Source organism: Silvimonas amylolytica (assembly GCF_014645555.1).
GTDB classification, from domain to species: domain Bacteria; phylum Pseudomonadota; class Gammaproteobacteria; order Burkholderiales; family Chitinibacteraceae; genus Silvimonas; species Silvimonas amylolytica.
This window is the reverse complement of sequence record NZ_BMLY01000002.1, coordinates 599,054-714,062: the sequence shown is the minus strand read 5'-3', so window position 1 is coordinate 714,062 and position 115,009 is coordinate 599,054. Positions and strand designations below refer to the sequence as shown.

Annotated in this window: 102 protein-coding genes, 3 tRNA genes and 1 pseudogene (2 of these 106 cut by a window edge); 61 read left to right on the top strand and 45 right to left on the bottom strand. The window is 58.3% G+C overall.

Annotated features, from left to right (window positions below; genetic code table 11):
• Window positions 1-779: the 3' portion of a TrkH family potassium uptake protein gene (locus IEX44_RS09550; RefSeq protein ID WP_188692328.1), read on the top strand. The gene continues 676 nt to the left of window position 1, outside the view; only the last 779 of its 1,455 coding nucleotides appear in the window; the start codon falls outside the window, past its left edge; it ends in the stop codon at window positions 777-779.
• 75 nt (window positions 780-854) lie between these two features.
• Here the strand turns inward: IEX44_RS09550 and IEX44_RS09545 are convergent, their stop codons facing one another.
• A complete protein-coding gene (locus IEX44_RS09545) occupies window positions 855-1,826 on the bottom strand; it encodes a GGDEF domain-containing protein (protein WP_188692326.1) in 972 nt (323 codons plus the stop codon).
• Window positions 1,827-1,929: 103 nt separating this feature from the next.
• On the opposite strand from IEX44_RS09545, the gene mpl reads away from it, so the two are divergent.
• Complete coding sequence (gene mpl, locus IEX44_RS09540; protein ID WP_188692322.1) at window positions 1,930-3,306, top strand: UDP-N-acetylmuramate:L-alanyl-gamma-D-glutamyl-meso-diaminopimelate ligase; 1,377 nt, start codon at window positions 1,930-1,932, stop codon at window positions 3,304-3,306.
• Window positions 3,307-3,327: 21 nt separating this feature from the next.
• On the opposite strand, the gene murB is transcribed toward mpl, so the two are convergent.
• Window positions 3,328-4,341 (bottom strand): UDP-N-acetylmuramate dehydrogenase, encoded by a 1,014-nt coding sequence (murB, locus tag IEX44_RS09535; protein WP_188692319.1) that lies wholly within the window; start codon window positions 4,339-4,341, stop codon window positions 3,328-3,330.
• A 166-nt stretch (window positions 4,342-4,507) separates the two neighbouring features.
• Here murB and IEX44_RS09530 point away from each other — a divergent pair, with 166 nt between their 5' ends.
• Window positions 4,508-5,557, top strand: coding sequence for an FUSC family protein (locus tag IEX44_RS09530; protein WP_188692316.1), 1,050 nt, complete (start codon window positions 4,508-4,510; stop codon window positions 5,555-5,557).
• A gap of 322 nt (window positions 5,558-5,879) precedes the next feature.
• Here IEX44_RS09530 and IEX44_RS09525 read toward each other — a convergent pair whose 3' ends face one another.
• The 3 genes from IEX44_RS09525 to ppc all read right to left on the bottom strand — a co-directional run bounded on the left by IEX44_RS09525 (window position 5,880) and on the right by ppc (window position 11,864).
• Window positions 5,880-7,877, bottom strand: coding sequence for a glycosyl hydrolase family 18 protein (locus tag IEX44_RS09525; protein ID WP_188692312.1), 1,998 nt, complete (start codon window positions 7,875-7,877; stop codon window positions 5,880-5,882).
• 666 nt (window positions 7,878-8,543) lie between these two features.
• A complete protein-coding gene (locus IEX44_RS09520; protein WP_188692309.1) occupies window positions 8,544-9,032 on the bottom strand; it encodes a hypothetical protein in 489 nt (162 codons plus the stop codon).
• Window positions 9,033-9,104: 72 nt separating this feature from the next.
• Complete coding sequence (ppc, locus tag IEX44_RS09515) at window positions 9,105-11,864, bottom strand: phosphoenolpyruvate carboxylase (protein ID WP_188692306.1); 2,760 nt, start codon at window positions 11,862-11,864, stop codon at window positions 9,105-9,107.
• 109 nt (window positions 11,865-11,973) lie between these two features.
• Between ppc and IEX44_RS09510 the strand changes: the two genes are divergently transcribed.
• Window positions 11,974-12,795, top strand: a complete 822-nt coding sequence (locus tag IEX44_RS09510; RefSeq protein ID WP_188692303.1) for a PhzF family phenazine biosynthesis protein — start codon at window positions 11,974-11,976, stop codon at window positions 12,793-12,795.
• 72 nt (window positions 12,796-12,867) lie between these two features.
• Here IEX44_RS09510 and IEX44_RS09505 read toward each other — a convergent pair whose 3' ends face one another.
• The 6 genes from IEX44_RS09505 to IEX44_RS09480 all read right to left on the bottom strand — a co-directional run bounded on the left by IEX44_RS09505 (window position 12,868) and on the right by IEX44_RS09480 (window position 19,215).
• Window positions 12,868-14,223: a sigma-54-dependent transcriptional regulator gene (locus IEX44_RS09505; protein WP_188692299.1), complete on the bottom strand. Its 1,356-nt coding sequence runs from the start codon at window positions 14,221-14,223 to the stop codon at window positions 12,868-12,870.
• Complete coding sequence (locus tag IEX44_RS09500) at window positions 14,198-15,877, bottom strand: ATP-binding protein (protein WP_188692297.1); 1,680 nt, start codon at window positions 15,875-15,877, stop codon at window positions 14,198-14,200. The genes IEX44_RS09505 and IEX44_RS09500 overlap by 26 nt, the downstream gene beginning before the upstream one ends.
• Window positions 15,878-15,934: 57 nt before the next feature.
• Window positions 15,935-16,453, bottom strand: a complete 519-nt coding sequence (locus IEX44_RS09495) for an RNA pyrophosphohydrolase (RefSeq protein ID WP_188692295.1) — start codon at window positions 16,451-16,453, stop codon at window positions 15,935-15,937.
• A gap of 168 nt (window positions 16,454-16,621) precedes the next feature.
• Complete coding sequence (locus IEX44_RS09490; RefSeq protein ID WP_188692292.1) at window positions 16,622-17,410, bottom strand: fused MFS/spermidine synthase; 789 nt, start codon at window positions 17,408-17,410, stop codon at window positions 16,622-16,624.
• Entirely contained in the window at window positions 17,410-18,357 is a 948-nt protein-coding gene (gene ttcA, locus IEX44_RS09485) for a tRNA 2-thiocytidine(32) synthetase TtcA (protein WP_188692290.1), read from the bottom strand. The genes IEX44_RS09490 and ttcA overlap by 1 nt, the downstream gene beginning before the upstream one ends.
• A 123-nt stretch (window positions 18,358-18,480) precedes the next feature.
• Window positions 18,481-19,215 (bottom strand): pteridine reductase, encoded by a 735-nt coding sequence (locus IEX44_RS09480; RefSeq protein WP_188692287.1) that lies wholly within the window; start codon window positions 19,213-19,215, stop codon window positions 18,481-18,483.
• Window positions 19,216-19,328: 113 nt separating this feature from the next.
• On the opposite strand from IEX44_RS09480, the gene IEX44_RS09475 reads away from it, so the two are divergent.
• The 3 genes from IEX44_RS09475 to IEX44_RS09465 all read left to right on the top strand — a co-directional run bounded on the left by IEX44_RS09475 (window position 19,329) and on the right by IEX44_RS09465 (window position 21,055).
• The gene (locus IEX44_RS09475; protein WP_188692285.1) at window positions 19,329-20,498 is read left to right on the top strand and encodes a class I SAM-dependent methyltransferase; all 1,170 of its coding nucleotides are present in this window, start codon (window positions 19,329-19,331) and stop codon (window positions 20,496-20,498) included.
• A gap of 77 nt (window positions 20,499-20,575) precedes the next feature.
• Window positions 20,576-20,652: transfer RNA gene (locus IEX44_RS09470), tRNA-Met, on the top strand.
• Window positions 20,653-20,842: 190 nt separating this feature from the next.
• Window positions 20,843-21,055, top strand: coding sequence for a DUF4287 domain-containing protein (locus tag IEX44_RS09465; protein ID WP_188692282.1), 213 nt, complete (start codon window positions 20,843-20,845; stop codon window positions 21,053-21,055).
• A gap of 32 nt (window positions 21,056-21,087) precedes the next feature.
• Here IEX44_RS09465 and IEX44_RS09460 read toward each other — a convergent pair whose 3' ends face one another.
• Both IEX44_RS09460 and yidD read right to left on the bottom strand, forming a co-directional pair.
• Window positions 21,088-21,705 carry a YdeI/OmpD-associated family protein gene (locus tag IEX44_RS09460; protein ID WP_188692278.1) on the bottom strand — a complete coding sequence of 206 codons (618 nt, stop codon included), beginning with the start codon at window positions 21,703-21,705 and terminating at the stop codon, window positions 21,088-21,090.
• 107 nt (window positions 21,706-21,812) lie between these two features.
• Complete coding sequence (gene yidD, locus IEX44_RS09455) at window positions 21,813-22,229, bottom strand: membrane protein insertion efficiency factor YidD (protein WP_188692275.1); 417 nt, start codon at window positions 22,227-22,229, stop codon at window positions 21,813-21,815.
• A 239-nt stretch (window positions 22,230-22,468) separates the two neighbouring features.
• Between yidD and IEX44_RS09450 the strand changes: the two genes are divergently transcribed.
• From IEX44_RS09450 to IEX44_RS09440, 3 genes are read left to right on the top strand one after another with little or no spacing between them, the layout of a single operon-like run.
• Window positions 22,469-24,742: an ATP-binding protein gene (locus IEX44_RS09450; protein ID WP_188692550.1), complete on the top strand. Its 2,274-nt coding sequence runs from the start codon at window positions 22,469-22,471 to the stop codon at window positions 24,740-24,742.
• A complete protein-coding gene (locus tag IEX44_RS09445; protein WP_188692272.1) occupies window positions 24,717-25,238 on the top strand; it encodes a response regulator in 522 nt (173 codons plus the stop codon). The genes IEX44_RS09450 and IEX44_RS09445 overlap by 26 nt, the downstream gene beginning before the upstream one ends.
• On the top strand, window positions 25,231-27,684 hold the full coding sequence (locus tag IEX44_RS09440; RefSeq protein ID WP_188692269.1) for a PAS domain-containing hybrid sensor histidine kinase/response regulator: 2,454 nt from the start codon (window positions 25,231-25,233) through the stop codon (window positions 27,682-27,684). The genes IEX44_RS09445 and IEX44_RS09440 overlap by 8 nt, the downstream gene beginning before the upstream one ends.
• On the opposite strand, the gene IEX44_RS09435 is transcribed toward IEX44_RS09440, so the two are convergent.
• Window positions 27,635-28,198 carry a biliverdin-producing heme oxygenase gene (locus IEX44_RS09435; protein ID WP_188692266.1) on the bottom strand — a complete coding sequence of 188 codons (564 nt, stop codon included), beginning with the start codon at window positions 28,196-28,198 and terminating at the stop codon, window positions 27,635-27,637. The two genes, IEX44_RS09440 and IEX44_RS09435, sit on opposite strands and share 50 nt — an antisense overlap.
• 178 nt (window positions 28,199-28,376) lie before the next feature.
• Between IEX44_RS09435 and IEX44_RS09430 the strand changes: the two genes are divergently transcribed.
• The gene (locus IEX44_RS09430; RefSeq protein WP_188692264.1) at window positions 28,377-28,523 is read left to right on the top strand and encodes a hypothetical protein; all 147 of its coding nucleotides are present in this window, start codon (window positions 28,377-28,379) and stop codon (window positions 28,521-28,523) included.
• Window positions 28,520-30,064 carry a methyl-accepting chemotaxis protein gene (locus tag IEX44_RS09425; RefSeq protein WP_188692261.1) on the top strand — a complete coding sequence of 515 codons (1,545 nt, stop codon included), beginning with the start codon at window positions 28,520-28,522 and terminating at the stop codon, window positions 30,062-30,064. Before IEX44_RS09430 ends, IEX44_RS09425 begins: the two co-directional genes overlap by 4 nt.
• Here IEX44_RS09425 and IEX44_RS09420 read toward each other — a convergent pair.
• Together IEX44_RS09420 and IEX44_RS09415 are read right to left on the bottom strand one after the other, a co-directional pair.
• Window positions 30,061-30,627, bottom strand: a complete 567-nt coding sequence (locus IEX44_RS09420) for a dihydrofolate reductase family protein (protein WP_188692258.1) — start codon at window positions 30,625-30,627, stop codon at window positions 30,061-30,063. The genes IEX44_RS09425 and IEX44_RS09420 overlap by 4 nt on opposite strands.
• A gap of 27 nt (window positions 30,628-30,654) precedes the next feature.
• Entirely contained in the window at window positions 30,655-31,620 is a 966-nt protein-coding gene (locus IEX44_RS09415; protein WP_188692255.1) for a GGDEF domain-containing protein, read from the bottom strand.
• A gap of 262 nt (window positions 31,621-31,882) precedes the next feature.
• Here IEX44_RS09415 and IEX44_RS09410 point away from each other — a divergent pair, with 262 nt between their 5' ends.
• Window positions 31,883-32,920: an HD-GYP domain-containing protein gene (locus IEX44_RS09410; protein WP_188692252.1), complete on the top strand. Its 1,038-nt coding sequence runs from the start codon at window positions 31,883-31,885 to the stop codon at window positions 32,918-32,920.
• A 55-nt stretch (window positions 32,921-32,975) separates the two neighbouring features.
• Here IEX44_RS09410 and IEX44_RS09405 read toward each other — a convergent pair whose 3' ends face one another.
• Window positions 32,976-33,158, bottom strand: a complete 183-nt coding sequence (locus tag IEX44_RS09405; RefSeq protein ID WP_188692248.1) for a hypothetical protein — start codon at window positions 33,156-33,158, stop codon at window positions 32,976-32,978.
• A 295-nt stretch (window positions 33,159-33,453) separates the two neighbouring features.
• On the opposite strand from IEX44_RS09405, the gene IEX44_RS09400 reads away from it, so the two are divergent.
• From IEX44_RS09400 to lnt, 11 genes are all read left to right on the top strand, one after another.
• Entirely contained in the window at window positions 33,454-33,672 is a 219-nt protein-coding gene (locus IEX44_RS09400) for a hypothetical protein (RefSeq protein WP_188692245.1), read from the top strand.
• A 171-nt stretch (window positions 33,673-33,843) separates the two neighbouring features.
• Window positions 33,844-34,716 (top strand): Kdo hydroxylase KdoO, encoded by an 873-nt coding sequence (kdoO, locus tag IEX44_RS09395; RefSeq protein WP_188692243.1) that lies wholly within the window; start codon window positions 33,844-33,846, stop codon window positions 34,714-34,716.
• The gene (locus tag IEX44_RS09390; protein ID WP_229678874.1) at window positions 34,703-35,002 is read left to right on the top strand and encodes a GlsB/YeaQ/YmgE family stress response membrane protein; all 300 of its coding nucleotides are present in this window, start codon (window positions 34,703-34,705) and stop codon (window positions 35,000-35,002) included. Before kdoO ends, IEX44_RS09390 begins: the two co-directional genes overlap by 14 nt.
• Window positions 35,003-35,230: 228 nt before the next feature.
• Complete coding sequence (locus IEX44_RS09385) at window positions 35,231-35,569, top strand: hypothetical protein (RefSeq protein ID WP_188692241.1); 339 nt, start codon at window positions 35,231-35,233, stop codon at window positions 35,567-35,569.
• Window positions 35,566-36,918: a tRNA (N6-isopentenyl adenosine(37)-C2)-methylthiotransferase MiaB gene (miaB, locus tag IEX44_RS09380; RefSeq protein ID WP_188692239.1), complete on the top strand. Its 1,353-nt coding sequence runs from the start codon at window positions 35,566-35,568 to the stop codon at window positions 36,916-36,918. Before IEX44_RS09385 ends, miaB begins: the two co-directional genes overlap by 4 nt.
• Window positions 36,919-36,948: 30 nt before the next feature.
• Entirely contained in the window at window positions 36,949-37,431 is a 483-nt protein-coding gene (locus tag IEX44_RS09375) for a NanQ anomerase/TabA/YiaL family protein (protein ID WP_188692237.1), read from the top strand.
• A 19-nt stretch (window positions 37,432-37,450) separates the two neighbouring features.
• The gene (locus IEX44_RS09370) at window positions 37,451-38,092 is read left to right on the top strand and encodes a UPF0149 family protein (protein WP_188692235.1); all 642 of its coding nucleotides are present in this window, start codon (window positions 37,451-37,453) and stop codon (window positions 38,090-38,092) included.
• Window positions 38,093-38,179: 87 nt separating this feature from the next.
• Window positions 38,180-39,208 carry a PhoH family protein gene (locus IEX44_RS09365; protein WP_188692232.1) on the top strand — a complete coding sequence of 343 codons (1,029 nt, stop codon included), beginning with the start codon at window positions 38,180-38,182 and terminating at the stop codon, window positions 39,206-39,208.
• Complete coding sequence (gene ybeY / locus IEX44_RS09360; RefSeq protein ID WP_188692229.1) at window positions 39,205-39,693, top strand: rRNA maturation RNase YbeY; 489 nt, start codon at window positions 39,205-39,207, stop codon at window positions 39,691-39,693. The genes IEX44_RS09365 and ybeY overlap by 4 nt, the downstream gene beginning before the upstream one ends.
• Window positions 39,694-39,765: 72 nt before the next feature.
• A complete protein-coding gene (locus tag IEX44_RS09355) occupies window positions 39,766-40,635 on the top strand; it encodes a CorC family transporter (protein ID WP_188692227.1) in 870 nt (289 codons plus the stop codon).
• A gap of 41 nt (window positions 40,636-40,676) precedes the next feature.
• On the top strand, window positions 40,677-42,182 hold the full coding sequence (lnt, locus tag IEX44_RS09350) for an apolipoprotein N-acyltransferase (RefSeq protein ID WP_188692225.1): 1,506 nt from the start codon (window positions 40,677-40,679) through the stop codon (window positions 42,180-42,182).
• Here the strand turns inward: lnt and IEX44_RS09345 are convergent.
• From IEX44_RS09345 to IEX44_RS09330, 4 genes are read right to left on the bottom strand one after another with little or no spacing between them, the layout of a single operon-like run.
• On the bottom strand, window positions 42,105-42,656 hold the full coding sequence (locus tag IEX44_RS09345) for an RDD family protein (protein WP_188692221.1): 552 nt from the start codon (window positions 42,654-42,656) through the stop codon (window positions 42,105-42,107). The genes lnt and IEX44_RS09345 overlap by 78 nt on opposite strands.
• Window positions 42,656-43,087 carry a DUF3106 domain-containing protein gene (locus tag IEX44_RS09340; protein WP_188692218.1) on the bottom strand — a complete coding sequence of 144 codons (432 nt, stop codon included), beginning with the start codon at window positions 43,085-43,087 and terminating at the stop codon, window positions 42,656-42,658. The genes IEX44_RS09345 and IEX44_RS09340 overlap by 1 nt, the downstream gene beginning before the upstream one ends.
• The gene (locus IEX44_RS09335) at window positions 43,054-43,461 is read right to left on the bottom strand and encodes a DUF3619 family protein (protein WP_229678872.1); all 408 of its coding nucleotides are present in this window, start codon (window positions 43,459-43,461) and stop codon (window positions 43,054-43,056) included. The genes IEX44_RS09340 and IEX44_RS09335 overlap by 34 nt, the downstream gene beginning before the upstream one ends.
• Window positions 43,458-44,063 (bottom strand): RNA polymerase sigma factor, encoded by a 606-nt coding sequence (locus IEX44_RS09330; protein ID WP_229678870.1) that lies wholly within the window; start codon window positions 44,061-44,063, stop codon window positions 43,458-43,460. The genes IEX44_RS09335 and IEX44_RS09330 overlap by 4 nt, the downstream gene beginning before the upstream one ends.
• A 703-nt stretch (window positions 44,064-44,766) precedes the next feature.
• Here IEX44_RS09330 and ilvB point away from each other — a divergent pair.
• From ilvB to IEX44_RS09305, 5 genes are all read left to right on the top strand, one after another.
• On the top strand, window positions 44,767-46,533 hold the full coding sequence (gene ilvB, locus IEX44_RS09325) for a biosynthetic-type acetolactate synthase large subunit (RefSeq protein ID WP_188692208.1): 1,767 nt from the start codon (window positions 44,767-44,769) through the stop codon (window positions 46,531-46,533).
• 10 nt (window positions 46,534-46,543) lie between these two features.
• Window positions 46,544-47,035, top strand: a complete 492-nt coding sequence (ilvN, locus tag IEX44_RS09320) for an acetolactate synthase small subunit (protein WP_184102910.1) — start codon at window positions 46,544-46,546, stop codon at window positions 47,033-47,035.
• Between the two features lie 66 nt (window positions 47,036-47,101).
• On the top strand, window positions 47,102-48,118 hold the full coding sequence (gene ilvC / locus IEX44_RS09315; RefSeq protein ID WP_188692206.1) for a ketol-acid reductoisomerase: 1,017 nt from the start codon (window positions 47,102-47,104) through the stop codon (window positions 48,116-48,118).
• Between the two features lie 143 nt (window positions 48,119-48,261).
• Window positions 48,262-48,795: a hypothetical protein gene (locus IEX44_RS09310; RefSeq protein ID WP_188692202.1), complete on the top strand. Its 534-nt coding sequence runs from the start codon at window positions 48,262-48,264 to the stop codon at window positions 48,793-48,795.
• Window positions 48,796-48,862: 67 nt separating this feature from the next.
• Entirely contained in the window at window positions 48,863-49,393 is a 531-nt protein-coding gene (locus IEX44_RS09305) for a hypothetical protein (protein ID WP_188692199.1), read from the top strand.
• Between the two features lie 77 nt (window positions 49,394-49,470).
• On the opposite strand, the gene IEX44_RS09300 is transcribed toward IEX44_RS09305, so the two are convergent.
• The 4 genes from IEX44_RS09300 to IEX44_RS09285 form a co-directional block, all read right to left on the bottom strand.
• Window positions 49,471-50,049, bottom strand: coding sequence for an acetate uptake transporter (locus IEX44_RS09300; protein ID WP_188692195.1), 579 nt, complete (start codon window positions 50,047-50,049; stop codon window positions 49,471-49,473).
• Between the two features lie 192 nt (window positions 50,050-50,241).
• On the bottom strand, window positions 50,242-50,901 hold the full coding sequence (locus IEX44_RS09295; protein WP_188692190.1) for a PepSY-associated TM helix domain-containing protein: 660 nt from the start codon (window positions 50,899-50,901) through the stop codon (window positions 50,242-50,244).
• Complete coding sequence (locus IEX44_RS09290) at window positions 50,898-51,587, bottom strand: Fe2+-dependent dioxygenase (protein WP_188692186.1); 690 nt, start codon at window positions 51,585-51,587, stop codon at window positions 50,898-50,900. The genes IEX44_RS09295 and IEX44_RS09290 overlap by 4 nt, the downstream gene beginning before the upstream one ends.
• A gap of 90 nt (window positions 51,588-51,677) precedes the next feature.
• Complete coding sequence (locus IEX44_RS09285) at window positions 51,678-53,840, bottom strand: TonB-dependent receptor (protein ID WP_188692183.1); 2,163 nt, start codon at window positions 53,838-53,840, stop codon at window positions 51,678-51,680.
• Window positions 53,841-54,107: 267 nt separating this feature from the next.
• On the opposite strand from IEX44_RS09285, the gene IEX44_RS09280 reads away from it, so the two are divergent.
• From IEX44_RS09280 to IEX44_RS09265, 4 genes are all read left to right on the top strand, one after another.
• Complete coding sequence (locus IEX44_RS09280) at window positions 54,108-54,746, top strand: energy transducer TonB (RefSeq protein ID WP_188692181.1); 639 nt, start codon at window positions 54,108-54,110, stop codon at window positions 54,744-54,746.
• Window positions 54,747-54,799: 53 nt separating this feature from the next.
• Window positions 54,800-55,543: a MotA/TolQ/ExbB proton channel family protein gene (locus tag IEX44_RS09275; protein ID WP_188692178.1), complete on the top strand. Its 744-nt coding sequence runs from the start codon at window positions 54,800-54,802 to the stop codon at window positions 55,541-55,543.
• A gap of 6 nt (window positions 55,544-55,549) precedes the next feature.
• Window positions 55,550-55,966, top strand: a complete 417-nt coding sequence (locus tag IEX44_RS09270) for an ExbD/TolR family protein (protein WP_188692174.1) — start codon at window positions 55,550-55,552, stop codon at window positions 55,964-55,966.
• 161 nt (window positions 55,967-56,127) lie between these two features.
• Complete coding sequence (locus tag IEX44_RS09265; protein ID WP_188692171.1) at window positions 56,128-56,853, top strand: DUF899 family protein; 726 nt, start codon at window positions 56,128-56,130, stop codon at window positions 56,851-56,853.
• Window positions 56,854-56,919: 66 nt separating this feature from the next.
• Here IEX44_RS09265 and IEX44_RS09260 read toward each other — a convergent pair whose 3' ends face one another.
• Window positions 56,920-57,798, bottom strand: a complete 879-nt coding sequence (locus IEX44_RS09260; RefSeq protein WP_188692168.1) for a hypothetical protein — start codon at window positions 57,796-57,798, stop codon at window positions 56,920-56,922.
• Between the two features lie 489 nt (window positions 57,799-58,287).
• Between IEX44_RS09260 and IEX44_RS21010 the strand changes: the two are divergent.
• Window positions 58,288-58,568 (top strand): annotated as a pseudogene (locus IEX44_RS21010) (DUF817 family protein); the annotation flags it as partial.
• 77 nt (window positions 58,569-58,645) lie between these two features.
• Here IEX44_RS21010 and IEX44_RS21005 read toward each other — a convergent pair.
• Window positions 58,646-58,954, bottom strand: coding sequence for a YkgJ family cysteine cluster protein (locus IEX44_RS21005; protein ID WP_229678868.1), 309 nt, complete (start codon window positions 58,952-58,954; stop codon window positions 58,646-58,648).
• A 198-nt stretch (window positions 58,955-59,152) separates the two neighbouring features.
• Between IEX44_RS21005 and IEX44_RS09250 the strand changes: the two genes are divergently transcribed.
• The 5 genes from IEX44_RS09250 to IEX44_RS09230 are packed head-to-tail and all read left to right on the top strand — an operon-like array spanning window position 59,153 to window position 66,588.
• Window positions 59,153-61,204 carry a DUF2298 domain-containing protein gene (locus IEX44_RS09250; RefSeq protein ID WP_188692166.1) on the top strand — a complete coding sequence of 684 codons (2,052 nt, stop codon included), beginning with the start codon at window positions 59,153-59,155 and terminating at the stop codon, window positions 61,202-61,204.
• A 24-nt stretch (window positions 61,205-61,228) separates the two neighbouring features.
• Entirely contained in the window at window positions 61,229-63,253 is a 2,025-nt protein-coding gene (locus tag IEX44_RS09245; RefSeq protein ID WP_188692161.1) for a DUF2298 domain-containing protein, read from the top strand.
• Between the two features lie 15 nt (window positions 63,254-63,268).
• Entirely contained in the window at window positions 63,269-64,255 is a 987-nt protein-coding gene (locus IEX44_RS09240) for a glycosyltransferase family 2 protein (RefSeq protein ID WP_188692158.1), read from the top strand.
• A 3-nt stretch (window positions 64,256-64,258) separates the two neighbouring features.
• A complete protein-coding gene (locus tag IEX44_RS09235; protein WP_188692155.1) occupies window positions 64,259-65,251 on the top strand; it encodes a lysylphosphatidylglycerol synthase transmembrane domain-containing protein in 993 nt (330 codons plus the stop codon).
• Window positions 65,248-66,588, top strand: coding sequence for an NAD(P)/FAD-dependent oxidoreductase (locus IEX44_RS09230; RefSeq protein WP_188692152.1), 1,341 nt, complete (start codon window positions 65,248-65,250; stop codon window positions 66,586-66,588). The genes IEX44_RS09235 and IEX44_RS09230 overlap by 4 nt, the downstream gene beginning before the upstream one ends.
• Here the strand turns inward: IEX44_RS09230 and IEX44_RS09225 are convergent.
• Window positions 66,585-66,980 (bottom strand): YidB family protein, encoded by a 396-nt coding sequence (locus IEX44_RS09225; protein WP_188692149.1) that lies wholly within the window; start codon window positions 66,978-66,980, stop codon window positions 66,585-66,587. The genes IEX44_RS09230 and IEX44_RS09225 overlap by 4 nt on opposite strands.
• Before the next feature lie 617 nt (window positions 66,981-67,597).
• On the opposite strand from IEX44_RS09225, the gene IEX44_RS09220 reads away from it, so the two are divergent.
• The 5 genes from IEX44_RS09220 to IEX44_RS09200 all read left to right on the top strand — a co-directional run bounded on the left by IEX44_RS09220 (window position 67,598) and on the right by IEX44_RS09200 (window position 77,692).
• Window positions 67,598-67,990, top strand: coding sequence for a response regulator (locus IEX44_RS09220; protein ID WP_188692146.1), 393 nt, complete (start codon window positions 67,598-67,600; stop codon window positions 67,988-67,990).
• A 141-nt stretch (window positions 67,991-68,131) separates the two neighbouring features.
• Window positions 68,132-68,497, top strand: a complete 366-nt coding sequence (locus tag IEX44_RS09215) for a response regulator (protein WP_308423796.1) — start codon at window positions 68,132-68,134, stop codon at window positions 68,495-68,497.
• A 68-nt stretch (window positions 68,498-68,565) separates the two neighbouring features.
• Entirely contained in the window at window positions 68,566-69,078 is a 513-nt protein-coding gene (locus IEX44_RS09210) for a chemotaxis protein CheW (protein ID WP_188692143.1), read from the top strand.
• Between the two features lie 172 nt (window positions 69,079-69,250).
• Entirely contained in the window at window positions 69,251-71,422 is a 2,172-nt protein-coding gene (locus tag IEX44_RS09205; protein WP_188692140.1) for a methyl-accepting chemotaxis protein, read from the top strand.
• A gap of 258 nt (window positions 71,423-71,680) precedes the next feature.
• A complete protein-coding gene (locus IEX44_RS09200; protein WP_188692137.1) occupies window positions 71,681-77,692 on the top strand; it encodes an Hpt domain-containing protein in 6,012 nt (2,003 codons plus the stop codon).
• 70 nt (window positions 77,693-77,762) lie between these two features.
• Here IEX44_RS09200 and IEX44_RS09195 read toward each other — a convergent pair whose 3' ends face one another.
• Complete coding sequence (locus tag IEX44_RS09195) at window positions 77,763-78,830, bottom strand: citrate synthase (RefSeq protein WP_188692134.1); 1,068 nt, start codon at window positions 78,828-78,830, stop codon at window positions 77,763-77,765.
• Window positions 78,831-78,943: 113 nt separating this feature from the next.
• Between IEX44_RS09195 and IEX44_RS09190 the strand changes: the two genes are divergently transcribed.
• The 3 genes from IEX44_RS09190 to IEX44_RS20995 all read left to right on the top strand — a co-directional run bounded on the left by IEX44_RS09190 (window position 78,944) and on the right by IEX44_RS20995 (window position 80,749).
• Complete coding sequence (locus tag IEX44_RS09190) at window positions 78,944-80,068, top strand: citrate synthase family protein (protein ID WP_229678866.1); 1,125 nt, start codon at window positions 78,944-78,946, stop codon at window positions 80,066-80,068.
• Window positions 80,069-80,247: 179 nt separating this feature from the next.
• Window positions 80,248-80,475: a hypothetical protein gene (locus tag IEX44_RS21000; RefSeq protein ID WP_229678864.1), complete on the top strand. Its 228-nt coding sequence runs from the start codon at window positions 80,248-80,250 to the stop codon at window positions 80,473-80,475.
• A complete protein-coding gene (locus IEX44_RS20995; RefSeq protein ID WP_229678862.1) occupies window positions 80,453-80,749 on the top strand; it encodes a hypothetical protein in 297 nt (98 codons plus the stop codon). Before IEX44_RS21000 ends, IEX44_RS20995 begins: the two co-directional genes overlap by 23 nt.
• Before the next feature lie 6 nt (window positions 80,750-80,755).
• On the opposite strand, the gene IEX44_RS09180 is transcribed toward IEX44_RS20995, so the two are convergent.
• From IEX44_RS09180 to IEX44_RS09170, 3 genes are all read right to left on the bottom strand, one after another.
• Window positions 80,756-82,090 (bottom strand): sensor domain-containing protein, encoded by a 1,335-nt coding sequence (locus IEX44_RS09180; RefSeq protein WP_188692126.1) that lies wholly within the window; start codon window positions 82,088-82,090, stop codon window positions 80,756-80,758.
• Between the two features lie 73 nt (window positions 82,091-82,163).
• Complete coding sequence (locus IEX44_RS09175; RefSeq protein ID WP_188692124.1) at window positions 82,164-82,847, bottom strand: response regulator transcription factor; 684 nt, start codon at window positions 82,845-82,847, stop codon at window positions 82,164-82,166.
• Window positions 82,848-83,116: 269 nt separating this feature from the next.
• Window positions 83,117-84,088: a Ca2+-dependent phosphoinositide-specific phospholipase C gene (locus IEX44_RS09170; RefSeq protein ID WP_188692121.1), complete on the bottom strand. Its 972-nt coding sequence runs from the start codon at window positions 84,086-84,088 to the stop codon at window positions 83,117-83,119.
• A gap of 303 nt (window positions 84,089-84,391) precedes the next feature.
• On the opposite strand from IEX44_RS09170, the gene dctP reads away from it, so the two are divergent.
• Window positions 84,392-85,360, top strand: coding sequence for a TRAP transporter substrate-binding protein DctP (dctP, locus tag IEX44_RS09165; RefSeq protein WP_188692118.1), 969 nt, complete (start codon window positions 84,392-84,394; stop codon window positions 85,358-85,360).
• 77 nt (window positions 85,361-85,437) lie between these two features.
• On the opposite strand, the gene IEX44_RS09160 is transcribed toward dctP, so the two are convergent.
• Window positions 85,438-87,243, bottom strand: coding sequence for a pectinesterase (locus tag IEX44_RS09160; protein WP_229678860.1), 1,806 nt, complete (start codon window positions 87,241-87,243; stop codon window positions 85,438-85,440).
• 487 nt (window positions 87,244-87,730) lie between these two features.
• On the opposite strand from IEX44_RS09160, the gene IEX44_RS09150 reads away from it, so the two are divergent.
• Both IEX44_RS09150 and IEX44_RS09145 read left to right on the top strand, forming a co-directional pair.
• Complete coding sequence (locus tag IEX44_RS09150) at window positions 87,731-88,888, top strand: HD-GYP domain-containing protein (RefSeq protein ID WP_188692115.1); 1,158 nt, start codon at window positions 87,731-87,733, stop codon at window positions 88,886-88,888.
• Window positions 88,889-88,907: 19 nt separating this feature from the next.
• A complete protein-coding gene (locus IEX44_RS09145) occupies window positions 88,908-93,335 on the top strand; it encodes a response regulator (protein WP_188692113.1) in 4,428 nt (1,475 codons plus the stop codon).
• A 12-nt stretch (window positions 93,336-93,347) separates the two neighbouring features.
• On the opposite strand, the gene IEX44_RS09140 is transcribed toward IEX44_RS09145, so the two are convergent.
• The gene (locus IEX44_RS09140; RefSeq protein WP_229678859.1) at window positions 93,348-94,331 is read right to left on the bottom strand and encodes a hypothetical protein; all 984 of its coding nucleotides are present in this window, start codon (window positions 94,329-94,331) and stop codon (window positions 93,348-93,350) included.
• Window positions 94,332-94,498: 167 nt separating this feature from the next.
• Here IEX44_RS09140 and IEX44_RS20990 point away from each other — a divergent pair, with 167 nt between their 5' ends.
• Together IEX44_RS20990 and IEX44_RS09135 are read left to right on the top strand one after the other, a co-directional pair.
• Window positions 94,499-94,636 carry a hypothetical protein gene (locus IEX44_RS20990; RefSeq protein WP_229678857.1) on the top strand — a complete coding sequence of 46 codons (138 nt, stop codon included), beginning with the start codon at window positions 94,499-94,501 and terminating at the stop codon, window positions 94,634-94,636.
• A gap of 175 nt (window positions 94,637-94,811) precedes the next feature.
• Window positions 94,812-96,089, top strand: a complete 1,278-nt coding sequence (locus IEX44_RS09135; protein WP_229678855.1) for a GAF domain-containing sensor histidine kinase — start codon at window positions 94,812-94,814, stop codon at window positions 96,087-96,089.
• 276 nt (window positions 96,090-96,365) lie between these two features.
• On the opposite strand, the gene IEX44_RS09130 is transcribed toward IEX44_RS09135, so the two are convergent.
• Together IEX44_RS09130 and IEX44_RS09125 are read right to left on the bottom strand one after the other, a co-directional pair.
• A tRNA-Lys gene (locus IEX44_RS09130) sits at window positions 96,366-96,441 on the bottom strand.
• A gap of 100 nt (window positions 96,442-96,541) precedes the next feature.
• Window positions 96,542-97,453: a LysR family transcriptional regulator gene (locus tag IEX44_RS09125; protein ID WP_188692111.1), complete on the bottom strand. Its 912-nt coding sequence runs from the start codon at window positions 97,451-97,453 to the stop codon at window positions 96,542-96,544.
• A 145-nt stretch (window positions 97,454-97,598) separates the two neighbouring features.
• On the opposite strand from IEX44_RS09125, the gene IEX44_RS09120 reads away from it, so the two are divergent.
• Both IEX44_RS09120 and IEX44_RS09115 read left to right on the top strand, forming a co-directional pair.
• The gene (locus tag IEX44_RS09120; protein WP_188692108.1) at window positions 97,599-98,612 is read left to right on the top strand and encodes a zinc-binding alcohol dehydrogenase family protein; all 1,014 of its coding nucleotides are present in this window, start codon (window positions 97,599-97,601) and stop codon (window positions 98,610-98,612) included.
• Window positions 98,613-98,681: 69 nt separating this feature from the next.
• Window positions 98,682-99,476 (top strand): SDR family NAD(P)-dependent oxidoreductase, encoded by a 795-nt coding sequence (locus IEX44_RS09115; RefSeq protein WP_188692105.1) that lies wholly within the window; start codon window positions 98,682-98,684, stop codon window positions 99,474-99,476.
• Window positions 99,477-99,485: 9 nt separating this feature from the next.
• On the opposite strand, the gene IEX44_RS09110 is transcribed toward IEX44_RS09115, so the two are convergent.
• The 5 genes from IEX44_RS09110 to IEX44_RS09090 all read right to left on the bottom strand — a co-directional run bounded on the left by IEX44_RS09110 (window position 99,486) and on the right by IEX44_RS09090 (window position 103,928).
• Window positions 99,486-99,677, bottom strand: a complete 192-nt coding sequence (locus tag IEX44_RS09110) for a hypothetical protein (protein ID WP_188692103.1) — start codon at window positions 99,675-99,677, stop codon at window positions 99,486-99,488.
• A gap of 128 nt (window positions 99,678-99,805) precedes the next feature.
• The gene (locus IEX44_RS09105; RefSeq protein ID WP_188692100.1) at window positions 99,806-100,693 is read right to left on the bottom strand and encodes an SDR family oxidoreductase; all 888 of its coding nucleotides are present in this window, start codon (window positions 100,691-100,693) and stop codon (window positions 99,806-99,808) included.
• A 119-nt stretch (window positions 100,694-100,812) separates the two neighbouring features.
• Complete coding sequence (locus IEX44_RS09100; RefSeq protein WP_188692097.1) at window positions 100,813-101,811, bottom strand: aldo/keto reductase; 999 nt, start codon at window positions 101,809-101,811, stop codon at window positions 100,813-100,815.
• Window positions 101,812-101,823: 12 nt separating this feature from the next.
• On the bottom strand, window positions 101,824-102,666 hold the full coding sequence (locus tag IEX44_RS09095) for an SDR family oxidoreductase (RefSeq protein WP_188692094.1): 843 nt from the start codon (window positions 102,664-102,666) through the stop codon (window positions 101,824-101,826).
• A 29-nt stretch (window positions 102,667-102,695) separates the two neighbouring features.
• Complete coding sequence (locus IEX44_RS09090) at window positions 102,696-103,928, bottom strand: Bcr/CflA family multidrug efflux MFS transporter (RefSeq protein ID WP_188692091.1); 1,233 nt, start codon at window positions 103,926-103,928, stop codon at window positions 102,696-102,698.
• Between the two features lie 124 nt (window positions 103,929-104,052).
• Here IEX44_RS09090 and IEX44_RS09085 point away from each other — a divergent pair, with 124 nt between their 5' ends.
• Window positions 104,053-104,979 (top strand): LysR family transcriptional regulator, encoded by a 927-nt coding sequence (locus IEX44_RS09085; protein WP_188692089.1) that lies wholly within the window; start codon window positions 104,053-104,055, stop codon window positions 104,977-104,979.
• A gap of 5 nt (window positions 104,980-104,984) precedes the next feature.
• Here the strand turns inward: IEX44_RS09085 and IEX44_RS09080 are convergent, their stop codons facing one another.
• The 4 genes from IEX44_RS09080 to IEX44_RS09065 form a co-directional block, all read right to left on the bottom strand.
• Window positions 104,985-105,632 carry a LysE family translocator gene (locus tag IEX44_RS09080; protein WP_188692086.1) on the bottom strand — a complete coding sequence of 216 codons (648 nt, stop codon included), beginning with the start codon at window positions 105,630-105,632 and terminating at the stop codon, window positions 104,985-104,987.
• A 217-nt stretch (window positions 105,633-105,849) separates the two neighbouring features.
• Window positions 105,850-105,925 (bottom strand) — tRNA-Ala (locus IEX44_RS09075).
• Window positions 105,926-106,042: 117 nt separating this feature from the next.
• Window positions 106,043-108,781 carry a preprotein translocase subunit SecA gene (secA, locus tag IEX44_RS09070; RefSeq protein ID WP_188692083.1) on the bottom strand — a complete coding sequence of 913 codons (2,739 nt, stop codon included), beginning with the start codon at window positions 108,779-108,781 and terminating at the stop codon, window positions 106,043-106,045.
• 307 nt (window positions 108,782-109,088) lie between these two features.
• A complete protein-coding gene (locus IEX44_RS09065) occupies window positions 109,089-109,988 on the bottom strand; it encodes a M23 family metallopeptidase (RefSeq protein WP_188692080.1) in 900 nt (299 codons plus the stop codon).
• Window positions 109,989-110,024: 36 nt separating this feature from the next.
• On the opposite strand from IEX44_RS09065, the gene IEX44_RS09060 reads away from it, so the two are divergent.
• From IEX44_RS09060 to IEX44_RS09035, 6 genes are all read left to right on the top strand, one after another.
• Complete coding sequence (locus IEX44_RS09060) at window positions 110,025-110,456, top strand: DciA family protein (RefSeq protein ID WP_188692076.1); 432 nt, start codon at window positions 110,025-110,027, stop codon at window positions 110,454-110,456.
• Between the two features lie 287 nt (window positions 110,457-110,743).
• Window positions 110,744-111,589 carry a GNAT family N-acetyltransferase gene (locus tag IEX44_RS09055; RefSeq protein ID WP_188692073.1) on the top strand — a complete coding sequence of 282 codons (846 nt, stop codon included), beginning with the start codon at window positions 110,744-110,746 and terminating at the stop codon, window positions 111,587-111,589.
• Window positions 111,590-111,696: 107 nt separating this feature from the next.
• Window positions 111,697-112,527, top strand: a complete 831-nt coding sequence (locus IEX44_RS09050) for an undecaprenyl-diphosphate phosphatase (RefSeq protein WP_188692070.1) — start codon at window positions 111,697-111,699, stop codon at window positions 112,525-112,527.
• Window positions 112,528-112,617: 90 nt separating this feature from the next.
• Window positions 112,618-113,196, top strand: a complete 579-nt coding sequence (locus IEX44_RS09045) for a thioredoxin family protein (protein ID WP_188692067.1) — start codon at window positions 112,618-112,620, stop codon at window positions 113,194-113,196.
• 16 nt (window positions 113,197-113,212) lie between these two features.
• Complete coding sequence (locus tag IEX44_RS09040) at window positions 113,213-114,367, top strand: GNAT family N-acetyltransferase (protein WP_188692065.1); 1,155 nt, start codon at window positions 113,213-113,215, stop codon at window positions 114,365-114,367.
• A 115-nt stretch (window positions 114,368-114,482) separates the two neighbouring features.
• Window positions 114,483-115,009, top strand: partial view of a methyl-accepting chemotaxis protein gene (locus IEX44_RS09035; protein ID WP_188692062.1) — the 5' portion only. Its footprint extends 1,084 nt past the window's final position; only the first 527 of its 1,611 coding nucleotides appear in the window; it begins with the start codon at window positions 114,483-114,485; the stop codon falls past the right edge of the window.

The following is a 115,009-nucleotide window of genomic DNA, read 5'->3' as shown; positions in this document are numbered from 1 at the left end:
ACGACAGCGTCGCGTATTTCGACTCGCCGGCCATTGAAGCTGTGATGGTGGTCTTCATGATTGCCGGTGCGACCAACTTTGCGACGCACTATGTGGCGCTCTCGCGGCGCTCACTCATGGCTTACTGGCGTGATTCCGAGTTCAAAGCCATGCTGGGTGCGCTGCTTGCGGCCGTGGCCGGCCTGGCGGCTTATCTGTATGCCCAGGACATTTACCCGGACTACGAAACATCGTTGCGGCATGTGACGTTCAATCTGATCTCAGTCGCCACAAATACCGGCTATGCCACCACCGACTTCGGTGCATGGCCACTGTTTGTGCCGCTGCTGATGCTGTTCTTGTCCTGCTTTACCGCTTGCGCAGGCTCCACCGGCGGTGGCATTAAAATGTTCCGGGCCCTGGTACTACTGAAAGAAGCCGGCCGCCAGTTCACCACGCTGTTGCACCCCGCAGCGGTCAAACCTGTACGGATTCACGGGCGTAGCGTACCGCCGGCCATGATTTTTGCGGTGCTGGGGTTTATCTCGCTGTATGTAATCAGCATGGTCGTGCTCACTTTTGTTTTACTGCTGACCGGGCTGGATTTTCTCTCGTCCTTCAGCGCTGTCGTCGCCAGCCTCAACAACACCGGTCCAGGGCTGGGCATCATCGGGCCCTCTGCCAATTTCTCGATCTTCGGGCCTGGTCAGGTCTGGGTCTGTACTTTTGCCATGCTGCTAGGGCGACTTGAGATTTTCTCGGTGCTGATTTTGTTTACCCCGGCCTTCTGGCGGAACTAGGCACTGGCGACACCCAAAACAAAACCCCGGTCGAACCGGGGTTTTGTTTTGGTCTCACAACCTGCTACCAACTCGTCACGTCGCCATTTCCACGCGACCACGCCCATTGGCCTTGGCGCGATACAGTGCCTCATCAGCACGCAGTACCAGCGCACGGCCGTTCTCGTCGTCTTTCAATTGCGCCACGCCTGAAGAGAACGAGACATCAATGCGCTCTGACTTTTGCATAAAGGGTGTACGCGCCGCCACCACACGCAGCCGGTCGATGACAAAGCGAGCACCGTTCTGGTCGGTTTCCGGCAGGATCAGCAAAAATTCTTCGCCGCCGTAACGCACCAGAGCGTCGCTTTCGCGCAACACTGCCTTGGCCAGATCAGCCACGTGCACCAGCACCTGATCACCTACAAGATGACCATAACGATCATTGACCAGCTTGAAGTCATCCAGATCGATAATCACGACACTCAGCTTGCCGGCATGCCGGCGCGCACGCTTGACCTCAGAGGCCAGCAGGTGATCAAAACCCTGGCGGTTATGCGCACCAGTCAACGGGTCAAGACCCAGCATCATGCGGTTATGTGCCAGATCTTCTTCAATGTGGCGCATGGATTCACGGATCGCAGCCAGATCGCCGTGCGAGGTCTGGACCGTGCTCTGGATGTTGCTGGTCGAGTCAATGATGTTATTGAGCAGCGATTCCAGCCGGCCATGGGTTTCTTCAACGGGCACACTACGGGTACGATGCGCCTCACGGGCGTTTTGCAACTCACCCAGGCTGCTGACCATGTGTTCACCATTGCTGGCCAAAACAGAGAGCAGGTCGTCGGTGGTATCGGTCACGCCACTGACGGCATCGTCCAGACGGCACAGAATCTGCCACGCCTGCTGAAGCTCGTCCGTTGTCTTATCGGCCGGCGCTTTGATGGTGGCAATCGCGTTGTAAAATTGCGTATAGTTTTCGGGAGTCGGCGGCAAGCGGCTTTCGACCAACCGTTTCAGGGCAATCCGGGCGATTTCCACCGGATTAACCGGCGGCACTTTCTGCATGATCTAGTTCTGAGCGTGAAATGAATACGGGATTGTACGCAATCCAAACTTGACGCGCCAAGACATTCAAACTCTTAATTTCTGAAGCATTTCCATACTCACCATGCATATCCACATCCTCGGCATCTGCGGCACTTTCATGGGCGGTATCGCCGCCTTGGCGCGCGCGGCGGGCCATACCGTGACCGGCTGTGATGCCGGGGTCTACCCCCCCATGTCCGACCAGCTTCAGGCACTCGGGATCGATCTGATTGAGGGTTTCTCTCCGGACCAGCTCAGCCTCAATGCCGACTTGTATGTCGTGGGGAATGTGGTCACCCGTGGCAATCCGTTGATGGAGGAAATCCTCAATCGGGGCTTGCCTTACACCTCCGGCCCGGAATGGTTGCGGGATCATATTCTGCAGGGCCGCTGGGTGCTGGCGGTCGCGGGTACACATGGCAAAACCACCACGACCTCCATGCTGGCCTGGATACTGGAATACGCAGGACTGGCGCCAGGTTTTCTGGTGGGTGGCATTCCGGAGAACTTTGGTATCTCTGCGCGTTTGCCAGGCGAACCACGTCAGGAAAAGGGCGGCCAATCTCCTTTCTTTGTAATCGAAGCTGACGAGTACGACACAGCCTTTTTTGATAAACGTTCCAAATTTGTGCACTACCGGCCACGCACGGCCATCCTGAACAATCTGGAGTTCGACCACGCCGATATCTTTGCCGACCTGCAGGCCATTGAAACCCAGTTTCACCACCTGGTGCGGACCGTACCTGGCAATGGTCGTGTGATCGCGAACGGCCGGGAAGAAAGCCTTGAGCGCGTACTCAAACGCGGTTGCTGGAGCGAAACCGAGCACTTTGGCGCCGAAGCGGGCTGGTGTACCGCCAACGATGACGGCCAGCATTTTGATGTACTGCTCGCGGGAGAGAAACAAGGCCGCGTAACGTGGGACTTGCTGGGCGAACACAACCGCCTGAACGCGCTGGCCGCCATTGCAGCCGCCCGCCACGTCGGCGTGCCTGCCCAGGAAGCAATTGCCGCCCTGGGTGAGTTCCGTAACGTCAAGCGCCGCATGGAAATCAAAGGCGTGGTCAATGGGGTGACTGTTTACGACGATTTTGCGCATCACCCCACCGCCATTGCCACCACGCTAGCCGGTCTGCGTCGCAAGGTTGGCAAAGCGCGCATTCTGGCTGTGCTGGAGCCGCGCTCCAACACCATGAAGCTGGGCACCATGAAAGCGCAATTACCAGGCAGTTTGCTGGATGCCGATCGCGTGTATTGCTACGGGGCCAATCTGGGCTGGGACACTGCAGAAGCGCTGGCGCCATTGGGTGAACGCGCACATAGCCATACCGATCTGGATGCACTGGTGGCCGATGTCGTCAGCGCCGCCCAGCCTGGCGATCACATTCTGGTCATGAGTAACGGCGGCTTTGGCGGTATTCACGGCAAATTGCTTAGCGCCTTGCAAACACGCGGATAAGCAAGTGATTGCGGAGCCTGATCACCAGAAAACGGGTTCAGGCTCCAGCATCACACCAAACTGTTCTTGCACCGATGCTTGCACCGCCAGGCACACCCGCTCGATATCCGCCCGATGTGCGCCACCGTGGTTCACCAGCACCAGCGCCTGCTTTTCATACATACCGGCTGGACCGAGTGCTTTCCCTTTCCAGCCCGCCTTGTCGATCAGCCAGCCAGCGGCCAGCTTGAACCAGCCCTCCCCAAACGGATAGCTGACCAGGTCAGGCCAATGCGCCCGCAGGCGGCCGTGCGTCGCCGCATCAATCACCGGGTTTTTGAAAAAACTGCCTGCATTGCCAATCACCGCCGGATCCGGCAGCTTGCGTTGGCGCACATTGATGACGGCTTGTGCTACGGCTTGCGGTGAGGGCTCAGCCTCTGCGCGCTGCATCTCTCCGACCAGATCACCATATGCCGTATGCAGCACCGTTTGTTTGGGCAGTCGGAAAATGACCTCACTGATCAACCAGCGGCCGGCCTCTTCTTGTTTGAACACGCTGTCGCGATAGCCAAAACGGCATTCACATTGACTGAAAATGCGGCGCTCACCGTTTTTCAGCTCCGTTGCATGCACACCATAGAGCAAGTCTTTGACTTCCACACCGTACGCGCCAATGTTCTGGATCGGTGCTGCACCTACCGTACCAGGAATCAGGGAAAGGTTTTCAAGGCCACTCCAGCCTTGCGCCAGCGTCCACTGGACAAAGTCATGCCAGTTTTCCCCTGCGCCGGCAGAGACATACCACGCATGTTCGTCCTCACCCATCAAACTGCGCCCCATCAGCGCAACCTTGATCACGAGACCAGGCACCTCGTCCGGCAACACCAGATTGCTGCCTCCCCCCAGGACATGCCAAGGCAAATCCGAGATCACCGGATCTGCCCGCAAGGCATCCAGTTCCGCCAGATCAGCCAGCGCACAGAAATACTGGGCGCGCGCTGGTAAACCCAGGGTATTGAGCGCGGTGAGGTCAGTGTTTTGCGAGAGCGGCATGGCGTGTCCCTGTAAAAGGTGATTATCCCGTATGCCAGCGCCCGTGCACAGACCACCGTGAATGCCGCACAGATGTGACACTGGGTGGCTTCGGGCTTATTTACCTCCACAAGTTCATGTAGTCTGACTACATTGCACTCTCCTCAAACGGTCCGCCCCCGCTGCCATGGCTTTGCACCCCTCGCTGATACTGGCCAATACGCCAATCAATCGTCGCAAAATGTTCCGTGGTGCTGTTGCGGTGGGTTTACCGCTTCTGATCGCGCTGACGCGGGGTGAATTTCTTCCGGCTGTTTATGGCGGTGTTGCGGGTTTTTATACGCTTTTTGTGGATTATGGCGGCGAGACCAGCGAGCGCATTGCCGCCATTATCTACATGACCTTGGGCATGTTGCTGGCTGGCATTGCAGGCGTCGCTGGCCATTTTGTGCCGGGTGCCGGCCTGGCCTTGCTCGTGGGGTTTGCCTTGTTCGCTGGCTGGCTGCAAGGTGCAGGTGGGTCGGTGGAGTTCATCGGCAAATACTGGCTCGTCGCCTTTTTATTTGGCGATAGCGCCCCGGACCTGCCCCCGCTGTGTGGCACCTACCTGATTATTGGTGGTCTGTCAGGCATCTTGTCTGTACTCCTCTCGCTCAAACTCTTTGAAGGCCCGGAATATCAGACCGCGCCCATGCTGCGAGAAGCCGCGCGCCACCTGATGCGTCGCCGTCATAACAATGGTGCGTTTGCCCTGTATTTTGCCTCGCTCGTGCTGGCGGGTTATTTGCTGGGGCAATGGCTCCATTTGTTGCGCTTTTACTGGGTGCCACTGACCATTGCCATCGTGACCGTCTACGACGCGCACAACAGCGTACACCGCCTGATTCAGCGGCTTGTGGGCTCGCTCGTCGGCGTGGTGGCTGGGGCGGCGGTGATCTATTACGTGCAGTCTGAATGGGTCCTGGCGATTCTGGTCACCCTCATGGCCGCCATGACCCCCGCCGCCCAGGCACGCAACTATTGGGTTGCGGTCATTCCAATTACCGCACTGGTCATGGTGCTACTGGATTTCGGCCTGCAGCGAGTGATCGCCTCCCCGATGCATTTTGCGCTGGCGCGGGTAGAGAACACCGTGCTGGCCTGCGCGTTGTGCGCCCTTGGGTCCGCGCTGTATATCAAGATGCTGCCGCGCATTGAAGCCTGGCAGGAGCGGCAGCGGCGGCCTGGCGTGTATTGAGACAAGCGAGTCTTTCCACCCTGTGAAATACCATTCAGGTATTTCCGCCACACGGTGATGTTCGACCGGACATGCCGTACTGCGGATGGTGATGCTGCTTTCTGTGCACCTCCCTCCGCGTTCAATGCGCCGCGGGTTCACTGGATTTCGGCGCTCGCCCAGGATGCCTCACCAACGGCATGCAGGCCCCTTCCCCACGCCTCACGCCTCACGCCTCACGCCTCACTCCCTTCTCGCCGACCAATAAAAAAGCCCCCCGAAGACTTCCGGGGGGCCAACCGTATCGGATCACGATACGTCGTCGGGTCTACAACCTTGCTGCTTACTGATTGATGGCGCCCATGGCGTTCATCAACGTGGCCGAGGTGTCATCACCGTCCAGCGACCAGGAGAACACGCCGCCCATACCCTTGGACTTGGTGTAGTTCAGCTTGGTCGAAATGATGGTCGGATCGTCATAGCTCCACCAGTTGGTGCCATCAAACTTGTACAGACCTACTGCGGTGTTGTTGTAGTAAATCGAACCAGCGGCCGATTTCAACACGTTGTAGTTGTTGATACCTGCTTCGGATGCTCCGGAAGCCGGGCCCGTGGCAGTCTGATACATACCGTTGTTGACGTTCTTCACACCAGTCCAGCCACGACCATAGAACGGAATACCCATATTGAGCTTGGCAATCGGGAAGCCGGCGTTCACCAGCTCATTGACTGCTGCATCGGTGTAATACGTTGCTACGACGCCACCATTCTTGATGTTCGGGCTGTTTGGATCGGCGTACAGATTGGCCTGGAAGTCCGTCGGGCCCGTGGGTTCAAAGCCACCGTGATAGTCGTAGGCCATCAGGTTCAGCCAATCCACCACCGCACCCAGCGCTGCCGGTTCTTCCTGGGCAATCTTGTCCGAGCCCGCACCCGTAGTCGCGGTCAACAGATAATGCTTGCCAGTAGTCGCCGTGTAGGCATCCAGTTCCGAACGGAACTCTTGCATCAACAGCGTGTAGTTGTGCTTGTCGTTTGTCGCATCAACCGTGTTGTAGCCAACACCCTGGATACCCGGGTATTCCCAGTCGATGTCGATACCGTCAAACACGCCAGCCAGCACGCCAGTACCGCCGGTGCCTGAACCCGAGTCCACCGGGTAGTTACCCTTGATGTACATGTTCACGCAGCTGGACACCAGCGCCTTGCGGCCCGCATCGGTGGCAGCCGCTGCCGAGAAGTACTTGGACCAGGTCCAACCGCCCAGCGACATGAGCACCTTCAGGTTCGGATACTTGGCCTTCAGTTCCTTCAACTGGTTGAAGTTACCCTTGAGCGTTTGATCCCAGGTATCTGCGACGCCGCTCACCGAAGTGGTTGCATCAAAGCCCTTCTGGATATCTGCCCAGGCATCACCGCCTGTGCCGGCGCCCGGTGCGCTCGGATTGGTTGCCCCTTGCTCAGTGACCGTGACCTGGCCCTGGCATTGGTACGTGCCGTCAGCTTGCTTGTACACGTTGTTGAAGGCGTAGTTCAGGAAGGTCATCTTGGCAGCGGAACCGCTGGTGTCGATGTTCTTCACGTTGTAGCCCAGCGAGTAGATACCCCACTGTGCGAAGTACGAACCCACCTGGTACTTGCCCGACGGCGTAGGAGCCGGTGTCGGTGTCGGTGTCGGTGTCGGTGTCGGTGTCGGCGTCGGTGTCGGCGTCGGTGTCGGCGTCGGTGTCGGTGTCGGCGTCGGTGTTGGCGTTGGCGTTGGCGTTGGCGTTGGCGTTGGCGTCGGCGTCGGCGTTGGCGTACCGCCGCTGCAGTTGCCTACGATCGTCCAGGGCTGGCCGGTACCGCTGCCACCATTGCTGGTGCTCGGGTTGTTACCTTGCGTCCAGAAGTTGGCCTTGTAGTTCACGCCGTTGTAGCTGACGGTTGCACCGGTGCTGTATGCAGTACTCGCACTCCAGGCGGCATAGCAGCTACCCGACGGCGTTGGAGCCGGGGTGGGTGCAGGCGTCGGGGCCGGAGTTGGTGCGGGCGTTGGTGCAGGCGTCGGAGCCGGAGTTGGCGCCGGCGTCGGTGCAGGCGTCGGAGTCGGGGTCGGGGTCGGCGTACCGCCGGTATCCGCGCCCAGATCCTTCCACAGGCTCGGCGTGGCAGCCGGGTTCCAGTTGGCGCCGACGTAATCCGTCTGCGTCACCAGGGCCTGATAGTCATGTCCGTTGTAGTAAACGATGGTGCCAGCAGCATAGGTGCCACCATCTTGCCAGGTGGGATAAGCAGCAAAAGAATGGGCCGCCACGAGGGCGGCCGGAATTGCTGCAAGGTTTAAACGTCTCATTTTCATGATAGGTCAGGTCTCCATCCTTCTTGTATTGGCGCTATTCATGCGCATCCAGTGGTCTCATCGCCAGTGGTTTTATCCAGGTCGCACCGTGCGTTCAGTGCTTGTTGCAGGCAATGGCCGAATACCCTGTGCAGACTTCGGGTTCCACGGCGCCCATTTACGTCCAGACCTTCCAGGGGCGTCAAGAGGACCACCGACATACGGGTTTCACCTGAGCCGTTCATTCCTTGCACCAGATCGATGCAATTGTCAGCTTTTCCCAAGACTTGATTTGTTGCATTGCAACACCAAGAGATAAATATGCACAAATTGTGGCTTTTTTATGATGAACCATTTATATCGCGCCGCAACATAAGTGATTGTTTATGCACCATTCCTGAAAAGCATCCGTCCGTCTGGCGGGCGAAATCGACGTTCGTCGCCGACGAAATGCAGGGATCTTTGTTGTTCCTGGGCACTCCACGCGCCCCAGAAATTTCAGTTTTACAACAAAAAGCTTTAATTGTTTGTCAACAAGATAGGCAGCGGTACGCGGGGAGCACCTGAAAAGCTGCGGTCGACAGGCGGCGGCGACGAATATGACAAAGTGGTATTACGGAAAAGGAGCCACCTGTTATGCAAGTGGTATTAGAGCAGGGGGAGATATCCGCGGCAGAATGCCGCTATTCAAGGACGGTTACCCAGGTTCCAGCGGGCGCAGTACCACTTGGTCTGATTGTTGGAGAGCCCAACCAGCACGCTGCCGAATTTGGATAGATAACGCGGGTATGGCCCCGCGAGTTGCACGAACTGGATATTGAGCGTGCTTTCCAGCTGCTTTTTGACTTTGTCGACTGGCGTCGGGATCAAAGCACCGACCATCATGGCGCCGCTGCCGGGCACGTTAACGAATACCTCGGTGGCTGTGTTACCTGCCAATTGCGCGTTCTTGGCGTCATACCATTCGGCTTCGCCCCAAGTGCGAAGCGGCTTACCCAGATAATGCTGGAAGTAACCTCGCCACCATTCCGTGGACCATTCGGACTCACACGTCAACGCAGACTCGACCTGCTCACCAAAATGGTTGGGCAGGCCGGCGGCATCGACGGGCCGGGCTACGATTAAAAACATCGCCGCCAGGCCCGCTGCCTTGAAGAATTCAAAGCGTCGGATCATGGCGGCGAGTATATGACGGATTGTCGCGGGGCGCTGCACCAGCATCACCCCGCGACGGCAAACCACAACGGGTCAACCGCTGTTGCGCAGGCCGGCTGCAATGCCGTTAATGGTCAGGTGCACAGCGTGTTGTAGCTCTTCGCTTTCGTCACCGGCACGCATCCGCTTCAACAGTTCTACTTGCAGGTGGTTCAGCGGGTCCAGATACGGCAGGCGGTTATCCAGACTGCGCGCCAGCATCGGGTTATCGCCCAGCAGCTCGCTGTGACCGGTAATGGCCAGCACGGCATCTACCGCACGTTGCCATTCATCACGGATACGGCCAAAGATGCGGCGGGCCAGATCCTGATCACGCACCAGTTCCGAGTAACGCGATGCGATGGCGATATCAGACTTGGCCAGCACCATTTCCATATTGGAAACGGTCACCTGGAAGAACGGCCAATCTTTGTACAGTTCTTGCAGGACGGCCAGGCCCTTGTCACCGGTTTCGGCCAGGTATTCGGCAATGGCCGTACCAAAACCGTACCAGCCCGGCAGCATCAGGCGACATTGCGACCAGGAGAACACCCACGGAATCGCACGCAGATCGGCGATGCTGTTGGTGTTCTTGCGGGCACTGGGGCGCGAACCGATGTTCAGGCTCGGGATCTCATTGATCGGGGTTGCTTCACGGAAGTAGGTGATGAACTCCGGAGTGGCGTAAACCAGATCACGATAAGACTGATACGCGCGCAACGACAGACGTTCTGCCAGCTTGTGACGCTCCGGTGTATCAACGCCGGTTTGCTCGGCCGACGGGAAGCTGGCTTCCAGCGTGGCGGAGATCATGATTTCCAGGTTGCGGCGACCCACTTCACGGTCAGCAAACTTGGATGCAATCACTTCACCTTGTTCGGTAATCCGGATCTGACCATTCACGGAGCCGGCCGGCTGCGCCACGATGGCGTCAAACGCCGGGCCACCACCGCGACCTACCGTACCGCCGCGGCCGTGGAAAAGGCGCATCTTGATGCCAGCGGCATCAAACACCTTCACCAGATTCAGCTCAGCCTTGTAGAGCTCCCAGTTGGACGTCATGTAACCGCCGTCCTTGTTGGAGTCCGAATAGCCCAGCATGACTTCCTGCACCTGATCGCGACCGCCGACAATGGCGCGCCATTGCGGCAAGGCAAAGAGGTCCGCCATGATCTGACCGCTATTGCGCAAGTCCGCCGTTGTTTCAAACAGCGGGATAATGTTGATCTTGGCTTTGAGCGTCGGCGCCAGTTGAATGATGCCGACTTCATTCATCAGCACGGCCACTTCCAGCATGTCGGACACCGACGCGCAGTTGGAAATAATGTAGTTCGGCAGCGCGTGCGAGCCATAGCGAGCCTGGATTTCTGCAGCCGCGTGATAGATATCAATCTCTTTTTGCACGTCTGCGCTGTATTCGATATACGGGCAGATCAGCGGACGCGGGCTGGCCAGTTCACGCAGCAGCACGATGCGGCGGGAAGCCTCATCCAGCTTGCTGTAATCCTCAAGACCCACCTTCTGGAACAGTTCGGTCAGCACTTTTTCATGCGTGGTGGAAATCTGGCGCATATCAACCGGGGCCAGATGGAAACCAAACACCGACACCGCGCGCAGCAGACGGCGCAGACGGCCATTGGCCAGCTTGGCGGCACCGTGGGCCTTGAGCGAGTTGGACACGATCAGCAGATCGCGTTCCAGTTCAGCGGCGCTTTCGTATTCCGGCGCGCGGGCAACGTCATGCAGTTGATGGTGGAACGTACCAATACGCACGGCGGTGGCAAAAATACGCGCGGTGATATGGCCCACCGCCAGGCGATACGGCTCTTCGGTTTTGCGTTCGTCCTCAGCGGCTTGTTCGGCCAGTTGCTGCAAAGACTGGTCAACCTGGACCAGACGCACCGACATCGAGAGTTCTGCGCCCAGCTTGGAACACTGCTGATAGTAGTAGTCCAGCGCGATCCCGGACTGGCGCGATACGGCATAGCGCATCACATCGCCAGTCACAAACGGGTTGCCGTCACGATCGCCGCCAATCCAGGAGCCGACGTGAACAAAATTGGGCAGCTCAACATCTGCACCAGCCAGTTGGGACAGGCGATCTTCCAGATCGACATACAAACGCGGCAGTTCGTGCAGGAAGGTGCTACGGAAATAGGTGGAGCCGTTTTCGACTTCATCCTGTACCTTAAGCTTGAAAGTACGAATTTCACGGGTTTGCCACAGCGTCAGCACCACACGCTCCAGCGCTTCGCGGTTGGCGCGTTCTTCTTCCGGCGTCATGGCATTGCGATCACGTGCGACCAGCAGCTCAGAAATGGCGGCGTGGCATTCCAGAATGGTCTTGCGCTTCACTTCTGTCGGGTGCGCGGTCAACACCGGGGCAATCAGGGTATCACTCAGCAGCGACAGAATTTCGGCCGGTTTGATACCGCGATCAATCAACGCGGTGACGGCAGCTTCGATGCTGCCACGTTGCGCTTCCGATCCATGCATTTTGTGGATGCGACGGCGGCGGTTATGATGCAAGTCCTCCGCTATATTGGACAGGTGCGAGAAATAGCTGAACGCTCGCACCAGGGCCATGGCGTTATCCAGGTCGAGCGTAGACAGCGTGCGCGCCAGGGTAACGCTGGCTTCCGGGTCATGGCCTTCCACGTAACGGATTGCCAGGTCCCGAATGGCGCCAATCTGGTCGGCAGCAGCGTTGCTGGTTTGTTCACGGATCGTGTTTTCGAGCACGTCCGCAAGGATTTCAAGGTCGCGCGCCAGGGGCTGGTCTTTTTCGGCAATCAGTTCCAGAGCAGAAGACATGGGTTTCGCTATCAGAAAGGCGTTGATCGGACAGTTGGGACAAACCCCAGCATTGTAACAAATAACACTCGCTCCTCGTCGCAAAAGCGGGGCGAATCGTGATTAAAAAATGGTAAAAATTCCATTCCATCTGCTAAATATCTTCGGTGAGCGCCGCATGGGCGGTTGTCCAGTGGTGATTTGCGAGACGACCAAACGCCCTGACCCGGCCGTTGCACAGCGTCTGGCCTACCAGTTCTGTGCGCCGGAAACCGGTTTTCTGGAAACGCGCAGCCAATCCTGGACGGCCTACACACCGCAACTGGCGTTGCCTTATTCGACAGCCGTTGCGCTGGGGGCGTCGAGTATCGCCGCGCAAATTGCCATCGGTGCCCCGACCATCGGCTACAAGAAAAATGACCTCTGGTGGGTGCAAACCCCGGCCGGCCATGCACGTGCAGCCCAAGTCGATAACCTGGCACTGGCTGCCGCACTCGGCCTGAACCCGGCAGATCTATCCGGCCCGCTCTTGTGGATCGATAGCGACTTTACCCAGTTGGTCATCCCGCTTCGTGCTCGCCAGCATGTTCTGCAGGTGGCGCCAAGGCTTGATCTGCTGATGTCGGCCCTGGGCAATCCGCATCAACTCCTGCAGATCGCATTGTGGAGTAACGACGGTGAAGTATTGACGCTGCGCGCATTCACGGCAGATCCATTCCACCTGCAGGAAGATTTTGGCGCAGGGAGTGCCGCCGCAGCCATTGGCCATTGGTTCATTGCCAATGGCAATACACCCCCGTTCTCGTTCCGTATTGAGCAAGGCCACACCATTCACCGCCGGATTTCGCCGCTGTCGGTGCTGTATCTGGACGTGGACGCGCAACGCCGCGTTGCGATTGGCGGGCGCGTCTGGCAGCTGGGAGGCGGTGAACTGGAAGTCGACGGGATTTGATCCTCAGCCGGCGGCCAGACCCCAAAGAAAAAGCCCGGTAAAAACCGGGCTTTTTGCATGCTTCGTGCGAAATCACAACCCCAGCCGTTCCATCCGGTAACGGAACGAGCGGAACGTGACACCCAGCACCTTGGCCGCCTGGGTGCGATTGCCACCGGTTTTTTCCAGCGCATCCAGAATGGCTGCACGTTCTACGCGATCAAGATAATCCTGCAGGTTATCGGTGACCTCGCTGGCCCCCTCTTCCCGGATCGATTCGGTCGCTGGCGTGATTTGCAGGTCATCTGCGGTGATGATCTGGCCATCGCACAGCGCCAGCGCACGTTCGAGCATGTTTTCCAGTTCGCGCACGTTGCCCGGAAACGCGTAGTGCCGCAGTGCGGCCAAAGACTCTGATGCCAGAAGGGGGACGCCCTGACCACTTTGCTCGGCCAGCCGCGCCAGCACATGGCGGGCGATCAACTCAACATCTGCCCCCATTTCACGCAGTGGTGGCATGTGCAGTTCAATCACGTTAAGGCGGTAGTACAAATCCTGGCGAAAACGCCCGCTTTCTACGCAGCGCGACAAATTCTGGTGTGTGGCGCTGATAATGCGTACATCGACGGCTTCTTCTTGGGTCGCCCCTACCTTGCGGACTTTTCGCTCTTGAATGGCACGCAAAAGTTTGACCTGCATGGGCAGCGGCAAATCCGCCACTTCATCCAGAAACAAGGTGCCGCCGTGTGCGGCCTGGAAAAATCCGTCCCGATCCGCATCTGCGCCAGTAAATGCGCCTTTGCGGTATCCGAAAAACTCACTTTCCATCAGGTTTTCCGGAATCGCACCACAGTTCACCGCCACAAACGGTTTCTCTGTACGGACGGATTGCGCGTGGATCATGCGCGCGGCACGCTCCTTGCCTGAGCCAGATTCGCCACTGACATAAACCGGGGCGGCACTCCGCGCCAGTTTGTCGATCAACTCCAGCACTTGTTTCATGGCGGACGATTCGCCCAGCAACATGCGTGCAGGGGCGTTGTCAGCCTGGGTCGGTGCAGTCTCTTCATCCAGACTAAGCGCCGATTTGATCAACGTGCGCAGCTGTTCCAGCGATACCGGCTTGGCCAGGTAATCGAAAGCGCCGGCCTTGAGCGCATCGACCGCGTTCTGGGTGCTGCCGTAGGCCGTGATCACCGCCACAGGTACATCCAGCCGTTTTTGCTGCACGTAGCGGATGACATCCATGCCATCGCCATCCGTCATGCGCATGTCGGTCAGGCAAAAGTCATAACGCTGGCTGTCCAGCCGGCGGCGTGCTTCGGTCACGCTGTTGGCGGTGTCTACCGACAAGCCCATCTTCAGGAGCGTCAATTCCAGCAGTTCTGCCAGATCGACCTCATCATCCACCACCAGAACGCGTTTATCCGTTCGTGTTTTTCTGGCCATCATTCATTCCGAAGGTAATGCGGAAACGCGCGCCTTTCTCAGGCGGCGCATACACCAGATGTGCAGCATTGGCGGCGCAGATCTCCCGCGCAATATACAACCCCAGGCCTGTTCCCTTCGATTCAGTCGTGAAGAAAGGCTCAAACAGTTGCACTTGTGCATCTGCTGGCACAGGCGGGCCATCATTGTATACATCCAGCATCCAGTGGCCTTCTGCCTGATGCACCGCGAAGGTCAGGCTGCCGTCGCTCTGGCTGCAGTATCGCCAGCCATTGCGGGCCAGGTTCCATAGCACCTGATGCAAATGACCGGGATCAAACCGTATCACTACATTCGGCGGACAGGCCAGCGGCAGCAGCGGAGCGATCTTTTCTACCTGACGAAACTCCTCCAGGAAGCCAGCAAGCCACTGGGCAAGGTCAATGTCGGTAATCTGTAGCCGGTCTCGGCGGTTCAATTCCAGGACGTCGTGAACCATGCGTTCCAGCCGTTTGGCGTTGTCATCAATGATGCGGGTCAATCTTGTATATAGCGGATCGTCGCCCGTTTCTTCGCCCAGCAACTGGGCGGCATGGCTGATGGCAGAAAGTGGATTGCGGATTTCATGGGCCAGATTGGCGGTCAGCCGCCCCAATGCAGCCAGCTTGAGTTGCTGGGACTCATGCCGCAGCCGGTCCATGTCTTCCAGGTAGACCATCACATCACCCGGCTCTTCATCAGATAACCCCACCATGCGCAGGCGCAAGGTTTTCTGCGGCCGGCCGCCAGCCACAAGTTCCACCATGCGCGTGCGGTCTTGTTGCCATGCGGCAACAGCTTCAGCCAGACGCGGCAGCGGCTCTGCCACGAGATCCCCAATCAGCAAACTGCGGCCGGTCAGTTGCTCTGCCCGTTCATTGAACTGGCGGATATGACCGAGACTGTCGACCACCACCACACCATCAGACACATCTTGCAAGATGCGCTGATTCACCTGTGCCAGATTCTGCAAATCTACACCGCGCTGCTCGGCCAGCTTTTCACTGGCTTCCGCCGTGCGAGATAGCCGATGTCCCAGCCAGGCGACCGCAAAGCAGGCGACACACAGCAATGCCGGGGTGAAGTTCTCGTCAAACGAGGCTTGATACTGCAACACCCGCCAGGCTTGTTCGATCAATAACGCAATACTGGCTACAGCCGCATGAAACAGCGTCATGCGCCCGCGGGAAATCAGCCCGGCGGCGGCCAGATAAGGCAATAGCAAGATGCCCAGTCCGCTACGTACCCCGCCAAACAGATCCATCAGGCATACAAGGAAGATCACATCCGTGACGACCTGCACGCTGAGCTGAATTTCAAAACTGGGTTTGCGTTTGAGGATGGTGACGGCAAACAGGCCGATCAGAACGAGATCGCTGCTGATCAGCCACAAAAACGGCCCACGCAGACCGGGGTCAGTGACAAAGCGATGGGAAAAAACAGCGATGCTGAGGGTCAACCCCACGACGCACAACAGGCGAAAGAGGTTGAGCAAGGCGAGCGAGCGCCAGTGCATCTCTGGGGTATTGTGGTCTGGTTTGTCCGGCATGGCGCGGGCCTTCTGTTGTGCCTTGTTGCCTGACCCGCAAGACGGGCCTTTGTCGAAATCCGGGAAGAAAACCGGCCCGGGTGGCATGGCGATTACCGCCACGCCACCTTGGGGCCGGGTTAATACATGTTACGGCAACCGTGCTCAGGTCGAAGAAGACGGCGTTGGGGACGGCGGCCGGCGATCCGGCGCGCGATCCAGAAAACGCGACAACTCCGACAACGCAGCTTCATACACGCCACGTTTGAATTCGATCACGGCCTCTAACGGCGACCACCATTCGTTCCAGCGCCAGGCGTCGAACTCGGGGTGGTTGGTACGGCGCAGGCAGACATCAGAGTCGTGCCCTTTAAGCCGCAGCAAGAACCAGATCTGCTTTTGTCCTTTATAAGTGCCGCGCCATTCGCGGCGGACCCAGTTTGTCGGCACATCATATTTCAACCATTCACGCGTGCGACCGATGATTTCGACCTGTTGCGACGACAGGCCGACCTCTTCCATCAGCTCGCGGAACATGGCTTGTTCCGGTGTTTCACCCTGTTTGATCCCACCCTGCGGGAATTGCCAGGAATGCTCGCGTACGCGTTTTCCCCAGAAAACCTGATTCCTTTGGTTGACGATGATGATGCCGACGTTCGGACGATAACCGTCTCGGTCGAGCATGGGTAATACCTTGTTAAACTTTGGTTAACCCCGATTTTTCCACATCCGCAAAGGCTTGGAAACCAGCAAATGCGATCGGGCACTGCAAAGCGGGTTTTTACCGGTGCCGCACAGCGCCTCATTACGGTGTCATGACGTGCTGCAATGCGGCTCCGGACAAAGTCGCCATCAAATGAAGAGCTTGCGATCGTTGTGCGGATTAAGCCGTGCCAGATCACTCACAAATTCGTCAAACTCCAGTCCGTAGGTCGCTTTCAGTTGTGCTGCGCGATCTGCCAGCGTGGCCCAACCCGGGCTGTTCTGGCTACGCACAAAGCAAAATGCCAGCACATTGCCCTTCTGCCGTGCAGGCAGCAGCAAAATACGTTCACTGAATGCGGCAGACAGCCGGTCACGGTAGGTTTCAAAGTGACGATCAGATCCCCACAAATTCACCACCAGCACGCCATCGTCGGTCAAACGGTCCCGACACGCACTGAAAAAATCTGCGGTGGCGAGCGGTTCGGCAATGCCGGTGGCCGAATAGGCATCCATGATGATCAGATCGGTCGAGGCATCGGGCATGGCGTAAACATGGGCTGCGCCATCCCCCACAATGACGTCCAGATGCTCATCATCCGCCGGCGTCTGGAACATCGAACGGGCCACGGCCACCACTTGTGGGTGCAATTCCACCGCAGTCAGATGCGTGGACGGCATTTTCTCGTGCATCCATTTGGCAATCGAACCCCCACCCAGGCCAATCAATAACGCCTTGCGCGGGTGGGGGTTGAACAGCAGAAAGCCAAACAGGCAGCGCGTATAGGCCAGCACCAATTCGATCGGGTCACTCACGCGCATGGCGCTTTGGGTATCGTCGCCGCCAAAATGGAGTTTGCGAATACCGAGTGAATCAGAAATATCGATCTGGATTTCGGTTTGCGCAGCCGGGCTGATGCGTTTGGAGCGGAACAGCATCAGAAGTCACCGCAAGCGCTATCAGACGGTTCTCCATCTGGCTTGTTGGCGAGGATGTTGATACGACCCGGTTCGCTGAACTGTTCACGATCAAATGCCTTGTCGCCATCGTCGCGTGCAACACCATCGGCTTTGGCATTGGCAAAGTCATACAGCTTCGTATCAGCCAGGTGAGATGGCACGACGTTCTGCATGGCGCGGAACATGCTCTCGATGCGGCCGGGGAAACGTTTGTCCCAGTCCTTGATCATCTGGCCAATCACTTCACGCTGAAGGTTTGGCTGGCTGCCGCACAGGTTGCACGGAATGATCGGGAACTGTCTGGCCTCGGCATAGCGGACGATGTCTTTTTCGCGGCAGTAGGCCAGTGGGCGGATCACCACGTGCTTGCCGTCATCGCTGACCAGTTTGGGCGGCATGGACTTCATCTTGCCGCCGTAGAACATGTTCAGAAACAGCGTTTCCAGGATGTCTTCGCGATGATGGCCCAGCGCGATCTTGGTCGCGCCCAGTTCATCGGCCACGCGGTACAGAATGCCGCGACGCAGGCGCGAGCACAGACCACAGGTGGTTTTGCCATCCGGCACCACGCGTTTGACGATGGAATACGTGTCTTCCTCAATGATGTGGTACTCGACACCCAGTGCCTTGAGGTATTCCGGCAGAACGTGTTCCGGAAAACCGGGCTGTTTCTGGTCCAGGTTCACCGCCACGATGCTGAAATTGATAGGGGCAGAGCGCTGCAAACCCAGCAGGATGTCGAGCATGGTGTAGCTGTCTTTACCGCCAGACAAACACACCATGACCTTGTCGCCCTCTTCGATCATGTTGAAATCGTTGATGGCGTCGCCCACGGCGTGGCGCAGCCACTTGGTGAGCTTGTTCAAATTGTATTGCTGTTTTTTTTCCGCCTCAGAGAGCACGGTCGTTTCAGTTGCTGCGTTCATGGCATAAAGCTCACGGGGCGCACACGGAATCTGATCCGCATACGCCCCGTTGGGTAGATGGTTGAATTGACGACGATTTTAACCGAAATCGGCCCTGTTCGGCCATGGTCATCCGCAGGCTGGTTACAGCACCACGCTGCGGCCGCCATCCACTGGCAAAATCACCCCCGTGACGTAGGGTGCTTCCAGCAAAAAATGAATGGCCTGCGCCAGGTCTTGCGGTGTGCCGGTGCGGGCCAGCGGGATCGTCGCTTCGATCCGGGCACGCTCCGTCGCATCGAACACGCTGTCCTGGTCGGGCCACAGGTTGGACCCCGGCGCCACAGCGTTGACCCGGACCTGCGGTGCCAGTTCACGTGCCAGTGAGCGCGTCATGGCCACAAGCCCGGCCTTGGCCACGGTGTATAGCGTGTGCTCCGGATAGGGCCGGTCAGCGTGGATGTCTGCAATGCTGACGATGGCACCCCGACTTTCCCTGAGCGCGGCCACGGCGGCTTGCGCCAGAAAGATCGGCGCTTTGAGGTTGGAACCCAGCAAATCCTGCCAGGCGCTTTCCGTGAACTGCCCCACCGGCGTGGGGAAGAACGACGATGCGTTGTTGACCAAAGCATCCAGACGGCCAAAACGGGTCAGCACTTGCGTGATCAATGCGGGCAACTTTGCGGTATCCAGCAAGTCAGCCTGAAACAGCGCAACGGATTCTGGCCGCCGCGCATTGAGTTCGTCTGCCAGTGCTTGCGCATCAGCCGAAGAGCTACGGTAATGCAGCGCCACGCGCCAACCACGATCGTGCAGATATCTGACAATGCCCGCTCCGACACGGCGTGCACCACCGGTGACCAATGCCACCTTCTCCATGCGGTTTCTCCAGTTTGCCCGGCCCGACAGACGTCGCCGGGCCAGATCACATCATTTACTTTAGAATTGGCAATTGGATAACCACACTGCCTTTGCGCAATTTTGCTGCCCTCATGACCGTCCCGCAACTTCCACCCGCCACACCCGAAGCGCTGGCCGCCAGCCAGCAGCTTCTTGCCCGTATCCAGCAGGCCATCGCCAACGCAGGCGGCTGGCTTTCGTTCAGCGATTACATGCGCATGGCGCTGTTTGAACCCGGGCTGGGCTATTACTCGGGCGGAGCCACCAAATTCGGTGAGGCCGGAGACTTTGTCACCGCACCGGAACTCTCGCCGTTGTTCGGCGCCTGTGTCGCCACCACGGCAGCCCAGGTCCTTCAGGCATTGGGGACGGGTGATGTGCTGGAATTTGGTGCCGGCACCGGCAAACTGGCCGCGCAAGTCCTCACCGAACTGGAGCGACTGGACACCCTGCCGCGCCACTATTACATCGTTGATCTGTCGGCAGAACTTAAAGAACGCCAGCGCAACACCCTGAACGCGCTTGTACCACACCTGGCTGATCGCGTGATCTGGCTGGACACCCTGCCAGTCATGTTCAATGGCGTAGTCCTTGCCAACGAAGTGCTCGATGCCATTCCCTGCTCGCTGGTGTACCGCAATGACAACGGTTCGTTATTCGAGCGGGGTGTTGTCTGGCGGGATGATGCGTTAGCGTTTGAAGACCAGCCAATCACCCTGGGCGTTTTGCATGATGCCGCCGCAGCGCTAGATTTGCCCGGCGATTACCTGAGCGAAATCCAGCCTGAGCTACCTGGCTTCATGGCCAGCATCGGTAACATGATCGAACGCGGCGCAGCGCTGTTTATTGATTATGGTTTCCCGGCAATCGAGTATTACCACCCGGAACGCCGACAAGGCACGCTGATGGCGCACTACCGCCATCACAGCATGGCCGACCCGTTCTACTTGCCAGGTCTGGCGGACCTGACCTGCCATGTGGATTTTTCTGCCGTCTACCACCATGCCGACGAACACGGTCTGCAGCTGGAAGGATATGTCTCGCAAGCCCAGTACCTGATCAACACCGGGCTGACCGCGCGCCTGGCGGCGGTGGGCGCAGAGAACGTCAAGCAATATGCACCGCTGGCGTCTGCCGTACAAAAGCTGACCAGCCCCTCAGAGATGGGTGAACTCTTCAAGGCCATGGCATTCTCCCGCAACCTGGCACTACCCACATTGCTGGCCGGGTTCGAACGCGGAGATGATTCCTACAAGCTGTAAATCAGCCACTTGCGCAATATTTTTGCAAAGCACGCTTGACAGTCGGCGTTCGGCCCTTCAGAATCGCCGACTCTCATGGCTATGTAGCTCAGTCGGTTAGAGCACAGCACTCATAATGCTGGGGTCACAGGTTCGAGTCCCGTCATAGCCACCAGAATTTCTTTGCCGGTTTACCGGTAAAGTACGACAAACCCCGCTCAGCTTCGGCTGGCGGGGTTTTTTGTTTTCCAGCGCCCGGAACGTGGGTAAATCCTGTCGCATCGTGTATCTCTAAACACTCAAGCAGTGCGTAAACAACGCCCTGCCAATACACAATCGCACGCCAGCAGAGACAGGAGTACACCATGACAGACGAACCAAAAATCAAAGGTCCGGCGTCGTATTTTCCTTCGATCGAAAAAACCAGCGGCCAGCCCATCAGCCATTGGCTGAGTGTGCTGGACAGCATGACTGGCAAGAAGCATATGGAGATGGTCAGCGCCCTCAAGTCAGATCATGGACTCGGGCATGGGCATGCCAATGCGCTGGTCGCTTACTGGCGGGCACAGCACGAGTAACACCTGCCGGGCCAGAAGAAGGTTTCTGCTTGTCACGACGCCCCGGATTTGCCGGTCTTCCTCCGCGGATGAAGGGCCTCGCCACGCGCCAGCATCTGCACAAATTGTTCAATGCGCCTGGCCCGTGTCTCGGGCTTTTTGGCGTCGTTGACCCGGTAAATGATGGCAAACCGGTTGGCGCTATCGAGCGCGGCAAAGCAGTCCCGGGCGACCGGGTTCAGCGCCAGGGCGGCGGCCAGATCTTGCGGCAGCGTTGCATTCGCTTGAGAGGCGTAGGCGGCATCCCAGCGACCATCCGCCTTTGCTGTGTCAATCTCGGCCTGGCCGGCCGGGTTCAGTCGGCCCTCTTGCGCAAGACGTTCTGCCGTGGTGCGATTTTTGACTGACCACCGGCTGCCTGATCGGCGCGGCGTCATCCGTACAACAAAATAGTGCTCATCAAGCTTGCCAAGCTGCCCGTCGATCCATCCACAACACAGCGCTGCTTCAAGGGCGCTTTCCTTGCCGACCGTGGCCACCGGCGCACCCGCCTTTGCCAACCGCAGCCAGAACCCTTTGGCATGCCGGGGCTCACCAGCCATGTACGCTTCAAGGTCTGACACCGTGGCAAAGGTCAGAACGGGCTCGTTCTTGTACGTGAGAGCGGACATGGTTTTTCCGGAAAACACAGTGTGTTCACTCTGTAGCCTGGTTAAATCTGTCATTCAAACGCATTTTGATGGGTAGCCAAGGCGCCACGCCGATTGAGCCCGCGCGCTCAACCATCCACCTTCGGTTTCACCTGAACCATCTTGTCATCGTCCTCTTCGCGCGCTTTTTGGGCCCACTCCCAACCGCAATCTGCGATATCGCATCCACAATCCATGGCATCACAACAGCCATCCGGGATATCCGGGATCTCACAACCCGGGCAGTCCATATCGATAAAGCCAGCCTGGCCACGCGGCACGCACATGCGTGTCTGCAACAGGGCGCGGTATGCCGCGCTACAACGGCGGGTTCTGGCACGAGTGATCTGCACGCCACGGATTGCGCCGTAGCGGCGCACCGCGCGATAACCCAACCACGAACAGCTTGCGTGGCCGGTGTGAACCCGCCACGCGCAACAAAAACCTTTGTAGGGGGATACCCAGCGCTGATAAAAACGGATCAAACCCAACAAGACGGCGCGCATGGCAAGCGGAGCAGGTTGATGAACAAGAGAGCCGCCACTTTAAGGCATGGCCTCCTGGCCTCGGTAGATCTGGTGTTTTTCGTCTCATTCGCGCGACGCAGCCTGCCTATAAAATCCGAGTTTGTCCTACGCCTTGTCATTTGCATAATCCGGATAATCTCAAGCATTTGTGCACTTATGCGCCAATGCACGGCGCAGTGAAGAGAGGCCTGGATGTGAGTAGCGATCAGAGGGACTTGATGGCCAGCGCCGAACAACAGTGCGCGCAAGAGCCGATCCGGTTTCCGGGCAGCATTCAACCGCACGGTTTTTTACTGATCATGGATGCGGCAACGCTGGTCATCACTCAGGCCAGTCAGAATGTGTCGGACTGGTTGGGCGTGGATTACCAGCGACTGGTTGAGACCCACTTTGGCCAGTGGGTGGACACTGCATCCCCCGGCGCGGTGACACGTCTGGCCGGTGACTACGCCGAACCGCATCATCTGGGCACGGTGTTGTTACGTCATGCCGATGGATCAGCGCCACGGTTTGAATGGGTAGCGCACCGACTCAATGATCAGGTCATTGCCGAATTTGAGCCCGCTGAAGAAGGCGCCGAACAAGCATTCAGCACGATGTACCCGTTGGTGCGCACTTTTGTGAACAAGCTGCATGACGCCAAAGACATACAGACCATGTGCGCGCTAGCGGTGTCTGAAGTCAAACGCATGACGGGTTATGGCCGCGTACTGGCCTACCGTTTTGACGAAGATGACCACGGTCATGTCATTGCCGAAGAAGCCGATGACGGCTACGCGCGATATCTCGATTTGCACTTTCCGGCCTCGGATATCCCTCGCCAGGCAAGAGAGTTATACGTGCTTAACCGCATACGCGTCATTCAGGATGCATCCTACCAGGCCAGCCTGATTTTGCCGGCTGCGCATCCGCGCACGGGTGCGCCGCTCGACCTGAGCTTTGCCATGCTGCGCAGCGTGTCGCCGATCCACCTGCAGTACATGAAAAACATGGGGACGCTGGCCTCCATGTCGCTCTCCATTGTCATCAACAACCGGCTATGGGGGCTGATTTCTTGTCACGATCACCAGGCCACACCAGTGCGCTTTCATGTACGCACAGGCTGCGAGTTGCTGGGGAACATCCTGTCGCTGCAGATCGAGGCCAAAGAAGCCCATGATGTCGCAACGCGCATGCTCACACAGCGCCAACAGGTGGTACGCATTTTGTCGACCATGGCTGATCGGGATGGCGTCAATGAAGGTTTGCTGGCCGTGCCGGAAGTCTTGTTGCACTTTGCCAATGCCAACGGCGCAGCGATCGTCAGTGCCAGCGGCATAGACCTGATCGGCGACACCCCGCCGTTGGCGACCATCAAGTCACTGGTGGCATGGCTGGCACAAAAAACGGAACATGAGATTTACACCACCGACTGCATCAGTCGCGACCTGCCCGACGCGCTCGACATGCCGGATCGCATTGGTGGGTTGATGGCGGTATCCATTTCAGAGTTGCACAACCACTACCTGATCTGGTTTCGCCAGGAAACCACGCGTACGGTGAACTGGGCCGGTGAACCTGTTAAACAGACAGCCGCCCGGGCGGGCGTTCAAACGCTCAACCCGCGCACCAGTTTTGCCACCTGGCAGCAAACGCTGCGGGGTAATTGTCCGCGCTGGCTAGAGACCGAAATAGAAGGCGCCCTGGAGTTACGTTCGGCCGTACTGGGCATTGTGTTGCGCAAAGCTGAAGAACTGGCGCAACTGGCGGATGACCTCAAAAAGAGCAACCGCGAACTGGAGGCGTTCTCTTACAGCGTGTCGCATGATCTGCGTGCGCCGCTCCGGCACATTGCCAGTTATGCCGAGCTGATGATTGACACCGAACACGGCAAACTCACCGAACGTGGCCAGCACTTTCTGGACAACATTGCAGATTCATCCCGGTTTGCCGGCCAGTTGGTCGATAACCTGCTGATGTTCTCGCAGCTGGGGCGCTCGGTCATCCGCCTGGGCGAGGTCAACGTCAACGAGTTGATCGAGACCATCCGCCATGAAATGCAGCCCGACTACCAGGACCGCCAGATCAAATGGCATGTACAACCCTTGGGGCGGGTGCGGGCAGATGGCACCTTTCTGCACCTTGCCTTGCGCAATCTGATCGCCAATGCCATCAAGTACACGCGTACCCGCGAACTAGCGTGTATCGAGATTGGCGCCCGGCATGAAGACGCGCGCGACGTGCTGTATGTCAAAGACAATGGTGTAGGCTTTGACATGCAGTACGTAGGCAAGCTGTTCGGCGTATTCCAGCGCCTGCACCGTATGGAAGACTTTGAAGGAACCGGTATCGGGCTTGCCAATGTGCGCCGGATTGTAGAGCGGCATCATGGCCAGACCTGGGCCGAAGGCGAGCCCGATGCGGGCGCTACATTCTTTATCGCCCTGCCCCGCCCGGGCATCGGCACTGCAAAGCGCAAACAAGATCATGCTAAAACCGATCCTGCTGGTTGAAGATAACCCTAAAGACCTGGAACTGACGCTGATTGCACTGGAACGCAGCCAGCTCGCCAATGAGGTCATCGTGTTGCGTGACGGTGCGGAGGCACTGGATTGCCTGTTCCGCCAGGGCGATTACGCAGACTGGCAAGAAGGCAACCCGGCCGTGATCCTGCTGGATCTCAAGCTCCCCAAGATTGATGGGCTGGAGGTGCTGAAGGTGATTCGCAACACCCCTGAGCTACGCAGCATTCCCATTGTCATGCTGACCTCATCCAAGGAGGAGCCTGATCTGATCCGTGCTTATGAACTGGGCGTGAACGCCTACGTGGTCAAACCGGTTGAGTTCAAGGATTTTGTCGCCGCCATTGGCCAGTTGGGCATATTCTGGGCCGTACTCAACGAACCCCCGCCAGGCTCGCAACGCTACCGCGTCGTGGACCAGATGCGACGATATGCCATGACTGCCAACACTGTTACCCCTGTCTTCAGTAAAAGCACCAATGAGTAAACCCGTCGCCGCGCACCCGCTCACTGCCGCCACGCCCGCCCGGATTTTGCAGATTGAAGACAACCCGCTAGACGCCGAGTTGTCGCAAATCACGCTGGAACGTGCGGGTTTTCGCGCCCGGTTTACCCTGGTTGATACGGAACAACGCATGCGTGATGCGCTGGCCGGTCAGCCATTTGATCTGATCCTGTCTGATTTTCTGCTGCCGTTGTTTTCGGGCGCTACCGCGCTGGATATCGCACAGACGCTCTGCCCGCAGACGCCATTCATCTTTGTTTCCGGCGTTTCTGGCGAGGAAACCGCGGTCGAAATGATGCGCCGTGGCGCAACCGATTACGTCCTCAAGCAACGCCTGGGTCTATTACCCAAGTCCGTGGAACGCGCGCTCACCCTGGTAAGGGAACAAACCCGGCGCCAACAAGTAGAAGCCGCGCTCAAGACCAGCCAGATCAACGTGCGCCTGGCAACTGAGGCCGGCAAGCTGGGCATGTGGGATTACCGGCCGCTCACCGGCGAACTGATCTGGGATCTACGCTGCCGCGAGATGTTTGGCATCGGTCCGGACGACCAGGTAGACCTGGCCTTGTATACCCGTTGCGTCCATCCGGATGACCGCGAACGCATGGGGCAGGTGATCGCCCAATGCACGCACTCCCCGCAGTTTTCCGAATGCAATGCCGATTACCGGATTGTGCTGCCCGATGGCCGCATTCGCTGGGTCAACACCTTGGGCAAGTCATTTTTTGAGAATGGTCGCTGCATACAATTCCTGGGCGTACTCCTGGATGTGACCGAGCGCCAGTTAGCCCGTGAGGCCATATCGCAACAGAACGTGGTCCTGGAAGAACGCGTGGCCGCTCGCACCCAGGAACGTGACCGGGTCTGGGCACTGTCTCACGATATGCTGGCCGTGATGCGGGCAGACCTCACCCCCATCACACTCAATCCGGCGTGGGCCGATGCATTGGGTTGGCCCTTGAGTGATCTGCTGGCGGGCTCGCTCGGGCGTTATATTGATGAGGCCGACCTTGAAGCGACACTGGCTGCTTTGCAACAGCCCCAACAAGACGAAACGGCAGTGCGCTTTGAAACCCGGTTCCGCTGTGCAAATGGCGAGGAACGCTGGCTGGCCTGGACCGCTGTCAATGCAGATGGCTTGCACTACTGCATTGCGCGTGATGTCACGGCCGACAAAGCCCGGCTGGAAGAGCTGGCGACTGCCAATTGCGAGTTGATCAAACAGATCCATCAGCGGCAGCGCATGGAAGCCACCATGCAGAAGATGCAGCGCCTGGAAGCAGTGGGCCAACTGACTGCCGGCGTAGCGCATGACTTTAACAATCTGCTGACGGTGGTGCTCTCTAACGCAACGTTTCTGGAGCACGACTTACGCTCAATCACACTGGCGGATAAAACCCGTCAGCGCCTCGCCAATATCCGCAATGCCGGGCAGCGCGGTGGCAAGCTGACCTCACAATTGCTCACTTTTTCCCGTCAGCAACAACTCGCGCCCCGAGCGGCCAATCTGAACCAGACGGTGGAGGCCATGCTGGAGCTATTGCGCAGTACGATTGGCGGCAGCGTTCAAGTGATCACCGGGCTGGAGCCCGACTTGTGGACCGCGATGGTCGATACCACGCAGATCGAAATGGTTATCCTTAATCTGGCCATCAATGCGCGGGATGCCATGGATGGTGGCGGTACGCTGTACATCAACACTGCTAATGCCCAGTTTGCGCAGGAAGACAATGGAGCAGGCGCGCCCGGCGCGGGCGACTTCGTACGGCTGACTGTGCGTGATTCGGGACACGGTATGTCCCCCGATGTACTGGCCCGGGCGTTTGAACCGTTCTTCACCACCAAGGAAGTCGGCAAAGGCTCCGGCCTGGGGCTGGCACAGGTATACGGCTTTGCCCGTCAATCCGGCGGTGGCGTAACCATTGAGACCAAAGAAAACGAAGGCACATCCGTCAATGTGTACCTGCCGCGACTGGCTCATCCGGTCGCGGAGCCACAGGCGCCGTGTGATCAGCCCACCATCGCCGTGGGCAATGATTCCATTACTTTGCTGGTGGTCGATGATGACGAGGCCGTAGGCGAACTGACAGCCGCTCATCTGGCTGATCTGGGTTACCGGGTGGAGCGTGCCACCAGCGGCAAGTCTGCCCTGGCCTTGCTCGCGGCGCATCCGCAGATCAACGCGCTGGTTGCCGACTTTGCCATGCCGGAAATGAACGGTGCCGAACTGGCCATGGCCGCTCGCACACTCCGCCCTGACCTGCCGGTGGTGTTTGTCACCGGCTACATCGAACTGGGCAAGCTGGACCTGCCACACTCTGGCATCGTGCAAAAACCGTATTCCGTCGAACAATTAGCCGATATGGTGCGCCAGCAGCTCAATCAGGTACCTGCGCTGACACCGGATACCGCTGCGCCGCTGCAATAAAGACACGGAAGGCATGTTGGGCGCCCGCTACCACATCATTGGTCTGAACCGGACTCAGTGACTCAAGCTGGCGGACAAAATCCGGCCACAGCGAACTCCCCGCGCCGTGGCTGAGATAGCGGCTGGCGGTTTGCATTCTTCCATCGGCCACTGTTTGCAAACGACGAAGCAGCACTGCGGCACCGAGACGCGACCCTTCCAGTACATACAGCGCCCCCCAGCGTGACTGATCTGGCGCGAGCGCCGGTTGCGGCATCAGCGCTGGCAATGCGGCATCCAGTGTGTACAGGTCACCCAACAAAGCCTCGCGGCGTCGGCGAACCGGCCAGTCTGGTAATTCGTCTTCAATGCCAGCCGCTTCAAGTGCGAGCTCGAGCGGAATCAGCGCGGCAGCTTGCGCTTTCAAAAAGTGGCTGTAGCTGGCGGAACTATCAAAGGCATGGGCTGCCAACAGTTGGTCCAGCCTGGCGTGCAAGGGTTGCGTGGCATCACGCAGATGATGGCGCAGGGACATGGGATCACAGGCCGTCGTAGTGGAAAGACGCCTCCATTATAAAAGCCCTTCTTGCCCTTGCCTGTCAGACAGCCACCTGCATGTTCCTGCTATTTGCAGTGCGCCATAGCCAGGCTAAACCAATATAAAGCGCGTACGACTCTGCAGCGTGCCGCCAGTAAAACAGGGAGAACACATCATGGGCAAACCTGATTCACGCCATCGCGCACGCCATATTTTGCTCTGGCTGGGCATCGCCGCCTGGGCGGGTATTTCCGTCGCCGTTCTGGTCAAGGGCGAAGTCAAAAACCTGGTCCCTGGCGGTTGGTGCCGGAGTATCAAATGAACGCCCGCGCCCCTGATAGCCAGACAAGTGCCGGCCAGGCGATGACTGATCTGTTGGTTACCCTGCGCAGCACATCTGACCGGATTTTGCTGGTGGTGAACACTGCCTACTGGCTGATCACGCTTATTCAGTCTTTTATCGTTGGTCGCATGCTGGCCGTGTGGGTGGTCGGCCTGCCGGCGGTGATTATTCCGTACCTGGTGGCACTTAATCAGCGTGGCATGCTGATTACACGTTGCACCATGGCCACCGCGCTAATGCTGCAGGCCATGGTGTCAATCGCGACATCCAATGGCGCGATCGAAGCGCACTTTGGCGTATTCGTCGTGCTGGGCTTGTTGCTGGCCTATTTTGACTGGCGGCCGATCGTCGTGGCCGCAGTAGTGATCGCCGTCCATCACCTGGCGCTCAATTTCAGCGCCGCATTGGGCATGCGCCTCGTGCTGTTTCAGGAAGGGCCATCGTTCAGCCGTGTGCTGATCCATGCGGGTTATGTGGTGGCCGAAGCCGGCATGCTCTCCTGGCTGGCGTTTCGTATCGAGGGTGCGCTCAAGGCGAGTGCGTTTATGGGTCGCTTTGCCGCCAGCGCGGCAGAAGGCGATCTGACGATGAGCTTCCCGCCTGAACTGGTGGAAATCAGCCCCATGCTGCGCTCTGGCAAGATCATGCAGGCCAGAATGACTGAAGCCTTGCAGGCGGTTCAGGGCACGGCCGGCACGGTGGCCGACGTGGCGGGCAGTCTCAGCAACGATAGCGCACGACTGGAGGCTGGCGTACAGACGCAGGTGGATGAAACCGCCGCCATGGCCGATGCACTACAGCAGATCAATCAAGGTATCGCGCAAGTCACGCGTGATGCCAATGACGCCAGCAACGCCATTCTGGCCGCAGTGGAAATGGCTTCGGCCGGTGAACTGGCCAGTGACGGCGTGAACGAAGACCTGAATGCCATCAGCCAGACTATCAACGGCGTGGCCGAGCACATCGACGTACTCAAAAAGAGCACCGACGAGGCCATGGCCATTGTCGATCTGATCAAAGAGATCACCGAACAGACCAACCTGTTGGCCTTGAACGCTGCCATTGAGGCCGCCCGCGCCGGTGAGCATGGCCGTGGCTTTGCCGTGGTGGCCGATGAAGTGCGCAAACTGGCCTTCAAGACCACCGAGGCGACCGTGTCGATCCGCGACTCCATGAATGCCATCGCGCAGAGCATGGACGGCACGCACGATGCCGTGATCAGCGCCCTGGCAAAAGTCAGTCACGGGCTGGAGAAGTCCGGCACAGCACGCAGTACCATTGCTGAAATGGCGCGGAATACAACAACAACCGAAACCACGGTCCGGGAAATGGCCACCGCGCTGCAGCAACAGTCGCAATCTGCAACCATCGTGGCGCAACGCCTTGAACGGGTGGCATCACAGGCGCATTCGGCTCACCAGACCTTGTCTGCGGTGTCCACGCAGATCCAGCGCCTGAAATCACAGGCAGATGATCTAAACACCCATACGCGGTTTTTCAGGATCAGCGCGGCGCGTTAATGCGCAGGTTGGTAGCACAGCAACACGTTACCGTTGGCAAAGTTGCGCGAACGGGTCAGTTTGAGCGGAACCGGGTGGGTTAATCCTTCAAAGATGGTGCGCCCACCTCCCAGCACCACCGGATTGACCGATACCTGGAATTCATCGATCAAACCTGCCTGGGCCAGTTGCACAATCAGGCTGCCACTCCCCAGAACGCACATGTCTTTGCCCGGTAATTGCTTTTGCTCACGCACCCAACTCACAAGGTCGGACTTGATCAGTTGGGTGTTGTTCCAGTCCACGCCCTGCAAGGAGCGGGAGAACACCGCTTTGGGCAGACTGTTCATGTAACGGGCCACCAGCGGGTCTCTGGCTGCGGCGATGTCGGTCGGCCAGTAGCTGACCATCAGTTCGTAGGTGACACGCCCAAACAGCAACAGCGATTCGCCAGCGACATTGTCCGCCACAAAGGCGTTCCACTCGGCGTCCTGGGTATCGTGGTTCGCCCAGCCGATATCCCCGTCGCCACCTGCAAAGTAGCCATTGACGGTCAGCTGGATAAACGCGATCAATCTGCGCATGACAGATCCTTTCAACACGGGCGGCACTTAACGTTTGCGCAGCGCCTGTTTGTGGGCATACATGGCGGCATCCGCCTCGGCCATCAAGGTCGCAAACTCTTCGTGGCGGCCGGCATCGAACGCCGTCACCCCCACGCTGAAGCGCAGATCATACCCGCGGTTCAGCCGCAGATTGAGTTCATCCAGATTGTGTTGCAAACGCGCGATGATTTCGACAGCGCGTGCCCGGTCGGCATCGTTGAGCAAGACCACAAACTCGTCGCCCCCAAGACGCCCCACCGCGTCGCTCTCCCGCAGGCTGTGGCGCAGAAAACCGGCAAACTCTACCAGCGCCCGATCGCCCTCAGCGTGACCATATTCGTCGTTGATCTCTTTGAAGTCATTCAGATCAAAAAACAGCAACGTGGCCGGTTTGCCCATGCGCCGGCACACGCCCAGCGTATACGTGGCCAGCGCCTCAAATCCGCGCCGGTTCACAAGATGGGTCAGTTCATCCAGTGTCGCTAGTTGCAGGGCGATCAATTCCTGTTCGGCAATCCGGCCCAGATCACGCAGCAGGCCACGCTCTTCGTCATTGAGCAAGCGTGGGTGCTGATCCATCAGGCACAAGCTGCCTACGCGCATGCCATTGTCGGTACTGAGGGGGTACCCCGCGTAAAACCGGATATGAGGCGAGCCCTGGACCAGCGGGTTGTCGGCAAAGCGATGGTCTTCGAGCGTATCGGGAACCAGAAAAATGGCATCATCCAGAATGGCATGCCCACAGAAGGACGTGCCGCGAGGCGTCTCGCAGACCTCGCCCTCTGCGCCGGACTTGATCCACAGCCGGTCAACGTCAACCAGGGTAATCATCGCAACGGGGACGCGGAAAATCCGTTTGGCCAGCCGGGTCAGCCGATCAAATCGTTCTTCCGGCGCGGTATCCAGAATGCTGAGTGAACGCAGTGTAGCCAGGCGGACCGACTCATCCAGTGGCGTGGTGGGTGCAAGCATCGGCACTCCTTTTCACGGTCTCTGAACCAGGCCCCAGCATAGCGCACATGCTCTGACTTGCAGCACAAACCCCCCAGGCGGATCGCTCCAAGGGTCAAAAACCGCCCCATGTGCTGCTTTTACCCTGCAAGTTCTGGCAGATCAGTACGACTACTATTGGCATCCGGCGCACGATTGCATATATCGATAAAGAGACGGGTGCCTGACACAGCCATCACGGCCGCAGGTACCCACGGAACGCACCATTGCGCCGGATCTGACCGTGAAACTTTATCTGCCTGATCACATTTTCATTCGTAACCGCGTAGTCCAGCACGGAGAACTGGATTTCCGTCTGGAGCCCCGGTTTATGGACTCGCTGACGGCGACGGCCCGAGCCGATGCCAGCAGCACAGTGCCTGCCATGGCGCAATACACCCTGCATGAAGTCATCGCCCTTGCCCAGCATCTGGGGCGATTGCTACGCCAGGCCCCGGGCAGACTGGTGCCAGAGCAGCTATTGCCAGTGGTGGAGCGCATCAACGACGTGGCGCAGCGTAGCCCCGATGGCTGTATCGCAGCCATTTTGCTATGCCCATGGGTCGACTACACCGCGCATCACGCCATCAATACCGCGCTACTGGCCTGCCGTCTCACGCGGATGCTGGATATGCCAGATGAAGACCGGCACACGTTGATGCTGGCTGCACTGACCATGAATGTCGGCGCAGTCGCCCTGCACAACGAACTGGCAATACAAGAAGCGCCTTTGAGCACTAGCCAGCGCCAGGTGCTCAATGCTCACCCCTTGATCAGCTCTTGTTTGCTGCGTGCGGGCGGCTTTGACAACCGGCGCCTGCATACGCTGGTACTCACCCATCATGAGCGCCTGGATGGGCGTGGCTATCCCTTCCATTTGCGTGGCAGCGAGATCGATCCGCTGGCACATACCCTGCACGTGCTTGATATTGTCATCGCCAAGCTGATGCCGCGTAGTTATCGAAGCCGGTTGCCGGCACGTCAGGCGTTAGCGCAGGTGTACGCCCGCGCTCGTGAACAAATGGATGGCAATCTCACGACACAGTTGGTGAAACTGTTCGGCGTGTATCCCTGCGGCAGTTTTGTCACGCTTCAAAACGGCCAGACTGGCCTGGTGGTCAAGCAGACTGAAGCCGCCGGCAAGCCGCTTGTGGCTGTACCGGGCAACCCGGGCCAGCCCATTGATACGACCTCACCGGGGAACAAGATCACCGAAAGCGTCACCTCACAGCCTGGATTGCGCCATTTCCCCTCACTCGTGCCGTTCTGGCCTTTGAAATGAAAAACCCCGCAACTGGTGCGGGGTTTTGTGGGTATTGCTACAGCAACCGACGGCTTCAGAAATCGCCGACATCGGCGGAACGACGCGTCTCCAGCATATCTTCCAGTTGCCGACGACGCAGGGTCTTGGCCCGGTTCGCGCTGGCGATGGCTTCTTCGCTGGGCCCGCGCCGCTTAGCTTGCGGCTTGTCGGCTCCACCTTCACCGGCTTGTTTGGCAAGGACTTCATCTGCATTCATGGCATTACTCCCCTTACAAGACAAACTGTCATTTCATATTGAGAGACGTCTGAAACGTGTCAGTGATTATTGCCCATCAATATATTTGACAAGGCAACAAATCTGCATTATCGTGCTCAGTCTGACTCAGTTCAGGTGCAGTTCCAGGTATTCCTTGTTGTACTTCTTTCCCGGCCTCAAAATCCGCAAGTTCTGACGTACCCCACCCCGAAGCTCCTGCCACCAGTCAGTCATCCAGATCGTCATCCGGTCTGAAAAAGCAAAAAACATACCGACTTTTGAAAAGGAGCCCATCGTGGCCAATCTCAATCAATTCGACTTCAATATCGAAGTCCGTCCTGTCACCATTGGCGCCGGTCTTGCCGGCTGGTACCAGATCGTTCGCTGTGAAGGCGACCAGCGTATTCCCGTCACCGACTGGCTGCGCGTTCCCGGCCAACCTGCCGGTATCGTGCACCATGCCGTCCGTTCTGCGCAGCAAACCGCCAACGCGCATCTGGTCCGCCTGAGCTAATCAACCAGAGTACCATTTTCCGCAGTCAAAATCCTGTCAGCTTAAGCTGATGTTGTATCGTCGGTGAGCGCCGGACACGCTGACCGGTCTTGTGACGGACTTTTGTCACATCCAACCCTGGCTGGCGATTGTTGTAACATGCGGGTCTGAACATCAATGGATAGCCACGCCATGACGAGCCAGATCATCACTGTTAGCCAGATCCGCCCACCCTTTGATCCGCCGCGCGAAAGCCTGCTGGCCGCTGTTGAAGCCGGCCAGGTGCTGTTTTTTCCGCAAAGCGGCTTTACGGTGGCTGACGCTGAAAAACGGCTGCTTGATCCGGCAATCGCTGATCCAGAACGCAAAAACATCAGTCTGGATCAGGCAAATGGCAAGCTGCACGGCGTGCTGGGTGGTGCCGACAACGAAAACGCAGTGCGCGGGTTGATCAGCCGCTATTTCCAGACGGCAGATACCCTCGTGCGTGATCTGTTCCCGGAATACACCGGCAAACTCAGAACCGCGCCGACCAGCCTGCGTTTGCATCGCGTAGAAACCCGCCAGACATCATGGCGCAAAGATGACAGCCGTCTGCACGTGGATGCCTTTCCGTCACGCCCCAACTATGGCGAACGCATCCTGCGCGTGTTCACAAACATCAACCCCAATAGCGAGCCCCGCGTCTGGCGCGTGGGCGAACCCTTTGGTGATATGGCCAAGCGGATGCTGCCACGTGTGCCACGCCAGTGGCCCGGCTCGGCAGCATTGATGGCCGCACTCAAGATCACCAAAAGCCCACGCAGTGCTTACGATCACATCATGCTGCATCTGCATGACGCCATGAAGGCAGACCTCGAGTACCAGAAAGACTGCCCACAAGAAACCATGCCCTTTCCCCCGGGCTGCATCTGGGTTTGCTTTTCTGACCAGACTTCGCACGCGGTGATGTCTGGCCAGTTCATGATGGAACAAACCTATTTCCTGCCCGCGAATGGCATGGCCGATCCGGCCCGTGCTCCATTGGCCACGCTGGAAAAAATCACGGGGCGTGCGCTCGTTTGAGGCACACAAGGAAAGTGGCGTGGGCTGGATATTCACACTGTTGATTGGCGCCTTCATCGGCTGGATTGCCGGCAAAGCCATGGATACCGGCAACCAGCAAGGCTGGGTGCTGAACATCCTGATTGGCATTGTGGGTTCAGCGCTGGGTCGCTGGCTGTTTGGCGAGGTACTGCACATTGGTGCGGCCTGGCGCGCGGGGCATTTTTCCCTGTCCGGGATCGCATTTGGGGTGCTGGGCTCCGCCGTGCTGATTGCCATCCTCAAATGGCTGGGTGTTTTGCGCTGATCAACACCCTCGCGGTGACACCGCCTGATCCGGCTTCACACGCCATCAGTCAGGAAAACTGCGGCAAATTCGCTGCAAAACCCCCTAAACGTCGGCTAACCGCTAAAGTCGAAAACGGATGCCCCATCCTGGTAATGGCTCGTGGGGCACCTTCAGAGGCCAGTTCGCTTTCAAAGCGCTCGCCAAATTGCTAAAATTGTCTGTTTTTCAACGGGATAAGACACACCCATGAAGAAGTCGTTTGCCGTTGTACTTGCGATGCTCACCCTGTTTGTCTCCGCACTGGCCATGGCCGACCGCCTTTTGCCAGCCAACGGTCAACTCGGTGAACTGAACAGTTACCAGATTGGCGCTCTGACCATTGATGACGTGGCCCGGGTGCCGGCTGCGGCCATCCGCGTGTATGGCACCAATAATTTGCTGCTGATGCCGCAACAAGTGCCACAGGATGTAGATATCTGGTACCTCACCGAGGCAACCGGCAAGGTGTGGAAGATCTGGGTGTTGACCCCGGCCGAGCTAAAGCAGCAGCAGGCCCTTATTGAGCAAAAGAAATCTCAGCAATGACCAAGAAAGTATTTATCAAGACCTTCGGCTGCCAGATGAACGAGTATGACTCGGACAAAATGGCAGACTTGCTGGGCGCGGCCGAAGGCATGACCAAGACCGACAATGTTGAAGAAGCGGATGTCATCCTCTTCAATACCTGTTCCGTGCGCGAAAAAGCACAAGAAAAGGTGTTCAGCGATCTGGGCCGGGTCAAGCATCTGAAACAACTCAAACCCGATCTGGTGATTGGTGTGGGCGGTTGCGTGGCCAGTCAGGAAGGCGAGCATATCGTCAAACGTGCACCGTACGTTGATGTCGTATTTGGTCCGCAGACGCTGCATCGCTTGCCAGGCATGATTGCCGAACGCCGCTCTTCCGGCAAAAGCCAGGTGGATATCTCCTTTCCGGAGATCGAAAAATTCGACCACCTGCCGCCCGCTCGCGTCGAGGGTGCCACGGCCTTTGTGTCGATCATGGAAGGTTGTTCCAAGTTCTGCTCTTTCTGCATCGTGCCGTACACCCGTGGTCAGGAGGTAAGCCGTCCGTTTGAGGACGTGCTGGCAGAGATCGCCGGTCTGGCGCAGCAAGGCGTCAAGGAAGTCACGTTGCTGGGCCAGAATGTGAACGCATATCGCGGCCGCATGCTGGATGGTGAAGAAGACGACATCGCCGATTTTGCGATGCTGCTGGAATATGTGCACGAAGTGCCGGGTATCGAACGTATCCGTTACACCACCAGCCACCCGCGCGAAATGACACAGCGTATTGTCGATTGCTATCGCAAGTTGCCCAAACTGGTCAGCCACCTGCATTTGCCAGTGCAAGCAGGCTCTGACCGTGTGCTGGTGAACATGAAGCGCGGCTACACCACGCTGGAATACAAATCCCTGATCCGCAAGCTGCGTGAAGCACGACCGGATATCTGCCTGTCGTCCGATTTCATCGTCGGTTTCCCTGGCGAAACCGACGATGACTTTGAAAAAACGATGAAGTTGATTGATGACGTGGGCTTTGATGCCAGCTTCAGCTTCATTTATAGCCGCCGCCCTGGCACCCCGGCCGCCGATCTGGCTGACGATGTGCCGGAAGAGGTGAAAACCAGGCGTCTGCTGCGCCTGCAGGCACGCATCCAGGAACTGGCGGACGATGTGAACCGCAATATGGTGGGTACGGTGCAGCGCGTATTGGTGGAAGGCATCAGCCGCAAGGACAGCAAGCAATTGGCCGGCCGCACGGATAACAACCGGATCGTCAATTTTGACGGGCATCCACGCCTTGTGAACTCGTTCGTCAACGTGCGGGTCACAGCTGCATTGCCCCACAGCCTGAAAGGCGAAATCGTGACCACCGAAAGCGTGGCGATTTAAGCCCGGTTTCACATTTACGCGATATGCACCATGATTCTGAGTGATCTATCAAACTGGCAAAACGGGCGCGGATATTTCCCCGCCCCGGTCAACACCGCGTTGCAAGCTTTAGCCGGGCTTGATCTGGCCAGCATGGCTCCGGGTAAATACCCGCTGGATATTGAGGGCATGTTCTTCATGATCCAGACGCCACTGACTGCACCAGCCGAACAACATCGGCCAGAAGCACACCTGCAACATGTAGATATCCAGTTGGTGCTATCGGGCACTGAGCGCTATGGCGTGGCCCGGCGGGGTCAGTCAGGTGAATCGGTGATTGAAAATTTGTGGGACCGGCACGATATCGCTTTCTTTGCGCCACCCGTGAATGAAGCCTTTTTTGACCTTGGGCCCGGCATGTTCGCGGTGTTTTTCCCGGATGACATCCACCGCCCGTGCTGCCAGACGCAAAACGGGCCGGAACATGTCCGCAAGGTTGTTGTGAAAATCCATCGCAGTCTGTTTGAACTGTGATTACGGCAAGGAAACCTGAATGCCCTCCCCTAAAGACAACGAATTGCTCGCCACCCTGACCGAAGCAGAACTGGACGAACTGGCGACGTTCCTGGAGTCAGATGCTGCCCCGATCCAGTCCATGGACATCTCGATGCTGCACGGCTTTCTGACCGCCCAACTGGTCGGCCCGGAAGAACTTGCGCCAGATAGCTGGTTTGGCCTCGTTTGGGGTGAACACGGTGAAAAGCCGGAATGGGAAAGTCGCGCGCAGCAAGAACACATCGAAGGCTTGATCCTGCGACTCTACAACCACCTGACTGATGAACTGAACGCTGAGCCACCGTCTTTCACGCCGATGGTCTATCTGGATCAGGAGCGCAATCTGGATATCGTACAGCAGTGGTGCTACGGCTTCATGCTGGGCACTTCGCTGAACCAGCGCGGCTGGCAGCCAATGATGGATGACGAAGAAGCCGTTCAGCTGATTTCGCCGATTCTGGATTGTGCAGATGAAGATGCGCGCAACCAGGCCCAGGCCGCTGGTGAAGACCTCGCAAAGTTTGAACACAATCTGGCCGCGGCCTTGCCGGAGGTGATTCCTACCATCCGCGAATACTGGCAAGAGCAAACCGAAGTCCGCGCCAGCCGTCCGGGCCGTGGCAACCGTACGCGTCACTAAGCAACGCCACCAAGGGCTTGCGCCGGGAGTTCCCATTCGGGATCTGCCCGGCCGTCGCCTTTTTTAGCAGTGGAAAACAGACCCACCTTGAATACGCAAACTGTCTCTTTTACTCCGGTCGATAACCGCCGCCTGGCCAATCTCTGCGGTGCGCTTGATGAGAACATCAAGCAAATCGAAACCGCGCTGGACGTCACGATCGCCCGCCGCCAGGAACACTTCAAAGTGTCCGGCGCCGGCAAGAAAGTGGAACTGGCGATCACCGCGCTGGAACACTTTTACAACGAGGCTGATGAAGCGCTGGAACTGGATGACATCCAGTTGGGCATCATTGAGTTGTCCAATCCCGCCGAATATGACGGCGCAGAGGATGGCGCCACCCAACTGCGTACGCGCCGTTCTGATCTGCGCGGCCGCACGCCGCGTCAGACCCAGTACATCCGCGCCATTCAGGAACACGACATCACCTTCGGCATCGGCCCCGCCGGTACCGGCAAAACCTATCTGGCGGTCGCCTGCGCGGTGGACGCGCTTGAGCGCGATCTCGTCAAGCGTCTGGTGCTGGTACGTCCGGCCGTAGAAGCCGGGGAAAAACTGGGTTTCTTGCCTGGCGATCTGGTTCAGAAAGTCGACCCGTACTTGCGCCCGCTGTATGACGCACTGTATGACCTGATGGGGTTTGACAAGGTCACCAAACTCTTTGAAAAAGGCATCATCGAGATCGCCCCGCTGGCCTTCATGCGCGGGCGTACCCTCAATCACTCGTTTGTGATTCTGGATGAAGCGCAAAACAGTTCACCAGAACAAATGAAAATGTTCCTGACCCGCATCGGCTTTGGCTCCAAAGCGGTGATCACCGGTGACCCGACACAGGTCGATCTACCCAAAAACCAGAAGTCCGGTCTGGTCGATGCCCAGGAAGTGCTGGCCAATATCCGCGGCATTGCCCTGCATTACTTCACCAGCGAAGACGTGGTGCGCCATCCGTTGGTGCAAAAGATTGTCGATGCCTACGACAAAGCCACCAGACAGCGCGACATTGAAGCGGCCCAGCGCAAGGCCGAGCGTGAAGCGCAAAAACGCGCCGAGCAAGCCGCAGGCGGTCTGGCCGAATGAGCAAAAAGCTGAAACTGGCACTGCAGATTGAATCCGCAGCGGCCGGCGTTCCACCCAAAAGCCAGCTGAAAACCTGGGCTGAAGCCGCTTTGCGCCCCAATGTGAAGCAGGCTGAAGTGACCGTGCGTATCGTCGATGCGGAGGAAGGTCAGACGCTGAACCGGGAATATCGTGGCAAAGACTACGCCACCAACGTGCTGACCTTCACCTTTGACGAAGATGGCGACATGCCCGACATCCCCGGCCTGCCATTAATGGGTGATCTGGTACTGTGCGCGCCCGTGGTCGAGCGTGAGGCAGCCGAGCAGGGCATCACGCTGGAAGCGCACTACTGTCATCTGCTGGTACACGGCTTGCTTCATCTGCAGGGTTTCGATCATATCGAAGACGACGAAGCCGAAGAGATGGAAGCCCTGGAAAGCCAGATTGTCATGTCTTTGGGTTATGATGACCCGTATCGCCTCGATAAGGAAATCGACGGATAAGTTGCCGGTGGACACGCTTTTACCGACTATTTCCGTCGTTTTTGCTTAAGGCATCAAGGAGCAATCACATTTATGGACGAGGCCTCACAGCCTTCCACGTCGCACAAGCAATCCTGGCTTGAGCGACTGACCCACTTTCTGCTGCGTGAACCTGAAGATCGCGGCGAGCTTGTAGAAATCCTCCACTCCGCCTTTGAACGCCATTTGCTGGACGCTGACGCACTGGCCATGATCGAAGGCGTACTGAATGTCGGCGACATGCAGGTCCGTGACATCATGGTGCCACGCAGCCAGATGGACGTGATCGACCTGTCCACTGCGCTGGATGAATTCGTCCCCTTTGTCATTGAAACGGCCCACTCGCGCTTCCCGGTGATCGACGGCGGCAAAGACAACGTGCTGGGCGTGCTGCTGGCCAAAGACCTGCTGCGTTATTACGCGCTGGATGAAGAATTTGATCTGCGCGATATGCTGCGCCCTGCGGTGTTCATCCCCGAATCCAAACGCCTGAACGTGCTGCTGAAAGACTTCCGCAAAAACCGTAATCACATGGCAATTGTGGTCGATGAATACGGTGGCGTTGCCGGTCTCGTGACCATTGAAGACGTCATGGAACAGATCGTCGGCGACATTGAAGACGAATACGATTACGACGAGTCTGAAGACAATATCGTGCTGGATCGCAAGGGTCACTGGCGCGTGAAGGGCCTGACCGAGATTGGCGATTTGAATGAAGCGTTGGGCGCCGAATTCACGGATGAGGAGTTCGACACCGTTGCTGGCCTTGTGACCAACAAGTTTGGCCATGTCCCCAAGCGCGGCGAAACCATTGCGTTTGAAGGCTACCGCTTTCAGATCGTACGGGCAGACAGTCGTCGCGTGCACAGCGTATTGATCGAAAAACTGCCTGAAATCACTGCGCCCATCGGTGAAGAAGACTGACCTCGCGCTTTTGCGCATTGCCTGACCCTGAACGAACAACCATGCGATTTTCATCTTTGCGTGCCGGGCAATGCGCCCTGCTGGCCGCTAGCGGCGCCGTGACCGTATTTGCCTATGCGCCGGTGCGGGCTTTTGTCCTGATGTGGCTGGGTCTGGCCGTTCTGATTGCGCTGACCGGAAAAGCCGAGACTGGCAAACGAGCGGCCTGGCAAGGCTACGCATGGGGTCTGGGTTATTTCTGCGCCAATATCTACTGGATCTTCATCAGCCTGCACACATTTGGCGGCATGCCTGCCTGGATGGCCGCAGGTTGCGTGTTCTTGCTAGCGATGTATCTCGCGTTGTTCCCGGCATTGGGGGCCTGGCTGGGTCACACGCTGGGCCGCACACCCTGGCTACGCACTGCCATCACGCTGCCCGCGACATTCATATTGAGCGAGTGGTTGCGAGGCTGGCTATTTACCGGGTTTCCGTGGGCCACGGTCGGTACTTCGCAAATCCCGATGACGCCACTTTCCGGTTTCGCGCCGATTGTGGGGGTCTATGGCATAGGCCTGATTCTGGCACTGTCCGCGGGTGTACTGGTGACCTTTGCGCGCAAACCCGCTGCATGGGCTAGCGTACTGGCGGTGTGGCTGGCCGGTTGGGGGCTATCGTACGTAGCCTGGACGCAGCCCGTAGGCCAACCGGTCAGTGTCAGCCTGGCACAGGGGGCTATCCCGCAGGATGAGAAATGGGCTCAGGCGCATTATCTCGACAACTTGCGCATCTACCTGCACCTGACCCGGCAGGCCAAGGGCGATATTGTGATCTTGCCGGAGACGGCCATTCCCTCGTTTTTATCGGATACGCCTGACTGGTACCTGGAGTATCTACGCGCTGCCGTAGAGCCACGTGCACTGGTAACCGGTGTGCCACTCACCGGTCCGCACAAAGATGAGTACTACAACTCGGTCATGTTGCTGACCGACGCAAACCTGCCAATCTACAGCAAGCATCATCTCGTGCCATTTGGCGAGTTTGTCCCTGTGCCAGCGTTGTTTGGCTGGATGTACCACTATCTCAACATGCCACTGGATGGCTTCACGCCAGGTGCCAGCAAGCAAGCGCCATTCAGCATTGGGAAGACGACAAAGCTGGCGCCCAACATCTGCTACGAGGATGTCTACGGCCGCGAGATCATCAATGCCCTGCCGCAAGCCACGATGCTGGTGAATGTCTCCAACCTGGCATGGTTTGATGGCTCCTGGGCTGCCTGGCAGCAGACCCAGATGTCGCAAGCACGGGCACTGGAAACGGGGCGCTGGATGCTACGCGCCACCAATACCGGCATGACGGCAATCATCAACGAGAAAGGACAACTGATGAAGGTGCTGCCAGAACGGCAACGAGCTGTGCTGGAAGGCACCGCGCAGAACTACTCTGGCGAGACACCGTATGCACGTTGGGGAGACTGGGCCGCGTTAGCCTCAGGCGGCCTGCTCTTGCTGCTGGCGTGGCTGTTTGGGCGCAAATACCAGACGGGTACCAGCAAGGCGATCGTGTAAAAACTGTTTGTCGCCATCAAACCAGGCCCACGCAAACGGGATGATGCACCAGGCCAAAGAGAACTGGGCCCATGGCAACCATGATGCATCCAACCGCACCATGAGCCACAGCGGAATCACCGGCGCAAAACAGATTAGCGCAGTGACAAAACGCACCAGCACCGCACGCCAGCACACGCGCTCGCCGGTTGCACTCACCAACCGGATACGCCATGTTTTCATGGCCAGTGTCTGGCCACCGCGTTTCCAGCACCAGGCAAAGTAGCCAAACATCGCCAGCAGCAACCAGACAAAAGACAGGTTGCGCGCCCAGGGCAGGTGAGAAATCTGATCAACAGGCATGCGCGTCAGCAGCTGGAACAAACCCTGAAAAAGGGCACCAGCCAGCAACAACACCGGGATCAACAAGAGAAGTTCATAACACCAGGCGAAAAGACGGCGCCACCAGCCAGCACGACCAGACAAGACTGTCATTAGCGCTTGGCACCCGCAGCGTGCGTCACCGGATTGGGGTGCGGCGCCACGTTGGTGTTGGCATTGGTATGCTGGATAAGTTGCTGGCGTTGCGCCGGGCTCATGGCCTTGAACTTGCGATAGTTCTCGCGCGCACGCTCGCGTTCTTCATGCGACATGCTGGCCCACTGGCCAATACGGTCACGTACACGATCCTGCTGCTCAGGAGAGAGGTTTTCGTAACGCTTGGCCACGCGCATGAGCGTGGTTTTGGAATCTTCCGGCAACTGGTCCCACTGACCTGCTACTGGCGCCAGCACTTCACGCTGGGCAGGGTCAAGCCCTGCCCACTCCGCCGGATCAGCGTAAGCCGCAGGGGCAATCAGCAGGGTCGCCAGCAAGATGCCGGCAACGAGGGTTAGTCGCGTTCGGTAGCTGGCGTATTGGACCATTGTTCAAACCGGGTATCGATAAAAGTATCCAGGGGCACTTCGTCTGCCAGCATCTGGACATCAACGGCAGTACGCTCTGCTTCAACGCTATGCACCTGCATCTGCCAGGCAGCACTGAATGCCAGCAAAAGGGCAAACGCCACACCTGTACTCCAGGCCGCCGGATGGGCATGCCATTTTTCAGAGAACCAGTGTGAAGCGCCGGCAAGGCGTGTGACCAACACGGGGCGACGTTGTATTTCGACCGCGCGCGCCACCGCTCGCTGGCGGGCTGCCGCAAGGCGAGTCTCTACCCTGGCGCTGACCGGTGCCTGATCCAGCACCGTTTTCACTTGTCGACCAAAATCGCGTTCGTTCATAGACGGACCGTTCATTCCTGCGTCCCTCCCCGTGTTCCATACCAATCTATACCACGCCGCTGGAGCCATTGTGACAATGCATGCGTGGCGCGCGAGCAGTGTGTTTTCACACTCCCCTCAGAGCACCCCATTGCGGCGGCGGTTTCTGCAACGTCCAGCTCTTCCCAGTAACGCAGCATAAAGGCTTCGCGTTGACGTGCAGGTAATTGTGCCACCCCTTCTTCGATCAGGGCCATGGTGCGCGCCTGATCGTGCTCTTCTTCGGGGCTTGGCGCCTGCATATCGGCCCCCAGCCACTCCATGGGATCGCCCGCGTCGCCGTCGTCATCCTTGCTTTCAAATGCAGAGAACAACGTAACCCAGAAACCGCGTACTTTCTGGCGGCGGAAATGATCCCGAATGGCATTTTGCAAGATACGCTGAAACAGCATCGGCCACTCTTCCGGCGGACGACTTGCATAGCGGTCAGCCAGCCGCATCATGGCGTCCTGCACAATATCGAGTGCAGTATCTTCATCCTGCACGGCGTATTGCGCCTGCTTGAACGCCCGGCGCTCTACCTCGGCAAGAAATGCCGTCAGCTTGTCCGTCGCGTCCAGGGTGCTCTCTCCGTACACCGCCTTGTGAAAGGCAGAAAGGGTTATCAGGTAGCCGCGAATGTTAACAAAGCGCTGTAAGGATGTCCCTGATTATTTGAGCGATTTACATACCGTAAAACCCCGCAAAGAAACCGGGAACATCCGCATTCGCGCCAGGGCCCGCCCCAAAGTGGCCGCAAGTCGCACCATGAACGCGCAAGACTTGCCAAACGCCGTTGATTCCGGTAGGGTTTTGCGTTCTACACCAGTCAAGTAATGCGAGCCGGCCTACTCAGCCTGCTCGCGCCGAACGGCAACCGCCAGCGCATTTATATCTGGTCGTCACTTTGCGGGCCACAAGCCCTTGCATGTAGGGTTGCACAAACGGGTCACCCCCTGGTCGTCAAGAAGAGCCGCGCCACACGCACGGATGCACGCAGACCCGCGTTCATCAATCGCGTAACAAGGTACGGTTAACTTTCGATACGGCCCGGCTTTTACCGTTTATGCGAGCTCTTTGACGGCGGCAAGCCCGGTACAGATCAAAATCAGGATCGCAGTGCGTGTTGTTTGCGCCTTGTGCGTAAACACTCCCCGCGAACAAGACCATGGCGGATCGCTTTCCCGCGCTTGTTGTCTGAACAGCGCGTGTGTATTTCCATTGCAGTTTCGCCTGTGCCTTGTGCGGACACGCCCTTTGCGGCCCTGTATCCGTTAACTCGTTATGCACAAAGGTTGACCCATGGAGATTTCGGGCTCTGAAATACTGGTGCGCTGTCTGCAGGAAGAAGGCGTTGAATTCGTCTTCGGTTATCCTGGTGGCGCAGTCCTTGAAATTTATGATGCGATCTTCCGTCAGACCGCATTCAAGCACGTCCTGGTTCGTCACGAGCAAGCTGCCGTTCACGCGGCTGATGCTTACTCTCGCTCCAGCGACAAGGTTGGCGTAGCGCTGGTAACCAGCGGCCCGGGCGCGACCAACGCGCTGACCGGCATCGCCACCGCCTATATGGATTCCATTCCCCTCGTGGTCATTTCCGGCCAGGTGGGTACCAGCGCTATTGGCCTGGATGCCTTCCAGGAAGTGGACATGGTGGGTTGCTCGCGTCCGATCGTGAAGCACAACTTCCTGGTGAAGGACGTGCGTGATCTGGCGGAGACCATCAAAAAAGCGTTCTACATCGCCTCCACCGGCCGTCCGGGCCCGGTTGTGATCGACATCCCCAAAGATGTCTCGATCCACAAGACCGAATACAAGTACCCGGAATCCGTGACCATCCGCAGCTATTCGCCGCCGGCCAAGGGTCACCCGGGCCAGATCAAAAAGGCTGTGCAGCTGATTGCAGAAGGCAAGCGCCCGTTCCTGTATGTGGGCGGTGGCGCCGTACAGGGTCGCGCTGGCAAGGAAGTGACTGAACTGGCCAATATTCTGGGCATTCCGGTCACCAATACGCTGATGGGCCTGGGTGCGCTCGATGGTACGCACCCGCATTTTGTTGGCATGCTGGGCATGCACGGCACATACGAAGCCAACCTGGCCATGCAGTACTGCGATGTACTGATCGCCGTGGGCGCGCGCTTTGATGACCGTGTTATCTCTGTGCCAAATCACTTCCTGTCCAACCCCAAGAAGATCATCCACATCGATGTGGACCCCTCTTCCATCGCCAAGCGCGTGAAGGTGGACATTCCCATCGTGGGCGATGTGAAACACGTGCTGACCGACATGATCGCGCAACTGCGTGAATCCGGTCTGCGCCCGAATCCGTCCGCGCTGGAAAGCTGGTGGAAACAGGTCAACGAATGGCGCAAGCCCAACAGCTTGCTGTACACGCCGTCGACTGAAGTCATCAAGCCGCAGCATGTGATCCAGACACTGTGGGATGTGACCAACGGCGAGGCGATCGTGACCTCTGACGTCGGCCAGCATCAGATGTGGGCCGCGCAGTACTACAAGTTCCGTCGCCCCAAGCAGTGGATCAACTCCGGTGGTCTGGGCACGATGGGCTTTGGCCTGCCAGCCGCCATGGGTGCGCAACTGGCCAACCCGGATGCCCAGGTCGCTTGTGTGACCGGCGAAGGCTCGATCCAGATGAACATTCAGGAACTCTCCACCTGCAAGCAATACCACACGCCGGTGAAGGTGCTGAGCCTGAACAACCGTTACCTCGGCATGGTGCGTCAGTGGCAAGAGTTCTTCTACGGCACGCGCTATTCCGAGTCGTATATGGATGCCCTGCCTGACTTTGTGAAAGTGGCCGAAGCCTATGGTCACGTCGGCTTCAAGGTTGAGAACCCGGCCGATGTGGAGCCGGTGCTGAAGGAAGCCTTCGGCCCCAAGCTCAAAGAACGCCTGGTGTTCATCGACTTCCGTACCGACCAGACCGAGAACGTGTTCCCGATGGTGCAAAACGGTCGCGGCCTGAACCAGATGGATCTGCCTCCGCACATGGCCGGCATGCAGCAATCGCCGTTCGAAAACAACCGTGACTACGGCAACCTGAGCTAAGGGAGTGAACATGCGCCATATTTTGTCCATTCTCATTGAGAACGAAGCCGGTGCCCTGTCCCGTGTGACAGGCCTGTTTTCCGCGCGTGGTTACAATATTGACTCGCTGACGGTACAGACCACCGAAGACCCGACCCTGTCGCGCATGACCATTGTCACGCACGGCTCGGACGAAGTGATCGAACAGATCACCAAGCAGCTGAACAAGCTGATTGAGGTGGTCAAGGTGATCGACTTGAACGAATCTGATCACATCGAGCGCGAACTGATGCTGATCAAGGTACGTGCAACGGGCAAGGATCGCGAAGAAATGAAACGGATGGCGGATATTTTCCGTGGCCGCATCATCGACGTGACCGAAAAGACCTACACCATTGAATTGACCGGCCCGGGTGAAAAGCTGGATGCTTTCATCAAGGGTCTGGATTCGACTGTCATTCTGGAAACCGTGCGGACGGGTGCTTCTGGCATCGGCCGTGGTGAACGTATTCTGAAAATCTGATGTGGGGTGTGGGGCACCTGGATGCCTCAACCCTCAACCACTTACACCTCACAGGAGTGATACCAAATGAAAGTTTATTACGATAAAGACGCCGACCTCTCCCTGATCAAGGGCAAGCAAGTCACCATCGTTGGCTACGGCTCGCAAGGCCACGCCCACGCCCAGAACCTGAAGGATTCCGGTGTGAACGTCACCATCGGTCTGCGCAAGGGCGGTGCGTCCTGGTCCAAGGCTGAAGGTTCGGGCTTTGCCGTGAAAGAAGTTGCAGAAGCCGTCAAGGTTGCTGACGTTGTCATGATTCTGCTGCCGGATGAAAACCAGCCGGACGTGTACAAGAACGACATCGAGCCGAACATCAAGAAGGGCGCAGCACTGGCCTTCGCTCACGGCTTTAACGTTCATTACAACCAGATCGTGCCGCGCGCTGACCTGGACGTCATCATGATCGCCCCGAAAGGCCCAGGCCACACTGTGCGCTCCGAATTCCTGAAGGGTGGCGGTGTGCCGAGCCTGATCGCTGTGTACGCCGACAAGTCCGGCAAGGCACGCGACATCGCTCTGTCCTACTCTGCAGCCAACGGCGGCACCAAGGGCGGCGTGATCGAAACCAACTTCCGTGAAGAAACCGAAACCGATCTGTTCGGCGAACAAGCCGTGCTGTGTGGTGGCGCTGTTGAACTGGTGAAGGCGGGCTTCGAAACCCTGACCGAAGCGGGTTACGCTCCGGAAATGGCCTACTTCGAGTGCCTGCACGAACTCAAGCTGATCGTTGACCTCATGTACGAAGGCGGCATCGCCAACATGAACTACTCGATCTCCAACAACGCCGAATACGGTGAGTACCTCACCGGTCCGGAAGTGGTGACCGAAGCGACCAAGGCCGCAATGAAAAAGGCCCTGACCCGCATCCAGACCGGCGAATACGCCAAGCAGTTCATTCTGGAAGGCAAGACCAACTACCCGGCCATGACTGCACGCCGTCGTCTGAACGCAGAGCACCCGATCGAGAAAGTCGGCGCGCAACTGCGCGGCATGATGCCGTGGATTGCCAAGAACAAGCTGGTTGATCAGTCCAAGAACTAAGCTTGTTGTACGGTTTGGAGAAAAGAAACGGCCCGCATTTGCGGGCCGTTTTTATTGGCTTGATACATTGCAGTACATGACAGTGGGTTTTGCCGGGGACTGCAAATATAATCGATGCCTTATTTACCAGTTACCCTACAAAAATGAATGCCCGCCTCACCCTCCTGCTGCTGTCCAGCCTGACTCTTGGCGCTTGCTCCAACCTCTCCAGCCCGGCCTACCTGACGCGCGCTTATAGCGAACCAGATGCTGGCCCGCGCGCGCGATTGCGTGTTGTAACTAACGGCGTGGTCCGGTTGATTCCCGACGCGGATTGTCACGATGAATCCAAAGGTGTGGGTGGCATTGTGGCCAACGACTTCACGACCTTCCTGACCGACAGCCATCTGAACAACCAGAAGCTGGGCATGCCATCGGGCATCACCGAAGCGCATGAGATGACCTCTGAGGTCTATGTCCAGGCTGGCAAGCCGATCAACATCGACTTCATGTCCCAGGCCAATGCCGGCGGTGGCAATGTCTGGCTGTGTGCGTCTGACTGGACCTTCGTCCCGGAAGAAGGCAAGGACTATGAAGTCCAGGGGCGTCAATATGGCTCGCAGTGCCTGCTGAGTGCCATGACACTGGATGGCGCGAAGATCGGTCATCCTGCACCCAGAAAGTGCCCTGCAAAGTAGACGGATTTCGAGCCCGGTTGTCTCTGCATCAAACCTCGATCATCTTTTTCACTTTGTGGGCAGCCACATGAAACCAGGTCTTGCAATCTTCCTCGCTAGCGCCTTGCTGCTGAATGCTTGCGCGAGCAATCCGGCCTATATGACGCGCGCCTACGCTGAGCCCCAGTCCGGCGCGCGTGCCCGATTGCGCGTCGTAACAACCGGGGAGATCCGCCTGATTCCCGGGCGGGATTGTCACGATGAATATGCGCCAGGCGCGGGGGTCGTGGCGACCCAAGGCTACGATCTCGCGGATCATCATCTGAATGGACGCAAGCTGGGCATGCCTGATGAGCCGGCAACTGACCAGCGCGGCACAGTGAGCGAGGTCTTTGTCACCGCAGGGCAACCGGTTGAAGTGAATTTTATTTCGCAGCAGATCGCCACCGGGACGAGTAACTGGGTGTGTAACCTGAAGTGGTCATTTGTCCCGGAAGCGGGTAAAGACTATGTCAGCCGAAGTAGCCAGTCTTTTGAAGCGTGCTCACTGAGCGTCACCACGCTGGATGGTCAAAGCGTGGGTCACCGGGACTACCTGAACGCGTGCCCGGCAAAATAACGGGCACGATAATGACACAAGTGCAGGACTGATCGCTGAATGCAGTACCGATCCGCCCTGCTTGATCAAGGCCTGTTTCAGGCTACGGTTTTTTCTCCTAGTGGCAATACCGGCCGCCTGTAGATCTCATTGAGTACCTGGGCCAGCGCGGCGTAGATGGCGGAAAGGCCGCAGAAGATACCTTCCCAGCCAGCAATGCGGGTGATCATCGGGTCACCCAGCGCATCGCCCACAGCCAGAAGACCGAACAGGATCACAAGCGAGCCAAACACCACCTGGGTTGCCAGATTCATGGTCAGCGTACCCACAAACAACCCGGCGGTGAGCAGACCCCACATAACAAAGAACGCCACCATACCTGTGGGACTAACCGCTTGGGCCAGCCCGAGTTTTGGTAGCACCAGCAACATCACCAGCGCCAGCCAGAAGAGCCCGTAAGAAGTGAATGCCACGGTGCCAAACGTGTTCCCCTTTTTCCATTCCATCAGCCCCGCAAAGACCTGCGCCAGCCCCCCGTAGCAAAAACCCATGGCGAGAATCATGCTGTTGAGTTCATACAGACCGGTGTTGTGCAGGTTCAGCAGCACGGTGGTCATACCAAAACCCAAAAGGCCTAGTGGAGCGGGGTTGGCAGTCTGGTCAGCGGGGTAGGACATCAGGGCTTCCTTTGCAGAATCAACGTGATTGCGTATGCGCAAAGGGCGAGATTTTGCATGGGCATCCCTGCACCAAGACCGACGTCAGATCAAACAATATGATCGGATTGGCCGCAAAAAATGACATATCTCATGGGAAGCCCCAATTAAAAACGGCCAGCATAAGCCGGCCGTTTTTGCATACAAGGGAGGTCAGGCCAGCACCGACCAACAGCCCCAGGCGATCGCCCCGCCAATCAACCCGAGCGCAGCGAGGCGCGGGCCGTGCAGGCGTGACCACAGCAGAAAACCGGTGATACACAGGGTAATCAACGCGCCGGCCAGGGTATCGACCAGCAACACCCAACCCACGCCAGCGCCAACACCTTTGTGAAGGTTGGTGATGACGCCCCAGAAATTGGTTTCGGTACGTTTGACCTCCGCCAGGCTGTTGCCTTCGGTCCAGGTGGCACTCACGCTGTAATTGGGCCTGGCCAGTGTCACCTGCCACTCGGCTGGTTTCTCCACCGGCTTGTCGTTCCAGATTACCGCTTTGGCTGGCGTGGTGCGCACGCGAGGGTGGCCATCCATGCCCGCATACTGGCTGAACCATTTCCCGAAAGCCTTGGGATCATCACGCGCCTCAGCAGGTACCGGCACTTGTACGGTGCTTTCGATCGGCGTGACGGCGTTGATTTTCATTTGTGCGCGATGATTGAGCACAAAGCCGGAGATCCCGAACATCAGCCCCAGCGCAGCACCCCACAGGCCCAGCCAGGCATGCACGCGCTTGAGCCACTTCAGAAAACTGCCATTACGCAGACGGTCGGGCAGAAAGCCTTTGTGGTTTTCTGCAAGCAAGCTGTTGATCAAGTGTTACCCCACATTCTGAGCAAGTTGTGATAATTGCCGACCAGCGTCGTACGCGCTGTTTCATCGGCATTCGTGCGGTTCAGTGCCTGGATGGCCGTGTCGAGTTCATACAGCAGCGTGCGCTGGGCATCATCACGCACCATGCTTTGCATCCAGAAAAAACTGGCCAGCCGCGTGCCACGGGTCACCGGCGTGACGCGATGCAGGCTGGTGGCCGGATAGATGATCATGTCGCCGGCGGCGAGTTTGACCGAGTGCGTGCCATAGTTGTCTTGAATCTGCAGTTCGCCGCCGTCGTATTCGTGGGGCTCGGCAATAAACAACGTGGCCGAAATATCGGTGCGGATCTTGCGCCCGCCACTACCGGGGATGATGCGGATAGAACCATCGACGTGACTGCCAAAGGTCATGCCTTCGCTATAGCGATTAAACATGGGCGGGTAGATCACGTCGGGCAGACAGGCACTGATAACGAGCGGGTTACGCTCCAGCAGGGCCAGAATCAGATCACCCAGTTCATGGGCCACGGCAGAGTGTTCGTCGATCTGCTGGTTATGCTTGACCGGCGCGCCCTGAAAACCGGCGGTGACACGGCCATCCACCCAGGCCGGGCCGGCGTTTTCCAGCGTCTGGCGTACATGCCGGATCTGTTCCGGGTTCAGTACTTGAGGTATGCGAATGAGCATGACATTCCTTGATTGCAAGACATACCGTCATAACGGCCAACGCCGCCCCGGCGCACAAGGCAGCGGGGCGGCGTTCCGGCGTAATGCGGCTTACGGGTGATACGACAGTGTCAAGAGCGCGGTGCGGGCAATACCTGGTGTGGCACGGCCGCCATCGGAAGCAATAACCGAGTCGTAGTAATACTTGTCGGTCAGGTTCAGCAAGTTCAGGCGCACATCGTACGTTTTCTGGTGATAGGCCACGGTGGCATCCCAGCGAGCATAACCCGGCACGTTGACAATGTTGTTGTTAGCCGCATAACGGTTGGACATGGCCAGCACACCACCGCCGACTTCCCAGTCATGCGTCACGCTGTAGGTGGTCCACAGGGTGGCAGTGTTCTTCGGCGTATTGGCCAGCGTCTTGCCTTGGGTACCGTCTTTGGCACTTTCGACCGTGCCATCAAGGAAGGTGTAGCCGGCGAAGATCTGCCATTGCTTGGTAATGCGGCCAGCGGCGCCCAGTTCAAAGCCATCAACACGGGTATCACCATCCAGCGTGTACAGGCCAGTGCTGGAGTCCTGCGTACGGGCATTGGTTTTATCAATGCGGAACAGGGCAGAGTTGATCGACAGATTGCCCGAGAAGAAGTCCCACTTGCCGCCCACTTCGTAAGAGCGGTTCTTTTCCGGGTCCAGGTTCTGCGTGCCGCTGGTCAAGGTCAACGCTTCCAGCGACGGGTTGAACGAGGTGCCATAGCTGACGTAGTAAGACTGGCTATCGGTGGGCTGATAGATCAGACCGCCGCGCACGCTCGTGAACGTGGTGTCATTGCTGGCAGAGAGCGGCGCACTGGTACTGTTGGTGATGTCGCCGTCAAAACGGTCCCAGCGCACACCGGCTACGGCTTTCCACTCTGGAGTGAATTCGAGTGTGTCATTGGCATAGAACGCCAGCGAATTGGCCGACGATTCCGCGTAGTTGCCCTTGGTACTGACCGAATTGGCCGGGCTGGACAGATGCGCCGGGTCCAGCATGTCCACAATCGGCAGATTGTTGCGGGTGTAGGCCTGGTTTTCGTACTTGTCGTAGCCGATTTCAGCGCCAGCCAGCACAGTGTGTTTGATGCTGCCGGTGTTGGTCTTCCAGATCAAATCTGTCTGGTTGTAGATCGATTCATCGGTGATATCACGATCATGACTGGCCAGTTGCACGCGCAGAGACGACAGCGGCAGCGTGGTCGGGTTGCCCTTGGTACGATCCAGCGCAGCACCGCTTGGCGTCAGCACCGTCGAGAGGGCGGTTTCACGCGCATCGGTCTCGTAATGGCTGTACTGCGTGTTGTTACGCAGCGTCAGGTTCTCGTTGATCTTGTGTTCGATGTCAGCACGCACCGTCGCAACGGTCTGGTTGGTGCGGTCATCGGTCAGACCATAGAAATTGCTCTTGTCGACATTGGCCGGACGACCATTCACCGAAGGCACGCCGTAATCTGGCATGTCGTGGTTGTGCTCCAGCAATGCGGACAGGGTAATCGTGGTCGGATCACCAATACCAAAAGTCACCGACGGTGCCAGGCCTACGTCCTGGTTGGAGATCACATCACGGCTGGAATGCTGGTCCTGGGCCATGCCTTCGATACGCCATGCGGCATGATCGTTAATGGCATGACCGGTATCAAACGTCGCGCGGTAGCGGTCGTCGGTACCGATAGTCACATCCACTTCACCCACCGGTGCCAGTTGCGGCTTCTTGCTGACCTGATTGATCACCCCGCCGGTCGAACCACGACCGAACATCATGGACGATGGCCCCTTCAGCACTTCCACCTGATCCAGGTAGAAGGTGTCGCGATAGTACTGACCGCGATCACGCACGCCATCCAGATAAATATCTGTACGCGCAGAGAAGCCACGCAGGTTGATGTTGTTCCCGATCTGGCCGCCTTCTGCGCCACCAATGGTAATGCCAGGCACGTTGCGCAGCGCATCGGTCAGCGAACTCACCCCTTGGGCATCCATCACTGCACGGTTTACCACGGTGACCGTTTGCGGAATGTCACGCACGGCGGTTGGCACCTTGCCGCCAATCGTGGAGACATTGCCGTTGTAGTCAGTACGGGTTTCGTCACGGTCTGCGGTGGCGTTCACATTGACGGACTGCAGGGTTTGTTCCGCGGCGGCGGGCTTGGTTGCTATGTCGTCTGCATATGCGACGGACGCAGTAAAGGCTGCGGCCACAAGGGCAGCGATCGGCTTTCGGGCCTGATGCATGATGAGATGTCTCCGGGGTGTACTTGGCTGCGCGGCGTTTGCGCTGCTGTTATTTGACCGGCTCACGAATAGGCATCCTGCAGACATGCACAAGGAAGGCAGCCCTGCCCGACCTTGCTCTTGATCCGACTTTGATCAACTGCCCTGAGAACACTTATCCGGTTGGCGGATTTTCTTGTTGATTTCGCCTGCAATAGCTTTGCAAATGCGAAGGGTTATCATTATCATATTGATCTTCGCATAAATGCAAGTAATTCTCATTTAGATATGGATCGCAACCAGGCAACCCGACTCGGGCTGGTCACCGGGGCTCACGTGCTGTTGATTGGCGCGCTGCTGCACACGGTACAAACCCAGCCTCCCCTGCCACCGAAAGAGATCACGGTGACGCTGGAAACCCCGGCGCCGTTGCCCGTGGTTGCTCCGCCAGACCCCAAGCCGCCGCAGCCCAAACCGCGCCCGCAACCCGTGATCAAACACGAGCCGGTACCCAAACCGCTGCCAAAGATCCCGGTCGCCAAACCGGATCAGGTCGCGACGGAACCGCCGCCCAAGCCGGTACAAGAGACACCGCCACCACCGCCGCCGGAGGCCAAACCCGCCCCGGCACCTGCACCAGTGTCTCCACCGCGCGAAGACGCAAACGCCAACGGCAACATGAAGCCGGCGTATCCACCGGTCTCACGCAAACTGGGCGAGGAAGGTCGTGTATTGCTGGAAGTGCATATCCAGGCCGACGGTACGGTCAGCGACATCCGCGTGAAGACGTCCAGTGGCTTCCCGCGTCTTGATAACTCGGCCCTGGACGCTGTGCGCAAATGGAAATTCACCCCGGCAAAGCAAGGCGGACAGCCGATTGCCATGTGGTACGTATTGCCGGTGACGTTCTCGCTGACCCAGCCTTGAGCGCCACCTGAACACCTGAATCCCCGATATCTGGAAATAACAAGGAGCCAACCATGCAACCGCAGCAGTTCAGCCTGTCCCACTTGTGGGCCCAGGGTGATTTCGTCACCCACGCCATCGCCTTGATCCTGCTGGTGATGTCGATCTCCAGCTGGTATGTCATCGTGACCCATACGCTGCGCCTGATGGCCAACCGCCGTCGCGCCGCTGCTGCCCATGATTTCTGGCATGCGCATCGTTTCGATGAAGGCCTTGCGCAGCTGACCGGCAAGACCCAGGACAACCCGTTCCGCCTGCTGGCACTGGAAAGCCAGGCTGCCGTGGCACACCACCGGGATAACCAGGCCGATTTGCACGGCCAGTTGTCGCTGAATGACTGGCTGATCTCCAGCCTGAATGGCGCCATTGAAGAAGGGACCGAGCGCATGCAGCGTGGCCTTTCCTTGCTGGCATCCGTGGGCAGTACCGCGCCGTTCGTGGGGTTGTTTGGCACGGTGTGGGGCATCTATCACGCGTTGATCGGCATCTCTGCGGCCGGTGCCGCGAGTATCGACAAGATTGCCGGCCCGGTGGGTGAAGCACTGGTGATGACCGCATTTGGTCTGGCTGTGGCTATTCCTGCCGTGCTGGCCTACAACGCGCTGGTACGCGGCAACCGCGCCGTCGTCGGCAAGCTCAACCGCTTTGCGCAGGACTTGCATGCTTACTTCGTGACCGGCGCGCCCGTGGCACGTGATCAAGCACAGGCCAAGCCGCAGCTGGCTGTCGTGAACGGCCAGGCCAAGCACGCGGGGTAACGCATCATGGCATTCAGCAAATCCATCGGTGATAACTCTGACGTGATGAGTGAAATCAACATGACGCCGCTGGTCGACGTCATGCTGGTGTTGCTGATCATCTTCATGCTGACCGTGCCGGTACTCACGCATGCAGTGAAAGTGAACCTGCCGCGCGCGGCCAATCAGCCTGAAGTGGTCAAGCCAGAGTCGGTGAATATCTCGGTGACGGAAGATGGCTCCGTGTACTGGGATGAAGCCAAACTGACCGATGCCGAATTCAAAGCACATCTGGCCGTAGCCGCAGCGAAGAATCCACAACCCACCATCCGTCTGCGGGGCGATCGCAAAGTGCAATATGAATACGTAGCCAAAACCATGGCTGCCATTCAGCAAAGCGGCATCGAAAAACTGGGTTTTGTCACTGAGCCCGGTTCTCAGTAATCCGGCCTCGTCACTTATCTGCATAAAAAGGCGCCCAAGGGGCGCCTTTTTGTTTACGACCAGATCACTGCCGCTCAGCCAGAACAGTGGAACTGCACCAACAACCCCGTCTCAAATCGGGTTCAGAACCCGCAAGTCCAACCATCCATCTGGAGGCCCTCATGAGCAAACCGCAATTGCTGCCGGCCGAAGTACTGGCTGCTCAGCATCACGCCCGTTACCCTGGTGAGACACCGGCTTATCGCCAGGCCCGCAATGCCTTGCTGGCGGAAGAAATTGAGTTACGCCGGCATATCGAACGCGTTGCCGCCATGCGCCGAGCCCTGCCCACCAGTGGCGATGTGCCAGAGAACTTCCGCTTTGACAGCCTTGATGGGCCGGTCACGCTCCAGCAAATGTTTGGCGATCACGACACGCTGGTGATCTACAACTGGATGTTTGGCCCAACCCGGGAGCGTCCCTGCCCCATGTGTACATGCCTGTTAAGTGCACTCAATGGCGAGATGCCCGACATCCTGCAACGCGTAGCGTTCGGAGTCGTCGCCCGTGCGCCGATCGAGCGCATGCAGGCCTTTGCCAAAGAACGGGACTGGAAACACTTGCGGCTGTACTCGTCGGGCGGGAGCAGCTTCAACGAGGTGTATCTCGGAGAAAATCCGGCGGGTGACGACACCCCAGGCTTGAATGTCTTTGTCCGTATCGGCGATACCATCAAACACTTTTACGGCGATGAAATGGGCCCGGATACCTGTGACCCGGGCCAGGACCCACGCGGTGCGCCTGACCTGATGCCGCTCTGGAACATTCTTGATCTGACGCCTGGTGGCCGGGGTACGGACTGGTACCCAAGCCTGGACTACAAGGTAGACAGCAAAAAGCATCACTGACCGCGTGTGCTCTGGCCCCAAAAGAAAAACGGCATCTTGCGATGCCGTTTTTTCAGATATGGCCGTTCAAGGCGCAATCTGGATTTGCGTCACGTTCAGCGTGCCCGTACCCGCGTTGCTGATCCGTACCCAGACCGGCGTGGTGATCGCACCGGCTTGCAGCGTGGAATCACCCGCCGTCGCGGAGCCGGAAGTCCCGATGATCTGTTGCACATAGTTCGTCAGCTTGACCCCGGTCTTGTTACCCAGTGTTGTGGACCAGTTCACGCCATCCGTGCTGGTTTGCACGCGGTAATTGATCGAACCCGTAGCATAAATACCCAGCGCCAGCACCGAGACCGACGGCAGACGCAACACCAGTTGGCCACCATCGTCCGCACTGCTGGTCACTGCGGCCTTGGGCACGGTGAATGCGCCGATGATGGAACCTTCTGCAGTGACGGTATCAAGCTTCGTCGATGAAGTTGGCGAGGCTGTGTTGTCGTAGCCGCAGATGAATTGCGGGCTGGTTGCGGTTTGCGTGGCATCCAGGGTGTACGGCGAAGCGGACCCCGTCAAACCAACCACATAGTTTTGCAGGTTGGCCGAGCTAACCAGATTGCCACCAAACAGACTGGTTATTGCAGCAGCGTTCAGGGCAACACCGCAACCCGAGCCCGATGGTGCTGGTGTAGGCGTTGCAGTGGGTGTCGGCGTGGGGGTCGGGGTTGCGGTTGGTGTGGGCGTCGGTGTCGACGTGGGCGTTGGCGTAGGTGCTGGAGTCGGCGTTGCCGTTGGCGTGGGGGTTGGCGTCACGACCGGAGCAGAAACCGAAGAAGACGGCGAGGCCGGATCATTGGGGGCTCCGCTCGAACTGGCATCCGAACCGTCACCACATGCGCTGAGTGCAGTCGCCAGCACGCCGGCCAGCAGGGTCGCGGTAATTTGTTTTTTCTGTTGATTCATCGACTTTATCCCATTCCCGTATTGATTGAAGCCAGATGCTTTCCTGATGCGGCAAGATGCGCGCCCGAGGTGCCCTGGAAAATCGTGTGAGTAATGTTTTCTGATATATCACTTCAAAACACGGGGCCATTGTAGGGGGACAAAACGCGGGGAATGGACCTGAAAAAGCGGCCTGCGTGACAAAAATCAACAAAAAGATGTAGGCGATTAAATTTCACTACATTTCAACCTGCAGATCGCAGGTCATCGCCAGGGTCAGATCGGCCTGACTGGTACATGCCAGCCCAGGCTTTTGTTTTGCAACGAAAATCAAAACAGGGTGATCGGGCCGCTACCGGACCGTCACTGAGCGACGTTGTATAAAAAAGCATCAAGGCGGAACACGGCAGCGCCCGACGGCCGTCCGTTCCATCATGACCGGCTTGTCGTTGCGGTCATACCCCGCTCATGCGTCTTTTAACGCAATCCTGGCGCTTTATGGATTGACGCATTCGCCATCACCCGCCTTACTGGATGGAGACCCTGGTCGCGGTTTTGATTTACCTGAATTTCTTCATGCGCCACTTTATCGGCGATTGGCGGGGCTATATGCGCGGCCACTGGATCGCGACCAGCCATTGCCGCTGGTATTGTTATTTGTGCTGATCGGCTGGTTTAACTGGCTAACAGAAAACATCAGCACTTTTTACGGCAAGTGGAAATATCCGAACCAGCCGGGCGCATGGTCGGCAGTGCCTATCGGCAAATGGAGCGCTCAGTCGCTGCAGGTGATCATGACATTCACCATCGTGGCCCACCTGAAACACGTCAAGGCTCGCAGCCATATTCCGGAAGAAGCGATAGCGGGTCAGTGCGAGGGCGCCGTGGCTGCTTCCAGCCGGGTTAGCCAGATCATGGCGTGCTCGCGCGTGTCCCCACACATCTCTGCAGATGCCTGCAGACCCCCACAAAAGTCGGGGCGCTCAGGCAGGCCAAACACGGCGCATCGGTAATCCGGCAAGAGGTTCACGCAGGGAACACCCGCCGGCTTGCCTTGCGGCATGCCCGGCAACGGGCTGGTAATGGATGGCGCGATGCAACAGGCACCGCAACCAGATCGACAAGACAATTTCATGCGCGAATTGGAACCGCCGTACCAGGTTGTTGCAAGTGCCATCTGTCCTTTCGTGTCCGGTTGGCTCCGCCCAGGGAAGTTCTGGCATAGTACGCAGCACAACTTATAGCAAAGCGCCCTGGCAAGATGATTCCGCCAGAGGCCAAAGCATGATAGAAACCCGGACGCACTCCAACACCTGGGCGTAACCGCAAAGCGGGCGACCCTACAGAGCGATCCGGTTCCCGGAGGAGGGAGAACATGGGCCCCATAGCCCTTTTGCTGACGCTATTGATCCTCTTGATCAATCTGGCGGGGATAGCGCAGTGTTTTGAACGCCGTTTTGGCGGCGATACCGATCTTGCGCGGGCGGCGGGCGTATTGCTGGCCTGCCTTGTCCTGTTTTTTGTTGAGCACTTTATCGGGCTCGGCAAACTGGCCTGGTTGTGGCCCATTGGCACGGCGCTCTCGGTCCTGGTATTGAACCGGCGCCTGACTAATCCGGCCTGGTGGGACAAACAGCAGCCCTTTGTGCTGGCCTTTCTGTTTGCGCTCGCGTGGCGTTACGCGTTTCCCGACATTGATGCCCAGTCAGAACACCTGACTGATCTGTACTTTGTCGCCAACTATCTGGGGGGCGACACACTCCCCCCGCCGGACCAATGGCTGCCAGGTTATCGCTTTGATATGTATTACGGCTTCCTGCATTACGCCACGGCGCTGCAGGGACGCATTCTGAATCTGGATGCCGGCCGGGCGATGAACCTTGGGTTCTGCACAACGTTCGCCTTTACCGCCAGCCTGGCCTGGAGCCTCACGGGTCGGTTCCTCAAGCGTTTTGGTGCCCGCTTGCTGGTCGTAGCAGCGCTGACGGTGGGCGGTACCGGCGTCGCCCCGTTGATTCCGGTGATTTACGATTTGCCCGGCGAAAGCCCAAGTGCCGCTGATGCAAATGCCGTCACGCGTCTTTGGTCCAACACCCGCTTTGCCGGGCTGTACGATCAGCAGGTTAATACACGGATCGGTCGCGCATTGTTCCCGTCCCCCTCGGCGGAGGACAAACCCACGCCGGATTTCCAGCCGCGTGAGTTGCCACTGGAAACGATCTCTTATTACACCTATCTGGGTGACCTGCATCCGCCGGTTGGTGGCTTTGCCTTGCTGCTGTTTGTATTGGCCCTGATCGGAGCGGTTGAGGTCCCGACGCGCCTCACTACGCCCGTAGAAGAAGACGCCGGACCGGCCGAGGCCACCCCGGGCGCACAGACCGGTGTGTTCCTGCTCGGCTTGAGCCTGCCCGTGCTACTGGCGCTCAACCCCTGGACGCTGCCCCTGCAGGCTTTGCTGATTCTTGCCTGGTGCACGTGGCGCTGGCGCAGCGGCCAGAACGCACACTGGCTGGCGCTGGTCCTGGGCGGTGCTGTGGGTGGTGCGCTCATTTACCCATTCATGCTGCACTTCGCGCCGAATGCCGTGCCCACACATATCGCGCTGGTCAACGCCCTGGATCACACGCCCATACGGCAGTTCCTGGCGTTGTGGTGGCCGGTGCTGATGCTGGCGGTACTGGCATTGGCTGGCGGCCCGAAACAGCCCCGCGCCTGGTGGGCAGGCTGGATGGTGCTGATTTTGCTGGCAATCACCGAAATCTTCTTTGTGGATGACCCGCTAGGCGACCGGTACAACCGTTTCAACACCACGCTCAAATGGTGGTCCTGGCTTTACCCGGCGGGTATGGTCTTGCTGGGTACGCTCGCTCTGGCGTCGCCGCGCAAGATCATCCAGGTGCTGGCTTGCGTCCCCCTGTTGGCCAGTTGTGTGTATCTGGTTCCGCAAGCACAGTACTGGATGCACCACCCGCGGCTGCATGCCGCGCGGCTTGCCGGTGATGGCTGGCTGAACGATGACCCCGGCCAGCGGGCCATCTTGTCTTACCTGCGCAGTGCTCCCCGGGGATTGGTGCTGGAAGGGCTGGATAACGGCTCTTACAGCCCGCATGGCGCCTTTGCACTACATAGTGGTCAACCCTCTGCCCTGGGCTGGCCGGATCACGAAGGTTTGTGGCGTGACCACCCCTGGTTTATTACGCGTGATGCCGACTTCATTCGCGCGTTGTATCACGGTAGCCTGCCAGACGCTGCGCAATGGCTGGCTGCCCGCAACGTGCGCTACATCGTCTGGAGTTCATTCGATCAGCAGCGTGATCCTGCCGCGTTTGCCCGCATGCAGGACGCGCTGGCCAGTCGTTATCTCTGGCATCCGCTGGTCGACAACCCGGGTGATCCACGTGGTCTGTGGGAACTGCGCCGCTAAAAACAAGAACAAGGCATCAACACCATGAACATGATTTTCCTGCTTGGCAGCCTGATCCTGTTGTGGCTGCACCTAGCCAGTGTCAGTGTATCGCTGAGCCACTGGCTGCCCTATCCGATTGCACGTGCTGCCGGTGTCCTCGGCATTACCCTGGTGCTGTGCGCACTGGAACACTTTGTCGGGCTGGGCCGGATCAGCTGGGCCTGGCCACTGACGACCGCCGCCGCTTTGGGGCTGCTCTGGCTGCATCGGCCAGAGGTCAGAGCCCGCTTGTTCCGCGCGTCGGAACTGGTCTTTGGCGTCGCGTTTCTGTACGGGCTGGCCTGGAAGTTCTTGCTACCTGATATCTACCCCACGTCAGAACGCGTCACCGACCTGTATTTCATGCAGAACTATTTTCCGGGCGACACCCTGCCGCCGCTGGATATCTGGTACCCGCCGCATCATTTTGATTTCTACTACGCCTTCCAGCATTACGGCGCAGCCCTGATGGGTCGACTGTTTGGCTGGCAAGCGGGCTTTACCTACAACATCGCGTTTGCTTTGGTCATGGCCATGTCGCTTTCGCTAGCGTGGGATTTCACCAGCCGTTTCGTACCGCGTTTGGCACCACGCCTGCTGCTGATTGCTGCACTGGCACTGGGTGGCACCGGCATCACGCCGTTTCTGCATTTTGTGGTCAACGACAACCCGTCCACACCTGTGGACTGGACCGCCAACGACCACATGTGGGGCACCGCCCGGTTTATTGGCAACTATGAGTTGCGTATTCGCGATCAGGGCACGGATCTGGGGCGGGCGCTGTTCCCGCCGCTGGTCGGTACCGACAAACCCGCGCCGGATTTCGAAGTTCGTGAAATCCCCATGGAGAACTTTGGCTACCAGTTCTACCTGGGCGACTATCACCCACCACTGGGCAGCTTCTTTTTGCTGTTCCTGGCACTGGCCCTGATCGGCTGGCTGGAAGCCCCGGCACGCCGGGAGGAGCCCGCAGCACCGCAGCGGCTGGCGCAGGCGCTGCTGGCCGGTTCGGTGCCGGTCATGCTGATCACCAACACCTGGATCTTTCCGTTCTCCGTACTCCTGTTACTGAGCTGGATTGGCTGGCGTTACGTGCAAAAACGCCCGCCAGACTGGGCCGCGCTGGTCGCAGGCGGGTTGATTTCTGCGCTGCTGGTGTACCCGTATCTGTCCGGACTGGCCAGCCAGGCCATCAATACGCCCATCAAGCCTGTACGCTGGATGGATCACACGCCACTTTTGCGCTTTGTGATCTTCCTCTGGCCCATGCTGATCTTGCTGGTCGCCGCCTTGTTTGAGAAAAAAACCCGGCCGCTGGCGCTGATGCTGGTCGTTGCTTTTGGCGCCATGCTGCTGGTGTCTGAATTTATCTATGTCCAGGACCCTTCCGGGGGCAAATTCATCCGCACCAACACCACCATGAAATGGTGGGGCTGGATGTACAGCGGCGCCATATTGGCGCTCGGCACCATGGCGCTGGCCAGCCCACGCAAGCTCACTCGCTGGATCGCTTATATTGCCCTGGCATTGCCTTGTACCTATGTGCTCGACACCGCCTGGTATCTGTACCAGACCGGCAAGGCCGACGCAGGCAAACTGGATGGCACTCATTCGTATATCAACGAGCCCGCCACGCGCGATCTGGTCAATTATCTGCGCAACGCACCCCGTGGCATCGTGCTGGAAAACTGGTATGGCGACGCCTACACCAACCAGACGCTGGTGGCGTTGTTCTCCGATCAGGTTTCCATGCAGGGCTGGCCCAATCACGTCAGCCTGTGGCATGGCGCGCCACGGGATGTCTGGATGCAATCCGACAAGACCAAGGCGTTTTACCATGGCGAGATGCCCAATGCGCTGGACTGGCTCGCGCTGAACCATGTGCGCTATATCGCCTGGACACGGGGTGAAACCAGCATGGGCATGCAAGCCTGGCAGAACATCAATACCGCCATCAGCAGCCAGTACAGCTGGCATCCGTTCTACGCAGACGCAGGCAGCCAGGTCGGCCTGTGGATCCGCAAGTAAATGCGAGGAGCCTCCATGAGCAACCCGCTGCTGTCCATTGTCGTGCCGTGTTACAACGAAGAAGAAGTCATTGGTGAAACATCGCGCCGCCTCAAGGCGTTTTGCGCTGGATTGACCGATCTCGACTATGAACTGGTCTTCATAGATGACGGCAGCCGGGACGGCACGCGGGCGCTGCTCAAAGAGATTGCCATGGCCGACCCGCATGTACGCCTGATCGCCTTTGCCCGTAATTTTGGTCATCAGATTGCCGTGTCTGCGGGGCTGGATGCCGCACACGGCGATGCGGTTGTGCTGATCGATGCGGACCTGCAAGACCCACCAGAAGTCATCCACCAGATGGTTGCACTCTGGCGCGAAGGTTACGACGTGGTCTATGGCACACGCACCGATCGCCCTGGCGAGTCCGCCTTCAAACTGTCGACCGCCCGTACCTTCTACCGTTTGCTGAACAAGCTCTCTGACGTGCCTATTCCGCTGGATACCGGAGACTTCCGGCTGATGAGCCGCAAGGTGGTTGATGTGTTGCGTGCCATGCCAGAGCGTGACCGCTTTGTGCGCGGCATGGTGAGCTGGGCCGGCTTTCGGCAGACATCTCTGCCCTACGCGCGGGCCGAGCGTTTTGCCGGCGAAAGCAAATACCCGCTCAAGAAAATGATCCGGTTCGCCACGGATGGCATTTTGTCGTTCTCCAGCAAACCCTTGCAGCTGTCGATTGGTGTCGGCATGACAGCGGCGGCGCTGGCATTGCTGGGCATTGTGTATGCGGTGGCGCTGCGCTTGTTCACCAATATCTGGGTAGAAGGCTGGACCGCGCTGATGATCGCCGTGTTGTTCCTGGGCGGTGTGCAACTGGTGTGCGTCGGCATTCTGGGTGAGTACATGGGTCGCGTGTACAGCGAGGTCAAACGCCGTCCGTTGTATGTCGTCGACGAATATATCGGTTATGCCGGCGGCAGTGGCCCTGCAGCCAGTCGCAGCCCGGTCGTGGATCGCAAATAACACATGAGTCAGTCGTCCCGTTCACCTGTTCGGCTTTTAGCAGGCGCTGCACTGGCCGCGCTGTTTACCTGGTTGATCCTGCGTCAGATCGACTGGCACGGCCTTGTAACCACATTGGCCGCTACACGACCTGGTTGGGTCCTTGCCGCGCTGGGCGCGTTTTTTGTGGGCTATAGCTGCCGCATTGCCCGCTGGCGAGCCATGCTGGCCAAAGATGTCCCCGGCATCAGCTGGTTAACCTGCGCGGGCCCGCTGCTCGCCAGCTTTGCCACCAACAACGTACTGCCGTTCCGCGCCGGCGACGTGCTGCGCGCGTTTGCTTTCAATCAGCGCCTGGGTACAACCTCCGGCACCGTCCTGGCCACATTGTTTGTCGAGCGTTTGCTGGATCTCTTGATGGTGCTGGTCTTGCTGGGTGCTGCACTGATGGCATTCAGGCTTGATGTCGCCAGTTTCTCGGGGGTTGGGGCCGGGTTTCTGTTTGCACTGGCCTTGGTGATCCTGGCTGTATTGTTGTTCCCGCAAGCTTTTGCGCCACTGGCTCGGGCGGCCACCGCCATCATTGCCCGCTTCGCGCCGGGCATTGGTGTCCGGCTGCGTGCCGAGGTCGACAAAGGGCTGACCACGCTGGCCCATCTGGCCCAGGGCACCACCATGCTGCGCCTGGTGGGCTGGTCACTGGCCGCATGGTTGGCTGAAGGCTTTGTATTCTGGCTGGCGGCGCAATCGCTGCCCGATCTGACCGCGCCCGCGGCCGGCTGGCTCGCTTTACCCGTCGGCACGCTGGCAACGTTGATTCCATCCACACCCGGTTATGTCGGCACGTTTGATTACTTCACCGTGCATGCCATGACGGCATTGGGCAATGGCACCACCGCAGCGGCCGCCTTCGCCGTCGTCGTGCATTTGCTGCTGTGGTTACCACCCACCGTGCTGGGCGGTCTTTATCTGATCCTTAACCCGCTTTCCCGCCAGCCCCGGAACCAGACTTCATGAGCGCCCTTCCCGCCAGCACCCGCGTCGCCATCATTGGCGGCGGTTTCACCGGCCTTGCCGCCGCTTATGAACTGGCGCGCGCCGGCGTGGATGTCACCGTGCTTGAGGCCGACGACCACATTGGCGGCCTGGCCAGTGCGTTTGACGTGGAAGGCGAAAAACTCGACCGCTTTTATCACCACTGGTTTACCAACGACCGTGAAGTGATGGCGCTGATTGATGAGCTCCATCTCAACGATCACATCGCCATCAATCCGACCAATACCGGTGTGTGGTTCGCCAACAACTTCTTCAAACTCTCTACGCCAGCAGACTTGCTACGCTTCACGCCGCTGAGCTTTGTAAACCGCGTCCGCCTGGGCTTGCTTGCCCTGCGCGCGCGCAAGGTCGACAACTGGATGGCGCTGGAAGACAAAACGGCCGCTGAATGGCTGCGTGAACTGGGCGGTGAGCAAGTTTACAGGGTGGTGTGGGAGCCCTTGCTCAAAGGCAAGTTTGGCCCGGTCGCTGACCAGATCTCAGCGGTCTGGTTCTGGAACAAACTCAAGCTGCGCGGCGGTAGCCGGGGCAAAGGTGGCGAAGAGCGCCTGGCGTACTTCAAGGGCGGTTTTGTGGCCCTGGCCGAAGCCCTGGCACGACATATTGACGGACTGGGTGGCAAGGTTTTCACCAGCACGCCCGTACAGCGTTTTGAAAAGATTGATGGCAAATTCCACATCGACACCCCGCAAGGCACTTTGCTGGCCGATGAGATCATCGCCACGCCAGCGCTACCCCTGATTGCCGGGATGATTGGCCATTGGGCAGCGCCGGACTACCTGGCGCAACTGAACCGTATTCACTACCTGGCCAACGTATGTCTGGTGCTGGAACTGGACCGCAGCCTGTCGCAAACCTACTGGCTGAACGTCAATGACCCGACTTTCCCGTTCGTGGGCGTGATTGAACACACCAATTTCGAGAAAGCCGAAACGTATGGCGGCCGGCACATCGTGTATTTGTCCAAATACCTTCCCCACACCGACGCGCTCTACACCATGACACCGGATGAGGTGCTGGATTTCTCCATCCCTTATCTGCAAAAGATGTTCCCGGCCTTGAGCCGCGAGTGGATCATCCGCCATCACGTCTGGAAGGCCCGCTGGTCGCAACCTGTGGTTGAAAAACACTACAGCCGACTGATTCCGTCTGAACAAGGCCCGGTGGCCGGACTCACGCTGGCCTCGATGGCGCAAATTTATCCGGAAGATCGCGGCACCAACTACGCCATTCGCGAAGGTCGAAAAACGGGCCGCACAGTGGCGGCCCGTCTGACTGGCAAAAATCTGGAGCCTTAACCGAACAGCTTGCCTTTGAGCATCTCCATACCTGAAGCCAGGAGGCTGTCGGTGGATGGCAACTCGCCGTTCGGCGTGATGCCATCCACCGCTTTGGGCAGCAATTCAGAAATATGGCTAGCCGCCTGTTGCGGATCAACGCCCAGCTTTTGCGCAACGGCGGCCACGGTATCGCTCCCCAGAACCTGCTGCACTTGATCGGCGGAAATCGGCAGGTTCTGACCATTGCTGATCCAGGATTGCGCGACCTCACCCAGCCCACCTTGCTGGAATTTGTCGATCAAACCCGATACCCCCCCGGATTGCTCCAGCAAGGTGCTCAAGACATTGGCAGACGGATTATTACTGTCTGCACCCGACAGCATGCTGCCCAGTTGATCGAGAAGAGACATGATTGCTCCTTGCGGTTGACGTTGGAAAACACCAGGGACTTCTGCCTTTTGCACCGGCCGTCATGCGTTCAGGGTGAACAGACACGCTCCAGGCAAAAAACGGGAAACGGCGGGATACGCGGGGCGACCAGCGGACCGGTCTTGCTGTGGTGGAATCCGGCAATTGACTGATCCCGATCAATTGCTTTCATACGCATATATAAGAAGACCCGTTCTCGGAATTCAAGCGCGCCAGCCCGCTTTTCCGCCAGACGTCGCGGCGTTTGCACCGTGCGTCACCCCAACCGGCACAAAACACGGAACATCTTGAAAATCACGGGGTTTTCGGGTCTGTCAGTGTGGATATGACAGGGGCTGCTGCGCTCGCAACACGCTGCGGCATTAGCCTTGTCTAATTCGAGAATGCGCCGGTATGATCCACGACACATCATGCCCAAGGCATGTTCAGATCAGGGATAGTCGCAGTTGCACCCCGTTTTACGGATGTAGATGCAAGGCAAGCGTTTTGCTGACAAAGCCTGGTAAGCACACGCTGGCGAGGGGAAGAACCATCAAGTCGCCAACCAGATTAAAGTCAGCCGCTTTCAGACAGTGGTTGCAGTAAGGAGAGGAACACCATGCCCAGTCTTACCGGGGTCAAAGTGATGGTGATTGACGATAGCAATACGATCCGGCGCAGCGCAGAAATCTTTCTGGGCCAGGCCGGTTGCGAAGTCATTCTGGCCGAAGACGGGTTTGACGCGCTGTCCAAAGTCAGCGATCACAACCCTGACGTGATCTTTGTCGATGTCATGATGCCGCGGCTGGATGGCTATCAGACGTGTTCGCTGATCAAGAAAAACCCGAGATTCAAAGCTACGCCGGTGATCATGCTGTCGTCCAAAGATGGCCTGTTTGATCGCGCGCGCGGCCGGATGGTGGGTTCGGATGAATATCTGACCAAGCCATTTACCAAAGACAGCCTGTTGTCGGCCGTTGACCAGCATGCCCGTGCCCGCCAGGCCGGTTGATTGTGCGGTAAATGGCACCAGCACACAGTAATCAGCAGTACAAGAAAGAAGTAAAACGCAAGTTGGGCGAATGCAGTTGACCGGTGCCGGATACGGCCCGGTACGTTGTACCAGGTAACACCTCACACGGAACCAAGTCTCATGTCTATCAAAAAAGTGCTGATCGTGGATGACTCTCCCACGGAGCGTCATTTCCTTGGCGAACTGTTGACCAAAGCCGGTTATCAGGTCCTGACCGCCGAGTCGGGCGAAGAAGCCGTGGCCAAGGTCAAGGACATCATGCCCGACCTGATCCTGATGGATGTCGTGATGCCAGGCATGAATGGCTTCCAGGCAACGCGCATTATTTCGCGCGACGACGTAACGAAACATATTCCCATCATCATGTGCACTTCCAAGAATCAGGAAACCGACATGGTGTGGGGCAAGCGGCAAGGCGCGGTGGAATACATCGTCAAACCGGTCGATCCGCAAGAGCTGTTCAACAAGATTGCCGCGCTGTCGTAAGACAGCAGCGATCACCCGGCCAGAACAAGACAAGACGGCCGGGCGGATTGACCCCGGGGGGAATGAACATGGCCAAGCGAATCAGCTTGCGCGAGTACCAGGAAGGCGTCGTCGCCCGATTGAAAACGGCGGCGGCGGCAGAGCACGTTGACGCCCACCTGGGCGTGCGCATTGGCGACAGTAACTGGCTGCTGGATCTGGCAGACGTGGCAGAAGTCATGCCGGTACCGCCAATCAGCGGGGTACCGCTGGCGTATCACTGGTTTCGTGGCGTGGCCAACGTGCGAGGCAACCTCGTGAGCGTTTCTGATATTTCGGCCTTTTTTGGTGGCCAGAATCTGACGCAAACGGCAGCCGCACGACTGATGTTGCTGCATTCCCGCCATATTCTGCATTCGGCGGTGCTGGTCGACCGCATGCTCGGTCTGAAGCACCTTGCCGATATGCAACCGGATACTGAAGCAGAGCCCCACGCCTGGGCGCAGGCAACATTTCGGGACGCAAATGGCCAACGCTGGCAGACGCTGGATGTCGCCCGCCTGGCCGCCGACCCGCATTTTTTACAAGCCGGTGTGAATTAAGAACGTGTCCAGGCTGCAACGGTCTTGCTTGCAACATGGACAAACGCTTAAGAAACAACGGATTATCTCGCACTTATTTATTTTGTATTGATTTCGCGCAAGCGACTGACGTGAGACGCGCAACCAGCGCGCAGACGTACAGGGGCAAAGCAGGATCGGGAGAAGCACCAAAATGGCACGGAAAACGGATGGCCTGAAGGGCATGTTTGGCCGCAAGAACAAGTCTGGCGATGATGCCGCCAAGAAGAGCGACTCGGTAAAAACGACGTGGATTCTTGAAAAGCTGCGTCTGCCAGAAGGCGACGAAGACGCGGTACTGCGTCCGGTCCCACTGGTCGGTCACCTGCCAGCGCGCCAGCAAGTGGCGTGGCTGCTGGGTACGGTAGCGGTGACCGGCGTAGGCGCCGCGCTGATTGCGTTCTTTGCGTTCCAGGCCTCCGGCGTGAACGCTGAACGTCGTTCTACCGCAACGGAAATGCAGATGTTGTCGCAGCGGATTGCGCGTGCATCGACATTGGCTGTGCGGGGCGACAAAGATGCGTTCCAGATTCTGGAAGATGCCTACAACCGTTTCGACAACGACTTGAACAGCCTCTCGGGCCACAGCCTGTTTGGCCTGTTTGTGCGTAACCCGTCCGGCACACTCGATTCGGTCCAGAGCGTGTGGACCCAGTCGTTCCGCCCCAACCCCAGCCGCCCGACGGTGGACACCATTCTCAAGCAAAAGCAGCCGCTGATCACCGTGGGTCAGTCTGTTGCCGGTATTAACGAGAACGATGCCCGCCTGCTGGAACTGACTCAGCAGTTCGCCGCCATGTTGACCGAAGGCGGCGGTACGCCACACGAACTCGATTACGCCAACCAGTTGGCCATGTTGTCGCAGCGTATGGCCAAGAACGCCAACGCCCTGCTGGCCTCTGAGCTGATCAACCCGGAAACCGTGTTCTTGCTGGGTAAGGATACGTCGACCTTCGGTGACATCATCAACGGCTTTATTGATGGCTCGGATGAGTTGCAGATTCGTCCGGCCAACACCTCGGCCATGGTTTCCAAGCTGCAAGAAATCAAGACTTACTTCCAGCGCTTCCAGACCGTGGTGACCTCGTTCTCGCACAACATGCAGCCGATGGTGAACACCCGTTTGGCGAACCAGACCATCGTCCGTGATTCCGAGCCGCTGTTGAAGAACTCGGTCGAACTGGCGAGCGTGTACGAAAACACCTCTGGCTCGATCCTGATCACCGTACTGGAAGTGTTGTTCATCGGTACCGGTCTGGCGGCCCTGTTCTTCCTGCAGCGTGTGTACAACCAGGAATCGGTACGTCGTCGTCTGCAGATCGAAGGCGAAAACAAAAAGAACCAGGAAGCGATTTTGCGCTTGCTGAACGAAATGTCTGACCTCGCTGACGGTGACCTCACGGTGCGCGCTTCGGTGACGGAAGACTTGACCGGGGCGATTGCGGACTCGATCAACTACACGATTGAAGAACTGCGTTCCCTGATTACCGGTATTAACCGCGCCACCGAACAGGTGGGTCAGGCTACCGGCGAAGCGCAGGGCGTATCGAGCGAGCTGATTGCCGCTGCCGACCGCCAGTCGCGTGAAATTCAGAACACGAACAACACCGTTGAACAGATGGTGCGCTCGATCCAGGACGTGTCGCATACCGCCAGCCAGTCGGCCGAGGTTGCGCAGTCTTCTCTGGCTGCTGCGGAACAGGGCGCCAGCGCGGTAAACAACCAGATCAAGGGCATGAACGAAATCCGCGAACAGATCCAGGAGACCGCGAAGCGGATTAAACGCCTGGGCGAATCCTCGCAGGAGATCGGTGAAATCGTGGAACTGATTTCTGACATTACCGAACAGACCAACGTGCTGGCGTTGAATGCGGCCATTCAGGCGGCTGCAGCCGGTGAAGCCGGTCGCGGCTTCTCGGTGGTTGCGGAAGAAGTGCAGCGTCTGGCTGAACGTTCCGCTGAAGCGACCAAGCAGATCGGCGCGATTGTGAAAACCATTCAGACCGATACGCACGACGCCGTGGCCGCTATGGAAGTGTCCACCCAGGGTGTGGTGGAAGGGGCCAAGCTGTCCGATGCGGCCGGTCGCGCACTGACCGAGATCGAACGCGTTACGCGTGAACTGGCTGTGCAGATTCAGTCGATTGCGCAAGAAACCGAAGGTCAGGCTACGTTGGCAGCCCGCGTGAACGCCTCCATGCGCGACATTCTCTCGGTGACGGAACAAACGTCCGCCGGTGTGAAACAGTCTGCTGTGGTGGTCGGTCAGCTGAACGGTCTGGCCGAAGGCCTGAAGAGTTCTGTTTCCGGCTTCAAACTGAGCTAATCGCCACGAACGGCGTAGTGGCAGGCCACGATGCGCTCCATATCGCGTGTCGTGGGCCCTGCCAGAACAGACGACCGTTCGCAGCGCCAAACAACAGGGATCCATGCCGCTGCACGTGGCATGGCAAACCCGAACGAATCTACTGCGGAGGGTTGACTACTCGCATGGACCGGATGTGCCTGCGCCAGGCGTTTTACCTGAGCGTCATTTGAGCCACCGCGTGCGCTGTCACCTTTCCGAACGAACCGGATCAACTTCATGAGCGTGCATACCGAATTTGACCAAGGCTCCCTGATCTGGGTGAAGGGAGAGCTTGAACAGACCCTGGGCCGCGCGGCCGAGGCGCTCAAGCAGTTTGGCACCACGCCCGATGCTGCCCTGCTCAAGCATGCGCAGACCCATTTGCACCAGGCCGTTGGCGCCCTGCAGATGGTTGAATTGCAAGGCCTCGCCCGTTATTGCGAAGAGGCCGAACACCTCGTAGCCAGCGTTGCCCGCGAAGAAACCGGTAATCATGCGCTCGATGCGGCGATTGCCGTGACCAAAGATGCCATCGCTTACCTGGAACGCATTGCGGCCGGCTCACCGAACGTGCCGCTGGTACTGCGTGACCCGCTGGTGAAAGTCGCCGCCTTGCGCGGTCAGACCATCAGTGGCGCTGAACTCTTTTTCCCTCAGTTGGGCCAGTTGGTGGTCCCGGCTGAACTGCCGACGCACACTGTCCCGGATGCCGACATGGCGCCGTGGGTGCGTCAGCAACGTACCCGTTTTGAATCCGGCCTGCTGCGCTGGCTGCGCTCGCGTGATGCAGGTGGTGCCGCCGCCATGGCCAAGAGCCTGACGGAACTGGCCAGTGCCCAGACCATCATGCTGCCGCGCGCCTTCTGGTGGAGCGCCGCGGCAGTCGTTGACGCACTGCCGACCAACAAGGCCCAGACCGATCTGGACCCGCGTCATTTGCTGATGCGCCTGAATCTGCAGCTGCGTCGACTGGCTGATGGCTCGACCCGTGTGGCAGAGCGTCTGTTCCGCGACCTCTTGTACATTCTGGCGCACGATCAAAGCCAGAGCACGCTGGCCCAAAAACTCAAGGCCGCGTTCGAACTGGAAGGCATGCTGGCTGATGCCGGTGCCCAAACGCTGTCACCGCAAGCCCAGGCCCGCGCCCAGACTGCACGCCAACTGCGTGAAGAACTGGCCGCTGCCAAAGATTTGTGGAGCCGCGTCGCAGCCGGCCAGCAAGATCGCCTGCCGCAACTGGCCGCTGAAATCACGCGTCTCTCACACCACTGTGAAGTGCTGGAAATTCCTGGCCTGAACACGTTGTGGGAAGGCGTTTCGGGCGTGTTCGAGCGCTGCGCGGGTCGTGGCATCAGCGAACCAGAGGCCCTGGAACTGGCCACCGCCATGTTGCTGGCTGACAATGCACTGGCCGTTTACCCGCAACAAGCCGATGACTTCCCTGCGCAAGTCCAAGCCATGCTACAACGCCTGGCCAACCCGGCCATGGCCGCAGAAATCGACTTGCCGCAACTGGACGCGGTCAGCCGCGAAGCCCAGGAAAAACTGCTGGTTGCGCAACTTGCGCAAGAAATGCGCAGCAATCTGCGCGGCATTGAAGACACGCTGGATGCGTTCTTCCGTGATCCGTCGCAACGCGCTGCACTGGGTGGTCTGGATCAAACCATCTACCAGGTGCAAGGCGCCTTGATGATGCTGGATAGTCAGGACGCCGTCGCCCTGCTGCTGGCCGCGCATGAACGCGTACGGCAACTGGCTGCCTCGGAAGCCGATCCTGAAGCGGCTGAACTGGAAGAACTGGCCGAAGCGTTCTCCACCATCGGTTTCTATGTAGATGGCCTGGAACAAGGCCGTGACGACAGTGCCGCATTGCGCCCGATGCTGACCCGCCTGACGGGTGAAGTCGCCCCGGTTGAAGTGGCTGAGCCCGACGTCATTGCCGCGCTGGAAGCCGAGCCGCCGATTGGCGAATCCCCGGTCATCGAGTCCGAGCATATCGAGATTGTCGAGCCCGAAACCAGCCGTCCGTTGCCGTCCTCTGAAGAAGCCGTCGACGCCGAACTGCTGGAAGTCTATCTGGAAGAAGCGGCCGAAGTGCTGGCGAACATTGCCGCACAACTCGAGGTATCGCGCCACGCGCCGCATGATCGTGAATCCATGACCGTGATCCGCCGTGGCTTCCACACCCTGAAGGGTAGCGGCCGCATGGTGGGTCTGTTCAACCTGGGCGAAGCTGCCTGGGTCGTGGAACAACTGCTGAACAAGTGGCTGCAAGCTGAGCACCCGGCAACGCCTGCGCTGTTGCAACTGATTGATGACGCTCACCATTCTTTCCGGGCCTGGGTGGCGCAACTGTCGGAAACGGGTGGTGCACAGGTCGACTCGTCTGACCTTGCGGCCCAAGCCGAGGTACTCAAACAGCAACTGGAACAAGGCAATGTGCTGACGACTCCGCCCGTGGCGGCGCCGGTGCCAGAGCCTGTTGCGTTCCAGCCTGCCGATGCGCCGGCCGAATTGCCGCCGCTGTTTGACGCCCCGCACGAACACGAAGACATTGCCGCCCCCTCCGTTGAGCTTGCGGAAGAAGCGCCATTTGATACGCCAGCCATTGAGCTGGCCGACGACCTGGCCGACACCGAACTGGTTGTCGATACCCCGGCGCCGTCGGATGAAATCCAGATTGGGCAGGTGGCGGTATCCACCACGCTGTTCGGCATTTTCTGCGACGAAGCCGGGCGTCACCTGCAAGCGCTGCTGCAAGGCCGCACCGCCCTGCAAAATAACGCCCCGCTGGCACCTTCTTTCCTGTTGTCTGCCCACACGCTGGGCGGCATTGGTGCGACAGCCGGCTTTGCGCCACTGGGCGATCTGGCCTACGCGCTGGAGCAATCGGTACAACGATCGGCCGAGCCGCCGGTTGAGCCGCTGATCCACGCGGTGGATCGTCTGGAACACATGTTGGGCGATATCTTCGCGCAGCGTGATCCAGGCCATGGCGTTGCAGAGATCGCCGCACTGGCAGAACGCAATGAACAGGCTTTGTCGATTGCACTGGATGAGATTGCCGCAGAGCCCGTCCCCGCTGCGCACGATGAACTGGTGCTGGACGATATCTCGCTCGATAGTATCGAGCTGGATGAAGAACCGCTGAGCGTCGCCGCCGCGCATGAACAGATCGCTGAAGTAGAAGAACACGTTGCCGCCACACCGGCAGGCGATGAAATCAATCTTGACGAGTTCGAACTGACCGAGCCGTCAGCGGACGAGCTGGCCGCACTGGCCCTGCTTGATGGCACCCATCTGGACGAACACGGCGAGCCGGTTGCACCCCATGAAACCGTTGCTGTAGCTCACGAAGATGATCTGGCGTTTGACCTGGGTGAATTGTCGGTCGATGGCCTGACACTGGACGAAGAACCGCCGCTGGCTGCCGAAGCCGCCTTGGACCCGGAACACGAGACCACCGCGCACGATCTGGAAGCACTCCTGGGTGAAGCCGATCTGTCGCTGGATCTGGATGTCCCGCCAGAAGCATTGCCGATTGAAGTCGATGCGCCGGCTGAAGAACAAGCCGCCATTGAACCGCACACCACAGTCGTCGAACTGGCACCCGCCGCAGCAGTAGAGCCGTTGGCCGATGCAAACGACACACACGATGCCCTGGTCACTGCACATGAAGCACTGGTCACCGTGCATGAAGCATTGCTGGCCACGCAGGCAGGCGGCGAGCACGATGTGGTCGCCGGCGATGAGCTGACCGCATTGGCGTTGCCGGAGGAAGAACATCAGGCCGAGCCGGCAGATGAACTGATTGATGCCACGCCGCTTGAAGCTGAACCGCTAGAGGCCATTGAAGCGCCGATCACCTTCGACGCAGAGCCTGCTGGGGCCGAGCCGATTGAACTGCCGCCCGAACTGGGCCACGTAGTCCAGCCGCTGGCCATGGCTGCCGAAGAGTCACTGCCTGCAGCGCTGGCTGCCGGCGTCAGTCTGACTGACCGCAAAACCGAGCTGGACCAGACGCTGAACGACGAAATCGACGATCAGTTGCTGCCGGTCTTCGTGGAAGAAGGCGACGAACTGCTGCCACAAGTGGGTGGCGCGCTACGTGCCCTGCGTGATGGCGACATGGCCGAAGCCGACCGCCTCAAACGCATTCTGCATACCCTGAAGGGTAGCGCACGGATGTCGGGTGCAATGCGTATGGGTGAAGCCACCCACCGCATGGAATCGCGCCTGCTGGCCGCAGGCACGACCGTGTCTGGTCCGCTGATCGATGAACTCGAATCCGACTATGACCTGATCAACCTCTTGTTCGATGAGTTGGCTGGCCGTACACCGAAAGCTGCCGATGTGGTGGGCCAGACTGCGCAAGCCGTCGCTGCCACTCAAGTGCGCGGCCCGGCCCAACCGCTGCTGGCCGCCGCGCCGGACGCCGAAGGCAAGACGACGATCCGGGTCCGTTCCGAACTGGTGGATGACCTGGTGAACCAGGCCGGTGAAGTGTCGATTGCCCGTTCCCGCATTGAATCTGAAATGCTGGCACTCAAGAGCTCTTTGCTGGATCTGACCGAAAACGTGACGCGTCTGCGTACGCAAATGCGCGAGCTGGAAATCCAGGCTGAATCGCAAATGCAAGCGCGTACGCGTGAATTCCAGGAAGCGGCACAAACGTTTGACCCGCTGGAGTTCGACCGCTTTACCCGTCTGCAGGAAGTCACCCGTTTCATTGCCGAAAGCGTGAACGACGTGGCCACCATTCAGCACAACTTGCTGAAAAACGTAGATGAATCCGCCGCTGCGCTGACCGCGCAGGCCCGCATGACCAAAGAGCTGCAACAGAGCCTGATGCGCGTGCGCATGGTGCCGTTTGCCAGTATCTCTGACCGTTTGTACCGCCTGACTCGCCAGACGGGTAAGGAAGTGGGCAAAAAGGTCAACCTGGAATTGCGCGGCGGCCGCGTGGAAATTGACCGCGGCGTGCTGGAAAAGATGATCTCGCCGTTCGAGCATATGTTGCGTAACGCGATCGACCATGGTCTGGAGACCCCGGCCGAGCGTGAAGCCACCGGCAAGAGCGAGTTCGGTGAAGTCCAGGTGGAAGTCCGCCAGGAAGGCAACGAACTGGTCGTCATGCTCAAGGACGACGGCAAGGGCCTGAATATGGACCGCATCCGCGCCAAGGCGCTGGAACGCGGGCTGATTGAGGCTGGCCAGGACGTGGCTGACCGCGATCTGATGCAGGTGATCTTCGAACCGGGCTTCTCGACCGCATCGGCTGTGACGCAGATTTCCGGTCGCGGGATCGGCATGGACGTGGTGAAGAACGAAATCGGTAACCTGGGCGGCCGCATTGATGTCGATAGCGTGCTGGGCCAGGGCACCAGCTTTACCATCCACCTGCCGCTGACCCTGGCGGTCACGCAAGTGCTGCTGGTGAAGTCCAGCGAGCGCCTGTATGCCATCCCGTCGGTGATGATCGAACAGGTACAGGAACTCAAACAGGATGCGCTGGCGCAACTGTACGAGAACCAGGCACAGGAATGGCTGGGTACGCGTTATCCGTTCTCCTACTTCCCGCGCTTGTTGGGCGATGCGGAAGTGATGCCGGAAACCAAGCGCTTCTCCACCGTGCTGTTGCTGCGCTCCGGTGCGAACCGCATGGCGTTGCACATTGACGAACTGGTCAAGAACCAGGAAGTGGTGGTGAAGGCCATTGGCCCGCAACTGGCACGGATTCCTGGCGTAGCCGGCTCTACGGTGCTGGGTAACGGCGAAATCGTGCTGATCATGAACCCGCTGGCGCTGTTGGCGCATGGTGAAGTGGCCACGGTGCAAAAAGAAGTGACCGTGCAATCGAGCGCACCGGCCCAACTGCAAACCACACCGGTGGTCATGGTGGTGGATGACTCACTGACCGTGCGCAAGATCACCAGCCGCTTGCTGGCCCGTGAAGGCTTCCAGGTGCAGACCGCCAAGGATGGCGTGGATGCCCTGCAGCAACTGGTGGATCTGAAACCGGCGGTGATGCTGGTCGACATTGAAATGCCACGTATGGATGGGTTCGAATTTACCCGGAACGTGCGCGCCAACGATGACACCCGCCATATCCCGATCATCATGATTACCTCCCGCACTGCGGAAAAGCATCGCAACTATGCGTTCGAACTGGGCGTCAACGTATTCCTGGGCAAGCCATTCCAGGAAGACGAACTGATGGGGCATATCCGTAGCTTCATCACCCAATAAGCGCCTCTGCGCTCAAAACAAAACCCCGCCAAGGCGGGGTTTTGTTTTCGGTGTTTACCTTGGACTGGCCTCAGGCCAGGTGCGGCTCGGGCCATGGCCCCACATACTGCGATGCCGGCCGCAACAGACGTCCGGTCTGTTGTTGTTCGCAGGCGTGCGCAATCCAGCCGGCCGTGCGGGCTGATGCGAACACCGGTGTGAATCCGGCACGTGGCACATCCAGCGCCTCCAGCAAGAGCGCGGTGTAAAACTCGGTATTGATGTCGAGTCGGCGACCTGGTTTATGGCGGGCCAGTGCTTTCAGTCCGGCCTGTTCCACGACTTCTGCCAACGCAATCCGGTTGCTGCGGCCACGGAGGACGTTCACGGCGGCTTTGAGTACGTCAGCACGCGGATCTCGTACCCGATAGATGCGATGACCGAAACCCATCAGGCGTTCGCCACGGGCAATGGCCGTCTCGACCCAGACATCGGCCCGGTCCGCGCTGCCAATGGCATCCAGCATATCGAGCACCGGTCCAGGTGCACCACCGTGCAACGGGCCTTTGAGCGCACCCAATGCCGCGATCACCGCAGAGGCCAGCCCTGCTTCCGTGGAAGCCACCACACGCGCGGTGAAGGTCGACGCATTGAGACCATGATCAACGGCGGCAACCAGATAGGTTTCGAACGCACGGATTTCCGCGATATCCCCCGCGCGGCCACGCAACATGCGCAACATGTCTGCGGCATGACCCAGGTGGATCTCTGGCGCGATGGCCATTTCTCCCGCAGCCCTGCGCATTGCAGTCGCCATTGCGACCCCCGCAGCGGCCAGCAGCAACGTCGCATCGACCGGCTCATCAGGCATGGCGGCGAGTAAAAAGCGCATCCCTTCCATGGCGCTCATGCCATCCAGACACGGCAACAACGGGCTAAACCGCTGCCATGCCTGTGTTCTTCCCGAGCCCAGCGCCTGGCGCAAATCGGCCGGATGCGGCACGAGGTCTTGCCACAGCAAAGCAACCACCTCTTCATAAGTCCAGTGCCCAGCCAGTTGTTCCAGTTCATATCCGCAAAGGATCAACCGCCCAGCTTCGCCATCGACATGGCTCAACCGCGTTTGGGCTGCAATCACACCATCCAGTCCGGTCGTCATCTTGTTTCTCCATGGGTTGGGACAGAGATGGACAGACTATCAATACATTGATTTAATAAAAATATTGAATCACTAAATCAATCTATTTAATGCCAGCAACGCCATCAGGGCACGTGGATGCCAACACCGCTGCACGCATGCTGGGCGTGAGCCTGACCACGCTTTACGCTTATGTCAGCCGGGGTTTGATCCGCAATGCGGGCCCGGCAGATGATCCGCGCGCACGCTGGTATGTAGAGGGAGACATCAAGGCTTATCTGGCCCGCAAACAGCGCCAGCGGCGCCCGCGTGAGGCCGCCCGGCATGTACTCGACTGGGGTTTGCCAGTGCTTCAAACCGCAATCACCCGCATCGAGCACCAGCACTTGCAGTATCGGGGCCAGGATGCGCTCACCCTGGCCACGCATGCCTCGCTGGAAGACACCGCTACCCTGCTCTGGGATACCCCTGCCCTGGACTGGTCCAGAACATCGCCATGCCCGCGCTTGCCTACAGGATTGCCAACACTGCAGCGCGCCATCGTGGCCTTGGCGCTGGCGCCGGTTTCTGCCACGCACAGTGCGCCACTTGTGCAGCAACACGCCGAAGCAATCCAATTGATGCACACACTCTGTCACGCCCTGAGCGGGTGTAGCGGTCTGCCTTTTCATGTCGCGCTGGCTCAAGGCTGGCGCAGACCCGCGCACGCTGAATTGCTGCGTCAGGCCCTGGTGTTGTGCGCTGATCATGAGTTGAATGCGTCGACCTTTGCAGTCCGTGTGGCGGCTTCCACAGGGGCCAGTCTGGCCGCCTGTTTACAAGCCGGGCTGGCGACCCTGAGCGGACCGCGACACGGCGGGTTGACACTGGCCGCAGGAGAGACCGTCACCACGATATTGAACATGCTCGGTGCTGATCCGCTTGGACAATACCTGGCGCAGGGGCATGTGCTCCCGGCCGGGCTCTTGGGGCATCCGCTTTACCCGGATGGTGACCCGCGCGCGCGATACTTGCTGGCCCGGATCACATCTGATCCACCTTTTGCGCAATTGGTTGATCAACTACAAGCGCAGCTGGATGATCTACCGTCTCTGGACCTCGCGCTGGTCAGCCTCGTCCGGAGCCTGGCATTGCCGCTGGATCACGCGCTACGGCTGTTTGCCATGGGCCGTTGCGCAGGCTGGATTGCACACGCGCTGGAACAACGCGCCACCGGCCAGTTGATCCGACCAAGAGCTGAATTCATTCGGGACGAATGAATCGAGGGGCGACCAGTTGCAAATAGTCGCAATGCTCAATACGATCAGCGTCAATTTATTGAAAGACAGGCATGCGTTTCGCTCCGGACCATGGTTCTTGCTCGCCCGCTGTCACCCTCCGTTCGTCGCAATCGTGCCACCGCTTTTTCAGCGGCGATCCTCATCAATATTTTGTGTTTATGGTTACTGCAATATGGCGTGCGTATGCCAGCCAGGCTGCGCATACCGGTACGGGAGACCCAGGTAGCACTGATTCCCTTACCGGCGCCGACCCAGGCAGCCGCGATGCCAACACCTGCGGCAGCGCCATCAACCGCACACCCAGCCAATACACGACTGGCCGCCGCGCCCGCATCGAAAACCGCGATCACCCTGGATACGCCCGTGAGCAGGCCAAACGCACCTGAACCTGCGGCCTCGGTGCCGATACAAAAACTGGACATGGAAGCATTGCGCAGCGGCGCGAGGCAGATTGGCAATCCGGACAACAATGATCCTGATGCGGCCATCAAACTCAGCCTCAAGCCAGTACAACAGGTCGCGTCCAGTGCCTTGAGTCAAGCCATGGGTAAGGCACAGCGTGGGTCATGTGGTAGCGCGCATGCGGACCTTGGCCTGCTGGCCCCGTTGGCACTGTTGCATGATGCGGTGACAGATACCGGTTGCAGCTGGCAGCAGTGATCAGAGTCAGCTTTCGACTGCGCAACCGCCGCTACGTTTGCACTGATACATGGCGCCGTCTGCATGCTTGAGTAGCTGACGTGCATCCAGCCCATGTTCGGGGTAAAGCGCCACACCAATGCTGACGCGTAGCGGGTGGACATGGCCTTCAATCATCACCGGCTGGCTCACTGCCGTCGCCAGCTTATGGACGGTCTCACTGATGTTGCGGGGCTCGAAATTCTCAAGCAAAACCACAAATTCATCGCCCGATAACCGGGCCACGGTGTCGGCCCGACGTACGCATTTTTGCAAACGGCGTGCGACTTCCTGCAACAGACCGTCCCCTGCAGCGTGCCCCCACAGGTCGTTCACCATCTTGAATTTGTCCAGATCAAGATAAAGCAATGCCAACGCGCGGCCATCCCGCTGGGCGCGGGCAATGGCCATGTCAAGGCGATCGCCCAGCAATGCCCGATTGGGCAGGCCGGTCAGGTCGTCGTACTGAGCTTGCCGCTGCAGCCGCACCTGCATTTCCTTGTGCTCAATCGCCATGCTGATCTGGGTCGAGATAAACTGGAGTGCTTCCTGTTCTTCGGTATCGAAGGTCTGGCCGTCGGTACGCATCAGTGCCAATACACCCAACAGACCCTTGCTACCATGCAGTGGCACGCCCAGCCAGGCCAGCGGTGTCTCTCCCATGTCCGCCGCCAGGGGCGCCGACCAGGACGGGTCATCCAGCCTCAGGGAAACACCCGTGCTGAACACATGGTTGAACGCCAATCCAAGCGACCGTGGTCGCGGCGCCATGACCCGCCGTGCGCCTTCCATGTACCAGGGGTAAACCAGCGAGCCCGTCTGTTCGTCGCGCAGCGCCAGCGCAAAGTTATCGGCGCTGATCAGCGGGCGCACCACCTGGTATATCATGCGGTAGAGCGCCTGGGCATCCTCTGCCACCTGGGCGGCTTCGGAGATCGCGTAGACGGCTGCCTGCATGGCTTCGGCCCGCTTGCGACGCGTCACGTCACGTGCCACGGCAATGCGCAATTGATCAGACTCTGACCAGCGGGCTGACCACATCACATGGACCAGCCGGCCATCTTTGCGCACGTAGCGGTTCTCAAAGCCAACGCGGTCTTTGCCGCTCATGACTTCGCCCGCTTCAGCGAGTGTGCGGGGGCGATCTTCAGGGGCGACCATGTCGATCATCACCCGCCCGACCATTTCTTCCGGCGTGTAGCCAAAGACGCGTTCACACGCGGCGCTGACGTAAACGAAACGTCCTGTGCGATCTACCGCGCACACAACGTCTAGCAAAAGGTCTGCAAAGCCGGCAGACAATGGCTGGTATTCCGTCTTCATAACTACAGAATACGTCAGCCGCTGCCTAACCTCTATAGTTGACCGGTCTGTCGCGTCTTTTGCTACACAGACCTCAGTTCAAAGCCATCGCTTGCTGGCGGGTCACAAAACGGTAGCCGTTGCCGCGTATCGTTTCGATCGACTCCGCACCCAGTTTTTTTCGCAGGCTGTGCACCAGCGTTTCAATGGTGCTTTCGGCGACCGGGTTGTCCTGACCGTACACAGCGGCGCGGATTTGCCGCCGCGTGCAGACTTCGGCAGGATCAGCCAGCAACAGGAACAACAACGCGGATTCACGTTGCGACAAGACCAGTTCCGTCCCATCCAGGAACACCCGGCGGTGGTCGTGATCAACGTCCAGCTTGCCCCCTTCGATATCCAGATGATGCTGCACCACCGCCCGCCGCAGTAACGCCCGGATGCGGGCCACCAGATCGGCCGGCACATAGGGTTTAACGACATAGGCATCTGCCCCTTGCGCCAGCGCGTTGATCACGGCTGGGGTCTCCCCCCGTTCTGACAACACCATCACGGGTGTACCCCACTGTTTTTCCCGCAGGGTTTTGACCATGGCCAGCATTTTGTGATCCGTGCGCAGGCCGAAATCCAGAATCACCAGCCGGTACGCAGCAGCGGCAAGGCGGTCGAACAACTCATGATTTTTGGCTGCGGGTTCTGCCGCCATACCCGCGTTATGCAGGTTGGCCATAACGGAATCACGCACGTCGATATCATTGGAAACAAGCAAGATGTTCATGGAAGCAATCCTCCAGGGTACCCGCCTGAACAAAAAAAGGCGGTGAGCGAGCAGTGGCTATTGCCAGTTAGCGAGGACATGTTGTCGGCAAGCCGATTTCATGGATGTGACGCGGCTAACAAAACGGGGGATGAATGGCAGAGACGTGACAAACGGCGGGCCGGTGTCAGACAACGCCTGTCATGGTTGCGGCGCAACATCCTACAAACCCTTGTTACCAAAAGGAAAAGCCCCGTATCACGGGGCTTTTTTCTGGATCAGACCTTACCTTAGAACGGGCGAATACGATACCCGTTGGCATCCTGGTTGGCGGCAAAGTCATAGTAAGCAGACAGGTGTACATGGCCAGCAATGTGGTCTGTAAAGGTCAGGCCGTCGTCGCCCCAAACCCGACCGATATGGCCAGCGGCATCTGCATTCACGGCCCAGGTGCGATCACTGCTTTGCATGTTGTTCATCGCCACCCAGGCCGAAGCCGTAGCCGACATGCCACTGACCGTGCCATTCACGTCATTCTGGCCATTGGTCACGGGCGAGATAAAAATTTTGGCGCTGGCACCCCGTGCCTCGGCGTACTCAGACAAACGCTGGTTCTCGGTGTGGTTGAGCACCAGGATGATCTTGCCAGCCAGCGCAGTGGCGGTCGGCCAGTTTTTGCCGGCAAGGTCAGTCTGCAAGGCGCCGCTGCTGCCGATGTAGTTTTTCAGATCAGCCGGCGTGAACAGCGCGCTGCCAAACGTGTTGCTGACCAGTTCATCCAGATCCGCCGGCGTGCGTTGCGAGCTGGCTTTGGACCAGCCCTGTTTTTTGTCCATCACAACAATGATGGGGAAATGCGCGGCGTTGGCATCGCTCCAGGCTTTGATGTCATTCAGGCAGGCTTGCAGGTCATTCTTGCCCGTCCCATCCCCGGTGCAATTGTTGTCATTGCCGGACTGGAACAACGTGCCAGCATCATGGCGCACAAACCAGTGCCTGGCCGAGCCGCCGCTCACCGCGTCTTGCTGATCCCAGAAGTCGACTTCCACCGTGCGCACACTGTTAAACACCGACGTAAACGTCGGGGCATATTGCTTTTGATAGCAGTTATGGCAAGCCACCTGTGCAATGCGGTTCAGCGGGGTATTCCAGACGGTTGGCGCAATGAAAGGCACGTTGAAATCACTGGCCATGGCGGGTACGGCCTGTAACAAGGCGCTCGCAGCCACTGTCAGCGCAGCGACAAAGGTTTTCAGCTTCATATCCGGTACTCCGTTTGTTTTTGAAAGACACACCCGTGCGGTTGAGGCATGGCGGATGGCAGGCGGAGCATGCAGCGGATTTATGAAGAAAATCCGTATCGGTTCATGAAGTTATTTTGCGATTCAGATGAACGTGCGGCCGCGTGTTGTCGCGTGAGGGCCACAGGTGGCGTCCGGTTCTTTGGCATTGGTCATACCTTGGTGCAATGCCGCCTGGAAGTCACCTAAATGTCATATCCTGGACTCGGTGCATACAAAGACTCTGCCCGCACCCACTCATAAAAACAGTTGAGGAGAAGGTCGATGTGGCAATTTCCCGCAGTCCCGATGACGTTGGTGTTTTCACTTTGCTGTGCCGTCACTGCGGCGCAGCCTTTACGGGCGTGGTCTGCCCACCCCGCCGACAGTGCATCGTCGCGCGCTTTGCAAGCTTTTGCCGATAGCGTCCGTGACGCCAGTAACGGGCGTATCGCCATCACCCCTTATAACAACAGCGAACTGGGCGATCAGCCAGAGGCCATTCAGAAACTGGCGCGTGGCGACATCGAATTTGCGGTGTTCAATCTGGGGCCGCTGTCTGGCGTGGTCCCCCAGGCGCGGCTATTGACGCTGCCGTTTGTGTTCCCCGATTCAGAACATATGTTCCGCAAGCTGGACGAAGGCCTGGGCGTGCGAATTGGCGGCAGTTTGCTGGACAAAGGCTTCAAAGTACTGGCCTGGTATGACGGTGGTTCGCGCTCGTTCTACTGCATGAATCACGCAGTGCGATACCCCTCAGACTTCGCCGGCTTGCGCGTGCGCGTACAAGACTCGGCGGTATACAACGACATGGTGCGCCAGCTCGGTGCCACGCCGGTAGTCGTGCCATTCAATGACATCAGCAAGGCATTTCAGGATGGCCGTATTGATTGCGCGGAGAACAACCTCCCCTCTTATGTCGAGACCGGCAATTACAAATACGCGCGCAATGTACTGCTCACCAACCACATCGTGACGCCCGAGGTGCTGGTGGTGTCGCGCAAGTATTGGCAAACGCTAAGCCCGACCGACCAGAGCACGTTGCAAAGTCTGGGCACGCAGTCCGGTACCGTAATGCGCACGCTCTGGAAACAACAATTGACCGGCGCAGAACAAACGTTGCACAAAGCTGGCATTCAGCCGGTACTGGTCAAAGACCCTGGTGTGTTTGTGGCACGGATGATCCCGGTGTATGCCAGCACACTGCAGGGGCAGGATGAGTTCAATCAGGTGCTACCGGCCATGATGAAATAAGCGGGCCAGATAAAAAAAGGGCCACCTCACGGTGGCCCTTGGCAATCACACTCTCGTGTTGCCCAAACGTGCGTCGATCAAGGCGCAGGTACCCAGCCTGTGTTGCCGTTCCAGGCCGAGAACACCTGAGTGCGGGTAGCAAGGCCGCTCAGATCCAGCGTGTTGCTGGCATCGGTGGTATCACGCCCCGCCATGCTCAGCGCGGCGCCTGTGCTATCCATGCTGCCGCTTTCACGCCAACCCGTCGTGGTGGTCGCGGTGGTCGGATCCGGCACCGGATTGGCCGGGCTGGTGCTCGGGCTGGACCAGCCGACGGTCGCGATATGACTGCCCATCTTCGTGTTGATGTAGGCAATGTTGTCGCAACCGTAGTTGGCATTGGCCAGACTGCCGGTGGTCAATTGGGTCTGGCAGTAGCCGCCAGCGACGGTCAAACCACCAGAGCGGCCAAGGAAAGTCACGCCAGCCGGGACAGCTGCATCTGCAGTCAGTGTGCTGTTCAGCACGACAAAGCCCGGGAATCCGTACGCAGCGCGTGCCTGGAAGAGGTAGCCACCCTGCGTGGGCGCGGTCGGGTCGGCCACGGTGTGCAGCTCGCTGTTTTCAAACAATGCGGCAAACGGCGAACCCCAGATGAAATCCACATCCCCGGCAATGTAGGTCTGGTAGTACCAGACCCAGCCCTTGGTCTGCACGGTATCCTGGGCAGAGATGAAGTTCATGTAGGTGGCCATCATGCGGCTGCCCGCTAGCGTGGCGCTGTTGTAATAGATGGTCTCGGCCTGGTTGTTGGCTGTGGTCGTTTTGATGTGCGGGTTCTGGAGCGTGAAGCTGGTCAACTTCAACATGTCGGCACCTTCAACCAGGAACACCGCGCGACCACCGCCAAGTGAGCGGCGCGTACCGGTCACTTCGTTCGTCAATGTGGTCTGCGCCGAGGTCTTGCTACCGCCTGTGCCCGGGTTCCAGGATTCATAGTTCTCTTGCGACACCACCACACCAGTACGGCTGGCACCCTGAATGGTCAGGTAGTTGGTATTACGCAGGAACAGTTGTTCGTTATAGGTACCGTTTTTGATGGTGATGGTCTTGGCATCCCCTGAATTGGTGCAACTGACACAACCATTGCCCATGATCCAGTTCAGCGCACCTTGCACCGTGGTGAAGTCACCGGTGCCTGCGGTATCTACCGTCACCGCCGTCGGCGACGATGGTGCGTTTTTGGTATGGAATGCCCATGCCGTCTGTGACGCAATGCCCTGGAAGGCCGAACCGTTGTAGGTGCCATTGATGACACCATTATCGACGGTGACGTAATAGCTGGTGTTGTAGCCCAGCACGCCATCATGGAGGCGGATGGTGGCAGTCTTGCCGGAGATCGTGATCGGCCGGTAGTACACATAGCGCCATTGGGTCAGCGCATTGACGTTGTTACCCAGCTTGTCGACTTCCGTGTTGACTGCCGGCATGTAGGTTTGGGTTTCACCGCCCGTAGTCACCGGTACGCCGCTGATATCGATGGTATCGACCAAACTGTTGTCTGAAGATTTGTACACCTTGATATAACCGGTTGTACCTACAGTCGGGGTGTTATCAAAGGTGATCTGCAAGCGCGAATCAGCAAACGCGGCCGTCGCCCCGTTGAGTGGAGACAACGCACTGGCCGATGGCGTAGGTGTCGGCGTGGGTGTTGCAGTCGGCGTGGGCGTGGGCGTGCTGGTTGGACTTGGGGTGGGCGTCGCGGTCGGGCTTGGCGTTGGTGTGGCCGTTGGCGCATCTGACATGGTGCTATTGCCGTCAGAACCGCCACCACATGCGCCCAGCGCAAGCGCCAGGGCAGAAGCCAGCACTAGTGGTACGGCCTGTCCGTTGAACTTGTACATGCAAAACCTCCATTTCGCTTTCGTTATTTTTCAGGTGCGGGCGGGGTAGTCCTGGGCCGCGCGCCCGTTGGCACAGCCACTGGCAGTGCATGAGCGCGGATCGGGCATGCCGGTGTGGTCAGGCCGGGGGTAGGCCACAGGCACCGGTAGCGCATGTTGTGCGCTGATATATCACTACACAGTGGCGCTCATGCTAGAGCGAAGATCGCGGGAAAATCCTGCTGAAAGCGGGGGTTGGCTGACAAAAATCAAGAAACACATGTACTTTTGAAAAACGTACTACATTTGGCAAAACATCTTGATTTAGCGCTAGCCAGCGCGAGAAAACGGTGGATTGTGAACGCTGATACCGGCAGCTACACCGGAACACATCTCAAGACAAAAAACCGCACAAAGTGGACTTTGTTGCGGGTGCAAACAGGCGAAGTAGCAGGTTGTCAGGACATTTCGTATAACAAGGTCATCTCAATCCTGTTCTGGAGGGCGTATGGCACTGCCGACCACGCAGCACGATGCGACCATCCTGATCGTGGATGACGCCCCGGAAAATCTGGTTTTGATGAGCAACCTGCTCAAAGACCTGTACCCATTGCGGGTAGCCAACGGCGGGGCCAAGGCGCTGGCCCTGATCAATAGCGGCACCCAGCTGCCGGATTTGATCCTGCTGGATATCATGATGCCAGGCCTCTCTGGCTACGATGTAGCCAGGGCACTGAAGTCGGACGAGCGCACTGCGGCCATTCCGATCATTTTTCTGACCGCCATGTCTTCGACCGATGACGAGACCCGTGGATTTGAACTTGGCGCGGTGGATTACATTACCAAGCCCATCAGCCCGCCCATTGTGCTGGCCCGCATTGATACGCACCTCAAGCTCAAGGCTGCGGCTGATTTTCTGCGCGACAAGAATGACTATCTAGAGCAAGAAGTTGCTCGGCGTACGCTGGAGGTCGCGGCCATTCAGGACGTCACCATCCATGCCATGGCCTCGCTGGCTGAAACCCGCGACAACGAAACCGGCAACCACATCCGCCGAACCCAGAACTACGTCAAATTGCTGGCGGAGCACTTGCGACATCACCCGCGTTTCTCCGACTTTTTGACCGACCAGACCATCCAGCTGTTGTACAAGTCAGCCCCGTTACATGACATCGGCAAGGTCGGGATCCCGGACCGGATTTTGCTCAAGCCCGGACGCCTGACGCCGGAAGAGTTTGAAATCATGAAGGCGCATACCACGCTGGGCCGGGATGCCATCCAGCATGCTGAAGACGAGCTGGGTACCGATGTCGAGTTCCTGCGGCACGCCAAAGATATCGCCTACGGTCACCAGGAAAAATGGGATGGCTCCGGCTACCCGCAAGGCCTTGTGGGAGAGGACATTCCGATTTCGGCCCGTTTGATGGCCGTCGCGGATGTCTACGACGCGCTGATCAGCCGTCGGGTCTACAAGGTGCCCATGTCACACGACGAAGCGGTGGCGAAAATCCAGCAAGGTCGCGGCAGCCACTTTGATCCGGACATATGCGATGCCTTCCTGGCATGCCAGGCCCGGTTCCAGACCATTGCAGCACAGTACGTTGATACGGATGCAGATCTGGCCAAAGAGGCCGCCGCCTTGCAATTCATCGCCGACGAACCCTGAGCGGCCACACACACACCCTATGCCCTCTCTATTGCGCTGGCTGGAGCGGCTGCCGCTTCGTCACAAATTGATTATCGGGTTTGCCGGACTACTGGTTCTGCCCCTGATTCTTGGCATACAGAGCCTGCGCACGCAGCAGTCGCTCATTGACGTCTTGCAGAGGCTCTATCAGCAAGAATTAACCGGCATTGCCCAAATCAAGGAAACGCAGCTTGAGTTGACGCGGGTCACGGCGGCGTATCGCAAAGCCATCCACACCCCGTATAGCGGGGAGCGGGACCAGGCCGTCAATGATCTGGATACGGCTAACGTGCGGCTTGATCGCGCCGTGGCGCTGGTCCGCCCGACCTTGTTTCGCCAGCAGAACATGAAACGGCTCGACCAGTTTGAAGTCTTGCGCGCCAGAATGTCCCGCGTTGGCGATCAATCTCTGGGCCTGGCGCGTAATGGCCGGGATGCTGAAGCACTCGCATTGATGGATAGCGGCTGGTTTGATGGCATGGCCTCACAGGCTGACCAGATACTCGAAGGCATTGCCGAAGCCAAAGCCGCCGGGTTGAGAGATACCTCCATCTCGATCAACCGGGTGGCAGAGCATAACCGGATGCAGACTTACGCCCTGTTGCTGGGGGGGGCCGCGCTGGCGCTCATGCTGGCCTGGCTGGTCAGCCGGTCGATCCGTCATCCCATCAGCCGGGTACGTGCTGCGGTGGATCAGCTGGCCGCAGGCAACCTGGACCAGGTGATTCCGCATACCGATTTTGAAAATGAAACCGGTGATCTGGCCCGCGCCATTCAGCAGTTGCAGCAGGAATCGCGCTTGCTGGAGATGCAGCGCTGGGTGAAGTCACAAGAAACGCTGCTTCAGGCCAGTCTGCAACAAGCGCGGTCCATGAACGAACTGGCGACGTGTTTTCTCGATCAGATCGGCCCGTTATTACATGTCGGCCAAGGCACCTTGTACCGGTTTGATGAGCAGGATCAATTGCTTCATCTGGCAGGCTGTTATGCGCAGCACGCTGAGCTTGCACCCGCAAAAACCGTCACGCCAGGTGTGGGTGTGTTGGGCCAGTGCGCCCAGTCCAGGCAAACCATCGTTTTTACCGATCTGCCCGCCGGCTTCTGGAATATCCAGTCTACGCTTGGCGAATTCACGCCCGCGTTGCTCATTGCCTACCCAGTGTTGCTGGGAGACCGATTGATGGGCGTGCTGGAACTGGCCTGGTTTGCGGCGCCCGACCAGGCGCCACAAGCACTGCTGGAAGAAGTCTTGCCGAAAATGGCCATGACCATGGAGATCATGGACAGAAACACAGCGCTCCAGAAACTGTTTGACCAGACCCGGTTGCAAGCCGATGCACTGGAAACGCAGGCGGCTCAGCTGGAACGGCAAGCGCTGGAACTGAATGCACAACATGCTTCACTCAAGGCCACGGAAGTCTGGTTCAGAAGCATTATCGAAGCCGCGCCCGATGGCATGCTGGTGATCGATGCACAGGGTTTGATCACCTTGACCAACCCCAAGCTCGATAGCCTGTTTGGCTATGCGCCCGGCGAGCTGACCGGCCAGTCCATCGACATCCTGGTCCCCCATGGCATCCGCCAGGCACACATTGACCTGCGAAACGATTTTATCGCCCACGGCACCACACGCCAGATGGGGGGCAACGACAACAGCAATTTGCGCGGCCTGCGCAAAGACAGCTCCGAATTCTTTATTGAAGTCGGACTGGCCCGTTTACCCATGCTCGAAGACCGCGGCGTATGCGTCTGTGCATCGGTACGGGATATCTCTGAACGACGCGCGATGCAAGCGGCACTGGAAGATCGCGAACAACAGATTCGTGCTGTGCTGGAAAACAGCCCGATTGCCGTCGCCATTGAAGATGACACGCGCCAGTTGTTGTATGGCAATCGCGAGCTTGAAGCCTTGTTCGGCGCGTCTCTGGCCGCATTGAGCAATCCGGAATCCCGTGCCACTTTCTGGTCTGACAACGCCGCATTCGAACGCTTCTTGCAAGCGGACAAACAGGGCGATGTCTTCAACTTTGAGATCGGTCTGCAACGCAGCGACGGCACACCTGTAGATGTGCTGTTGTCGTCCATTCACCTGGTGCTTGGCGACAAAGCACTGATCGTGAAATGGTTTTTCGATATCACCGATCGCAAACGAGCTGAAACCGTCGTCGAACAGGCAAGACAGCTGGCAGAAGAAGCCACGCGCGCCAAGAGCGATTTCCTGGCCAATATGAGCCATGAAATCCGCACGCCAATGAACGCCATCATCGGCATGAGTCACCTGGCCTTGCGCACGGAACTGGACAAAAAACAGCGCAATTACATCGAAAAAGTGCACCGCTCGGCCGAGAACCTCCTGGGGATCATCAACGATATTCTCGACTTCTCAAAAGTCGAGGCCGGCAAGATGACCATCGAGCATGTGCCCTTCCGGCTGGAAGATGTCCTGGAAAGTTTCGCCAATATGATCGGGCTGCGGGCAGAAGACAAAGGACTGGAGTTGTTGTTCCAGACCGAGCCAGACCTACCCACCGCGTTGATTGGTGACCCGCTCCGGCTGGGACAGGTGTTGATCAATCTGGGCAATAACGCGGTCAAATTTACGGAACACGGCGAGATCGTTGTTGGCATAGAGAAGATCACCGACGAACCCGAACAACTCGTACTGCACTTCTGGGTGCGCGACAGCGGCATTGGCATGACCGCCGAACAGTGCAGCCGCGTTTTTGAGTCATTCAGCCAGGCCGATAGTTCGATCACCCGCAAGTACGGAGGAACGGGTCTTGGCCTGGCGATTTCCAAACGCCTGGTCGAGTTGATGGCCGGAACAATCTGGGTCGAAAGCGTAGCAGGCCAGGGCTCCACTTTCCACTTTCACGCCTGCTTTGGCCGGCAGCAGAACGTACAGCCGCGCCGCATGGTGAAAGCAGATGAGTTGCTCGGGCTGCGGGCGTTGGTGGTCGACGATAACGCCAGCGCGCGACAGATTCTGTCTGGCATGGCACGCAGCTTCAATCTGGAAGTCGATGTGGCGGAGGGTGGCAAAGAGGCGCTGCGGTTAATCCATGAGGCCGAACAAAAAACGCTGCCCTATGACCTTGTCTTGATGGACTGGCGCATGCCCGGCATGGATGGCATCGAGACCGTACAGCAGCTTCAGCAACGGCATACCCAACAACCGCCTGCGGTCATCATGGTGACCGCCTTTGGTCGCGATGAGGCACTGGACGAGGCCGCCCGCCACGATATCCGTTTGCATTCTGTCTTAACCAAACCCGTTACGCCCTCCACACTGCTTGAAGCCATTGGAGAAGTACTGGGTAAGGGCAGCTTTACCGAAACACGCTGTATGGAACGCGGAGACATGACGGCCCACCATATGGCGATGCTGGCGGGCTCTCACTTGCTGCTGGCCGAAGACAATGAACTGAACCAGGAGCTGGCGCGCGAACTGCTCGAAAGCGCGGGGATCACGTTAACCGTGGTCGAAGATGGTCAGCAAGTGCTTGATCAACTGGACCATGGCGTGCTGTTTGATGGCGTGTTGATGGACTGCCAGATGCCGGTGATGGATGGCTACACTGCGACGGCACAAATCCGCCAGCGTCCCGGGTTTGTCGACTTGCCGATCATTGCCATAACCGCCAATGCCATGGCAGGTGATCGGGAAAAAGCGTTGGCTTCGGGGATGAACGACCACATCTCCAAGCCACTCAATGTCGAAGCGATGTTTGCCACGCTGGCCAAATGGATCCACCGGCACGCTGAAGCGGACCAGCCAGGCCCCGCCGAGCCTGATCCCGTCGTCACTGACCTCGCATCAGAGCTCGTCCTGCCGGGCATTGACTACCTTGCCGGCCTGAAAACCTGCATGGGCAAGCGCACGCTGTATCTACGTCTGCTGGGCAAATTCCAGCGGAGTTACAACGACTTTGCGACCGCGTTTGAGACTGCCTGTCAGAGCACGGACCCCACTGAGGCCAGACGTTATGCCCACACACTGCGCGGTACTGCCGGCAACATCGGAGCCCGCGCACTTGCTCAGGCTGCCGCTAAACTGGAAAGCGCCTGCGAGCACACGTCTTCAGGCAGTGACACGGTGGCATTGCGGGAACGTGTTCTGGACGAACTCAAAGTGGTGCTGGCCGGGATAAACCACTTGCCCGCGTCAGAAATGATCACCCACGCGCAGCCTGCCGTCATACCCGCTGATGATGCTCAAATGCAGATGCATCTGGAAGAACTCCGGCGCCTGCTGACCGAGGGCGACCCCAATGCGCAGGAAGCGGTCGATGCGCTACTCCCGCTCTTTGCCGGACACACCAATGCGCCCGTCTTGCGCCACGCCGCACGGGCCATTGAAGATTTCGATTTCGATAAAGCCCTGACGCTGCTCGATACCCTGCAGATTCGGGATCATCCCCCGTGACCTCTGCAGCCGCTAGAAACTGACCGCAAACCCCAGCGATGTTCCATGTGCGTTGCCGCCCCACATATAGCGCGCAACCAGCCGTACCCGGGTGATAAAGATGTCATATTTGCCGGTATCCAGTTCCAGCCCGGCACCGACAGAGTTGAGGAAATTAAAGCCCAGCGCACCACGCAACTGGCCAATGTATTGGGTCTGGGCGTATTCCAGCACGTAACGCACTGGCCGATCGAGCGCCTCCCACCCCGTGGGTGCACGCCAGCGGGCCCACAGGCCCAGCGTCTGTGGTCGCGCAGAGCCCTGAACCGCGTCGGACGTCCCACCAAAACTATGCAGGGTGATGTCCGTATAGCGCAGTTCGACGTCAATATCACGGGCAGGCTGGTAGTCCTCGTAGTCCAGCATCAGCGAGCCACCCAGCCCGTAGGCATTGAGGCTGCCGTTATCCAGGAAATCCAGTTGGCGGTCCGTTTTGTATTCAACAAACCACTTCGCGCCCACCAGATCACTGGCAACCGTGCCGAGCGCAAAATTGAAGATCGGGCGGAACACCAGATGCTCGGCCAGCGGAAAATCCCAACCAATGCCGGCCGTACCGGCAACGCTGTTCCACTTGAAGGGGATGGGACGCTCAATCACACCATCCGTGGCAACAAACGCCGGGTCATAACGGCTATAGGCCAGCGTGCCTTCGAGATAAACCGGGATATCTTTGCTCATGGTGGCGCCGCCACCGAGGTTGGACATCGTCAGGCCAGGGTCGCCTGACGAGGCATTGGTGATCGACAATGCGCTGGTGGTGACGTCCGGCACCAGCGAATACCCCATCAGACCCAGCACTGCGTTAGCCCGCTTCTGGACATTGCCGCCAGGCAAATCAAGCTCCCCCGCCGCCAACGCGTAAACCGGCAAGTTTGCCGCCAGGAATGCGAACACCCATCGGGCCAACCTCAGCCCCGGCGGGTTCTGGCCACGCCGCCACAACGCGTTTTCCATTAGCTCCCCAACCCTGGAAACGAGAATCTTCATTGGCCCTGCGCTCTTGCTCATTCGGCCATGGCACCAGAACAAAAGGCTAGACGCTGAGCCTCAGACTCGCCACGTCTGTTTTCTCTGCAAATGGATACGTAACCCGCCCTGTCCAGCCAGCTGATGGATTGAGCATGCCCCTGACTCTGAAGCGCAGTGATCTCTTCACGCTGCCCGATCTTTGCCCCGGCAGGGCGCGTGCATTCATCCTCATTTCTAGAAGCCTGCACACCAAATATCTGCTTCCAGCCGAACAATTTCTTTTGCAATGAAAAACACCCAGGCCAGCAGCCCGGGCGTTTTGCTGCTCATCAGCCAACGAATGCTTCCGGTTGGCGCCAACTGGCCGATCAAGCCCGGCGAAAATCCCGCAGGATCACGGACCAGCCCTGCGCCAGCGGCAAGTGCTGACCGCCATGGATTGCGCCGCGTTCGTCGGTTGCCGCCATGGCGATGATCAAGTTCAATCGCATCCGCCCTACAATCTTCTACACACTGCGCGGTATGGCTACTTCTGGCCGCGCCACACCGATTCCCTGGGGGGCGTTAGTGCTCGAAAATGACGTTGCACTGGTTGGCGAGATTGAAGTGATTCCAACCTTGCTGGATGTGGTCTGTCGCACGACAGGCATGGGTTTTGCGGCAATTGCCAGAGTGACGTCTGACCGCTGGATTGCCTGTCAGGTCAAAGACGACATCGGGTTTGGTCTCGCCGCAGGCGGCGAACTCGTGGTGGAAACCACGATTTGCCATGAAATCCGTCAGCACCAGGAATTGGTCGTGATCGATGACGTCGATGCCGACCCGCTCTACGCGACGCATCACACCCCCCAGCTATACGGGCTGAAAAGTTACATCTCCATCCCGATTTACCATCATGGCGAATTCTTCGGCACCTTATGCGCGATCGATCCCCACCCGCACAAGCTCAACACGCCTGCGGTGGTCGGCATGTTCAGGCTGTTTGCCGACCTCATCGGGTTTCATCTCGACTCCGGCAGCGCATTGCGTTCCACGCAGGTACAACTGGCACAAGAGCGGCACGACGCCCAGTTGCGCGAGCAGTTCATCGCTGTACTCGGTCATGATTTGCGTAATCCGCTGGCCGCGATCTCGGCAGGGGCACAGGCATTGCGCCGCAGCACGACTGACGAACGAACGATCCTTGTCACCGGCCGGATCGAGAAAAGCGTCCAGAGAATGAACAATCTGATTGAGGATATTCTGGACTTCGCGCGTGGGCGGCTTGGCGGCGGGATTCCCGTGGCTTCGACTTTTACCGAACTGAATGTGGACGACCTTGAACAGGCCGTCGCAGAACTGCGCCAGGCGTGGCCAGAGAGCCGCATTGATCTGCATCTGACCCTGAATGCGCCATTTATGTGTGACAGCAAGCGCATGGCACAACTGCTGTCGAACTTGCTTGCCAATGCCCTGGTACACGGCGCTGCCAGCGAACCCGTTACGGTCTGTGTACGCAGCGAAAGCGAACGGTTCACCCTTTCGGTGACCAACAAGGGAAGCCCGATTCCCGCAGCCCTCATGCCGACGCTCTTCAAACCATTCGTGAGAGCCAGTACCTGCCCGGACATGCAAGGATTGGGATTGGGGCTTTATATCGCCTCAGAGATCGCACGCGCACACGGCGGCAGTCTTTCCGTAAATTCAGACGATGAGGCAACACAGTTTTTATTGACCGTGAATAGCCCAGGTACGCTGCTGTAGGCGGGCAGCCCCTGTCACCACGCCCAATCCCCGGCCCTGCCAATGCCGCACAAGCCCAAGCGACGCGCTACGTATTCAGCGCTTCATCTCGTGCGTTCGCAAAACCAGGCGGCCCACCCGGTACAAAACAAGGCCAAAAGATGCTTTCCAATTAAAGCGCGTGGCGGGGAAAGACTCCGGTAGAGACATTCAAGATGATGTTGTCGACATCCAGTCTACACAGACGCCAGAAAGCAAAAAGGCCACCCCGAGGGGCAGCCTGAATGCTTGTATCTTTGGTGGGTCGTGCGGGATTCGAACCTGCGACCAACGGATTAAAAGTCCGCTGCTCTACCAGCTGAGCTAACGACCCAAAGAGCGGCGCATTTTGCCCAAAGGTTTGGGGTCCGTCAAGCCTTTTGCAGCAGATTTTTATAAAAGACTGATTTTTCACAGCCGACGGCCACCGGTTTTCAAGCGGGTTTATCGCTCAAGTATTCTAAAAAACAAGCCTTTAGATGCTCCCGCAGCGCGATCACGGTGGGTGAGAGCTGCAGACGGTCAGCGCAGATCAAATAGAACGGTGCGGCTTCTGTGGTGTATTGCGGCAGGAGTGCAATCAGCCGCCCTGCGCGAAGATCTGGCAGGACATCCAGCCTGGATTTGTAGGCAATCCCCGTAGCAGCAAGGGCCCAGCGGCGCACGACTTCGCCATCGTCGCTGACACGGTCACCGTGAATGGTCACGGTGTGGTCGGCATCCGCCAGCCGGAATTGCCAGCGCTCGTGCGTGCCTTCGTTCAGCACGAAGCGCAGGCAATTGTGCTGTCGCAACTGAGCCGGTGTGAGTGGTGTTCCATAACGCGCGAGGTAAGCGGGCGAGGCGACCGGTACGCGTCGGTTGTCGGGCACCAGGGGCAGCGCAACCAGGCTTGAGTCTTCCAGCAAGCCGTAGCGCAACGCAATATCGATGGGTTGCCTGTAGAGATCGGCCAAACGATCACTCATGTGAATCTGTACATTCACTGCCGGGTGTTGCTGCTGGAAGGCATCAAGCCAGACCATCAACTGGCTGCGGCCCAGATCAGAAGGCATAGACAAACTGAGCGTGCCCGAGATGCGTTGTTTGTCGCGGTGAATGGCCTCCTGACCCTCCGCGAGTGCGCTCAGTGCATGACGCGCATGAACAAGATAACGCTCGCCATCGCCCGTCAGGCGCAAGCTACGGGTGGAGCGGATAAACAAACGGGCTTGCAACTCCCCTTCCAGTCGCTTGAGGGCCGCACTGGCTACGGCCGGGGTAAGGTCGAGTTCTCTGGCTGCGGCAGAGAAACTGCCCGTTTCCGCAGCCCTGATAAACACTTGTAAATCTTCAATTCTGACCACTCACAAACTCCAGCCAACCTGTCTATTTTCAATAATAAATTGAAACTGATTCTGATGACGGGCTGTTTTTCCAGAGCGCCCGCAGGCGCAGTATGGTGGCTATGGCGGCACAGGCTGCGCCCCCCGATACCCACGGAGAAACATCATGAAGGCAGTTGGTTACTACAAGAACCAGGAGATCAACGCGGCACAGGCACTGGTCGATCTGACCTTGCCAGACCCGCAACCGGGCGATCATGACTTGCTGGTGGAAGTCAAAGCCGTCTCGGTCAACCCGGTAGATGTAAAAGTGCGCGCCGGCGTCAGCCCACAAAATGGAGAACCCAAGGTCATTGGCTGGGATGCCGCCGGCATAGTGCGCGCGGTAGGTAGCAGCGTGTCTTTGTTCAAACCGGGCGATCGTGTGTGGTACGCAGGGTCATTGACGCGCCCGGGCACCAATAGCGAGCTGCATCTGGTCGATGAGCGGATTGCCGGCCCGATGCCAGGTACGCTGGATTTCGCGCAAGCCGCCGCCTTACCGCTGACAGCCATCACTGCATGGGAGCTGTTGTTTGATCGTCTGCAGGTACTGGCGAACAACGCACCCTCTGGCAAAAAACTGTTGATTATCGGCGCCGCAGGGGGTGTGGGTTCGATCATGGTACAACTGGCCCGCCAGCTGACCGGCCTGACGGTGATCGGCACTGCGTCACGTCCTGAAACCCGGCAATGGGTGACTGAATTGGGCGCACATCATGTCATTGATCACCGCCAGCCATTGTCAGAAGAACTCAAGCGTATTGGTGTCGGTCAAGTGGACTATGTCGCCAGCCTTAATCAGACCGATGCTCACTTTAAAGAGATCGTGGAGTCTTTGGTACCACAGGGCAAACTGGCGTTGATTGATGATCCGGATGCCATTGATGTGCGTGAACTCAAGCGCAAAAGCCTGTCTTTGCATTGGGAGTTCATGTTCACTCGTTCCATGTTTGGCACCGATGACATGATCAAGCAGCATGACTTGCTGTCGCGTCTGGCCAGTTTGATCGACGCGGGCATACTGCGGACCACGCTGGCGGAGCACTTTGGCACGATCAACGCCGCCAATCTGAAAAAAGCGCACGCATTGCTTGAAAGCAATACGTCGCGCGGAAAGATTGTGTTGGCAGGCTTCTAATCCTGGCTGAGCAGCTGCGGCTGCCCTGCCAGCTCGTACTTCTATCTGGTTGTTAACAGGAGATGGGTTATGCGTATTGATCTGACAGGTAAAACCGCACTGGTCACTGGTTCATCATCCGGGATCGGGCAAGCAATCGCCCAAGGGCTGGCGGATGCAGGGGCCAATGTGATCCTGCACGGCCGCAGCAGTGCCAAGCTGGATAAAGTACAAACCCAACTGGCAGCAGCCCACCCGCTGGCGCAATTCCCCATCGTTGCCTCTGACCTTGGCACGGCCGAAGGCGCTGAGGCCATTATCAAGGCGCATCCGGATATCGACATCCTGATCAACAATGCCGGGATTTTCGAACCGCGTGAGTTTGCTGATATTGATGATGGCCGCTGGCAGCAAATCATGGATGTAAACGTCATGAGCGGTGTGCGTCTGTCACGCCATTATTTGCCGCGCATGATCAAGGCCAATTGGGGCCGTATTGTGTTTATCTCCAGCGAATCTGCACTGAATATCCCGGCAGAGATGATCCACTACGGGGTCAGCAAGACAGCACAGCTGGCGGTATCTCGCGGCCTGGCCCAGCTGACTGCGGGGAGCGGCGTTACTGTGAACTCGGTACTGCCAGGCCCAACCCGATCTGATGGCGTGGGCGATTTCTTCGGCAAGATTGCCGAGGAGCAAGGTGTCTCACAAGAACAGGTAGAGCAAGACTTCATCAAGACGCACCGCCCGACCTCGTTGATCAAGCGCCTGGCCCAAGTGGAAGAAGTCGCCAATATGGTGGTGTACGTGAGTTCGCCACAGGCATCGGCCACCAACGGTGCGGCGTTGCGCGTGGATGGGGGTGTGGTGAACTTTATCGCCTGACGGCGAGGTTCAGCGCTGCTTTTTTTCCTGCTCCAGGGGCAAAGGCAGCGTGTACAAATCTGGCATGGGAACCGGCTTGGGGCTGGTTCCTGCGCCTTCCGGCGTCTGTGCTTCGACGCGTTTTTTCTCTTGCAGCAAACGCCAGATACGCACGTGGGACGCGCGGTGGTGGGCAATACGAGCCAGGCTGGATTTGGTCACGATAGCTTTGTCACCGTTTAAAGAACGCAAGGGCATCATACCCGCGATTGGCCTATCGCTTGGTAACGGTGTTGCACGCTCGTGTTCAAGCAACACCTGCCCATGTTCACTGCAAGACGTCAGGCCGTTCAGCTTCCCCGGTGTTCGAGCAAATCAGCAATGAGTGTCGGGCCAGTGGGCCTCCAGTTCAGTGTCGCCTGAGTGAGGGCGCTGGATGCCGGCATGTCCAGGCTGACGAACATACCCATCCACCCGAAATGCTCGGCCGCAGCTTGCGCAGCAATGGAAGCCACCGGCAGATTCAGCCGCTGACCGAGCGCCCCGGCGATGTCTTTACTGGTTACGCCTTCTTCGCCGACCGCGTGATAACGTGCGCCGGGGCTGGCGGCCTCTACAGCCAGCCGGTACAAGCGGACTACATCCGACAAATGCCCTGCGGGCCAGCGGTTTTTCCCTTCCTCTACATAGGCGACAACCCCCTTCTGGCGGGCGATCTCGATCAACGGGGAAATCAACCCTTGCTTGTCGGGGTTATGCACTTGGGGCAGTCGCATCACTGAGAGGTTGATGCCGGCATCCAGTAATTGCTTCCCTGCTATTTCGGAGGCGACACGCGGGTTCGGGTGCGCGAAGTTGCAAATATCTTCCCGCGCTGGCTGACCATGTTCATCCATACCCAGCCCCGTTCCGGACGTAATGACCAACGGACGCGCACTCCCTGCCAGAGCGGCACCCAGTGCGGCGATCACCCGTTTGTCTTTCTCGCAGTTCTCTACGAACCGGGAGAAATCATGGTCAAACGCCGTATGAATGACGGCATCTGCTTCCGATGCACCACGGCGCATGCCTTCAGGGTCTTCCAGCGTTCCCCTAAAAGCGCGTGCGCCGGCCGCTTCCAGTGCCCGCGCACCGTCTTCAGAGCGGGTCATGCCGATGACTTCATGGCCTGCGCCAAGCAGTTCCGGGACAAGTGCAGAACCAATAAAGCCGGTTGCGCCAGTCAGAAAGATACGCATGCTGTAAACCTCCAGGAATGTGAGGCTCAACTATCCGGCGTGCGCAGGCTGTTTAAAAGTAGTGGCGTCTTCATAGTATGGTGACTAACAGGCTGAGGCGGTTCTGCTGCCCTGACTGTTTAGAGGTTGGTCATTCGCAGGTTGGCCTCCGGCAGCCGTGCGCCCTCAACCTGCAATTGCGCCATTTGAATCTGGATGGCGGCCAATTCTGCAGGAGTCAACGTCACCTCCACTGCGCCCAGATTTTCTTCAAGGCGATGCGACTTGGTGGTGCCCGGGATGGGGACAATCCATGGCTTTTGCGCAAGCAGCCAGGCCAGGGCAACTTGCGCCGGCGTGATGTGTTTTTGGGTCGCGACGGCCTTGATCACGTCGACCAGTGCCCTATTGGCTTTACGTGCCGCCGGTGAAAACCGCGGGACGTTGTTGCGGAAATCGGAGGGATCAAACTGCGTGGTCTCGTCGATTTTTCCGGTCAGAAACCCCGCCCCTAACGGGCTGAAGGGCACAAAGCCGATCCCCAGTTCTGCCAGGACCGGCAAGAGTTCTTCCTCTGGCCCGCGCCAGAACAAAGAGTACTCACTCTGCACTGCGGTCACCGCCTGGACGGCGTGCGCGCGGCGAATGGTTTGCACGCTGGCTTCAGACAACCCAAAGTGCTTCACCTTACCCTCCGCAATCAAATCCTTCACGGCACCGGCGACGTCTTCAATGGGAACAGCCGGGTCAACGCGGTGTTGGTAAAACAGGTCGATGCGGTCGGTGCCTAGCCGTTTCAGGGCCGCATTGGCCACCGCTTTGATATGTTCCGGCCGGCTGTTGGTACCGCCACTGCGACGTGCCCCCGTATCCAGATCAATATCAAAGCCGAACTTGGTCGCGATCACCACCTGATCGCGAATGGGTTGCAACGCTTCACCGACGAGCCGTTCGTTAGCGAATGGGCCATAGGCTTCGGCCGTATCAAAGTGCGTCACACCCAGATCATGCGCATGGCGAATCAGTTTGATCATCTCTGACTTGTCGGCCGGTGGCCCGTAGGCGGCGCTCATACTCATGCAGCCCAAACCCAGTGCCGAGACTTCCAGATTGCTGTTACCCAGTTTGCGTGTTTGCATGGTGTACTCCTGTTATTGGCCAACGGGAAAATCGGTCGAAGCTGCACGTGCCGTCTGGGCTTCAAAGTCCGCCAGACGCTTGCGCAATGTACTGATAGTGCTATCGAGCGCCTGGGATCCCAACACCATGCGCAATGGTGCCGGGTGTTGGTCGACGCTCTCGATCATGCGCGCCGCCATCCGTGCAGGATCGCCCGCGGCCAGGCCGTTGGCCGGGTCCAGCATGCGCAAGAAGGCATGTGCGGGGGTGTCGTCGTAAATACTCATCAGTTTGGCGACCTGGGCGCTGCCATAACGAAACTCCGTGCGCGCGCCCCCGGGTTCGACAATCGTCATGCCAATACCAAAACCGGCCACTTCTTGCGCGACGGACTCCACAAAGCCTTCAATACCCCATTTGGTGGCGTGGTACAGCGAGTTACCGGCAAACGCCACCTGCCCGCCGTATGACGATAGCTGAAGGATGCGACCGCCACCCTGGCTGCGCAGATGCGGAATCACGGCGCGGATCAACTGGATTGAGCCGACCAGGTTGGTGGCAATCATCTGCTCGATCTGTGCGTCAGAGAGTTCTTCTGCGGCGCCAAACAGGCCGTATCCTGCATTGCTGATCACCACATCAATGCGCTCGAAGCGATCAAAACAGTGCTCAACCAGACGGCCAATGGCGTCGGTATTGGTCACGTCCAGTAGTTCGGCATGAAAGGTCTCGGGATATTGCGCGATCAGATCGGCCACCTTGGTCAGATCCCGTACCGTGCCGATGACGCGATCTCCGCGTGCCAGCAATTGGGTGGTGAGGTGGCGGCCAAAGCCGCTGCTGATGCCGGTGATCAGCCATGTACGCTGCGTCATGAGGTTTCTCCTTGAAGATATCCGTGTTGTTAGCCGCGAGCCGGTTGGCCGGCCAGCGCCGGATGCACGCGGGGTAGTAGTGCGACAGTCAGACAACCCAACCCGCACAGCCCGACGATCAAACCCATAGGCCAGGGGGTGCCATCGGCCAGCCAACCGAGCATGGCGGCGGTCAGCACACCGCTGCCGTAATGCATGGCGCCGACCAGCGATGATGCGGCGCCAGCCTGCCGCGGGAAAAACGCCAACGCACTGGCGACTGAATTGGCGACGATGAACCCGCTTGGGGCCATAAAGAAAAAGACCGGAATCGCCAGACCGGCTACACCACCAAAACCGGTTCTGGCATTGATCATCAGCGCCAGGCCTGCCACCGCCACAATGACCGCGCCCATCCGGAACAAACGCTCGCTGCCCAGCCGGGGAATCAACCGTGTATTGAGGAAATTCATCACCATGAGGCCGACGATATTCACACTGAACAGCAAACCAAATGCGGTAGGTGACACGTGGTAGTAGTCCACGTATGCAAAGGGAGTCCCGGCAATAAAGGCATAGCAGCCACCGTAGTAAAACCCGCCCGCAAGGGCATAAGTCAGCAAGCGTGGGTCTTTGATCAGTTGCAGGTATTCAGCAAAGGTTCTGCGCAGAGGCGAGCGGCTCCGCTGCTGTGGAGGCAAGGTTTCTGGCAGCATTCTCAGCGCCAATAGCCCTGACACACCACATGCTGCCAGTACGCCGAAAATGGCACGCCAGGAGGCCACCTTGAGAATTTGCCCGCCCAGCAACGGGCCGGCCAGCGGGGCAACGGCCATCATCAAAATCAGGATCGACAACATCTGTGCCGAACGCTCCCGTGCGTAGAGATCGCGCACCATGGCCCGCGCCAGCACTGGCCCGGCACAAGCACCCAGCGCCTGCACCACACGCCACATGAGCAGTTGAGCGATATCCGCCGACAGTGCGCAACCCACCGAGCCCACAACAAACAGCATCAGGCCGATCAGAATGGGCAGGCGGCGCCCAGTTCGGTCACTGAGTGGCCCCCACAATAGTTGCCCGGCGCTAAATCCAACCAGGAAAGTTGAAATCGTTAATTCCACGCGGCCGATATCCGCATGCAGATCATTGACCAGGGAGGGCAGTGCCGGCAGATACATGTCAGTCGCGATCGATGAAAAAGACATCAGTGCGCTAAGGAGGATCAGTATGCGCAAGCCATGGTCCTGATCCTGTTTTGGCCAGGCGTCTGATGAGGTCATGGTGTTCTCCAGAAATCATGATGGGCATGGATATGCCCTTCATTTCGTTGGAGAAAGTGTATGGCGCAGTGTTATGCTGAACAATCCATCTCAGATTGCATCAGCTAGTGAGTAATTTTCATCAATGCAAAAAACCGGTGTGTCTGAACTCGCCGCATTCATGGCCGTTGCCGAACAGCGCAGTTTTCGCGCCGCTGCCCGATTGCTCGACGTATCTCCTTCCGCTTTGAGCCATGCCATGCGTGTGCTGGAGGAGCGGCTGGGAGCACGTCTGTTGAATCGTACGACCCGCTCTGTCGCCCTCACCCAGGCGGGTGAAAAGCTCCTGAACCGCATCCGCCCTGCTTTGACCGATATTGATGAAGCGTTGCAGGAAGTGGCCAACGCCCGCGAGCGGCCCTCAGGCTCGTTGCGGATCAGTTGCTCGGAATCTGCGGCGATGCCATTGATACAGCACGTGCTGCCAGACTTCCTGGCGCGCTACCGCGATATCCATATCGAGTTCGTGGTGGATTCCAGAATGGTCGACGTCGTTGCCGCGGGCTACGACGCGGGTATTCGTATTGAAGAAGCGGTGCCCAAGGACATGATTGCCGTGAAGTTCGGCCCAGACATTCGCTTTGTCGCCGTCGCGTCTCCGGCTTATCTGGCCAGGCACAGTGCACCACAAGTTCCCCTGGACTTATTGAACCACCGTTGCATCCGCTTTCGCTTCGAGAGCGGCGCGCTCTATAAATGGGACCTGCAATTTCGCGGCAGACCAATCAACCTGGACGTCAACGGGCCGATGACGGTCGGCAGTATGCGGCTGGCCGTTGAAGCGGCGCTACAAGGGATTGGCATTGCCTGGGTCAACGAGACGCACGTCGCAGAGTATCTGGCGACAGAGCGATTGGCGCAGGTGCTGCCGGCGTGGAGCCCATCGTTCCCGGGGTTGTGCCTCTACTACCCCGCCAACCGCCACCCACCCACCGCATTACAATTGTTTGCGCAAGCTCTGCGGGAGTGGGCTGCAAGTACCAGTGAACAATCTGGCGCTGCTGGAGGGTAATCAAACTATTGCTTTTGCAGGGCAACTTTGAGACCCAATGCCAGGAAGAGCGACCCTATCAGTTTGTTCTGCCAACGCTTGAGCCAACCCATATGCCGCACCACGCGTGCCAGCGGTTTGGTCGCCAGCACCAACAAACTGGTGTAGCTGATGGAAAGAATCACGAACACCAACCCCAACTGCAGAAACTGCGCCAGCACATGACCCCGTTCGGCATGAACAAACTGCGGCAGGAACGCCAGGAAGAATAAAGCGGTCTTGGGGTTCAGCACCTCTGCCGGTATGGCTTGCCAGAACGCCATCCAGGGTGTGATGACGATCGCTCGGCGGCCTCCTTGCTCGGGCGCGTACGGGGTGTCTTCCCCCACCGGCGCTCTGATGGCGCGCGCGCCCAGATAAACCAGATAAGCCGCACCCATGTATTTCACCACGCTAAAAGCCAGAGCAGAGGTCATCAAAATGGTCGACAACCCAGCCGCAGCAACCAGCGTATGGATGAAATCACCCAACGCAATACCAGCCCCCGTTGCCAGTCCCACACGGCTGCCACCTTGGGCTGTCCGTGTCAGCAGCAACAGCACAGCCGGACCGGGAACCAGCATCAGGGCGATTACAACTGCGATGTAGGTACTGAAGGTAAGCATGTCGAGCATGCGAGTGACTCCTGGCAGCAAGGGTTTCACATCGTGAGCACATAGAATGGGAGGTGCAACTCATTGGCACCCGTCACGCCAATGCCTGCCGGCGGGAGCATCCAGACTGGATGGCCAACGCAACCAGACTGCGAGGCCCGGTTACGCTTGCTGGAGAGTAGTAGAAACACAACCTGGAACCGGTTCGGCTGGCTATATATCTGTGTTTCGAAAAAACTGGTGGACCGAAGGAGGATCGAACTCCCGACCTCTGCATTGCGAACGCAGCGCTCTCCCAGCTGAGCTATCGGCCCGTAGCGGTCAATCTAGTCAGCCAGTTTTGTAGCGTCAAGCCAGGCGCCATTTACCTGCGGATAGTGCGCAACAAAAAGCCCGTCGAGTGACGGGCTTTTTGTGGGCGTGTCAGGTGATCAGTTGATCTGGCCGTGACAGTGTTTGAACTTCTTGCCAGAACCGCAAGGGCACGGGTCGTTGCGGCTGACACCGGCAAATGGGCTGGCTACGGCGCCCGCTGCAGCGGCGGTAGAAAGGGCTTCCTTGATCTTTTCTTCGTCGCCTGCGGCTACGGCGGCGGCCAGGTCGTCGTGATGGAACTGCAACGCGCGTTCCGGTACTGCCTGTGGCTGCACGGCATCGACATCGGCTTGCGAGCGCACTTGCACGCTCATGACGATCTGGACCACATCGCGCTTGATGCTGCTGAGCAGTTCGCTGAACAGTTCAAACGATTCGCGCTTGTATTCCTGTTTCGGATTCTTCTGCGCGTAACCGCGCAGATGGATACCCTGACGCAGGTGATCCAGCGACGAAAGATGTTCGCGCCAGTGTTGATCCAGATGCTGCAGCAGGACAGCGCGTTCAAACTGGCGGAAGGTATCAACACCGGCTTCGGTCGCTTTGGTTTCATACGCTTCGCGCGCCAGATCAACCACGCGTTCCTTGGCGACCTCATCGGACATGCCGGCGTTTTGCTTGAGCCAGTCAGCAACCGGAGCCGTCAGGCCATATTCAGCCAGTGCTTTTTCCAGACCAGCCAGATCCCATTGTTCTTCCATGGCCTGCGGCGGTACGTATTGCTCGAACAGGTCTGTGAAGAAGCCATCACGCATCGCGCTGATGGTCTCGGAAATATCAGTGCTTTCCAGCAGTTCGTTACGCTGGGTATAGATGGCCTTGCGCTGTTCGTTGGCAACGTCATCGTACTCAAGCAGTTGCTTGCGGATGTCGAAGTTGCGGCCTTCCACTTTGCGCTGGGCAGATTCGATGGCGCGGCTGACGATACCGGCTTCAATCGGCTCGCCTTCCGGCATCTTCAGTTTGTCCATGACGAACGCAACACGATCGCCAGCAAAAATACGCAGCAGCGGGTCTTCCAGGCTCAGGTAGAAGCGGCTGGAGCCCGGGTCACCCTGGCGGCCAGAGCGGCCACGCAACTGGTTATCGATACGACGGGATTCATGACGCTCGGTACCAATGATGTGCAGACCACCAGCGGCCACGACCTGGTCGTGCACCTTTTGCCATTCAGCCTTCAGCGCCGCAATCGCGCTTTCCTTGCCAGCGGCATCAAGGCTTTCATCGGCTTCGATCACGCGGATACGCGGCTCGACATTGCCACCCAGCACAATGTCAGTACCCCGACCGGCCATGTTGGTCGCGATCGTGACCTGGCCTGGGGCGCCGGCCTGCACCACGATCTCCGCTTCGCGGGCGTGTTGCTTGGCGTTCAGCACGTTGTGCGGGATTTTCACCTTGTCGAGCAAGTTGGAAAGGATTTCCGACTGTTCGATCGACGTAGTGCCCACCAGCACCGGCTGGCCACGGCTTACGCAGTCGCGGATGTCGGTGATGATGGCGTTGTATTTTTCATTGGCAGTCTTGAAGACCTGGTCTTGCTTGTCTTCCCGGACCATCGGACGGTTGGTCGGAATAATGACCGTTTCAAGGCCGTAGATTTGCTGGAATTCGTAGGCTTCCGTGTCGGCCGTACCGGTCATGCCGGAGAGCTTGCCATACATACGGAAGTAGTTTTGCAGCGTGATCGTGGCCAGGGTCTGGTTTTCCTGGTTGATCTCGACGCCTTCCTTGGCCTCGACCGCCTGGTGCAGGCCTTCAGACCAGCGACGACCTGCCATCAAACGGCCGGTAAATTCGTCAACGATGATGACTTCGCCATCCATCACCACGTAGTTCTGGTCGCGATGGAACAGCGAGTGCGCGCGCAGGGCGGCGTACATGTGATGCACCAGCGTGATGTGCTGGGCGGAGTACAGGCTGTCGCCTTCTGGCAAGAGGCCCATGCTGGTCAGGATTTGCTCAACCTTTTCATGACCCGCTTCAGACAACAGGACCGTGTTGGCTTTTTCATCTACCCAGTAGTCGCCCTCGCCTTCTTCTTCTTCCTGGCGGGTCAACTGGCCAGGTACTGCGTTCATGGCCAGGTACATTTCGGTGTTGTCGTCAGCCGGACCAGAGATGATCAGCGGCGTACGCGCTTCATCGATCAGGATGGAGTCCACCTCGTCGACAATGGCGTAATTGAGCTTGCGCTGAACGCGTTCGCCCGTGCTGAACACCATGTTGTCACGCAGATAGTCAAAGCCGAATTCGTTGTTGGTGCCGTAGGTGATGTCACAAGCGTAGGCAGCCTGTTTTTCATCATGCGGCATCTGACCCAGATTCACGCCGCAGGTCAGACCAAGAAAGTTGTACAGCTTGCTCATGATGCCGGCGTCGCGCTGCGCGAGGTAATCGTTCACCGTCACCACGTGCACACCATTGCCAGAGAGTGCGTTCAGATATGCGGGCAATGTGGCAACCAGCGTTTTGCCTTCACCGGTACGCATTTCGGAAATCTTGCCCTGATGCAGGGTAATACCGCCGATGAGCTGGACATCGAAGTGACGCATGCCCAGCGCGCGCTTGCCACCTTCACGACAGACGGCAAAAGCTTCGGGCAGGATGTTATCCAGCGCTTCGCCTTTGGCGACACGCTCGCGGAACTCCTCGGTCTTGGCCCGCAATTGCTCATCAGACAGTGCCTGCATGGCGGGTTCAAGCGCGTTGATTTTTGTTACAACGCCACTGTATTGCTTGAGCAGGCGGTCGTTACGGCTACCAAACACTTTCTTGAGCAGATTGGAGATCATTTCCTGTTACCGGATGTTTTGCCGCGTGCGGCTTAATCTTGTTGTGCCGGGGTCGATCATGGCCACCAGGCTGTTGAAACTTCAGTACCCGCCGTGCGCCAGGCCAACTGCGCCCGGACAAATTCGTCAGTGGTACTACGAGAACGGCGGGCAGGTTTCCCTGGCCGCCGTTGTGAAAACCGTGCGTGAGTATCGCACCGTTACGTCACGCGTGTGCACAAGATAAGGCCAAAAGGCACTTTTTCCAGTGCGGGACGCATTTCGTTACATCATTGCCACACCCTGTGGTAAACGCCCGACGAAGCGATCAATCGTGCGGACCTTCTGTGCTGGCAACGGTACCCACGTTGTTCTGCGTATTTTGCGCCAGGAACCGCAACGGGTTCTGCGCCACGCCACGATAGCGGATCTCGAAATGCAGGTGTGGGCCGGTCGATCTGCCTGTGCTGCCAATTTCAGAGATCACCTGACCTGCCTCAACATGGTCACCCACTTTCACCAAAAGCTTGCTGGCGTGCGCGTAACGGCTGGTCAGATTATTGCCGTGGTCAATCTCGACCATATTACCATATTGGGGGTGAAAGCCTGCATAGACGACCGTGCCCGCGCCAGCAGACTTGATGGGCGTACCCACTGCGCCGACAAAATCCAGCCCTTCATGAAAGGCCTGATGGCCATTAAAGGGGTCGATACGCCAACCGAAACTGGACGACTGCAGACCACTGGTCAATGGCGCCAGTGTCGGCAATGCAGTGCCAGACGGGCGCAAGAGAATGTTCTCCGCGAGACTGAACTGATCGTACATATTGCCGATACCGGCTTCAGTGGAGCCCAGTTGCTGCAAAAGCTCAGCAGCCGACATGGCGTGGCCATGGGCTTCCATGCCACCGCGCGGCACGGGGGCAGTCGCAGCAAAGGGCTTGACGTCTATGCCGGCCTTGGTGCCGACTTGTTGTGCCAGACCGTCAAGGCGGATCAGTCTGGCTTGCAACTCACCCAGACGCACGGCCATGGCGTCCAGCTCGGCTTGACGCACGGGCTTGATCAGTGGCCACAATTGCTTGGGCGAACTACCGGACAACGACATGCCGACTGCGAGCCCCATGCCGCCGGCCAACAGCGCCAGTGAAGCGGCCAGCGCCACCATCGGGCCGGTGCCCAGATGCAGCGCGCTGGAGTAGCGATTTGAAATGAGAATAATATTCAAGGCGAAGGCTCCCTGAATGACCTTGCAATCGAGAAAATGAAAAAAGGCCCTGTTTCCGGTTTTATCGGTCAGCACCGTGTACTGAAAGATGCCGCGGCCCGCGTGGGCGAATATAACCGGATGCTCAAAACCTTGCAGGCGGCATTGCCCCCTGAGGTAGCGCGAGCCTGCGTGGGCGCCGCGTGGGCTGACGGCGCATTGATACTGGGTGTGACCAGCGCGGCGGCGGCAACGCGCATACGTTATGCCGCGCCGGAGTTGCGCGATGTGCTGGCACGGGCTGGGTGGGAAGCTACCGCAATCCTGCCCAGGGTGCAAGCATCGTTGCGCGAGCAAAAACCCATACGCGCCAAAGACTTGAAGATGAACGGTGCGGCTTGCGACGCCTTTGAGGCATTGGCTGATACCGTCAAAGATGAAGAACTGGCAAAAGCCATCCTTTCTTTGGTGGATCATCAGCGCCGGTAAGACTGACCGCCGTGCGGACTCAACCAGATTACCGGCGGCAGAAAAAAAAGGGAAAAAAAAGGGGCACCAGTTGGTGCCCGCTAATCAGGGAGGAGATGAGCAAAAAATGCGCGAATTGCTCGCACATGCCCGATAAGACGTGGGGTCCCGGGCTTTGTTCCCAAGACCAGCCGTAAATATTCACTTTTCATACGAACGGCTGTTTCATCACGGTGCAACATGCACTTGGGCAGGGATCTTGCCGTTCGTCCGCGACATCTCTACTCAAGTATTCAGGGAAACATCTGATGCCCATTTATTGTGGCCCGGAACTGGCGCTTATCCTTGAGCACGCCGAGGCACATCATCTGACCCGCCAGGTGGCCGCCTGGCAAACTCTCAGCAAAGACGCCGACGCCCGCGTCATGCCACTGGGCGGGGGCATTGCCGCCTTCACTCGCCGCGATTTCGGCCGCAAGCTCAACCATGTCTGCGGGCTGGGGCTGGATGATGCCGTCGCTGGTGCAGACCTCTACCACGTTGAAACCAGTTATGCCGCGCTCGGACTCGGCACCGAAATCGATGTCTGCCCGCATGTTGACCCCGCGTTGCTGCCGCTCCTGGCGGACCGTGGTTATCACATCAACGCCTTTAGTAATACGTATGTGCGCACACTGGATGACCTGCCAGAGATGCCGTTTCACACGGGGCGCATTGATTGCAGCACCGATATCCCTGCACAGCGTTTCATTGAACACTCGGTAGAGGGGTTTTCTGTCCAGTTGAACACTCGCCCCGTGGCGTTGCTCGAAGCACTGGCAAAGATTGCAACGCTGCGCGACGACACGCGGCTGTTCGTTGCGCGCCTGGACGGCGAGATTGCCGGAACCGCCGGGATGGCCATCCTGCCTTCCGGCGCCGGGCCGGTCGCACATTTATATATTGCAAGTACCCTGCCCCATTGCCGTGGCCTGGGTGTGCAACAAGCATTGCTGCGAGCCCGCCTGGCCGCCGCACACGCGGCCGGCTGCCGTTATGCGTTTGTAACCGCCCGGCCTGCCAATGTCAGCGCCCGCAACGCCGAGCGCGCAGGTTTGCGATTGGCGTATACAAAATCCACCTTTGCCCGTCCCGCACCACTTCCGCTGGGATAAGCCATAATGCAGTGCAGCATGCTGCACCCGGAGCCCGGGCAAAAGACCTGGGCCTGATGTTGTATTTGCAGTCCAGAACATAACCAAACCGCACGGAACAACCACACATGGACATGATTTTGCTGGTCAAATCCCTGATCATGGGGATCGTCGAGGGTATTACCGAGTTTCTGCCTATCTCCAGTACTGGCCACCTGATCCTCACAGGCGACCTCATCAACTTCCTGCCGGACAGCAAGGAAAAGCGCGACGTCTACGAAATTTTTATCCAGCTGGGCGCCATCCTGGCGGTGGTGTGGGAATACCGCGCCAAGATCGGCGCGACCGTTGCGGGCGCACGCCGGCCCGGTAAAGAGCGCAATCTGCTGTGGGCCGTGTTGATTGGTTTTATTCCAGCGGCCATTCTGGGCAAGCTGTTCAATGAAATCATCAAGGCGCATCTGTTCAAACCGGTGCCCGTTGCACTGGCTTTCATCATTGGCGGTTTTTTGATCTTGTGGGCAGAAAAACGCCAGCATCGCGTACGGGTAGAAACGGTAGATGGCATTTCGTTGATGGATGCACTCAAGATCGGTTTCGCACAATGTCTGGCTTTGATTCCAGGCACCAGCCGTTCCGGCGCGACCATCATTGGCGGCCTGTTTTTTGGCTTGTCACGCAAGGCCGCGACCGAGTTCTCGTTCTTCCTGGGTATTCCAACGCTCACCGCCGCATCAATCTATAGCATGTGGAAGCTGCGTCACGCGCTGGATGCTGCGGATGCCGGCATCTTTGCTGTCGGCTTCATTGCTGCGGCCATCAGCGCTTTCTTTGCCGTGCGCGGGCTGTTGCGGTTTATCTCCAATCACACCTTTATTGCCTTTGCCTGGTACCGCATTGCCTTTGGTCTGATCGTTCTGGTGACCGCCTGGACCGGGCTGGTGCAGTGGACAGTCTGATGTACTGACCAGTGGCCGTGACGGTGCCGCATGTCATGACATGCGACTAGAATGGGTGATCGATCCATCCCAACCGACAGGTGAACCGTCATGGCCAGAACCTATTCCACAATGTTGCCACTGGGCACGTCGCTACCCGGCTTCACGCTTCCAGACGGCGACGGACGCCCGCATACACTGGCCGATCTGGCCGGCAATTGCGGGTTGCTGGTGGCGTTCATCTGCAACCATTGCCCCTACGTCAAACACATCAACCCCGTGCTGGCCCCGCTCGGCGCGCAGCTGGCTGAACTGGGTGTCGGTATGGTGGCCGTCTCGAGTAATGATGCAGAAAATTACCCGGACGACGCCCCCGCCTTGATGGCGCAAACCGCCGCCGACCAACGCTATACCTTCCCGTATCTGTACGACGAAACCCAGGACGCCGCCAAAGCTTTTGGCGCTGCCTGCACGCCGGATTTTTACTTGTTTGATGCCCAACTGAAGCTGGTTTATCGCGGGCAATTTGATACCTCCCGCCCCAATATGGGGGCACCCAGCGGCCAGGATATCCTGCGCGCCGTGAATGCCCTGGTAGGCGGCAAGCCGCCGCTCGCTGAACAAGTGCCCAGCATGGGCTGCAATATCAAATGGAAACCCGGCAACGAGCCGGATTATTTTCAGTCCTGAGCGGAATCCTTAGCGCTTGTCTGCCACTCTCAAAATCTGTGAACGTCTGGCCGAGATCCCCGCGCCCGCCTGGAATGCGCTGGCGGGCGCGCATCCGGCCTTGCAACATGCTTTTCTGGATGCACTGGAGCGCAGCGGGAGTGTCGATGCCGACAGCGGCTGGCAACCTTGCCATCTCACGCTGTGGCGTGACGAAGAACTGGCCGGTGCGCTGATGTTGTATCGCAAGTCTCATTCCTGGGGCGAATACGTGTTCGACTGGGCCTGGGCCCGCGCTTATGAGCAGCACGGACAGGCGTATTACCCCAAGCTTGTGAGCGCCGTCCCGTTCAGTCCGCTGCCCGGCCCGCGCTTGCTGGCCCGCACAGATGCAGACCGGCGCCTGCTGATTGAAAGCGCCATTGGCATCACGCGGGAGTTAGGGGATTCATCGCTGCACATTCTGTTCCCGCATGAAGACGACGCCCGTTTTGCCGCAGCCTGTGGCATGCAACTGCGCGAGCAGATCCAGTTTCATTGGCAACGCGACCCGGCCTGGCAGACGTTTGAAGATTTTCTGGGCAGCATGAACCATGACAAGCGCAAGAAAATCCGCCAGGAACGGCGCAAGTCTTTGTCTGGCCCGGCTGGCGAGATCACCGTAGAGCGCAAATTTGGTGCGGCCATCCAGGATGAAGACTGGGCGTTCTTTATTCGCTGCTACAACAATACGTACCTGGAACATCACTCCCACCCCTATCTGAATCTGGCTTTTTTCCAGCAACTGCATGCCGCCCTGCCTGAAACCTGCCTGTTGATCATTGCCAGCCGCAACGGTCAACCGATCGCAGCGGCGTTTGATCTGGTCGGGCCCGATGCGCTCTATGGCAGGTATTGGGGCGCACAGTGGGATGAAGCCGGTTTTGTGCCAGGGCTGCATTTTGAACTGTGTTACTACCAGGGTCTGGAGTTCGCGCTGGAACGCGGTTTGAATACGTTTGAAGGCGGAGCGCAGGGCGAGCACAAACTTGCACGAGGCTTTCTTCCAGTCACGACATGGTCGGTGCACTGGCTGGCCGATCGTCGGTTTTCTGATGCCGTTGGCCGTTTTCTGAAAAACGAGCGACAGGCCGTCGATGAATGGGCTGAAACGTTAACAGCACAAACGCCGTTCCGGCATGACCCATCCTGAGTTCTTGTCAGCACTTGCGACAGGGTTGCCTGCTTTTATATTTAATAAATAGCCTGTAGCCTTACAATTCCAATGTCATTTAAAACGCTGAGTGCCGGCGAACGAGGGGCCCACAATGAAGCTGCAAACCCGTGTATGGATCATCATCGGGGCGGCCCTGGCCGGCTTGCTGATTAGCGCCGCAGTCGGCCTCGTCAGCTTGCGCCACGCCATGATGGCTGATCGCGAAGGACAGATCAGAACCGCACTGGAGCAGGCCAGCAGCATGGTCACTTATTTCCAGCAGCAAGAAGCGTCCGGCAAACTCAGCCACGATGAAGCCCAGCAGCGCGCCAAAGATGCTTTGGGTCATATGCGTTTCAAAGATATCTATTTCTTTGTGCGCGGCACGGACAACCGCATGATCGTGCACCCCAACCCAGACCGCGTGGGCAAGATCGACAAGGGTTCGCGCATGCCAGATGGCCGCTATACCTCGGAGCTGTATGACGAAGCGCTGGCTAAAGACCGCATCGGGCTGATGAACATTCTCACCCCCAAGCCCGGCACGAAAACGGAACAGCCCAAGCTCAACGGCGTGGTGCGTTTCGAGCCCTGGCAATGGATTATCGGCATCGGCTTTTTTATTGATGATATTGATAC

Excerpts from the sequence above, each read along its gene's own strand:
- IEX44_RS09160 (WP_229678860.1), bottom strand. The coding sequence starts at position 87,243 with ATGTACAAGTTCAACGGACAGGCCGTACCACTAGTGCTGGCTTCTGCC.
- IEX44_RS09080 (WP_188692086.1), bottom strand. The coding sequence starts at position 105,632 with ATGCTCGACATGCTTACCTTCAGTACCTACATCGCAGTTGTAATCGCC.
- yidD (WP_188692275.1), bottom strand. The coding sequence starts at position 22,229 with ATGCGCGCCGTCTTGTTGGGTTTGATCCGTTTTTATCAGCGCTGGGTA.
- IEX44_RS09465 (WP_188692282.1), top strand. The coding sequence starts at position 20,843 with ATGACAGACGAACCAAAAATCAAAGGTCCGGCGTCGTATTTTCCTTCG.
- IEX44_RS09260 (WP_188692168.1), bottom strand. The coding sequence starts at position 57,798 with ATGAATCAACAGAAAAAACAAATTACCGCGACCCTGCTGGCCGGCGTG.
- IEX44_RS09250 (WP_188692166.1), top strand. The coding sequence starts at position 59,153 with ATGGGCCCCATAGCCCTTTTGCTGACGCTATTGATCCTCTTGATCAAT.
- IEX44_RS09505 (WP_188692299.1), bottom strand. The coding sequence starts at position 14,223 with ATGGCCAGAAAAACACGAACGGATAAACGCGTTCTGGTGGTGGATGAT.
- IEX44_RS09095 (WP_188692094.1), bottom strand. The coding sequence starts at position 102,666 with ATGACGCAGCGTACATGGCTGATCACCGGCATCAGCAGCGGCTTTGGC.
- IEX44_RS09245 (WP_188692161.1), top strand. The coding sequence starts at position 61,229 with ATGAACATGATTTTCCTGCTTGGCAGCCTGATCCTGTTGTGGCTGCAC.
- IEX44_RS09460 (WP_188692278.1), bottom strand. The coding sequence starts at position 21,705 with ATGTCCGCTCTCACGTACAAGAACGAGCCCGTTCTGACCTTTGCCACG.
- IEX44_RS09445 (WP_188692272.1), top strand. The coding sequence starts at position 24,717 with ATGCTAAAACCGATCCTGCTGGTTGAAGATAACCCTAAAGACCTGGAA.
- IEX44_RS09290 (WP_188692186.1), bottom strand. The coding sequence starts at position 51,587 with ATGCTCATTCGCATACCTCAAGTACTGAACCCGGAACAGATCCGGCAT.
- IEX44_RS09140 (WP_229678859.1), bottom strand. The coding sequence starts at position 94,331 with ATGGAAAACGCGTTGTGGCGGCGTGGCCAGAACCCGCCGGGGCTGAGG.
- IEX44_RS09100 (WP_188692097.1), bottom strand. The coding sequence starts at position 101,811 with ATGCAAACACGCAAACTGGGTAACAGCAATCTGGAAGTCTCGGCACTG.
- lnt (WP_188692225.1), top strand. The coding sequence starts at position 40,677 with ATGCGATTTTCATCTTTGCGTGCCGGGCAATGCGCCCTGCTGGCCGCT.
- IEX44_RS09425 (WP_188692261.1), top strand. The coding sequence starts at position 28,520 with ATGAACGCCCGCGCCCCTGATAGCCAGACAAGTGCCGGCCAGGCGATG.
- IEX44_RS20990 (WP_229678857.1), top strand. The coding sequence starts at position 94,499 with ATGCCCCTGACTCTGAAGCGCAGTGATCTCTTCACGCTGCCCGATCTT.
- IEX44_RS09115 (WP_188692105.1), top strand. The coding sequence starts at position 98,682 with ATGCGTATTGATCTGACAGGTAAAACCGCACTGGTCACTGGTTCATCA.
- IEX44_RS09475 (WP_188692285.1), top strand. The coding sequence starts at position 19,329 with ATGACCGTCCCGCAACTTCCACCCGCCACACCCGAAGCGCTGGCCGCC.
- IEX44_RS09265 (WP_188692171.1), top strand. The coding sequence starts at position 56,128 with ATGAGCAAACCGCAATTGCTGCCGGCCGAAGTACTGGCTGCTCAGCAT.
- IEX44_RS09530 (WP_188692316.1), top strand. The coding sequence starts at position 4,508 with ATGGCTTTGCACCCCTCGCTGATACTGGCCAATACGCCAATCAATCGT.
- ilvN (WP_184102910.1), top strand. The coding sequence starts at position 46,544 with ATGCGCCATATTTTGTCCATTCTCATTGAGAACGAAGCCGGTGCCCTG.
- IEX44_RS09235 (WP_188692155.1), top strand. The coding sequence starts at position 64,259 with ATGAGTCAGTCGTCCCGTTCACCTGTTCGGCTTTTAGCAGGCGCTGCA.
- IEX44_RS09215 (WP_308423796.1), top strand. The coding sequence starts at position 68,132 with ATGTCTATCAAAAAAGTGCTGATCGTGGATGACTCTCCCACGGAGCGT.
- IEX44_RS09045 (WP_188692067.1), top strand. The coding sequence starts at position 112,618 with ATGGCCAGAACCTATTCCACAATGTTGCCACTGGGCACGTCGCTACCC.
- IEX44_RS09500 (WP_188692297.1), bottom strand. The coding sequence starts at position 15,877 with ATGCCACCCGGGCCGGTTTTCTTCCCGGATTTCGACAAAGGCCCGTCT.
- IEX44_RS09525 (WP_188692312.1), bottom strand. The coding sequence starts at position 7,877 with ATGAAAATGAGACGTTTAAACCTTGCAGCAATTCCGGCCGCCCTCGTG.
- IEX44_RS09225 (WP_188692149.1), bottom strand. The coding sequence starts at position 66,980 with ATGTCTCTTCTCGATCAACTGGGCAGCATGCTGTCGGGTGCAGACAGT.
- IEX44_RS21005 (WP_229678868.1), bottom strand. The coding sequence starts at position 58,954 with ATGGCACTTGCAACAACCTGGTACGGCGGTTCCAATTCGCGCATGAAA.
- IEX44_RS09440 (WP_188692269.1), top strand. The coding sequence starts at position 25,231 with ATGAGTAAACCCGTCGCCGCGCACCCGCTCACTGCCGCCACGCCCGCC.
- IEX44_RS09480 (WP_188692287.1), bottom strand. The coding sequence starts at position 19,215 with ATGGAGAAGGTGGCATTGGTCACCGGTGGTGCACGCCGTGTCGGAGCG.
- IEX44_RS09145 (WP_188692113.1), top strand. The coding sequence starts at position 88,908 with ATGCCCTCTCTATTGCGCTGGCTGGAGCGGCTGCCGCTTCGTCACAAA.
- IEX44_RS09180 (WP_188692126.1), bottom strand. The coding sequence starts at position 82,090 with ATGAAGACGGAATACCAGCCATTGTCTGCCGGCTTTGCAGACCTTTTG.
- IEX44_RS09375 (WP_188692237.1), top strand. The coding sequence starts at position 36,949 with ATGATTCTGAGTGATCTATCAAACTGGCAAAACGGGCGCGGATATTTC.
- ilvC (WP_188692206.1), top strand. The coding sequence starts at position 47,102 with ATGAAAGTTTATTACGATAAAGACGCCGACCTCTCCCTGATCAAGGGC.
- IEX44_RS09060 (WP_188692076.1), top strand. The coding sequence starts at position 110,025 with ATGAAAAAAGGCCCTGTTTCCGGTTTTATCGGTCAGCACCGTGTACTG.
- IEX44_RS09300 (WP_188692195.1), bottom strand. The coding sequence starts at position 50,049 with ATGTCCTACCCCGCTGACCAGACTGCCAACCCCGCTCCACTAGGCCTT.
- IEX44_RS09230 (WP_188692152.1), top strand. The coding sequence starts at position 65,248 with ATGAGCGCCCTTCCCGCCAGCACCCGCGTCGCCATCATTGGCGGCGGT.
- IEX44_RS09430 (WP_188692264.1), top strand. The coding sequence starts at position 28,377 with ATGGGCAAACCTGATTCACGCCATCGCGCACGCCATATTTTGCTCTGG.
- IEX44_RS09240 (WP_188692158.1), top strand. The coding sequence starts at position 63,269 with ATGAGCAACCCGCTGCTGTCCATTGTCGTGCCGTGTTACAACGAAGAA.
- ilvB (WP_188692208.1), top strand. The coding sequence starts at position 44,767 with ATGGAGATTTCGGGCTCTGAAATACTGGTGCGCTGTCTGCAGGAAGAA.
- IEX44_RS09055 (WP_188692073.1), top strand. The coding sequence starts at position 110,744 with ATGCCCATTTATTGTGGCCCGGAACTGGCGCTTATCCTTGAGCACGCC.
- IEX44_RS09050 (WP_188692070.1), top strand. The coding sequence starts at position 111,697 with ATGGACATGATTTTGCTGGTCAAATCCCTGATCATGGGGATCGTCGAG.
- ppc (WP_188692306.1), bottom strand. The coding sequence starts at position 11,864 with ATGTCTTCTGCTCTGGAACTGATTGCCGAAAAAGACCAGCCCCTGGCG.
- ttcA (WP_188692290.1), bottom strand. The coding sequence starts at position 18,357 with ATGAACGCAGCAACTGAAACGACCGTGCTCTCTGAGGCGGAAAAAAAA.
- IEX44_RS09120 (WP_188692108.1), top strand. The coding sequence starts at position 97,599 with ATGAAGGCAGTTGGTTACTACAAGAACCAGGAGATCAACGCGGCACAG.
- IEX44_RS09415 (WP_188692255.1), bottom strand. The coding sequence starts at position 31,620 with ATGCTTGCACCCACCACGCCACTGGATGAGTCGGTCCGCCTGGCTACA.
- miaB (WP_188692239.1), top strand. The coding sequence starts at position 35,566 with ATGACCAAGAAAGTATTTATCAAGACCTTCGGCTGCCAGATGAACGAG.
- murB (WP_188692319.1), bottom strand. The coding sequence starts at position 4,341 with ATGCCGCTCTCGCAAAACACTGACCTCACCGCGCTCAATACCCTGGGT.
- IEX44_RS09135 (WP_229678855.1), top strand. The coding sequence starts at position 94,812 with ATGGCGATGATCAAGTTCAATCGCATCCGCCCTACAATCTTCTACACA.
- IEX44_RS09200 (WP_188692137.1), top strand. The coding sequence starts at position 71,681 with ATGAGCGTGCATACCGAATTTGACCAAGGCTCCCTGATCTGGGTGAAG.
- IEX44_RS09205 (WP_188692140.1), top strand. The coding sequence starts at position 69,251 with ATGGCACGGAAAACGGATGGCCTGAAGGGCATGTTTGGCCGCAAGAAC.
- IEX44_RS09220 (WP_188692146.1), top strand. The coding sequence starts at position 67,598 with ATGCCCAGTCTTACCGGGGTCAAAGTGATGGTGATTGACGATAGCAAT.
- mpl (WP_188692322.1), top strand. The coding sequence starts at position 1,930 with ATGCATATCCACATCCTCGGCATCTGCGGCACTTTCATGGGCGGTATC.
- IEX44_RS09310 (WP_188692202.1), top strand. The coding sequence starts at position 48,262 with ATGAATGCCCGCCTCACCCTCCTGCTGCTGTCCAGCCTGACTCTTGGC.
- IEX44_RS09355 (WP_188692227.1), top strand. The coding sequence starts at position 39,766 with ATGGACGAGGCCTCACAGCCTTCCACGTCGCACAAGCAATCCTGGCTT.
- ybeY (WP_188692229.1), top strand. The coding sequence starts at position 39,205 with ATGAGCAAAAAGCTGAAACTGGCACTGCAGATTGAATCCGCAGCGGCC.
- IEX44_RS09150 (WP_188692115.1), top strand. The coding sequence starts at position 87,731 with ATGGCACTGCCGACCACGCAGCACGATGCGACCATCCTGATCGTGGAT.
- IEX44_RS09090 (WP_188692091.1), bottom strand. The coding sequence starts at position 103,928 with ATGACCTCATCAGACGCCTGGCCAAAACAGGATCAGGACCATGGCTTG.
- IEX44_RS09335 (WP_229678872.1), bottom strand. The coding sequence starts at position 43,461 with ATGAACGGTCCGTCTATGAACGAACGCGATTTTGGTCGACAAGTGAAA.
- IEX44_RS09420 (WP_188692258.1), bottom strand. The coding sequence starts at position 30,627 with ATGCGCAGATTGATCGCGTTTATCCAGCTGACCGTCAATGGCTACTTT.
- IEX44_RS09195 (WP_188692134.1), bottom strand. The coding sequence starts at position 78,830 with ATGACGACCGGACTGGATGGTGTGATTGCAGCCCAAACGCGGTTGAGC.
- IEX44_RS09270 (WP_188692174.1), top strand. The coding sequence starts at position 55,550 with ATGGCATTCAGCAAATCCATCGGTGATAACTCTGACGTGATGAGTGAA.
- secA (WP_188692083.1), bottom strand. The coding sequence starts at position 108,781 with ATGATCTCCAATCTGCTCAAGAAAGTGTTTGGTAGCCGTAACGACCGC.
- IEX44_RS09105 (WP_188692100.1), bottom strand. The coding sequence starts at position 100,693 with ATGCGTATCTTTCTGACTGGCGCAACCGGCTTTATTGGTTCTGCACTT.
- kdoO (WP_188692243.1), top strand. The coding sequence starts at position 33,844 with ATGACGAGCCAGATCATCACTGTTAGCCAGATCCGCCCACCCTTTGAT.
- IEX44_RS09495 (WP_188692295.1), bottom strand. The coding sequence starts at position 16,453 with ATGCTCGACCGAGACGGTTATCGTCCGAACGTCGGCATCATCATCGTC.
- IEX44_RS09405 (WP_188692248.1), bottom strand. The coding sequence starts at position 33,158 with ATGAATGCAGATGAAGTCCTTGCCAAACAAGCCGGTGAAGGTGGAGCC.
- IEX44_RS09490 (WP_188692292.1), bottom strand. The coding sequence starts at position 17,410 with ATGCTGTTCCGCTCCAAACGCATCAGCCCGGCTGCGCAAACCGAAATC.
- IEX44_RS09275 (WP_188692178.1), top strand. The coding sequence starts at position 54,800 with ATGCAACCGCAGCAGTTCAGCCTGTCCCACTTGTGGGCCCAGGGTGAT.
- IEX44_RS09175 (WP_188692124.1), bottom strand. The coding sequence starts at position 82,847 with ATGAACATCTTGCTTGTTTCCAATGATATCGACGTGCGTGATTCCGTT.
- IEX44_RS09085 (WP_188692089.1), top strand. The coding sequence starts at position 104,053 with ATGCAAAAAACCGGTGTGTCTGAACTCGCCGCATTCATGGCCGTTGCC.
- IEX44_RS09370 (WP_188692235.1), top strand. The coding sequence starts at position 37,451 with ATGCCCTCCCCTAAAGACAACGAATTGCTCGCCACCCTGACCGAAGCA.
- IEX44_RS09385 (WP_188692241.1), top strand. The coding sequence starts at position 35,231 with ATGAAGAAGTCGTTTGCCGTTGTACTTGCGATGCTCACCCTGTTTGTC.
- IEX44_RS09280 (WP_188692181.1), top strand. The coding sequence starts at position 54,108 with ATGGATCGCAACCAGGCAACCCGACTCGGGCTGGTCACCGGGGCTCAC.
- IEX44_RS09305 (WP_188692199.1), top strand. The coding sequence starts at position 48,863 with ATGAAACCAGGTCTTGCAATCTTCCTCGCTAGCGCCTTGCTGCTGAAT.
- IEX44_RS09210 (WP_188692143.1), top strand. The coding sequence starts at position 68,566 with ATGGCCAAGCGAATCAGCTTGCGCGAGTACCAGGAAGGCGTCGTCGCC.
- IEX44_RS09340 (WP_188692218.1), bottom strand. The coding sequence starts at position 43,087 with ATGGTCCAATACGCCAGCTACCGAACGCGACTAACCCTCGTTGCCGGC.
- IEX44_RS09450 (WP_188692550.1), top strand. The coding sequence starts at position 22,469 with ATGGCCAGCGCCGAACAACAGTGCGCGCAAGAGCCGATCCGGTTTCCG.
- IEX44_RS09520 (WP_188692309.1), bottom strand. The coding sequence starts at position 9,032 with ATGATCCGACGCTTTGAATTCTTCAAGGCAGCGGGCCTGGCGGCGATG.
- dctP (WP_188692118.1), top strand. The coding sequence starts at position 84,392 with ATGTGGCAATTTCCCGCAGTCCCGATGACGTTGGTGTTTTCACTTTGC.
- IEX44_RS09545 (WP_188692326.1), bottom strand. The coding sequence starts at position 1,826 with ATGCAGAAAGTGCCGCCGGTTAATCCGGTGGAAATCGCCCGGATTGCC.
- IEX44_RS09285 (WP_188692183.1), bottom strand. The coding sequence starts at position 53,840 with ATGCATCAGGCCCGAAAGCCGATCGCTGCCCTTGTGGCCGCAGCCTTT.
- IEX44_RS09345 (WP_188692221.1), bottom strand. The coding sequence starts at position 42,656 with ATGACAGTCTTGTCTGGTCGTGCTGGCTGGTGGCGCCGTCTTTTCGCC.
- IEX44_RS09170 (WP_188692121.1), bottom strand. The coding sequence starts at position 84,088 with ATGAAGCTGAAAACCTTTGTCGCTGCGCTGACAGTGGCTGCGAGCGCC.
- IEX44_RS09510 (WP_188692303.1), top strand. The coding sequence starts at position 11,974 with ATGGTAAAAATTCCATTCCATCTGCTAAATATCTTCGGTGAGCGCCGC.
- IEX44_RS09435 (WP_188692266.1), bottom strand. The coding sequence starts at position 28,198 with ATGTCCCTGCGCCATCATCTGCGTGATGCCACGCAACCCTTGCACGCC.
- IEX44_RS21000 (WP_229678864.1), top strand. The coding sequence starts at position 80,248 with ATGGTTACTGCAATATGGCGTGCGTATGCCAGCCAGGCTGCGCATACC.